This window comes from Escherichia ruysiae, assembly GCF_031323975.1.
Taxonomy (GTDB): Bacteria; Pseudomonadota; Gammaproteobacteria; order Enterobacterales; family Enterobacteriaceae; genus Escherichia; species Escherichia ruysiae.
The window spans coordinates 55683-170243 of record NZ_JAVIWS010000001.1 but is presented as its reverse complement, the minus strand read 5'-3'; the positions used below and the strand labels follow the sequence as shown (position 1 = coordinate 170243).

The 114561-nt window shown below is 50.2% G+C and carries 119 protein-coding genes (2 of these 119 running past the window's edge); 57 read left to right on the top strand and 62 right to left on the bottom strand.

Annotated features, from left to right (window positions below; translation table 11 throughout):
• From celF to osmE, 6 genes are all read right to left on the bottom strand, one after another.
• Positions 1-614, bottom strand: partial view of a 6-phospho-beta-glucosidase gene (gene celF, locus RGV86_RS00955; protein WP_032225306.1) — the beginning only. Its footprint begins 739 nt before the window's first position; 614 of the gene's 1353 nt are visible here — the first part of the coding sequence; it begins with the start codon at positions 612-614; its stop codon lies off the left edge, out of view.
• A gap of 119 nt (positions 615-733) precedes the next feature.
• Complete coding sequence (gene chbR, locus RGV86_RS00950) at positions 734-1576, bottom strand: transcriptional regulator ChbR (RefSeq protein WP_000983663.1); 843 nt, start codon at positions 1574-1576, stop codon at positions 734-736.
• 7 nt (positions 1577-1583) lie between these two features.
• A complete protein-coding gene (gene chbA, locus RGV86_RS00945) occupies positions 1584-1934 on the bottom strand; it encodes a PTS N,N'-diacetylchitobiose transporter subunit IIA (RefSeq protein WP_000968919.1) in 351 nt (116 codons plus the stop codon).
• Positions 1935-1984: 50 nt separating this feature from the next.
• A complete protein-coding gene (chbC, locus tag RGV86_RS00940) occupies positions 1985-3343 on the bottom strand; it encodes a PTS N,N'-diacetylchitobiose transporter subunit IIC (protein WP_000073031.1) in 1359 nt (452 codons plus the stop codon).
• Between the two features lie 81 nt (positions 3344-3424).
• On the bottom strand, positions 3425-3745 hold the full coding sequence (gene chbB, locus RGV86_RS00935; protein WP_000412169.1) for a PTS N,N'-diacetylchitobiose transporter subunit IIB: 321 nt from the start codon (positions 3743-3745) through the stop codon (positions 3425-3427).
• A 300-nt stretch (positions 3746-4045) separates the two neighbouring features.
• Entirely contained in the window at positions 4046-4384 is a 339-nt protein-coding gene (gene osmE, locus RGV86_RS00930; RefSeq protein WP_001039038.1) for an osmotically-inducible lipoprotein OsmE, read from the bottom strand.
• A gap of 200 nt (positions 4385-4584) precedes the next feature.
• Between osmE and nadE the strand changes: the two genes are divergently transcribed.
• Positions 4585-5412, top strand: coding sequence for an NAD(+) synthase (nadE, locus tag RGV86_RS00925; protein ID WP_000175015.1), 828 nt, complete (start codon positions 4585-4587; stop codon positions 5410-5412).
• A 229-nt stretch (positions 5413-5641) separates the two neighbouring features.
• Positions 5642-6529, top strand: coding sequence for an excinuclease Cho (cho, locus tag RGV86_RS00920; RefSeq protein ID WP_085460658.1), 888 nt, complete (start codon positions 5642-5644; stop codon positions 6527-6529).
• On the opposite strand, the gene ves is transcribed toward cho, so the two are convergent.
• The 7 genes from ves to astC all read right to left on the bottom strand — a co-directional run bounded on the left by ves (position 6489) and on the right by astC (position 14109).
• Complete coding sequence (gene ves / locus RGV86_RS00915; RefSeq protein WP_010345878.1) at positions 6489-7064, bottom strand: environmental stress-induced protein Ves; 576 nt, start codon at positions 7062-7064, stop codon at positions 6489-6491. The genes cho and ves overlap by 41 nt on opposite strands.
• Before the next feature lie 202 nt (positions 7065-7266).
• Entirely contained in the window at positions 7267-7752 is a 486-nt protein-coding gene (gene spy / locus RGV86_RS00910) for an ATP-independent periplasmic protein-refolding chaperone Spy (RefSeq protein ID WP_001228965.1), read from the bottom strand.
• Positions 7753-8081: 329 nt separating this feature from the next.
• Positions 8082-9050 carry a succinylglutamate desuccinylase gene (gene astE / locus RGV86_RS00905; RefSeq protein ID WP_000368470.1) on the bottom strand — a complete coding sequence of 323 codons (969 nt, stop codon included), beginning with the start codon at positions 9048-9050 and terminating at the stop codon, positions 8082-8084.
• Positions 9043-10386, bottom strand: a complete 1344-nt coding sequence (gene astB, locus RGV86_RS00900) for an N-succinylarginine dihydrolase (protein WP_085460657.1) — start codon at positions 10384-10386, stop codon at positions 9043-9045. The genes astE and astB overlap by 8 nt, the downstream gene beginning before the upstream one ends.
• The gene (gene astD / locus RGV86_RS00895; RefSeq protein WP_309508429.1) at positions 10383-11861 is read right to left on the bottom strand and encodes a succinylglutamate-semialdehyde dehydrogenase; all 1479 of its coding nucleotides are present in this window, start codon (positions 11859-11861) and stop codon (positions 10383-10385) included. Before astD ends, astB begins: the two co-directional genes overlap by 4 nt.
• Complete coding sequence (gene astA, locus RGV86_RS00890; protein ID WP_000989448.1) at positions 11858-12892, bottom strand: arginine N-succinyltransferase; 1035 nt, start codon at positions 12890-12892, stop codon at positions 11858-11860. The genes astD and astA overlap by 4 nt, the downstream gene beginning before the upstream one ends.
• On the bottom strand, positions 12889-14109 hold the full coding sequence (astC, locus tag RGV86_RS00885; RefSeq protein ID WP_000082024.1) for a succinylornithine/acetylornithine transaminase: 1221 nt from the start codon (positions 14107-14109) through the stop codon (positions 12889-12891). Before astC ends, astA begins: the two co-directional genes overlap by 4 nt.
• A gap of 444 nt (positions 14110-14553) precedes the next feature.
• Here astC and xthA point away from each other — a divergent pair, with 444 nt between their 5' ends.
• From xthA to ynjE, 9 genes are all read left to right on the top strand, one after another.
• Complete coding sequence (gene xthA, locus RGV86_RS00880; RefSeq protein ID WP_000673949.1) at positions 14554-15360, top strand: exodeoxyribonuclease III; 807 nt, start codon at positions 14554-14556, stop codon at positions 15358-15360.
• Positions 15361-15526: 166 nt separating this feature from the next.
• Positions 15527-16237, top strand: coding sequence for a TVP38/TMEM64 family protein (locus tag RGV86_RS00875; RefSeq protein WP_010345873.1), 711 nt, complete (start codon positions 15527-15529; stop codon positions 16235-16237).
• Between the two features lie 4 nt (positions 16238-16241).
• Complete coding sequence (gene ydjY, locus RGV86_RS00870) at positions 16242-16919, top strand: lipoprotein YdjY (protein ID WP_085460656.1); 678 nt, start codon at positions 16242-16244, stop codon at positions 16917-16919.
• Between the two features lie 14 nt (positions 16920-16933).
• Positions 16934-17641 (top strand): TVP38/TMEM64 family protein, encoded by a 708-nt coding sequence (locus RGV86_RS00865; RefSeq protein WP_085460655.1) that lies wholly within the window; start codon positions 16934-16936, stop codon positions 17639-17641.
• Positions 17641-18189, top strand: a complete 549-nt coding sequence (locus RGV86_RS00860; RefSeq protein WP_000524100.1) for a carboxymuconolactone decarboxylase family protein — start codon at positions 17641-17643, stop codon at positions 18187-18189. Before RGV86_RS00865 ends, RGV86_RS00860 begins: the two co-directional genes overlap by 1 nt.
• Before the next feature lie 9 nt (positions 18190-18198).
• On the top strand, positions 18199-19365 hold the full coding sequence (locus RGV86_RS00855; protein ID WP_085460654.1) for an ABC transporter substrate-binding protein: 1167 nt from the start codon (positions 18199-18201) through the stop codon (positions 19363-19365).
• A complete protein-coding gene (locus tag RGV86_RS00850; protein ID WP_000224949.1) occupies positions 19338-20873 on the top strand; it encodes an ABC transporter permease family protein in 1536 nt (511 codons plus the stop codon). Before RGV86_RS00855 ends, RGV86_RS00850 begins: the two co-directional genes overlap by 28 nt.
• Complete coding sequence (locus RGV86_RS00845) at positions 20873-21526, top strand: ATP-binding cassette domain-containing protein (RefSeq protein ID WP_085460653.1); 654 nt, start codon at positions 20873-20875, stop codon at positions 21524-21526. Before RGV86_RS00850 ends, RGV86_RS00845 begins: the two co-directional genes overlap by 1 nt.
• 66 nt (positions 21527-21592) lie before the next feature.
• Positions 21593-22900: a thiosulfate sulfurtransferase YnjE gene (ynjE, locus tag RGV86_RS00840; protein ID WP_085460652.1), complete on the top strand. Its 1308-nt coding sequence runs from the start codon at positions 21593-21595 to the stop codon at positions 22898-22900.
• Positions 22901-22908: 8 nt separating this feature from the next.
• Here ynjE and RGV86_RS00835 read toward each other — a convergent pair whose 3' ends face one another.
• Entirely contained in the window at positions 22909-23529 is a 621-nt protein-coding gene (locus RGV86_RS00835; protein ID WP_000886996.1) for a CDP-alcohol phosphatidyltransferase family protein, read from the bottom strand.
• An 86-nt stretch (positions 23530-23615) separates the two neighbouring features.
• Here RGV86_RS00835 and nudG point away from each other — a divergent pair, with 86 nt between their 5' ends.
• Positions 23616-24029: a CTP pyrophosphohydrolase gene (gene nudG, locus RGV86_RS00830; RefSeq protein ID WP_000781860.1), complete on the top strand. Its 414-nt coding sequence runs from the start codon at positions 23616-23618 to the stop codon at positions 24027-24029.
• Here nudG and RGV86_RS00825 read toward each other — a convergent pair.
• Positions 23989-24261: a YnjH family protein gene (locus RGV86_RS00825; protein ID WP_000091758.1), complete on the bottom strand. Its 273-nt coding sequence runs from the start codon at positions 24259-24261 to the stop codon at positions 23989-23991. The two genes, nudG and RGV86_RS00825, sit on opposite strands and share 41 nt — an antisense overlap.
• A gap of 322 nt (positions 24262-24583) precedes the next feature.
• On the opposite strand from RGV86_RS00825, the gene gdhA reads away from it, so the two are divergent.
• A complete protein-coding gene (gdhA, locus tag RGV86_RS00820) occupies positions 24584-25927 on the top strand; it encodes an NADP-specific glutamate dehydrogenase (RefSeq protein ID WP_000373051.1) in 1344 nt (447 codons plus the stop codon).
• A 72-nt stretch (positions 25928-25999) separates the two neighbouring features.
• Here gdhA and topB read toward each other — a convergent pair whose 3' ends face one another.
• From topB to RGV86_RS00805, 3 genes are all read right to left on the bottom strand, one after another.
• Positions 26000-27955 (bottom strand): DNA topoisomerase III, encoded by a 1956-nt coding sequence (gene topB, locus RGV86_RS00815; protein WP_085460651.1) that lies wholly within the window; start codon positions 27953-27955, stop codon positions 26000-26002.
• A gap of 4 nt (positions 27956-27959) precedes the next feature.
• Entirely contained in the window at positions 27960-29003 is a 1044-nt protein-coding gene (gene selD / locus RGV86_RS00810) for a selenide, water dikinase SelD (RefSeq protein WP_010345861.1), read from the bottom strand.
• A 116-nt stretch (positions 29004-29119) separates the two neighbouring features.
• The gene (locus tag RGV86_RS00805) at positions 29120-29671 is read right to left on the bottom strand and encodes an NAD(P)H nitroreductase (protein WP_000339273.1); all 552 of its coding nucleotides are present in this window, start codon (positions 29669-29671) and stop codon (positions 29120-29122) included.
• 161 nt (positions 29672-29832) lie between these two features.
• Between RGV86_RS00805 and sppA the strand changes: the two genes are divergently transcribed.
• From sppA to pncA, 3 genes are all read left to right on the top strand, one after another.
• Positions 29833-31689, top strand: coding sequence for a signal peptide peptidase SppA (gene sppA / locus RGV86_RS00800; protein ID WP_085460650.1), 1857 nt, complete (start codon positions 29833-29835; stop codon positions 31687-31689).
• 166 nt (positions 31690-31855) lie between these two features.
• Complete coding sequence (gene ansA / locus RGV86_RS00795; protein ID WP_001170164.1) at positions 31856-32872, top strand: asparaginase; 1017 nt, start codon at positions 31856-31858, stop codon at positions 32870-32872.
• A 10-nt stretch (positions 32873-32882) separates the two neighbouring features.
• Entirely contained in the window at positions 32883-33524 is a 642-nt protein-coding gene (pncA, locus tag RGV86_RS00790; protein ID WP_085460649.1) for a bifunctional nicotinamidase/pyrazinamidase, read from the top strand.
• 156 nt (positions 33525-33680) lie between these two features.
• Here pncA and RGV86_RS00785 read toward each other — a convergent pair whose 3' ends face one another.
• Together RGV86_RS00785 and msrB are read right to left on the bottom strand one after the other, a co-directional pair.
• On the bottom strand, positions 33681-33953 hold the full coding sequence (locus RGV86_RS00785; RefSeq protein ID WP_010345857.1) for a YeaC family protein: 273 nt from the start codon (positions 33951-33953) through the stop codon (positions 33681-33683).
• 41 nt (positions 33954-33994) lie between these two features.
• Complete coding sequence (gene msrB / locus RGV86_RS00780) at positions 33995-34408, bottom strand: peptide-methionine (R)-S-oxide reductase MsrB (protein ID WP_001284610.1); 414 nt, start codon at positions 34406-34408, stop codon at positions 33995-33997.
• 341 nt (positions 34409-34749) lie between these two features.
• Here msrB and gapA point away from each other — a divergent pair, with 341 nt between their 5' ends.
• The gene (gapA, locus tag RGV86_RS00775; RefSeq protein ID WP_000153502.1) at positions 34750-35745 is read left to right on the top strand and encodes a glyceraldehyde-3-phosphate dehydrogenase; all 996 of its coding nucleotides are present in this window, start codon (positions 34750-34752) and stop codon (positions 35743-35745) included.
• 83 nt (positions 35746-35828) lie between these two features.
• Positions 35829-36713: a D-hexose-6-phosphate mutarotase gene (locus RGV86_RS00770; RefSeq protein ID WP_010345855.1), complete on the top strand. Its 885-nt coding sequence runs from the start codon at positions 35829-35831 to the stop codon at positions 36711-36713.
• A 49-nt stretch (positions 36714-36762) separates the two neighbouring features.
• Here the strand turns inward: RGV86_RS00770 and yeaE are convergent, their stop codons facing one another.
• Positions 36763-37617 (bottom strand): methylglyoxal reductase YeaE, encoded by an 855-nt coding sequence (yeaE, locus tag RGV86_RS00765; RefSeq protein WP_001186367.1) that lies wholly within the window; start codon positions 37615-37617, stop codon positions 36763-36765.
• 89 nt (positions 37618-37706) lie between these two features.
• Positions 37707-38453 carry a scaffolding protein MipA gene (gene mipA / locus RGV86_RS00760; RefSeq protein WP_000163784.1) on the bottom strand — a complete coding sequence of 249 codons (747 nt, stop codon included), beginning with the start codon at positions 38451-38453 and terminating at the stop codon, positions 37707-37709.
• A gap of 435 nt (positions 38454-38888) precedes the next feature.
• On the opposite strand from mipA, the gene yeaG reads away from it, so the two are divergent.
• The 5 genes from yeaG to yeaK all read left to right on the top strand — a co-directional run bounded on the left by yeaG (position 38889) and on the right by yeaK (position 46070).
• Positions 38889-40823 carry a protein kinase YeaG gene (gene yeaG, locus RGV86_RS00755; protein WP_001019859.1) on the top strand — a complete coding sequence of 645 codons (1935 nt, stop codon included), beginning with the start codon at positions 38889-38891 and terminating at the stop codon, positions 40821-40823.
• 122 nt (positions 40824-40945) lie between these two features.
• Complete coding sequence (locus tag RGV86_RS00750; RefSeq protein ID WP_000219690.1) at positions 40946-42229, top strand: YeaH/YhbH family protein; 1284 nt, start codon at positions 40946-40948, stop codon at positions 42227-42229.
• A gap of 280 nt (positions 42230-42509) precedes the next feature.
• Complete coding sequence (locus tag RGV86_RS00745) at positions 42510-43853, top strand: sensor domain-containing diguanylate cyclase (RefSeq protein ID WP_309508430.1); 1344 nt, start codon at positions 42510-42512, stop codon at positions 43851-43853.
• Positions 43854-44033: 180 nt separating this feature from the next.
• Positions 44034-45524: a diguanylate cyclase DgcJ gene (dgcJ, locus tag RGV86_RS00740; RefSeq protein WP_085460648.1), complete on the top strand. Its 1491-nt coding sequence runs from the start codon at positions 44034-44036 to the stop codon at positions 45522-45524.
• A 42-nt stretch (positions 45525-45566) separates the two neighbouring features.
• Positions 45567-46070: a mischarged aminoacyl-tRNA deacylase gene (gene yeaK / locus RGV86_RS00735; RefSeq protein WP_000138047.1), complete on the top strand. Its 504-nt coding sequence runs from the start codon at positions 45567-45569 to the stop codon at positions 46068-46070.
• Here yeaK and yoaI read toward each other — a convergent pair whose 3' ends face one another.
• Positions 46071-46175, bottom strand: a complete 105-nt coding sequence (gene yoaI / locus RGV86_RS00730; protein WP_077629632.1) for a small membrane protein YoaI — start codon at positions 46173-46175, stop codon at positions 46071-46073.
• A 169-nt stretch (positions 46176-46344) separates the two neighbouring features.
• Here yoaI and RGV86_RS00725 point away from each other — a divergent pair, with 169 nt between their 5' ends.
• On the top strand, positions 46345-46791 hold the full coding sequence (locus tag RGV86_RS00725) for a DUF441 domain-containing protein (RefSeq protein ID WP_000460713.1): 447 nt from the start codon (positions 46345-46347) through the stop codon (positions 46789-46791).
• Here the strand turns inward: RGV86_RS00725 and RGV86_RS00720 are convergent.
• The gene (locus RGV86_RS00720) at positions 46775-47569 is read right to left on the bottom strand and encodes an AraC family transcriptional regulator (protein ID WP_000972229.1); all 795 of its coding nucleotides are present in this window, start codon (positions 47567-47569) and stop codon (positions 46775-46777) included. The genes RGV86_RS00725 and RGV86_RS00720 overlap by 17 nt on opposite strands.
• A 96-nt stretch (positions 47570-47665) precedes the next feature.
• On the opposite strand from RGV86_RS00720, the gene RGV86_RS00715 reads away from it, so the two are divergent.
• Complete coding sequence (locus RGV86_RS00715; RefSeq protein ID WP_085460647.1) at positions 47666-48847, top strand: CynX/NimT family MFS transporter; 1182 nt, start codon at positions 47666-47668, stop codon at positions 48845-48847.
• 54 nt (positions 48848-48901) lie between these two features.
• Positions 48902-49249, top strand: a complete 348-nt coding sequence (locus tag RGV86_RS00710; RefSeq protein WP_010345838.1) for a DUF488 domain-containing protein — start codon at positions 48902-48904, stop codon at positions 49247-49249.
• A gap of 21 nt (positions 49250-49270) precedes the next feature.
• Here RGV86_RS00710 and RGV86_RS00705 read toward each other — a convergent pair whose 3' ends face one another.
• Positions 49271-49525 carry a putative hemolysin gene (locus tag RGV86_RS00705; RefSeq protein ID WP_000691924.1) on the bottom strand — a complete coding sequence of 85 codons (255 nt, stop codon included), beginning with the start codon at positions 49523-49525 and terminating at the stop codon, positions 49271-49273.
• 184 nt (positions 49526-49709) lie between these two features.
• Between RGV86_RS00705 and RGV86_RS00700 the strand changes: the two genes are divergently transcribed.
• From RGV86_RS00700 to yoaJ, 3 genes are read left to right on the top strand one after another with little or no spacing between them, the layout of a single operon-like run.
• Complete coding sequence (locus tag RGV86_RS00700) at positions 49710-50735, top strand: sensor domain-containing diguanylate cyclase (RefSeq protein ID WP_024212379.1); 1026 nt, start codon at positions 49710-49712, stop codon at positions 50733-50735.
• A 32-nt stretch (positions 50736-50767) separates the two neighbouring features.
• Entirely contained in the window at positions 50768-50866 is a 99-nt protein-coding gene (locus RGV86_RS00695; RefSeq protein ID WP_032225340.1) for a YoaK family small membrane protein, read from the top strand.
• Between the two features lie 2 nt (positions 50867-50868).
• The gene (gene yoaJ, locus RGV86_RS00690; protein ID WP_001386836.1) at positions 50869-50943 is read left to right on the top strand and encodes a protein YoaJ; all 75 of its coding nucleotides are present in this window, start codon (positions 50869-50871) and stop codon (positions 50941-50943) included.
• A gap of 57 nt (positions 50944-51000) precedes the next feature.
• Here the strand turns inward: yoaJ and RGV86_RS00685 are convergent, their stop codons facing one another.
• From RGV86_RS00685 to dmlR, 5 genes are all read right to left on the bottom strand, one after another.
• On the bottom strand, positions 51001-51249 hold the full coding sequence (locus tag RGV86_RS00685; RefSeq protein WP_000512152.1) for a GlsB/YeaQ/YmgE family stress response membrane protein: 249 nt from the start codon (positions 51247-51249) through the stop codon (positions 51001-51003).
• 147 nt (positions 51250-51396) lie between these two features.
• Positions 51397-51579: a DUF1869 domain-containing protein gene (locus RGV86_RS00680; RefSeq protein WP_000513737.1), complete on the bottom strand. Its 183-nt coding sequence runs from the start codon at positions 51577-51579 to the stop codon at positions 51397-51399.
• Positions 51580-51582: 3 nt separating this feature from the next.
• On the bottom strand, positions 51583-51942 hold the full coding sequence (yeaR, locus tag RGV86_RS00675) for a DUF1971 domain-containing protein YeaR (RefSeq protein ID WP_000939314.1): 360 nt from the start codon (positions 51940-51942) through the stop codon (positions 51583-51585).
• Between the two features lie 172 nt (positions 51943-52114).
• Positions 52115-52753 carry a leucine efflux protein LeuE gene (leuE, locus tag RGV86_RS00670; RefSeq protein WP_000457214.1) on the bottom strand — a complete coding sequence of 213 codons (639 nt, stop codon included), beginning with the start codon at positions 52751-52753 and terminating at the stop codon, positions 52115-52117.
• 132 nt (positions 52754-52885) lie between these two features.
• On the bottom strand, positions 52886-53803 hold the full coding sequence (gene dmlR, locus RGV86_RS00665; protein WP_024165134.1) for a DNA-binding transcriptional regulator DmlR: 918 nt from the start codon (positions 53801-53803) through the stop codon (positions 52886-52888).
• 102 nt (positions 53804-53905) lie between these two features.
• Between dmlR and dmlA the strand changes: the two genes are divergently transcribed.
• The 4 genes from dmlA to yeaX all read left to right on the top strand — a co-directional run bounded on the left by dmlA (position 53906) and on the right by yeaX (position 59028).
• A complete protein-coding gene (dmlA, locus tag RGV86_RS00660) occupies positions 53906-54991 on the top strand; it encodes a multifunctional D-malate/3-isopropylmalate/tartarate dehydrogenase (protein WP_000978478.1) in 1086 nt (361 codons plus the stop codon).
• 249 nt (positions 54992-55240) lie between these two features.
• The gene (yeaV, locus tag RGV86_RS00655; protein WP_000987500.1) at positions 55241-56851 is read left to right on the top strand and encodes a BCCT family transporter YeaV; all 1611 of its coding nucleotides are present in this window, start codon (positions 55241-55243) and stop codon (positions 56849-56851) included.
• 31 nt (positions 56852-56882) lie between these two features.
• Entirely contained in the window at positions 56883-58007 is a 1125-nt protein-coding gene (gene yeaW / locus RGV86_RS00650) for a carnitine monooxygenase, oxygenase subunit YeaW (RefSeq protein ID WP_000067839.1), read from the top strand.
• 55 nt (positions 58008-58062) lie between these two features.
• Complete coding sequence (gene yeaX, locus RGV86_RS00645; RefSeq protein ID WP_001286990.1) at positions 58063-59028, top strand: carnitine monooxygenase reductase subunit YeaX; 966 nt, start codon at positions 58063-58065, stop codon at positions 59026-59028.
• Positions 59029-59082: 54 nt separating this feature from the next.
• Here yeaX and rnd read toward each other — a convergent pair whose 3' ends face one another.
• The 5 genes from rnd to yoaA form a co-directional block, all read right to left on the bottom strand.
• Positions 59083-60198, bottom strand: coding sequence for a ribonuclease D (gene rnd / locus RGV86_RS00640; protein ID WP_024212378.1), 1116 nt, complete (start codon positions 60196-60198; stop codon positions 59083-59085).
• 81 nt (positions 60199-60279) lie between these two features.
• On the bottom strand, positions 60280-61965 hold the full coding sequence (gene fadD / locus RGV86_RS00635) for a long-chain-fatty-acid--CoA ligase FadD (RefSeq protein WP_309508431.1): 1686 nt from the start codon (positions 61963-61965) through the stop codon (positions 60280-60282).
• 204 nt (positions 61966-62169) lie between these two features.
• Positions 62170-62751 carry a Slp family lipoprotein YeaY gene (gene yeaY, locus RGV86_RS00630; protein ID WP_000290579.1) on the bottom strand — a complete coding sequence of 194 codons (582 nt, stop codon included), beginning with the start codon at positions 62749-62751 and terminating at the stop codon, positions 62170-62172.
• Between the two features lie 39 nt (positions 62752-62790).
• Positions 62791-63486: a tRNA (adenosine(37)-N6)-threonylcarbamoyltransferase complex dimerization subunit type 1 TsaB gene (gene tsaB / locus RGV86_RS00625; RefSeq protein ID WP_001220989.1), complete on the bottom strand. Its 696-nt coding sequence runs from the start codon at positions 63484-63486 to the stop codon at positions 62791-62793.
• A gap of 57 nt (positions 63487-63543) precedes the next feature.
• Positions 63544-65454: a DNA repair helicase YoaA gene (gene yoaA / locus RGV86_RS00620; RefSeq protein WP_000128824.1), complete on the bottom strand. Its 1911-nt coding sequence runs from the start codon at positions 65452-65454 to the stop codon at positions 63544-63546.
• Between the two features lie 131 nt (positions 65455-65585).
• Between yoaA and RGV86_RS00615 the strand changes: the two genes are divergently transcribed.
• Both RGV86_RS00615 and RGV86_RS00610 read left to right on the top strand, forming a co-directional pair.
• Positions 65586-65930 (top strand): RidA family protein, encoded by a 345-nt coding sequence (locus RGV86_RS00615; protein ID WP_024165131.1) that lies wholly within the window; start codon positions 65586-65588, stop codon positions 65928-65930.
• A gap of 441 nt (positions 65931-66371) precedes the next feature.
• Positions 66372-66671: a DUF1889 family protein gene (locus RGV86_RS00610; protein ID WP_001111983.1), complete on the top strand. Its 300-nt coding sequence runs from the start codon at positions 66372-66374 to the stop codon at positions 66669-66671.
• A gap of 186 nt (positions 66672-66857) precedes the next feature.
• Here RGV86_RS00610 and RGV86_RS00605 read toward each other — a convergent pair whose 3' ends face one another.
• Positions 66858-67037, bottom strand: coding sequence for a YoaH family protein (locus tag RGV86_RS00605; protein ID WP_000457334.1), 180 nt, complete (start codon positions 67035-67037; stop codon positions 66858-66860).
• Between the two features lie 73 nt (positions 67038-67110).
• Here RGV86_RS00605 and pabB point away from each other — a divergent pair, with 73 nt between their 5' ends.
• From pabB to RGV86_RS00585, 4 genes are all read left to right on the top strand, one after another.
• Entirely contained in the window at positions 67111-68472 is a 1362-nt protein-coding gene (gene pabB, locus RGV86_RS00600; protein ID WP_309508432.1) for an aminodeoxychorismate synthase component 1, read from the top strand.
• A gap of 3 nt (positions 68473-68475) precedes the next feature.
• The gene (locus RGV86_RS00595) at positions 68476-69054 is read left to right on the top strand and encodes a CoA pyrophosphatase (RefSeq protein ID WP_032225358.1); all 579 of its coding nucleotides are present in this window, start codon (positions 68476-68478) and stop codon (positions 69052-69054) included.
• Positions 69055-69237: 183 nt separating this feature from the next.
• Positions 69238-70602 carry an L-serine ammonia-lyase gene (sdaA, locus tag RGV86_RS00590; protein WP_000624293.1) on the top strand — a complete coding sequence of 455 codons (1365 nt, stop codon included), beginning with the start codon at positions 69238-69240 and terminating at the stop codon, positions 70600-70602.
• 129 nt (positions 70603-70731) lie between these two features.
• On the top strand, positions 70732-72330 hold the full coding sequence (locus tag RGV86_RS00585; protein WP_085460644.1) for an EAL domain-containing protein: 1599 nt from the start codon (positions 70732-70734) through the stop codon (positions 72328-72330).
• Between the two features lie 3 nt (positions 72331-72333).
• On the opposite strand, the gene yoaE is transcribed toward RGV86_RS00585, so the two are convergent.
• Positions 72334-73890: a CNNM family cation transport protein YoaE gene (yoaE, locus tag RGV86_RS00580; RefSeq protein WP_000394999.1), complete on the bottom strand. Its 1557-nt coding sequence runs from the start codon at positions 73888-73890 to the stop codon at positions 72334-72336.
• Positions 73878-74036 carry a protein YoaL gene (locus tag RGV86_RS00575; protein WP_272941839.1) on the bottom strand — a complete coding sequence of 53 codons (159 nt, stop codon included), beginning with the start codon at positions 74034-74036 and terminating at the stop codon, positions 73878-73880. Before RGV86_RS00575 ends, yoaE begins: the two co-directional genes overlap by 13 nt.
• A 317-nt stretch (positions 74037-74353) precedes the next feature.
• Here RGV86_RS00575 and manX point away from each other — a divergent pair, with 317 nt between their 5' ends.
• The 5 genes from manX to mntP all read left to right on the top strand — a co-directional run bounded on the left by manX (position 74354) and on the right by mntP (position 78548).
• Complete coding sequence (gene manX / locus RGV86_RS00570) at positions 74354-75325, top strand: PTS mannose transporter subunit IIAB (RefSeq protein ID WP_000150530.1); 972 nt, start codon at positions 74354-74356, stop codon at positions 75323-75325.
• A gap of 62 nt (positions 75326-75387) precedes the next feature.
• Positions 75388-76188, top strand: a complete 801-nt coding sequence (gene manY / locus RGV86_RS00565; RefSeq protein WP_000406930.1) for a PTS mannose transporter subunit IIC — start codon at positions 75388-75390, stop codon at positions 76186-76188.
• 12 nt (positions 76189-76200) lie between these two features.
• Positions 76201-77052, top strand: a complete 852-nt coding sequence (gene manZ, locus RGV86_RS00560; RefSeq protein WP_024165130.1) for a PTS mannose transporter subunit IID — start codon at positions 76201-76203, stop codon at positions 77050-77052.
• Between the two features lie 54 nt (positions 77053-77106).
• Positions 77107-77565 carry a DUF986 family protein gene (locus RGV86_RS00555; RefSeq protein ID WP_000156263.1) on the top strand — a complete coding sequence of 153 codons (459 nt, stop codon included), beginning with the start codon at positions 77107-77109 and terminating at the stop codon, positions 77563-77565.
• A 416-nt stretch (positions 77566-77981) separates the two neighbouring features.
• Positions 77982-78548 carry a manganese efflux pump MntP gene (gene mntP, locus RGV86_RS00550; protein WP_024165129.1) on the top strand — a complete coding sequence of 189 codons (567 nt, stop codon included), beginning with the start codon at positions 77982-77984 and terminating at the stop codon, positions 78546-78548.
• Here the strand turns inward: mntP and rlmA are convergent.
• From rlmA to mgrB, 5 genes are all read right to left on the bottom strand, one after another.
• A complete protein-coding gene (rlmA, locus tag RGV86_RS00545) occupies positions 78545-79354 on the bottom strand; it encodes a 23S rRNA (guanine(745)-N(1))-methyltransferase (RefSeq protein WP_032225360.1) in 810 nt (269 codons plus the stop codon). The genes mntP and rlmA overlap by 4 nt on opposite strands.
• Positions 79355-79519: 165 nt before the next feature.
• Complete coding sequence (gene cspE / locus RGV86_RS00540; protein ID WP_001062678.1) at positions 79520-79729, bottom strand: transcription antiterminator/RNA stability regulator CspE; 210 nt, start codon at positions 79727-79729, stop codon at positions 79520-79522.
• A gap of 39 nt (positions 79730-79768) precedes the next feature.
• Positions 79769-79885, bottom strand: a complete 117-nt coding sequence (locus tag RGV86_RS00535) for a DUF2627 domain-containing protein (RefSeq protein WP_032141266.1) — start codon at positions 79883-79885, stop codon at positions 79769-79771.
• 666 nt (positions 79886-80551) lie between these two features.
• Positions 80552-80839: a YebO family protein gene (locus RGV86_RS00530; protein ID WP_001006853.1), complete on the bottom strand. Its 288-nt coding sequence runs from the start codon at positions 80837-80839 to the stop codon at positions 80552-80554.
• A gap of 74 nt (positions 80840-80913) precedes the next feature.
• Positions 80914-81057 (bottom strand): PhoP/PhoQ regulatory lipoprotein MgrB, encoded by a 144-nt coding sequence (gene mgrB, locus RGV86_RS00525; protein WP_000714530.1) that lies wholly within the window; start codon positions 81055-81057, stop codon positions 80914-80916.
• 157 nt (positions 81058-81214) lie between these two features.
• On the opposite strand from mgrB, the gene RGV86_RS00520 reads away from it, so the two are divergent.
• Positions 81215-81454 (top strand): YobH family protein, encoded by a 240-nt coding sequence (locus tag RGV86_RS00520; RefSeq protein WP_001211004.1) that lies wholly within the window; start codon positions 81215-81217, stop codon positions 81452-81454.
• A gap of 141 nt (positions 81455-81595) precedes the next feature.
• On the opposite strand, the gene kdgR is transcribed toward RGV86_RS00520, so the two are convergent.
• A complete protein-coding gene (gene kdgR / locus RGV86_RS00515) occupies positions 81596-82387 on the bottom strand; it encodes a DNA-binding transcriptional regulator KdgR (RefSeq protein ID WP_001262205.1) in 792 nt (263 codons plus the stop codon).
• Between the two features lie 176 nt (positions 82388-82563).
• On the opposite strand from kdgR, the gene RGV86_RS00510 reads away from it, so the two are divergent.
• Positions 82564-83937 carry an MFS transporter gene (locus tag RGV86_RS00510; protein ID WP_024212376.1) on the top strand — a complete coding sequence of 458 codons (1374 nt, stop codon included), beginning with the start codon at positions 82564-82566 and terminating at the stop codon, positions 83935-83937.
• A gap of 45 nt (positions 83938-83982) precedes the next feature.
• Here RGV86_RS00510 and htpX read toward each other — a convergent pair whose 3' ends face one another.
• The 4 genes from htpX to msrC all read right to left on the bottom strand — a co-directional run bounded on the left by htpX (position 83983) and on the right by msrC (position 88416).
• Positions 83983-84864: a protease HtpX gene (gene htpX, locus RGV86_RS00505; protein ID WP_000984500.1), complete on the bottom strand. Its 882-nt coding sequence runs from the start codon at positions 84862-84864 to the stop codon at positions 83983-83985.
• Positions 84865-85055: 191 nt separating this feature from the next.
• Positions 85056-87104: a carboxy terminal-processing peptidase gene (gene prc, locus RGV86_RS00500; protein WP_032225363.1), complete on the bottom strand. Its 2049-nt coding sequence runs from the start codon at positions 87102-87104 to the stop codon at positions 85056-85058.
• A gap of 19 nt (positions 87105-87123) precedes the next feature.
• Positions 87124-87822 (bottom strand): RNA chaperone ProQ, encoded by a 699-nt coding sequence (gene proQ, locus RGV86_RS00495; protein WP_000431365.1) that lies wholly within the window; start codon positions 87820-87822, stop codon positions 87124-87126.
• Positions 87823-87918: 96 nt separating this feature from the next.
• Positions 87919-88416, bottom strand: coding sequence for an L-methionine (R)-S-oxide reductase (msrC, locus tag RGV86_RS00490; protein ID WP_001043872.1), 498 nt, complete (start codon positions 88414-88416; stop codon positions 87919-87921).
• 129 nt (positions 88417-88545) lie between these two features.
• Here msrC and yebS point away from each other — a divergent pair, with 129 nt between their 5' ends.
• From yebS to RGV86_RS00465, 5 genes are all read left to right on the top strand, one after another.
• Complete coding sequence (yebS, locus tag RGV86_RS00485) at positions 88546-89829, top strand: membrane integrity lipid transport subunit YebS (RefSeq protein ID WP_001207287.1); 1284 nt, start codon at positions 88546-88548, stop codon at positions 89827-89829.
• A complete protein-coding gene (yebT, locus tag RGV86_RS00480; RefSeq protein WP_085460643.1) occupies positions 89798-92431 on the top strand; it encodes a lipid-binding membrane homeostasis protein YebT in 2634 nt (877 codons plus the stop codon). The genes yebS and yebT overlap by 32 nt, the downstream gene beginning before the upstream one ends.
• A 79-nt stretch (positions 92432-92510) precedes the next feature.
• Positions 92511-93950: a 16S rRNA (cytosine(1407)-C(5))-methyltransferase RsmF gene (gene rsmF, locus RGV86_RS00475; RefSeq protein ID WP_085460763.1), complete on the top strand. Its 1440-nt coding sequence runs from the start codon at positions 92511-92513 to the stop codon at positions 93948-93950.
• Between the two features lie 116 nt (positions 93951-94066).
• Positions 94067-94303, top strand: coding sequence for a DUF1480 family protein (locus tag RGV86_RS00470; RefSeq protein ID WP_085460642.1), 237 nt, complete (start codon positions 94067-94069; stop codon positions 94301-94303).
• 105 nt (positions 94304-94408) lie between these two features.
• Positions 94409-94600, top strand: a complete 192-nt coding sequence (locus RGV86_RS00465; protein ID WP_000457829.1) for a YdfD/YebW family protein — start codon at positions 94409-94411, stop codon at positions 94598-94600.
• Here the strand turns inward: RGV86_RS00465 and pphA are convergent, their stop codons facing one another.
• From pphA to yobA, 4 genes are all read right to left on the bottom strand, one after another.
• Positions 94601-95257 carry a protein-serine/threonine phosphatase gene (gene pphA / locus RGV86_RS00460; protein ID WP_000806430.1) on the bottom strand — a complete coding sequence of 219 codons (657 nt, stop codon included), beginning with the start codon at positions 95255-95257 and terminating at the stop codon, positions 94601-94603. It abuts the gene before it with no gap.
• A gap of 408 nt (positions 95258-95665) precedes the next feature.
• The gene (locus RGV86_RS00455) at positions 95666-96007 is read right to left on the bottom strand and encodes a YebY family protein (RefSeq protein ID WP_000976489.1); all 342 of its coding nucleotides are present in this window, start codon (positions 96005-96007) and stop codon (positions 95666-95668) included.
• Positions 96008-96019: 12 nt separating this feature from the next.
• Complete coding sequence (gene copD / locus RGV86_RS00450; RefSeq protein ID WP_000879337.1) at positions 96020-96892, bottom strand: copper homeostasis membrane protein CopD; 873 nt, start codon at positions 96890-96892, stop codon at positions 96020-96022.
• A 3-nt stretch (positions 96893-96895) separates the two neighbouring features.
• The gene (gene yobA, locus RGV86_RS00445; RefSeq protein WP_000255068.1) at positions 96896-97267 is read right to left on the bottom strand and encodes a CopC domain-containing protein YobA; all 372 of its coding nucleotides are present in this window, start codon (positions 97265-97267) and stop codon (positions 96896-96898) included.
• A 138-nt stretch (positions 97268-97405) separates the two neighbouring features.
• Here yobA and holE point away from each other — a divergent pair, with 138 nt between their 5' ends.
• The 3 genes from holE (at position 97406) to exoX (ending at position 99080) form a co-directional block, all read left to right on the top strand.
• The gene (gene holE, locus RGV86_RS00440) at positions 97406-97636 is read left to right on the top strand and encodes a DNA polymerase III subunit theta (protein ID WP_000916765.1); all 231 of its coding nucleotides are present in this window, start codon (positions 97406-97408) and stop codon (positions 97634-97636) included.
• Positions 97637-97736: 100 nt separating this feature from the next.
• Positions 97737-98393 carry a carbon-nitrogen hydrolase family protein YobB gene (gene yobB, locus RGV86_RS00435; RefSeq protein ID WP_000222246.1) on the top strand — a complete coding sequence of 219 codons (657 nt, stop codon included), beginning with the start codon at positions 97737-97739 and terminating at the stop codon, positions 98391-98393.
• Between the two features lie 24 nt (positions 98394-98417).
• Complete coding sequence (exoX, locus tag RGV86_RS00430; protein WP_000944297.1) at positions 98418-99080, top strand: exodeoxyribonuclease X; 663 nt, start codon at positions 98418-98420, stop codon at positions 99078-99080.
• Here the strand turns inward: exoX and ptrB are convergent.
• From ptrB to yebG, 4 genes are all read right to left on the bottom strand, one after another.
• Positions 99077-101137, bottom strand: coding sequence for an oligopeptidase B (ptrB, locus tag RGV86_RS00425; RefSeq protein ID WP_085460641.1), 2061 nt, complete (start codon positions 101135-101137; stop codon positions 99077-99079). The two genes, exoX and ptrB, sit on opposite strands and share 4 nt — an antisense overlap.
• Before the next feature lie 209 nt (positions 101138-101346).
• Positions 101347-102006, bottom strand: coding sequence for a tellurite resistance TerB family protein (locus RGV86_RS00420; RefSeq protein WP_000024760.1), 660 nt, complete (start codon positions 102004-102006; stop codon positions 101347-101349).
• Positions 102007-102311: 305 nt separating this feature from the next.
• Positions 102312-102668, bottom strand: coding sequence for a protein YebF (gene yebF / locus RGV86_RS00415; protein WP_010345796.1), 357 nt, complete (start codon positions 102666-102668; stop codon positions 102312-102314).
• Between the two features lie 66 nt (positions 102669-102734).
• Positions 102735-103025 (bottom strand): DNA damage-inducible protein YebG, encoded by a 291-nt coding sequence (gene yebG / locus RGV86_RS00410; protein ID WP_000257576.1) that lies wholly within the window; start codon positions 103023-103025, stop codon positions 102735-102737.
• 141 nt (positions 103026-103166) lie between these two features.
• Here yebG and purT point away from each other — a divergent pair, with 141 nt between their 5' ends.
• Positions 103167-104345, top strand: coding sequence for a formate-dependent phosphoribosylglycinamide formyltransferase (gene purT / locus RGV86_RS00405; protein ID WP_309508433.1), 1179 nt, complete (start codon positions 103167-103169; stop codon positions 104343-104345).
• Between the two features lie 235 nt (positions 104346-104580).
• On the opposite strand, the gene kdgA is transcribed toward purT, so the two are convergent.
• The 3 genes from kdgA to zwf all read right to left on the bottom strand — a co-directional run bounded on the left by kdgA (position 104581) and on the right by zwf (position 108780).
• On the bottom strand, positions 104581-105222 hold the full coding sequence (gene kdgA / locus RGV86_RS00400; RefSeq protein WP_000800512.1) for a bifunctional 4-hydroxy-2-oxoglutarate aldolase/2-dehydro-3-deoxy-phosphogluconate aldolase: 642 nt from the start codon (positions 105220-105222) through the stop codon (positions 104581-104583).
• A 36-nt stretch (positions 105223-105258) separates the two neighbouring features.
• Positions 105259-107070: a phosphogluconate dehydratase gene (edd, locus tag RGV86_RS00395; RefSeq protein ID WP_001069467.1), complete on the bottom strand. Its 1812-nt coding sequence runs from the start codon at positions 107068-107070 to the stop codon at positions 105259-105261.
• Between the two features lie 234 nt (positions 107071-107304).
• A complete protein-coding gene (gene zwf / locus RGV86_RS00390; RefSeq protein WP_000301727.1) occupies positions 107305-108780 on the bottom strand; it encodes a glucose-6-phosphate dehydrogenase in 1476 nt (491 codons plus the stop codon).
• A gap of 337 nt (positions 108781-109117) precedes the next feature.
• Here zwf and hexR point away from each other — a divergent pair, with 337 nt between their 5' ends.
• Together hexR and pyk are read left to right on the top strand one after the other, a co-directional pair.
• Positions 109118-109987, top strand: coding sequence for a DNA-binding transcriptional regulator HexR (hexR, locus tag RGV86_RS00385; RefSeq protein WP_001056684.1), 870 nt, complete (start codon positions 109118-109120; stop codon positions 109985-109987).
• Between the two features lie 126 nt (positions 109988-110113).
• A complete protein-coding gene (gene pyk, locus RGV86_RS00380) occupies positions 110114-111556 on the top strand; it encodes a pyruvate kinase (RefSeq protein WP_000091159.1) in 1443 nt (480 codons plus the stop codon).
• Positions 111557-111687: 131 nt separating this feature from the next.
• Here pyk and lpxM read toward each other — a convergent pair whose 3' ends face one another.
• The 3 genes from lpxM to znuA form a co-directional block, all read right to left on the bottom strand.
• Entirely contained in the window at positions 111688-112659 is a 972-nt protein-coding gene (gene lpxM / locus RGV86_RS00375) for a lauroyl-Kdo(2)-lipid IV(A) myristoyltransferase (protein ID WP_085460640.1), read from the bottom strand.
• A gap of 118 nt (positions 112660-112777) precedes the next feature.
• Positions 112778-114100 (bottom strand): murein DD-endopeptidase MepM, encoded by a 1323-nt coding sequence (gene mepM / locus RGV86_RS00370; protein WP_001184035.1) that lies wholly within the window; start codon positions 114098-114100, stop codon positions 112778-112780.
• A 15-nt stretch (positions 114101-114115) separates the two neighbouring features.
• Positions 114116-114561, bottom strand: the 3' portion of a protein-coding gene (gene znuA / locus RGV86_RS00365; RefSeq protein WP_085460762.1) for a zinc ABC transporter substrate-binding protein ZnuA. It continues 487 nt past the right edge of the window; the window shows 446 of its 933 coding nt (coding positions 488-933); the start codon falls outside the window, past its right edge; its stop codon occupies positions 114116-114118.

Here is a 114561-nt window from a genome sequence, read left to right as displayed (position 1 = left end):
ACCATGTGGTTCAGGCCGAACAGATCGATAGATAAATCATCGTTCTCATTCAAGGCTAAAACATCGCCGATAAACATTTTCATGCCAATCGGAATATTACATACGCCGATAAAGCGTTTAAATCCGCTATGACGATAAACCGCTTCAGTGACCATTCCCGCCGGGTTAGTGAAGTTGATCACCCACGCATTCGGACAAAGTTCTTCGACATCTTTTACGATGTCAAAAATCACAGGAATGGTGCGCAGACCTTTAAACAGGCCACCCGCACCATTAGTTTCCTGGCCAAGATAACCATGACTTAACGGAATACGTTCATCCAGTTCGCGTGCTGGTAATTGACCTACGCGCAGTTGGGTAGTGACAAAATCAGCCCCTTTCAGCGCCTCACGACGATCAAGCGTTTTATAAAGTTTAATCGGTACACCAGCGTTATCGATCATTCGCTGGCAGAGATCAAAGATAATATCCAGTTTTGCCTTACCACCTTCGACATCCACCAGCCATAATTCAGTCACTGGCAATTCGTGATAACGCTTAATAAACCCTTCCAGCAGTTCCGGGGTATAACTACTCCCGCCACCAATAGTGACGACTTTTAATTTCTGGCTCATAATTTCTCCCTTCATCAGGAAATACTGATATTCTTCATACCTGCCTCTACGTCAGGAATATCCCGGTCTCCCCAGGATAAATAAGGCACGCATGTAAATTTAATGATCAGTGACAATAGCTACTGATTAAATTCAGTCAATTTCTTACGATAACTATTTGGTGTAAAAGATGTTAGTTTCTTAAACGTTTTAATAAACAGGCTTGGGCTACTATAACCGGCTTCAAATGCAATATCAGTCACAGAATAGTTGGTCATTTCCAGTTGTTTTTTGGCAAAGTTAATGCGGATTTCATTAATAATCTGCATCGGCGTTTTGCCATAATATCGCTGAGTCGCACGCGTCAAATACTCCTGCGATTTAGCCGATAACATCACCATATTTTCCAGCGCATTTTCACTGAACTGCGCTTTATCATGCATCTTTTCAACCGTACTTTTTAACCACTGTGGCACATCATCAATAACCTGTTCTTCGCGGTAATGACGTAAACGGTTAATGACATAAAAAGTGACTATCTCAACAAATTCTTCCAGACCGGTTTCGCTGAAATTCAATGAAGAAATCACAGTTTCCACATAGGTAAGAAAAGTATTATTAGTTCGGTAAACCTGTGAAGCAACAAAGCAATAAGGCAACAACGGCAAATAATGCTGTTCAAAAAAACGTTTACTGATCCCAACGTTCAATATGCGCGTGGCACCAAACTCATAAAAACTTTGATGGTGTGATCCTAACGGAATAAAAACAAAATCGCCCCGTTCCAGCAACACGCGCTTACCGTTAATCTCCTGGAAATAACGACCAGTTAAAACCAGGGTAAATTCATAATAGTCATGCTGATGCAATCCAGTAATACTTTCCGTTTTATTGTAGATAAACACATGGAAATTTTTGCCATTAAACAACTGCTGTTCACGGGCAGTGGCAATTTCCGGCGCATTAATCACTGGCTGCATCATCGACTCCTTATGCCTTCAGTTTTTCATGAAGCTCAATTAATTCGGTAATCAGTTCACGTGCAAGCATGGAAGTCATTAAATGGTCCTGGGCGTGAACCAGCACCAGACTCACTTTCATCTTGCCTTCGCCCGCGTCGCCTTCAATCAGTTTCGTCTGTACCAGATGCGCTTCATTCAAGGCCATCCGCGACTGATCCATCATGGCTTTTGCCGCTGCAAAATCACCCTGCTTCGCCTGCTTCAGCGCCGCATACGCCAGGCTGCGCGCTTGTCCGGAGTTGATGATAAGCCCCATCACCACTTCTTCCAGTTCCTCAGCTTCCGTTTGCGTATCAGGAATATTATCGAGATCCATCATACATCGTTCCTCTCTATTCTTACCGGCACGATTGCCCGTGCCGGCATCGATTAAAATTTCAGGGCGTTAGCAATATCTTCTTCGCTCTCTTCTTTATCAATCACGTTCTGCGCTTTGTTTGCCACCACGACAAATGGCAGATATATCAGCGTTGCGATGCCAAGGTTGAAGAGTGCGACCAGCAATGCGGCGACGCTACCGTTAGTATTAAAGAAGGCTCCCAGACCGGTTGGCATGGTCCACGGTGCAATGTTTGTCACCGGTGGGATGATGCCCATGTAGTACGCCGCCAGAGTAATTGCCGCCAGAATCGGTTGCACCAGAACAAACGGGATAAACATCACCGGGTTCATGATAATCGGCAAGCCAAACAGAATCGGTTCGTTAATCTGGAAGATGCCCGACGGCAGCGCCAGTTTTGCCACCTGACGATAATCAGCACGGCGAGAAGCGATAAAGATAGCCAGGATCAGGCCTAAGGTTGCACCGCTGCCACCGAGGAAAATAAAGGAGTCCAGCATCGGCTTGGCCCAGATATGGAAGGTCTTACCGGCTGCCAGCGCCGCTTCGACGGAGCCATATTGTTGATAGGTGGCGATGTTTTCCAGCGCCCACGGCGTCATAATGCCGTTGTCCAGCGCGGTCAGCGCCAGTGCGCCGTGAATACCGAAGAACCACAGCAGCGGAACAAAGATCACATACGCCCAGCCGACCACGCTACCCAACGATGCCAGCGGCGTCGAGATGGTATCCATAATAATCTGATGGAAGTTAGTGCCCCAGGTATTCAACGCCCAGGCAATAATCCCCATCACAGAAAGAATAATAAAGCCGGGAATTAATGCTGAGAAAGAACGTGAGACCGATGTCGGTACACTGTCGGGTAATTTAATCACCCAGTTGCGGTGGACAATAAAGGTAAACATTTCTGCCACCACCAGGCCGATAATAATCCCGGAGATGATATTCGCGCCACCTAACCAATTAGCGCCGACCGCGTAAGCTTCACCGACACTATAAGGCGTGACGGTCATAAATGCCGCAACGGATAACAACCCTGCCGCGAGCGCATCGACTTTACGCTCTTCTGCCAGCGCCATACCGATAAAAAACGGCGCCATTAGAGACATAATCCCTAATGTTCCGTTGTATACGTTTCCGCCAATACCTTTCAGGCCATTAAGTGTTTCAATGGTTGAAGCGTCGAGGCGAATACCTAAGGAGTAAAAAAACGACCCCTCCCCAAAGCTCAGAAAAACATTATTGATTAATACAAACATGGCCCCCGCAAGGGTTAACGGCATTAAGCGAATAAAACCGTTTTTGATTGCATTAACGTGTGGCTGTTTTCCTATTTTGACTGCAAAAGGGAGGAGTACCTTTTCAAGCGATGCAATAACATTACTCATAGAAAAATACCCTTAAAAACCGCAATTAAAGTATTGCGGTATAGATTTATGAAATAACTCTTTGACGGAAAAATTTAAAAATTAATTTGCTGCGGCTTTTTTAATTGCTGCAACTGCAGCCTTAAGCACGCCTAAACCATCGACTTTGCCATATAACAGTGAATCAATGACTTCAACGGGTTTGTTGGGTAACAAACGCTGGATTTCGGGCAACATATAAGCAATCTGCGGCCCTAATAACACGACATCGGCATTCTGACCTTTTTCACCCGCCAGTGTTTCCGGAAATGCTTCAATAATGACCGGAACTTCATATTTTTCTGCCTGTGCGCGCATTTTTGATACCAGTAAAGAGGTAGACATGCCCGCAGAACAAAACAGATAAATGTGTTTCTTTTCCATAAAACTGCCCTCATCAACGATTATCTGTCAGCCAGACACTCCGCAAGCCTTCACCTGCTTCCATGCTCTGGGTAACTTGCGAAACCAACATGACTTTTTTTGGTGGCTGAAAAGAGTATACGGTATTGACCTGAACGATAGTATTTCTTTGACCATACAAATTGTCTCTCCTTGACCTGTTGTTATGACCTCCTTCACATTTCGGTTAAATAATTCGCGACAATAAATAAGAACACGGGGCAAATAAAAACCGGCGCAATGGCCGGTTTCCGGTGTAACTCAAGCTTTCAGGCGAAGAAATTACTTCGCTGCTTGTGGATCGGTGTCGTATTCGGCACAGGTCTGATAGCCAGAGTTGATAACATGTCCGGTATCATCTAAGGCGACAAAATAGGTTTCTGCTTTACCATCACGTTGACCCAGGATATAGGTCTGGCAAGTACCACGAGCATGGATCATGCTCACTTCAGACGAAGGTTTACCCGCAATTTGTGCAACCTGCGCCCGGCTCATGCCTTTTTTGACGTCTTTCACCACAGGCTGTACAAACTGGTCTTTGGTACGATCATACGCCGTACAACCTGCCAGCATGGTTAATACCGCCGCTGCACCCAGAATTCCTGCCATATTCTTGTTCATATTCCGTCCTCTTGTTTATCAGCGTGTTAGATAAGCCTGGAACACATCGGGGGCTTTTTCAAGCCTGTGAACGAAACGGCTCCGCTTTCAGAGGATTCCTGTATGACGTTTTAACCGCCATTCAACCTGCTGTCGCTTGTCGTTTCAGTAGCAACGGGTTAGCTTTAAGGAAGTTTTATTTTTCTGTCTGGAGGGGTTCAATGACATTGCAACAACAAATAATAAAGGCGCTGGGCGCAAAACCGCAGATTAATGCCGAAGAGGAAATTCGCCGCAGCATCGATTTTCTGAAAAGCTATCTGCAAACCTATCCGTTCATTAAATCACTCGTACTTGGTATTAGTGGTGGTCAGGACTCCACTCTTGCCGGGAAACTGTGTCAAATGGCAATTAACGAGCTTCGTCAGGAAACGGGCAACGAGGCACTGCAATTCATTGCCGTGCGCCTGCCCTACGGTGTTCAGGCTGATGAACAGGATTGTCAGGACGCCATTGCTTTTATTCAACCGGATCGCGTATTAACCGTGAATATCAAGGGCGCGGTATTGGCCAGCGAACAGGCGCTGCGCGAAGCAGGTATTGAATTAAGCGATTTCGTTCGCGGCAATGAAAAAGCGCGTGAGCGGATGAAAGCGCAATACAGCATTGCAGGCATGACCAACGGCGTCGTGGTTGGCACCGATCATGCGGCAGAAGCCATTACCGGATTCTTTACTAAATACGGTGACGGTGGTACTGACATTAACCCGCTATACCGTCTGAACAAGCGTCAGGGTAAACAGTTACTGGCGGCATTAGGTTGCCCGGAACATCTCTATAAGAAAGCACCCACCGCCGATCTGGAAGATGACCGCCCTTCCCTGCCGGATGAAGTGGCGCTTGGCGTCACTTATGACAACATTGATGACTATCTGGAAGGGAAAGCCGTGCCCGAACAGGTCGCCAGAACAATAGAAAACTGGTATCTGAAAACCGAACATAAACGCCGTCCGCCAATTACCGTTTTCGATGATTTCTGGAAAAAGTAATAATTTGCACATAATGGCTTGTACGCAAAAACGTACTTTGTTCATGCCGGATGCGGCGTGAACGCCTTATTCGACCTACAAAACTTCGCAAATTCAATTCATTGCAGGGGGCGAGTCGGCATGATAAGCGTAGCGCATCAGGCGGTATTACTTTTGTCATCGACCCGCCTCTTTTTTAATCGTTTCCCGCCTGTTACACTGGATAGATAACCAGCACCTGGAGTCAACAGTGGTACGGCGTTTAACTTCCCTGCGGCCAGAATTTGAAGCGGCGGCAATCTACGAATATCCCGAACATTTACGTTCATTCCTTAATGACTTACCCACCCGACCAGGGGTGTATCTGTTTCATGGCGAAAGTGACACCATGCCGCTCTATATCGGCAAAAGCGTTAATATCCGCAGCCGGGTGCTTTCTCATTTACGCACTCCGGATGAAGCCGCCATGCTGCGGCAATCCCGGCGAATTAGCTGGATCTGCACCGCAGGCGAAATCGGTGCGCTACTCCTTGAAGCGCGATTAATTAAAGAACAACAGCCACTGTTTAATAAACGCTTGCGCCGTAATCGCCAGCTCTGTGCCCTGCAACTGAATGAAAAGCGTGTCGATGTGGTGTATGCCAAAGACGTGGATTTTTCTGCCGCAGCAAACTTATTCGGCCTGTTTGCCAACCGTCGTGCGGCTTTACAAGCATTACAGACCATCGCCGATGAACAAAAACTTTGTTATGGCTTGCTCGGGCTGGAACCGTTAAGTCGCGGGCGCGCTTGTTTTCGTTCGGCGCTAAAACGTTGCGCCGGGGCGTGCTGCGGTAAAGAGAGCCATGACGCTCATGCGCTACGTTTGCGTCAGTCTCTGGAGCGTTTGCGGGTTGTTTGTTGGCCATGGCGAGGTGCGGTGGCGCTGAAAGAACAGCATCCGGAAATGACGCAATATCATATTATTCATAACTGGCTGTGGCTGGGTGCCGTTAATTCGCCGGAAGAGGCAGCAACGTTAATTCGCACACCAGCCGGGTTTGATCACGACGGTTATAAAATCCTCTGTAAACCTCTGCTTTCCGGTAACTATGAAATTACTGAACTTGATCCGGTGAATAGCCTGCCAGCCAGTTAATTTCACTGAACAGCAGTTTGCCTTGCGGTTGCAAAAGCCGCAGGGTGTGCCTTCCGTCGTACCAGCACGCGCCCTGGTCGGTAGTCAACAGCTTGTCGCCTAGTTGCCACGCTCCGCTAATTACAAACACCACCCCACCGCGTGAGCCAAAAGTGGTGAACGTGCGATCGGCAATTCTGACTTTCGCCTTACAGGCATCAAGGCGCGTCATAATGTTGAAATCCATCGACATCTGACCTTCAGTCAGTTTCGCTTTTACCACCTGATCCGCAGCGAAAGCAAAAGGCTGTAGCGGTTTTAAGGTATGGCTAAAACGGTTAGTGCTTTCAAGGAGCATCTCACCGCCTTCCAGCAGCGTCACGCTCCTTTCCATTCCCGGAAACAAAGAAAACTCACCATTTGCCGCAATGGAAGCAATGCTGGCACGCCAGTAAAAATCACGTTTTGCCGGAGGAAAGCTACAGATTTCACGAGTTTCACCGGCAGCGTTTCGCCACAGGTTCACCGACATTTTACGCATATCAAAGTATTCCATACTCGCTCCCGGCATGCTCTTTTCATTGTTATCGTTCAGGCAACCGTGGATTGTTATCGGCAACTCGGGTGATTTACCTTAGTGGTGATTAGACTTTTTTTGCAAAAGTTGAAGAACAGAAAAGAAAACCGCCGATCCTGTCCACCGCATTGCTGCAAGGTAGTGGACAAGACCGGCGGTCTTAAGTTGTCAGGCTGAAAGATTATTCAGCAGTTGCAGGCATTTTACCTTTTGCCGCAGGGCGTTCTGTCAGACGCTTCTCAAAATTAGCATTAAATTGCTTTTTCTGCTCCGGCGTCAGGATGTTATAAATCTTGTTCTGGGTTTCCAGGTGCGCCAGCATGTTAGCTTTGCGCTGTTCTTCCATTTTTGCGATCTGCGCTTCAGCTTTCGCTTTGTCGAAGGTATCGCTGGCAATAATGTCATGCATTGCGCGGCGTTCTTCCAGCGGCGGGCGTTTCATCTGGTCACGCTGACCTTTCATGATTTCGCGAATCTGCTGTTTCTGCGCGTCGGTCAGGTTCAGATCTTTAAACATCATGTCGTGATGCGGACCGAATTTACCTTTATGGTGCATCATCGGCTTCGCGTCAGCCGGTGCTGCAGTAGTGGTATCGGCGGCATGGGCCAGGTTAGCCGCGCCAAAAGCCAGGGTAGAGGCAACAAACAGTGCAGTTAATTTACGCATATTCTATATCCTTCCTTTCAGTTATTTATTACGGCTTTCTTAAGTAGCGTGCCGTGTTGACGAGATTAACTTTACTGACTTTAGCGTCAATTAATCAGAGCAACGGTAAAACAATGAAAGTGTAAAAAACACTTTTGCGCCAATTATGGAGAAAAAAAGAAAATTTGATGGAGAGTGATGATGAAATATTACAACACACTGATTTTGCAGAAATTATGAAGAACTATACCTGATGACTGGTGATAAATAAAGCAAATAACCAGGATTAATCCGCATTATTTCATTAAAAAGCCAGTAAATACCCGCAGAATGATTTCTGCGGGCAAGTATTAGGTTATTTTTTCCAGCATTAATCCCGCACGTAATCCCGTCGCCACCAATGGATTAGGGAATAACACATACTCAACATCATGAGTCACAGTAAAGTGTTCCTCACCATCCTGCGCCAACAACGTTCCTTTCTTAAACGGCGTGAAGTTCAGCGTCTCGCTTGCCATATGCAGTTCGAAGGATGATGAGTGGCGGGTAATTTGCGAAACGACCCGATAGCGTAGCGGCGACTTTCTCTCAGTACCGACACTCACGCCAGATAACAGCGCAGCAATCGCGCTGGCGGTGGGTGAAAACTGGCGAAGATCGTTTTTGCCAAATGGCAATGCTTTACCAAGTTCCAGCGTACACGCCAGTGCACCGAAATGTTCGGCACTAAAATGGGTAAACGTGCCCCCCGGCGCCTGGTGAAACACCAATGCCTCCAGCCCTGCCGCACCCAGCCATGTCAGAAAGTTTTCGTCCCAGGGAATATTACGTTGCGGTAAAACACCAAACCGTGGGTGATACGAACCACGAATCGCGGTATGCAGATCAAGATGCCAGCGGACAGACTCTTTACCCTGTTCATAAAAATCTTCCAGACACTGTTCCAGTTCGCGCGCACGGCACGTTTCGCCGCTTTCGGCAAATCGCTGCCAGCGTCCGCCAAACATGCGATTCATATCACTATGGCAATAACGTGTTCCTTGCTTCAGCGCCGGGGGATTTCCAAGGATCGCCAGTAACCGCCAGCGTAGAGGGATCTCGCCGTGGAGAATCGCGCCAAGCAAAGCATCAAGCATTTCTACCGGCGCGGTTTCATTACCGTGTATTCCCGCAGAAATCACCAGCGCACCTTGCGGTGGCGTTAACGGCGTCAGTTCCAGCACACCATCACCCAGCCAGCGCCAGCGAATACCGTTGCTTTCCCTCTCACTCATGGCTGGTTTTTTGCCCGTTAAGGTCAGGGCAAGAAAATTATCCATTGCTCCCTCCCTCACGCTGAAACGGATAAACCGAACCGAGATTCAGTAAACGGGTCAGCGAATCCAGGGCTTCCCTTCCTTCACGCAGCAATTGCGGGTCGGCAAGATCGGCGGCAGTAAGACGATCGCGATAGTAGCGATCCACCCAGTCATTGAGCGTATTAAACAAGGTATCGTTCATCATCACAGCCGGGTTTACCGTCTGATATTCTTCTGCCGTCAGCACCACACGCAACCGCAGGCACGCCGGGCCTCCGCCGTTTGCCATGCTTTCGCGTAAATCAAAAACTTTCAGCTCGCTTATCGGGTTATCGGCAGCAAGCAATTCATTGAGATAACGCCATACTCCAGCATGTTCCCGACACTCCTGTGGCAGCACCAACACCATCGAACCATCATCACGGCTCAGTAACTGGCTGTTAAACAGATAAGTCGAGACAGCATCCGCTACGGAAACCTGTGCCGCCGGAACTTCTATCACCATAAAACCGTTCACCCGCGCGCGCAGGTTTGCCAGTAATTGCGCCTGGTGGGCGAACGCCTGCTGATGGCAAAACAGCACCTGGCGGTTGCTCACCGCAATGACATCATTATGAAAAACCCCCTGGTCGATGACGTCCGGATTTTGCTGGGCGAAAATCACCTGCTGCGGATTCACCTGATTCAACCTGGCGACCGCCTCACTGGCTTCGCGGGTTTGCCGCGCCGGATAACGGGAAGGTCGCGTGCCATTGCCCTCTTCTCGGCCATAGACGAAAACCTGTATACCCGGATCACCATAGTTACCACCGAGCCGATTGTGGTTTGCCGCCCCCTCATCCCCCAGCATCGCCACCTGCGGCAGAGCAGAATGAACGGTGAACTTCTCTTCATCGTTAAAAATCGCTTTTAACAGCGACTCGGTGACGGGCGCTTCCAGCGAACGGTGAAATTTGTTGTTCAGGTTGGCGACGGTCAGATGCACTTTGCCATCCAGCGTATCAGCGGATGGCGCTACCGTGGCTGCATTCGCTACCCACATTGGCGAAGCGGAACTGACGCTGGAAAGCCAGTGCGGAGCCTGACGGGCAACCTTTTCCAGAACGTGTTCATCGCTGCCGCTAAATCCCAGTTGACGCAAAACCGGGATAAACGGTCGCTCGTGCGGCGGGATCACCGCCTGCGGGAATCCCGCATCAGCAAGGGTTTTCATTTTCAGTAAGCCCTGTTTCGCCGCCAGTCGCGGGTTAGACACCTGAAAACGGTGGCGGGTAGAGGCTTCATTGCCAAACGACAGCCCCGCGTAATGATGCGTCAGCCCCACCAGCCCGTCGAAATTCACTTCCCGGGCGTTCATGGCACCACCTCATCGGAAAAATCAAGCCCGGGATTAAGCGTAGTGGGCAGCGTTAATGAAGATGATTCAAGACTTGCCATCGGCCAGGCACAATAATCAGCGGCGTACCAGGCACTTGGTCGGTGGTTGCCGGAAGCGCCAACGCCACCGAATGGTGCAGTACTGGCAGCGCCGGTAAGCGGTTTGTTCCAGTTGACGATCCCCGCCCGCGCTTCCAGTAACAGTTGATCGAACTTTTCCCGCTCCGGTGACACCAGCCCGCAAGAGAGGCCAAAGCGAGTGTTATTCGCCATCTTAATCGCCTCATCAAAGGTGTCATAACGCCAGACGCGCAATAGCGGCCCAAACACTTCTTCATCCGGCACGCCAGCAATGCCCGTCATTTCGATGATCCCCGGCGTCAGCAACGATGTTCCTGCGCGCAGTAAGCGTGGTGCAAGCAGCGTTCGTCCCCCCATTGCTTCCAGTTCCTGCCAGGCAGAAACAACCTGCTGCGCGGCCTGCTCTGATATCAGCCCGCCAATAAATGGCTGTGGTTCGTCATCCCAGTTACCTGGCGTTAACCGCTGGCTGACGGCAACCAGGCGAGCAAGGAACGCATCGCCCTGCGCCCCGCGTTTAAGCATTAAACGGCGGGCGCAAGTGCAGCGTTGCCCGGCAGTGACAAATGCTGACTGAATAGTCAGATGCACTGCGGCGTCGATATCCGCCACGTCATCAATAATCAGCGGGTTATTGCCGCCCATTTCAAGGGCGAGGATTTTTTCCGGCTGACCAGAAAGCTGGCGATGCAACTGGTAGCCCGTGTTGGCGCTGCCGGTGAACAGCAAACCGTCGAGGTCTTCCAGCGCACTCAGCGCCTGACCCGTTTCGCGCCCACCCTGCACCAGATTCAACACCCCCGACGGCAAGCCTGCCTGCTGCCATAAGCACATTACCACCTCGCCACTCCACGGTGTCAGTTCGCTGGGTTTAAAGATAATTGTGTTGCCTGCCAGCAGCGCCGGAACGATATGCCCGTTCGGCAAATGCCCTGGGAAATTGTACGGTCCAAACACGGCCAGTACGCCGTGCGGGCGATGGCGCAAACTCGCCGCACCGTCTGGCATTTCGCTGCGCTGCTCGCCCGTGCGCACGTGATACGCCTTGATTGATATCGCGATTTTATTAATCATCGCCGTCACTTCGGTTGCCGCTTCCCAGCGCGGCTTACCCGTTTCTCTGGCAATAATCGCCGTTAATTCGGCTTTATTGCTTTCCAGCAGTCCGGCAAAGCGTTCAACTCTTACCTGACGATCGCCAAAGGAGAGCCGCGCCCAACGCGGAAACGCGGCGCGTGCAGCACGACAAGCCAGCTCCACCTGAGCGGCATCGGCATCATTGCCTTGCCATAATACGTCGCCCGATACCGGATTATGCTTCACGCGAAGTGCGCCCTGCCCCGTCACCCAGTCGCCGTTGATCCATAAAGTCATGTTGTTTTCTCCTCTGCGCACAGGCGCACCAGACGAACGCGTTCCCCGGCGTGGCACTTGAGAGCGTCCAGTTGTGCGGCGGTTAAAATCAAACGCTGGGTTGCCGGATCGGCACGCACCAGTACCACGCGGAAATGGTGATAATTTTCATTGGCGACCAGACAGGCCGGGAAATCCCCCTGCGCTGGCTGCCCTTCCGCTACTTCCACCAGCCGACTTTTGCGGATGGCGCGAACGCGGTCGATGTCACACTCCAGCGTCGGCCCACCGTCGAAGATATCGATATAGTTACGGTAGCGAAAACCTTCTTTTTCCAGCACCGCACGCGCGGGGGCTGTTTGCGGATGCACCTGGCCGATAACGTCCTGTGCTTCCTGGGATAAAAAGTCCGTATAGATCGGATGTTTTGGCATCAGTTCAGCGATAAACGCCTTTTGACCAGTACCGCAGAGAAAATCAGCGCGGCTAAAATCCATCGAAAAGAAGCGTTTACCGAGGCTTTGCCAGAACGGCGAATAGCCGTGTTCGTCAATCACGCCGCGCATTTCGGCGACCACTTTGTCGTTAAACTTGTCACGAAAAGCCGCCATAAACATAAAGCGCGATTTCGACAGCAAATAGCCATTGCCCTCTTTGCGCCACTCCGGGTCGAGAAACAGCGTGCATAACTCACTGCTTCCGGTGTGATCATTACTGAGAAACAGCGTCGGTAGCGCGTTATAGACATTCAACTCTTTCGAAGCGTGAACCAGCGTACCGACGCGATAGTTGTACCAGGGATCGTTCAGCCCGACAGCCACCTCAATGGCACAAATACCCGCCACGGTGCCTGTCTCGCTCTCTTCCAGCACGAACACATAACCTTGCTCGCTTTCGGGTAATTCGCCCTGCCAGGTTTTAATGGATCTGTCGATACGCGCCGAAAGCGTGGCTTCATTGGCAGGGAGTGACGTCAGGCCACCGCCCGTTTTACCTGCAAGCTGCATTAAGGCTGCGACATCGGTACGCTCAACGGGACGGATGACCATCATGATGAACCCCGGCTAACAAAGTGTTCGCAAGTAGCGGCAAAGCGATCCAGGCCGGTTGTCACCTCTTCTTCGCTGACGTTGAGCGCCGGTGCAAAACGCACCACGTTGCCACCCGCAATCAGCACCATCACGCCTGCTTTCGCCGCCTCCTGAGAGATCAGTTTCGCTTGTCCGGCGTAATCCGCATTCAGCACACAGCCAATCAACAGACCTAATCCGCGAATTTCACTGAACAAACCGCAGCGATGATTAATGGTATTAAGACGCTCAACAAACCAGTCGTGACGCCGTTTGACACCAGTAAGCATCTCTGGCGTGTTGATGAGATCAAGCACTTTACCCGCCACCGCCGAGGCCAGCGGATTACCACCATAAGTGGTGCCGTGAGTGCCAACGGTCATCACCCGGCCGCACTCTTCGGTTGCCAGCAGCGCACCAATCGGGAAACCGCCGCCCAGGGCTTTAGCGGTGGTCAGCAGATCGGGCGTCACCCCGTAGTGCATATAGGCATACAGTTCACCGGTGCGCCCGACGCCGGTTTGTACCTCATCGAAAATCAGCAATGCATTGTGGCGATCGCATAACTCACGCAATCCCTGCAAAAATGCCTTGCTGGCTGGCACCACGCCGCCTTCGCCCTGTACTGGCTCGACGATCACCGCGCAGGTGGAGTCGTCAATCAGCGCACTGGCAGAATTAATATCGTTATACGCGGCGTGGCGGATATCCGGCGGCAGTGGCGCGAAATCCTGTGAATAGGCTGGCTGCCCGCCCGCACTAACGGTAAACAGCGTGCGCCCGTGGAAAGCATTTTTAAACGCCACGATGCCGCTCTTATGGCTACCGTAGCGGTCGTGAGCGTATTTGCGCGCCAGCTTCAGCGCCGCTTCGTTAGCCTCCGCGCCGGAGTTACAAAAGAACACGCGATCGGCAAACGTCGCGTCAATGAGCTTTTTCGCCAGCCGTAATACCGGCTCGTTGGTGTAACCATTACCGGTATGCCAGAACTTACTCGCCTGCTCGTTCAGCGTCTCCCGCAGTTCCGGATGCGCATGACCCAGTGCGTTCACTGCAATGCCACCCGCGAAGTCGATATACTCTTTCCCCTGCTGATCCCACAAGCGCGAACCTTCGCCACGTACCGGAATAAACGGTGCCGGAGCGTAAACAGGTATCATCCATTCATCAAAATTTTCACGCGTAATTGGCTGAGACATAGCGACCCCTACAGTAAATAAATAGTTATTTATATGTTAATAATAAGTGACGATTACGCTGTAAATGTAGATTGCAGGGTTCGTGCCAGCCAGTGGTAAAAGTGCATAAACGGCGGCAGTTAACTGGAAATCAAGGCGTTACAACCCAGCGATATGCACCTGAAGTGCATATAAAGTGAATACGTTTGCGATACTGATGAATAAAAAGAATAAAAAACGAAATGTTATGCAGAAGTAAAATATAATTCTGGAATTGTGATCGTTGACGAAATTTACTGGAAATTACTGCGCCATTCTGACGCAGCCGCACCAAAAACGGGCATTTTTTGCGCCATCGTTGGCATCATTAACAACCATCGATCAAATCACTTAACAACAGGCAGTAAGCGCGGCGAATTTCTGCTAACATCCACGCACTCTTTATCTGAATAAATGGCAGCGACTATGAAATTTGTCTCTTTTAATATCAACGGTCTGCGCGCCAGACCACACCAGCTTGAAGCCATCGTCGAAAAGCACCAACCGGATGTTATTGGTCTGCAGGAGACAAAAGTTCATGATGATATGTTTCCGCTCGAACAAGTGGCAAAGCTTGGCTACAACGTCTTTTACCACGGGCAGAAAGGCCATTATGGCGTGGCGCTGCTGACCAAAGAGACGCCGATTACTGTGCGTCGCGGCTTCCCCGGCGACGGCGAAGAGGCTCAACGACGAATTATTATGGCGGAAATTCCCTCGCCGCTGGGTAATGTCACCGTAATCAACGGTTACTTCCCGCAGGGCGAAAGCCGTGACCATCCGATTAAATTCCCGGCGAAAGCGCAGTTCTATCAGAACCTGCAAAACTACCTGGAAACCGAACTCAAGCGTGACAATCCGGTGCTGATTATGGGCGATATGAATATCAGCCCCACCGACCTCGATATCGGCATTGGTGAAGAGAACCGCAAACGCTGGCTGCGTACCGGTAAATGCTCTTTCCTGCCGGAAGAACGCGAATGGATGGAGAGACTGATTAACTGGGGTCTGGTGGATACTTTCCGCCATGCGAACCCGGAAACGGCAGATCGCTTCTCGTGGTTTGATTACCGCTCAAAAGGTTTTGATGATAACCGTGGTCTGCGCATTGACCTGCTGCTCGCCAGCCAGCCGTTGGCGGAATGCTGCGTAGAAACCGGCATTGATTATGAAATCCGCAGTATGGAAAAACCGTCAGATCACGCCCCGGTGTGGGCGACCTTCCGCCGCTAATTTCTCTGTTCTCCTGACTCGCTCTGGGTCAGGAGAATTAACCTTGAGAAAAATCAACAAACTGTCAGTAATGATTTGTTGCCTGCCGTCCTTTGTTATACCGTCACTGCGTTTTTAGTTGTCTGACCACTTCTCTATTATCAAGTTTGATATAGGAAACTCCACGATGAACGCTGAGCGTAAATTTCTTTTTGCCTGCCTTATTTTTGCGCTGGTCATTTACGCTATCCACACTTTCGGTTTATTCGATCTGCTCACCGATTTACCCCACTTGCAGACACTCATTCGCCAGAGCGGATTTTTCGGTTATAGCCTCTATATTCTGTTATTCATCATCGCCACCCTCTTTCTGTTGCCGGGTAGCATACTGGTGATCGCCGGTGGAATAGTCTTTGGCCCGCTCTTAGGGACGTTTCTTTCACTAATTGCCGCCACGCTGGCCTCATCATGCTCCTTCCTGTTGGCGCGCTGGCTGGGGCGTGATTTACTGCTGAAATACGTTGGTCATAGCCACACTTTCCAGGCCATAGAAAAAGGTATTACGCGTAACGGTATCGATTTTCTTATTTTGACCCGCTTAATCCCGCTATTTCCTTACAATATTCAAAATTATGCTTATGGATTAACCGCCATCTCCTTCTGGCCTTATACCCTTATTTCGGCATTAACTACTCTGCCCGGAATAGTAATTTATACCGTAATGGCAAGCGATCTCGCCAGTGAAGGCATTACGCTGCGCTTTATTTTAAAACTCTGTCTGGCAGGACTGGCGCTGTTTATTCTCGTCCAGTTCGCCAGACTCTACGCCCGACACAAACACGTGGATCTGTCTGCTTCGCGCCGCAGCCCACTAACTCACCCCAAAAATGAAGGATAGAACGATGTTGCAACATTATTCAGCGTCATGGAAAAAAGGACTGGCTGCACTGTGTTTACTGGCAGCCGCAGGGCTTAGTGGCTGCGATCAAAAAGAGAACACCGGAGCAAAAGTGGAATACGACGGGCTTTCCGCCAGCCAGCCACTGCGTGTCGATGCCAATAACCATACGGTCACCATGTTAGTGCAAATTAATGGCCGTTTTCTGACAGACGATACCCGCCACGGCATTGTGTTTAAAGATGGCTCCAACGGACATAAATCGCTGTTTATGGGTTATGCGACCCCGAAAGCATTTTATGAAGCCCTGAAACAGGCCGGTGGTACACCGGGCGAAAACATGACGATGGATAATAAAGAAACGACTCATGTCACAGGCAGCAAACTGGATATTTCGGTCAACTGGCAAGGGGCGGCAAAAGCGTATTCCTTTGATGAAGTGATTGTCGATAGCAATGGCAAGAAACTGGACATGCGCTTTGGCGGTAATTTAGCAGCGGCAGAAGAGAAGAAAACTGGCTGCCTGGTGTGTCTCGATAGCTGCCCGGTCGGTATCGTCAGCAATGCGACATACACTTATGGGGCAGTGGAAAAACGCGGTGAAGTGCAATTCAAAGGTAATGCGTCGGTTCTCCCGGCAGATAACACGCTGGCAACGGTTACCTTTAAAATCGCCGAATAAAACCAGGATAAAGGATGATGAAAATGCAATCGCGTAAAATCTGGTACTACCGTGCCACCATCATCATCCTGTTGATCGCTTCGCTGCTGGCATGGGCGCTGCTTCCTGGCGCCCATGAGTTTATCAATCGCAGCGTTGCGGCGTTTGCCGCCGTCGATCAACAGGGTATAGAACGCTTTATTCAGTCTTACGGCACACAAGCGGCTGTGGTCTCGTTCTTCTTGATGATCTTACAGGCCATTGCCGCGCCGCTGCCTGCGTTTTTGATAACCTTTGCCAATGCGTCGCTGTTTGGCGCATTCTGGGGCGGCTTGCTGTCTTGGACCAGTTCGATGGCGGGCGCGGCGCTGTGCTTTTTTATCGCCAGAGTGATGGGCCGCGAAGTGGTGGAAAAGTTAACCGGCAAAACCGTGCTTAACAGCATGGACGGCTTTTTTACTCGCTACGGCAAACACACCATCCTGGTATGTCGGTTATTGCCTTTTGTCCCTTTCGATCCTATCAGCTATGCTGCCGGATTGACTTCAATACGTTTTCGCTCGTTTTTTATCGCCACCGGGCTTGGTCAGCTACCCGCAACCATCGTCTATTCCTGGGCGGGCAGCATGTTAACGGGAGGCACATTCTGGTTTGTCACCGGGCTGTTTATTCTGTTTGCCCTGACCGTGGTGATATTTATGGCGAAAAAAATATGGCTTGAACGCCAGAAGAGGAATGCCTGATGGGTTTACCGCCGCTTAGCAAAATTCCTTTGATTTTACGTCCGCAGGCGTGGCTGCATCGTCGCCATTATGGCGAGGTGCTAAGTCCTATTCGCTGGTGGGGGAGAATTCCGTTTATCTTTTATCTGGTGTCGATGTTTGTCGGCTGGCTGGAGCGCAAACGCTCACCGCTCGATCCGGTGGTGCGATCGCTTGTCAGCGCACGCATTGCACAAATGTGTCTGTGTGAATTTTGCGTAGATATCACCAGTATGAAAGTCGCGGAGCGTACCGGCAGCACTGACAAACTGCTGGCGGTGGCTGACTGGCGGCAAAGCCCGCTGTTCAGCGATGAGGAGCGGCTGGCGCTGGAATACGCCGAAGCCGCGAGCGTTACACCGCCAACGGTCGATGATGCCCTGCGTACCCGACTGGCTGCCCATTTTGACGCTCAGGCGCTCACCGAGCTGACAGCATTGATCGGCCTGCAAAATCTGTCAGCCCGTTTTAACTCTGCCATGGACATTCCCGCTCAGGGGCTGTGCCGTATTCCTGAAAAACGTTCTTAAGGAGAGATGATGCGCCATTGTGTGTGGTTGCTGGGATTGTTATCGCTGTTTTCTTTGGCAACACATGCCAGTGACTGGCAGGAAATCAAAAACGACGCCAAAGGGCAAACCGTCTGGTTTAACGCCTGGGGCGGCGATACCGCAATTAACCGCTATCTCGACTGGGTTAGCGGCGAGATGAAAACCCATTACGCTATAAACCTGAAGATTGTCCGTCTGGCGGATGCCGCAGACGCAGTAAAACGCATTCAGACCGAAGCCGCAGCCGGGCGCAAAACAGGCGGTTCGGTGGATCTGCTCTGGGTGAACGGCGAAAACTTCCGCACCTTAAAAGAGGCCAATTTATTACAAACGGGCTGGGCGGAGACTCTACCCAACTGGCATTACGTCGATACGCAACTGCCGGTACGGGAAGATTTTTCTGTACCTGTCGAAGGTGCAGAATCTCCGTGGGGTGGCGCACAACTGACGTTTATCGCCCGCCGCGATGTTACGCCACAGCCACCACAAACGCCGCAAGCATTGCTGGAGTTTGCCAAAGCCAATCCCGGCACGGTTACTTATCCGCGCCCACCAGACTTCACAGGCACGGCGTTTCTGGAACAGTTGCTGATTATGCTGACGCCAGACCCCGACGCATTAAAAGCAGCGCCGAACGATGCGACTTTCGCCCGGATCACTGCGCCCTTGTGGCAATATCTTGATGCACTGCATCCGTATTTGTGGCGCGAAGGAAAGGATTTTCCGCCCTCGCCTGCACGGATGGATGCCCTACTAAAAGCCGGTACATTGCGCCTGTCGCTAACCTTTAACCCCGCTCATGCCCAACAAAAAATAGCCAGCGACGATTTGCCAGCAAGCAGTTACAGCTTCGGCTTTAGCGAGGGGATGATTGGCAACGTGCATTTCGTCACCATTCCTGCCAACGCGAATGCCAGTGCTGCGGCGAAAGTTGTCGCCAACTTCCTGCTCTCACCCGATGCGCAACTGCGTAAAGCAGATCCTGCTATCTGGGGCGATCCTTCGGTTCTCGATCCACAAAAACTGCCTGACACGCAGCGTGAAACATTGCAATCAAGAATGCCGCAGGAGCTGCCACCGGTACTGGCTGAACCGCACGCGGGTTGGGTAAATGCGCTGGAACAAGAATGGCTACGCCGTTACGGTACGCATTAATCTTTTTGCTGTGGGCGATGGTGGCGGTGATTTATGCACCGCTGATCCCTGCTGCTTTCACGCTGATAGCGCCAGCCTTGTCGCTGACGCACTGGCAGGCGTTATTTGCCGACCCGCAGTTACCGCAGGCATTACTGGCGACGCTGGTTTCGACGACTATCGCGGCGGTCGGGGCGCTGTTGATTGCCCTGCTGGTGATTGTGGCGCTGTGGCCTGGCGCAAAATGGCTGCGTATGTGCGCCCGTCTGCCGTGGCTGCTCGCCATTCCCCACGTGGCTTTTGCCACCAGCGCCCTTCTGCTCTTTGCTGACGGCGGTCTGCTTTACGACTATTTCCCGTATTTCACTCCACCAATGGACAAATTGGGTATTGGGCTGGGTTTCACTCTGGCGGTGAAAGAAAGCGCATTTCTGCTATGGATCTTGTCAGCCGCGCTAAGTGAAAAACGGCTGCTACAGCAGGTTATAGTGATGGATTCACTGGGCTACAGCCGCTGGCAATCCCTGAACTGGCTGCTGTTGCCCTCCGCCGCTCCTGCGCTGGCAATGGCGATGCTGGCAATTGTCGCATGGACGCTGTCGGTCGTGGATGTGGCAATTATCCTCGGGCCAGGTAATCCACCGACGCTGGCAGTAATAAGCTGGCAGTGGTTAACCCAGGGCGACACCGATCAACAAATGAAAGGCGCGCTCGCCAGCCTGCTGCTGATGCTGTTACTCGCCGCCTGTGTTTTGCTGGGCTATCTGTTATGGCGCACCTGGCGGCACACCATTCCCCGTGAAGATGGCGTTCGCAAGCCGGCTGCGCCTTTACTGCCCGGCTATACGCTGGCGTGGTTTTTACCCTTAACCGGTGTGCTCTGTGTGGTTCTGCTGGCGATCCTCGCAGATCAGTCGACTAACAATCACGTGGCGCTGCTCAATAGCCTGACGATGGGACTGGTAGCGACGTTCATCGCTTTGATCCTGTTACTGCTATGGCTGGAATGGGGGCCACAGCGTCGCCAGTTGTGGTTATTGTTGCCCATTTTATTACCGGCACTGCCATTAGTGGCAGGCCAGTACACGCTGGCATTATGGTTGAATCTGGATGGTAGCTGGACGGCGGTGGTCTGGGGGCATCTGTTGTGGGTGATGCCGTGGATGCTGTTTATCCTGCAACCTGCCTGGCGGCGTATTGACTCACGGTTAATTTTAATTGCGCAGACGCTAGGCTGGTCGCGTGCCAAAATCTTCTTTTACGTGAAATGTCCTCTTATGCTACGCCCTGCGCTAATTGCATTCGCTGTCGGATTTTCAGTGAGTATTGCGCAATATATGCCGACGCTGTGGCTCGGTGCGGGACGTTTCCCGACGCTGACGACAGAAGCGGTGGCGTTAAGCAGCGGCGGCAGCAACGGTATTCTCGCCACCCAGGCTTTATGGCAACTGCTATTACCGCTTATTATTTTTGCCCTGACCGCCCTGCTTGCAAAATGGGTAGGTTATGTCAGACAAGGACTCCGCTAATGCTCTGCGTGAAAGATGTTTCGCTACGTTTGCCAGGAACCTGCTTACTAAAGGACGTCAACTTTACGGTCACTAAAGGTGACATTGTCACGTTAATGGGGCCGTCTGGCTGTGGGAAATCTACGCTGTTTTCCTGGATGATTGGCGCGCTGTCCGGGCAGTTTTCTTGTACAGGTGAGCTTTGGCTCAATGAGCAACGCCTCGATAGCCTGCCGACTGCACAGCGCCAGATTGGTATCCTTTTCCAGGATGCGCTGCTATTTGACCAGTTCAGCGTCGGGCAAAATTTGCTGCTGGCGCTACCGGCGACACTAAAAGGTGTTGCAAGGCGCAATGCCGTGAATGATGCGCTTGAGCGTGCGGGACTTGGTGATACTTTCCATCAGGATCCGACAACTCTGTCTGGTGGTCAGCGGGCACGGGTAGCTCTGCTACGCGCCCTTCTCGCCCAACCCAAAGCATTATTACTCGATGAACCGTTCAGCCGTCTTGATGTGGCTCTGCGCGATAATTTTCGCCAGTGGGTGTTCAGCGAAGTTCGCGCCCTGGCGATCCCCGTCGTTCAGGTAACTCACGATCTCCAGGATGTTCCTCCTGATAGTTCTGTTCTGGATATGGCGCAGTGGTCAGAAAATTACAACAAACTGCGATAACGCAAAGTTTTTCTCAATACATCAGTTCAGAATGGCGCACTCAAAACTACAATGTCGGGATTTTCGATGAAACGTGTTTCTCAAATGACCGCGCTGGCAATGGCTTTAGGGCTGGCTTGCGCTTCTTCGTGGGCCGCTGAACTGGCGAAGCCTCTTACTCTTGACCAGCTTCAACAACAAAATGGCAAAGCGATAGATACTCGCCCCAGCGCGTTTTATAACGGCTGGCCACAAACTTTAAATGGCCCTTCCGGTCATGAACCTGCCGCCTTAAACCTTTCTGCAAGTTGGCTCGACAAAATGAGCGCCGAACAGCTCAACGAGTGGATCAAGCAGCATAACCTGAAAACCGATACGCCAGTGGCGTTATACGGTAATACTAAAGACGTCGAAGCCGTCAAAACGCGACTGCAAAAAGCAGGCTTTACGCATATCTCCATCCTGAGTGACGCGCTAAGCGAACCTTCCCGCCTGCAAAAATTGCCGCACTTTGAGCAACTGGTTTACCCGCAATGGCTGCATGACCTGCAACAAGGTAAAGAGGTTACGGCAAAACCTACCGGTGACTGGAAAGTCATTGAAGCAGCCTGGGGCGCACCAAAGTTTTACCTTATCAGCCATATTCCCGGCGCTGACTACATCGATACCAACGAAGTTGAAAGCGAACCGCTGTGGAACAAAGTTTCCGATGAGCAACTGAAAGCGATGCTGGCAAAACACGGCATTCGCCATGACACCACGGTCATTCTGTACGGGCGAGACGTTTACGCAGCAGCACGTGTGGCGCAGATTATGCTGTACGCAGGCGTGAAAGATGTACGCCTTCTGGACGGCGGCTGGCAAACCTGGTCCGATGCGGGGCTGCCCGTTGAGCGCGGTACGCCACCGAAAGTGAAGCCGGAACCTGACTTCGGCGTGAAGATCCCGGCGCAACCGCAACTGATGCTCGATATGGAGCAGGCACGTGGACTGCTGCATCGTCAGGATGCTTCACTGGTAAGCGTTCGTTCATGGGCTGAATTTATTGGCACCACCAGCGGCTATGACTACATCAAGCCAAAAGGTGATATCCCAGGTGCTCGTTGGGGTCATGCGGGCAGCGATTCAACGCATATGGAAGATTTCCATAACCCGGACGGCACCATGCGTACTGCAGATGACGTTGCGGCAATGTGGAAAGAATGGAATATCCTGCCAGATCAACAAGTCTCGTTCTATTGCGGCACCGGCTGGCGCGCCTCAGAAACCTTTATGTATGCGCGCGCAATGGGCTGGAAGAATGTCTCCGTTTACGATGGCGGCTGGTATGAATGGAGCAGCGATCCGAAAAATCCGGTAGCAACCGGTGAACGCGCCCCGGACAGTAGCAAATAACACGGCAATTACTGACGCTGAAGCGACTTCAGCGTCAGATACCCACTCCACACTCGCGTAAATGTTGTCATCCAGCACAGCGCGCCAAATACCCACGCCAACCACGGGAAATAGGCCGGAAAGAGACAACTTAAAACAAACAGCAAAATCGTCTCGCTGCCTTCAGTCAACCCGCCCAGATAGTAAAACGATTTGTGCGCATAACCGGGGTTATCAATCTGATGTTTCGCCGCCAGCGCAGCAAATGCGAGAAAACTGCTGCCCGTGCCGATAAACGCAAACAACAGCCAGCCTCCGGCCAGCGCGTTTTGTTCTGGTGCGGCGAGAATAAACCCGAACGGCACCAGCGCGTAAAAGAGAAAATCGAGAGAAATATCAAGAAAACCGCCTGCGTCAGTTAACCCTCTGCGCCTCGCCAGCGCGCCGTCCAGTCCATCAAGCAATCTGTTGAGCAAAATGGCAATCAGCGCCGCCAGATACCATCCCAGTGCCAGAAACGGCAAGGCCAGCACGCCGATGGCAAACCCCACTAACGTTAAACCATCTGGCGTTATACCGGGTCTATCAAGAACCCGCACACACTGATGCAACAACGGTTTAATTCGCGGATGAAGATGGCGGTCTAACACAGGTACTCCTTACATATAAAGCCCTTCTGATCGGGCAACACTGCGGATATTATGACATTTTTCCGGTATTCGACCGTGGGTAATTTATGAAAATGATTGAAGTTGTTGCTGCCATTATCGAAAGGGATGGCAAAATTTTACTCGCACAACGCCCCGCCCATAGCGATCAGGCGGGGTTATGGGAGTTTGCCGGTGGCAAAGTCGAGGCGGATGAAAGTCAGCCACAGGCGCTGGTACGGGAATTGCGCGAAGAACTGGGCATTGACGCAACGGTTGGTGAATATGTTGCCAGCCATCAGCGGGAAGTGTCTGGCCGGATTATCCATCTTCATGCCTGGCACGTACCGGACTTCCACGGGACGTTACAGGCACACGAACATCAGGCGCTGGTCTGGTGTCTGCCAGAGGAAGCATTGCAATATCCGCTGGCTCCTGCTGATATTCCACTACTTCATGCGTTTATGGCTTTACGCGCCGCCAGACCAGCGGATTGGTGCTAATGGTTTTGTCATCCCGCTGGCATTGCAGCAGTATCCCCTCCGCTTTAATCACTGCGCCCTCCGAATAATTTTGATCCTGATAAACGCAGCACTGGTTACAGGGCTGCGCCGATTTCCCGCCAGAACTAAACACCTCCGACGGCACATTCACTTCCACATCCGGACGGTATTGCGGGTTAGCCAGCGCAAATAATGGAAATACCAACGCTACGGCGAGTAATGTTCGACTCACAGGAAACTCCTTATTTTTCGTTGCCTCTGCTACTGATAACGGTAACCAGGCGGGAAAACTTTAGCGTCTGGTTACCGGATGCGGCGTGAACGCCTTATCCGCCTACGCTCCACTCTTGAAAATGCGCCCGTTTTTTCAGGTCTGATAAAACGCACCTGACATTAGGTGACTTTTATAACTACCACACATTATTAATTTGCTTTCCGGTGTCATTTTTTTCTTGCTTACCGTCACATTCTTGATGGTATAGTCAAAAACTGCAAAAGCACATGACATAAACAACATAAGCACAATCGCATTAATATATAAGGGTTTTATATCTATGGATCAGACATATTCTCTGGAGTCATTCCTCAACCATGTCCAAAAGCGCGACCCGAATCAAACCGAGTTCGCGCAAGCCGTTCGTGAAGTAATGACCACTCTCTGGCCTTTTCTTGAACAAAATCCAAAATATCGCCAGATGTCGTTACTGGAGCGCCTGGTTGAACCGGAGCGCGTGATCCAGTTTCGCGTGGTGTGGGTTGATGATCGCAATCAGGTACAAGTTAACCGTGCCTGGCGTGTCCAGTTCAGCTCCGCCATCGGCCCGTATAAAGGCGGTATGCGTTTCCATCCGTCCGTAAACCTCTCCATTCTTAAATTCCTCGGCTTCGAACAAACCTTTAAAAATGCCCTGACTACCCTGCCGATGGGCGGCGGTAAAGGCGGCAGTGATTTCGATCCAAAAGGGAAAAGTGAAGGCGAAGTGATGCGTTTCTGCCAGGCGCTCATGACCGAACTGTACCGTCATCTGGGTGCAGATACCGACGTTCCGGCGGGCGATATCGGCGTTGGTGGTCGTGAAGTCGGCTTTATGGCGGGGATGATGAAAAAGCTCTCCAACAATACCGCCTGCGTCTTCACCGGCAAGGGGCTATCTTTTGGCGGCAGTCTGATTCGCCCGGAAGCGACCGGTTACGGTCTGGTTTATTTCACTGAAGCGATGCTGAAACGCCACGGTATGGGTTTTGAAGGAATGCGCGTTTCCGTTTCTGGCTCCGGCAACGTCGCCCAGTACGCTATCGAAAAAGCGATGGAATTTGGCGCTCGCGTGGTTACCGCATCAGATTCCAGCGGCACCGTGGTTGATGAAAGCGGATTCACGAAAGAGAAACTGGCGCGTCTTATCGAAATCAAAGCCAGCCGCGATGGTCGCGTGGCAGATTACGCCAAAGAATTTGGCCTGGTCTATCTCGAAGGCCAACAGCCGTGGTCTGTGCCGGTGGATATCGCCCTGCCATGCGCGACCCAGAACGAACTGGATGTAGATGCCGCGCACCAGCTTATCGCTAATGGTGTTAAAGCGGTGGCGGAAGGGGCAAATATGCCAACTACCATCGAAGCGACTGAACTGTTCCAGCAGGCAGGCGTACTGTTTGCACCGGGCAAAGCGGCTAATGCTGGCGGCGTCGCGACATCGGGGCTGGAAATGGCGCAAAACGCTGCACGTCTGGGCTGGAAAGCCGAGAAAGTTGATGCGCGTTTGCACCATATTATGCTGGATATCCACCATGCCTGTGTTGAACACGGTGGTGAAGGTGAGCAAACCAACTACGTGCAGGGCGCGAATATTGCAGGCTTTGTGAAGGTTGCCGATGCGATGCTGGCGCAGGGCGTAATTTAAGTCATCAGGCGTTTGCGCCGGATGCGGCGTGGACGCCTCATCCGGCCTACAAAAATCTACTGCATCAGACCTTTATGTTATCGCTCCACTGCCCGCGTCTTCTGATGGCGGGCTTTTTTTCACCGCTCGCTTGCGTGGTGAAGCCTTTTTCTTCTCTTCTCCACTACCCGGTGCCACTATGCCGCGAAACTGCCGCACCGGCGTACGTTTTGCCTGATCAATCAATTGGTAAAGCGTCCCCACCAGCGGCTGCATAAAGTCCTGGTAGCGACACTGCTTTTCGCTGATTTGCGTCAGCACCGATTCCCAGTGTGCCGTCATGTCCGGTCGCGTTGCCATCTCTGGCAGCGAATGGAATAACGCTTTTCCGGCGTCGGTGGAGTGGATATAGCGCCCTTTTTTGGTCAGGAAACCACGCTTGAACAGCAGTTCAATAATCCCGGCACGAGTTGCTTCCGTCCCCAGTCCATCGGTCGCACGAAGGATTTTTTTCAGATCTTTGTCCTGCACAAAGCGCGCGATCCCGGTCATCGCTGAAAGCAGCGTTGCATCGGTGAAATGACGTGGTGGCTGAGTTTGCCGCTCTACCACTTCACCTTTTTCACACAATAACTCATCGCCTTTCGCTACCACCGGCAGCGGTGTACCATCGTTTTCTTCATCACGCTCTTTGCTGCCTAACAGCGTGCGCCAGCCTGCTTCAGCAAGAAAACGGGCTTTAGCGACAAATTTGCCTTTGGCAATGTCCAGTTCGATAACACATTTGCGGAACACCGCATCCGGACAGAACTGCATCAAATACTGACGGGCAATCAGGTTATAGACCTTCGCTTCGTTCTCCGTCAGGTTGATGGCAGAACTCCGCGCGGTCGGGATGATGGCGTGGTGCGCATCGACCTTTTTGTCATCCCAGCAGCGATTGCGTAAATCTGGATCAACCACCGGCTGCGGTAACAAGCCCGGCGCATGAACGCTGATGGCATTCATCACTGCGTGGCGTCCGGCAAAATGCTCTTCCGGCAGATAGCGACAATCGGAACGCGGATAAGTGATCAGTTTGTGCGTTTCGTACAGCTTCTGGCAGATATCAAGTACGTTCTGCGCACTCAGACCAAAGCGTTTTGCTGCTTCAATCTGCAACGCCGAAAGTGAAAACGGCAACGGCGCGGATTCTGATTCCCGTTTATCGTTATAACTGGTGACAATCGCCGGTTGACCGCTGATGCGGTTAACCACATGCTCCGCCAGTGGACGATGCAGCAAGCGCCCTTCTTCGTCCTGGTACGGCTCACACGCTTCGCTCGGTTGCCAGATAGCGGTAAATCGCTCATCGGCAGGCGTCACAATATGCGCTTTGACCTCAAAGAAATCTTTCGCCACGAAGTTTTCAATTTCTTCGTCGCGGCGCACCACCAGCCCGAGCACTGGCGTCTGCACGCGTCCAACGGAAAGAACGCCCTGATAACCCGCATTGCGACCGAGAATGGTGTACGCGCGGGTCATATTGATGCCGTACAGCCAGTCGGCACGCGCTCGCGCCAGCGCAGAAACGCATAGCGGTACAAACTCGCTATTGGAACGAAGACGATCGATCGCCCGTTCAACCGCCTGCGGGTTCAGGTCGTTTATCAAGCAACGCTGCACCTGCTGGCGCTTTTCCGGTGCCAGTTGCAGATAGTCCAGCACTTCATCCACCAGCAATTGCCCTTCACGATCCGGGTCCCCGGCATGAATAATTTCGCTGGCTTCATGCAGAAAGCGTTTGATGACGTTAAGTTGTTTGGTCACGGAGGGTCGTGGCTGTAATTGCCACTTTTCCGGGACAATGGGGAGATCGGCCAGGTTCCAGCGCGCATAGCGACTGTCGTAGGCGTCTGGCTGCGCCTGCTCAAGCAGGTGACCAATACACCAGGTCACCACCTGACCGTTACCGCACTCGATAAAGCCATCGCCTTTACGGTGCGGTTTGGGCAGGACATCAGCAATAGCGCGCGCCAGACTCGGTTTTTCGGCAATAAATAACCGCATTGAATTAACGGATCTCAACCATGGCACGACCAGCGCGCGCTGGCACCAGTTCGCCAATCGCCGTCAGTTCGATACCAAATTCGGCAGCGGTAGCTTTTACTTCGTTTTCAGCCTCTGGCATCACCGCCAGCAGCAGACCGCCGGAGGTTTGCGGATCGCACAGCAGATCGCGCACTTCACGCGGCATTTCACCCATCAGATGACCATAGCTGGCAAAGTTGCGTTCGGTGCCGCCAGGTACTGCACCCAGCTTAATGTACTCTTCCACGCCCGGCAGTTTCGGGATCGCGTCATAGTCGACACGTGCCTGTACGCCTGCGCCCTGACACATTTCGCTCAAATGCCCCAGCAGACCAAAACCAGTCACGTCAGTCATCGCTTTTACGCCTTCGATGTTGGCAAAGGACGCGCCTGCGATGTTCATCCGGCACATCACTTCCGTCGCCAGCCCCTGATGTTCCGGTTTCAGCAGTGATTTTTTCTCCGCAGTGGTAAGAACGCCAATCCCCAACGGTTTCGTCAGGAACAGTTTACATCCGGCTTGTGCGGTACTGTTTTTCTTCACCCGCTCAGTTGGAACGATCCCCGTGACCGCCAGACCGAAAATCGGTTCCGGCGCGTCGATGGAGTGACCGCCAGCCAGCGCAATACCCGCCTGACGACATGCGTAGCGACCACCTTCGGTGACTTCGCGGGCAATTTCCGGGGACAGTTTGTTAATCGGCCAGCCGAGGATCGCAATTGCCATAATCGGTTTTCCGCCCATCGCGAAGATATCGCTGATGGCGTTAGTCGCGGCAATGCGGCCAAAATCGAAAGGGTTATCAACGATCGGCATAAAGAAGTCGGTGGTGCTGATAACGCTGGTGCCATTGCCCAGATCGTATACCGCCGCATCGTCGCGGGTTTCGTTACCCACAAGCAAATTCGGATCAACAAACTTCGCCTGTTCGCTGTGCAGGATGGTTTCCAGCACTTTTGGGGAAATTTTACAGCCGCAACCGGCTCCGTGGCTGTATTGGGTCAAACGAATCGAGTTCTCGCTCATGGACATCTCCTGTCAATGCAATCCGGGTATGGTAACCCTCATTCCGTGAAGTGATAAGTGAGAGTGTCTGAATTACTGCGCCTTTGCTCACAATCCACACAGTTTTGCCGTTTTTATCAAAAATAAGTCACAAACGGTGTCGGGTCCGGAATGTTTATCGACGTTGACGCTTTCAGTTGTGGCGTACCGAGATAGAGAAATCCGACAATTTTATCCTGCTCGCGACAGCCGAATGCGTCACGCACCACCGGGCTTTCAGTTAATGCGCCACTGCGCCAGATGCCGCCAAAGCCCTGGGCAACCGCCGCCATTTGCATTGCCATAACCGCGCAACCCGCCGACATTTCCTGCTCCCAGCGCGGGACTTTATGATTTTCTTCGCATTTCGCCACCACCGTGATGATGAGCGGCGCCCGGAACGGCGCATTACGCGCTTTGTCGATTGCTTTTTCATCGTTACCGGCAGCAATCGCCCCCTGCTCCAGAACGGCACTGAAACGCTCACGCCCTTCCCCTTCAATCACAAAGAAATGCCACGGTTGCATGGATTTATGGTCTGGCGCACGCATACCCGCGCGCAGGATATTTTGCAGTTGCTCACCCGTTGGCGCTGGCTCAGCCAGACGGGAGGCGCTACGGCGGTTGATCAATAGTTCGAGTGCATCCATTTGATTAACTCCTGTCATGATGTTTATTCACAAAATTAACACGAGAGTGGATTTTGTTACAGCACAGTCCATGATTCCTGCTGACAAGTGCCGGTTGGGTCATTACGATAACCACATCACTTGCACCTGTAACAGGTGTAACTTTTAGTCTGGGAGAATACATGCGAACCCTTTGGCGATTTATTGCCGGATTTTTTAAATGGACGTGGCGTCTGCTGAATTTCGTCCGTGAAATGGTACTTAACCTGTTCTTTATTTTTCTCGTGCTGGTTGGCGTGGGGATCTGGATGCAAGTCAGCGGTGGTGATTCGAAAGAAACCGCCAGCCGTGGCGCACTGCTGCTTGATATTTCTGGTGTGATCGTCGATAAGCCCGACAGTTCGCAGCGGTTTAGTAAGTTAAGTCGTCAGTTGCTTGGTGCCAGTTCCGATCGTCTGCAGGAAAACTCGCTGTTTGACATTGTAAACACCATTCGCCAGGCGAAGGACGACCGCAATATCACCGGTATCGTGATGGATCTGAAAAACTTCGCGGGCGGCGATCAGCCTTCCATGCAGTACATCGGCAAAGCTCTGAAAGAGTTTCGTGACAGCGGTAAACCGGTTTATGCCATTGGCGAGAACTACAGTCAGGGGCAGTATTATCTTGCCAGTTTCGCCAATAAAATCTGGCTTTCCCCGCAGGGTGTGGTCGATCTGCATGGCCTTGCCACCAACGGTCTGTACTACAAATCGTTGTTGGATAAGTTAAAAGTTTCCACTCATGTGTTTCGCGTAGGTACGTATAAATCTGCCGTTGAACCGTTTATTCGTGATGATATGTCACCGGCAGCCCGCGAAGCTGACAGCCGCTGGATTGGTGAGCTGTGGCAAAACTATCTGAATACCGTTGCCGCTAACCGCCAGATCCCTGCCCAGCAGGTATTCCCTGGGGCGCAAGGTTTGCTTGATGGTTTAACCAAAACTGGCGGCGATACCGCGAAATATGCGCTGGATAACAAACTGGTGGATGCGCTGGCGTCAAGTGCCGAAATCGAAAAAGCCCTGACCAAAGAGTTTGGCTGGAGTAAGGCTGATAAAAATTATCGCGCCATTAGCTATTACGATTACGCATTGAAAACGCCGGCAGATAACGGTGACGGCATTGGTGTAGTGTTTGCCAATGGTGCAATTATGGATGGCGAGGAAACTCAGGGGAATGTAGGCGGTGATACCACTGCGGCACAAATCCGCGATGCTCGTCTTGATCCAAAAGTGAAAGCGATTGTTCTGCGCGTTAATAGCCCTGGTGGCAGCGTTACGGCTTCTGAGGTGATCCGCTCTGAACTGGCAGCAGCCAGAGCAGCGGGCAAACCTGTGGTTGTGTCAATGGGCGGCATGGCGGCATCCGGTGGCTACTGGATCTCCACTCCGGCTAATTACATTGTGGCTAACCCCAGCACCCTGACCGGCTCTATAGGTATTTTCGGCGTGATCACCACCGTAGAAAATAGTCTGGATTCGATTGGTGTTCATACTGATGGTGTCTCAACTTCACCGCTGGCGGATGTTTCTATCACCAAGGCACTGCCGCCGGAAGCGCAGCAGATGATGCAGTTAAGCATTGAGAATGGCTATAAACGCTTTATCACGCTGGTTGCTGATGCGCGTCATTCGACGCCGGAGCAGATTGATAAAATCGCCCAGGGCCACGTCTGGACCGGTCAGGATGCAAAAGCTAACGGCCTGGTCGATAGCCTCGGTGATTTCGATGATGCGGTCGCAAAAGCGGCAGAACTGGCAAAACTGAAGCAGTGGCATCTGGAATATTACGTCGATGAACCGACCTTCTTCGACAAAGTGATGGACAACATGTCAGGTTCTGTCCGGGCGATGTTGCCAGATGCGCTTCAGGCCATGTTACCTGCCCCGCTGGCCTCGGTAGCCTCTACCGTGAAAAGCGAAAGCGACAAGCTGGCTGCCTTTAACGATCCGCAAAACCGTTATGCGTTTTGCCTGACCTGCGCCAACGTGCGTTAAGTCTTGTACTGAGTGGTCGACAGATCGTCGGCCACTTATTTTTTACGTCTACGAATCCCCCTTCCCGCTGTTTCGCCCCATATTTCCTTATCCGCATAGTATCAGGTGCGCTCCCCCTGCCTCACGTATATACTTTTGCTCTTTCGATATCATTCATATCAATATCATGCAAAAGAAATCAATTTACGTTGCCTACACGGGCGGGACCATCGGGATGCAGCGTTCCGAGCAGGGTTATATTCCGGTGTCAGGTCATCTACAACGCCAGCTGGCGCTGATGCCGGAGTTCCATCGCCCGGAGATGCCAGATTTCACTATTCATGAATATACGCCGCTGATGGATTCTTCTGATATGACGCCGGAAGACTGGCAGCATATTGCTGAAGATATTAAAGCGCACTATGACGACTATGATGGTTTTGTCATTCTGCACGGCACCGATACGATGGCCTATACCGCCTCTGCGCTGTCGTTCATGCTGGAGAACCTCGGCAAACCGGTCATTGTGACAGGGTCACAAATTCCATTAGCCGAGTTACGCTCTGACGGACAAATTAATTTGCTGAATGCGTTATACGTTGCGGCAAATTATCCCATCAATGAAGTGACGCTCTTTTTTAATAACCGTCTGTATCGCGGTAACCGCACCACCAAAGCCCATGCCGATGGTTTTGATGCCTTTGCATCCCCGAATCTTCCTCCATTGCTGGAAGCGGGTATTCACATCCGTCGTTTAAATACGCCACCCGCACCGCACGGCGAAGGTGAACTGATCGTTCATCCAATCACGCCACAACCGATTGGCGTGGTAACAATTTATCCGGGGATTTCTGCTGACGTTGTGCGCAATTTCCTCCGTCAACCGGTGAAAGCGTTGATTTTGCGCTCATATGGCGTGGGCAATGCGCCCCAAAACAAAGCCTTCCTGCAAGAATTACAAGAGGCCAGCGATCGCGGTATTGTGGTGGTCAACCTGACACAATGTATGTCCGGTAAAGTGAACATGGGCGGTTATGCTACCGGTAATGCCCTCGCCCATGCCGGCGTTATTGGCGGCGCGGATATGACTGTAGAAGCCACATTAACCAAACTGCACTACCTGCTTAGCCAGGGACTGGATACCGAAACCATTCGCAAGGCCATGAGCCAAAACCTGCGCGGCGAACTGACGCCGGATGATTAAGGAGACTGCAATGCCCCATCGAGCCCTGTTACTGGTCGATTTACAAAATGATTTCTGTGCTGGTGGCGCGCTCGCCGTACCGGAAGGTGACAGCACAGTGGATGTTGCTAACCGCCTGATTGACTGGTGTCAGTCGCGCGGAGAAGCGGTTATTGCCAGTCAGGACTGGCACCCGGCTGATCATGGCAGCTTTGCCCGCCAGCACGGTGTAGAGCCTTATACGCAGGGACAACTCGACGGCCTGGCGCAAACATTCTGGCCTGAACACTGTGTGCAGAACAGTGAAGGCGCACAATTACATCCGTTACTGAATCAAAAAGCGATCGCAGCCGTGTTCCATAAAGGCGAAAACCCTTTAGTTGACAGTTACAGTGCTTTTTTTGATAACGGCCGTCGGCAGAAAACCGCGCTTGATGACTGGTTGCGCGATCATGAAATCAATGAATTGATCGTTATGGGTCTGGCGACCGACTATTGCGTGAAGTTTACCGTGCTGGACGCATTGCAGGCAGGTTATAGCGTGAACGTGATTACCGATGGCTGTCGCGGCGTGAATATCCAGCCACAGGACAGCGCGCACGCGTTTATGGAGATGTCAGCGGCTGGGGCAACGCTATATACACTGGCGGACTGGGAAGAGACGCAGGGATAATTTTACGCTGGCCTACAATTCTGTACTGTCGTTGTAGGCCAAATAAAGTGCGGCAGCGGTGCCTCTGGCATGTTGGTTGTTAAATCAAACAACCAACACGTGACAGTAAAGATTATCCCCTCCCTTCGTAAACGCGCTACAAAGGGGACAATTCATTCACTTAAACATGGCAATTGGTTTTGCCGTGATACCAAAATCTTCTTTCAACTGTTGTTTGCTCTTCATGACCATCTGGCCGTTCGTATCAATAGTCATATGCTGCGCATCGGTATTGTTACGGGCTTGCCACAGCATCACCAGTTGCAGACAGTTCTCTTTTTGTTCTTCCGTCAAGGCAACACCGTCTGGCCATTTACCCAGTTCAACGGCTGTCGATAAACGCTGGTAAACCTCAGGCGTCATGCTGTTGATTATTTCATCAAGATTCATAATTTTCCCGCTCCTGTGGAATAAGTTGCTGAATCGTTTTTTCAACCGTTGATTTCTTCGCCATTTTCGCCATCAGTAAAACGCAATGATGCCGAGTTAACACAATAGCGTTCGCCTGTGGGTTGTGGGCCGTCGGGAAAAACATGCCCCAGATGAGCATCACAGTTTCCACAACGAATTTCTATCCGCTGCATTCCATGTGACAAGTCTTTGATATAACGGATTGAATCTTCACTCACCGGCTCATAAAAACTGGGCCAGCCACAGCCTGAATCATACTTGGTTTGAGAATGAAACAGAGGGGCGTCGCAGATCAAACAGTGGTAAATGCCGTCGCGCTTATTATGCAATAAACGTCCAGTAAATGGCGGCTCCGTCCCGTGATTCTGTGTCACGTAAAACTGCATCTCGGACAAATTTTTTTTCAGTTCTTCTGCCGAAGGTTTGTTAGCCATTTGCTCACATCTCACTTTAATCACGCTCACATTACGTGACTTATTCTAACAAAACATTAACACCAACTCGCAAAATTTTGTTCTAAACTTGATCTCAACGAAATGGCAGCACTTAAAACGTGATAAAAATCACATTTTTATCGTAATTGCCCTTTAAAATTCGGGGCGCCGACCCCATGTGGTCTCAAGCCCAAAGGAAGAGTGAGGCGAGTCAGTCGCGTAATGCTTAGGCACAGGATTGATTTGTCGCAATGATTGACACGATTCCGCTTGACGCTGCGTAAGGTTTTTGTAATTTTACAGGCAACCTTTTATTCACTAACAAATAGCTGGTGGAATATATGACTATCAAAGTAGGTATCAACGGTTTTGGCCGTATCGGTCGCATTGTTTTCCGTGCTGCTCAGAAACGTTCTGACATCGAGATCGTTGCAATCAACGACCTGTTAGACGCTGATTACATGGCATACATGCTGAAATATGACTCCACTCACGGTCGTTTCGACGGCACCGTTGAAGTGAAAGACGGTCATCTGATCGTTAACGGTAAAAAAATCCGTGTTACCGCTGAACGTGATCCGGCTAACCTGAAATGGGACGAAGTTGGTGTTGACGTTGTCGCTGAAGCAACTGGTCTGTTCCTGACTGACGAAACTGCTCGTAAACACATCACCGCTGGTGCGAAAAAAGTGGTTATGACTGGTCCGTCTAAAGACAACACTCCGATGTTCGTTAAAGGCGCTAACTTCGACAAATATGCTGGCCAGGACATCGTTTCCAACGCTTCCTGCACCACCAACTGCCTGGCTCCGCTGGCTAAAGTTATCAACGATAACTTCGGCATCATCGAAGGTCTGATGACCACCGTTCACGCTACTACCGCTACTCAGAAAACCGTTGATGGTCCGTCTCACAAAGACTGGCGCGGCGGCCGTGGCGCTTCTCAGAACATCATCCCGTCCTCTACCGGTGCTGCTAAAGCTGTAGGTAAAGTACTGCCAGAACTGAATGGCAAACTGACTGGTATGGCGTTCCGCGTTCCGACCCCGAACGTATCCGTAGTTGACCTGACCGTTCGTCTGGAAAAAGCTGCAACTTACGAGCAGATCAAAGCTGCCGTTAAAGCTGCTGCTGAAGGCGAAATGAAAGGCGTTCTGGGCTACACCGAAGATGACGTAGTATCTACCGATTTCAACGGCGAAGTTTGCACTTCCGTGTTCGATGCTAAAGCGGGTATCGCTCTGAACGACAACTTCGTGAAACTGGTATCCTGGTACGACAACGAAACCGGTTACTCCAACAAAGTTCTGGATCTGATCGCTCACATCTCCAAATAAGTTGAGATGACTTTGTGATCTAAAAAGAGCGACTTCGGTCGCTCTTTTTTTTACCTGATGAAATGAAGTTAAAGGACTGCGTCATGATTAAGAAAATTTTTGCCCTTCCGGTCATCGAACAAATTTCCCCTGTCCTCTCCCGTCGTAAACTGGATGAACTGGACCTTATTGTGGTCGAACATCCCCAGGTAAAAGCCTCTTTTACATTACAGGGCGCACACCTTCTCTCGTGGAAACCTGCGGGTGAAGAAGACGTCCTGTGGTTGAGCAATAACACTCCGTTCAAAAATGGCGTCGCCATTCGCGGTGGCGTGCCGGTTTGCTGGCCGTGGTTTGGTCCGGCAGCACAACAAGGTCTGCCTGCGCACGGTTTTGCCCGTATTCTGCCGTGGACGCTGAAATCGCATAGTGAAGATGCCGATAGCGTGACACTGACTTTCGAACTGACGCAAAGCGACGAGACAAAAAAATACTGGCCGCACGACTTTACGCTGTTAGCGCATTTCCGCGTGGGTGAAACCTGTGAAATCGATCTTGAAGCGCACGGCGAATTTGAAACCACCTCTGCTCTGCATACTTACTTTAACGTGGGTGATATTGCTAAGGTAAGCGTCAGTGGTCTGGGCGATCGCTTCATTGATAAAGTGAACGATGCGAAAGAAGATGTACTGACCGACGGTATTCAGACCTTCCCTGATCGTACCGATCGCGTGTATCTGAATCCGCAAGATTGCAGTGTGATTAATGACGAAGCGTTGAATCGTACTATTACCGTTGGTCACCAGCATCATCTGAACGTCGTCGGCTGGAACCCTGGCCCGGCACTTTCAGTCAGCATGGGCGATATGCCGGATGATGGCTACAAGACCTTTGTTTGTGTAGAAACAGCTTACGCTTCAGAAACTCAAAAAGTGACTAAAGAGCAACCTTCCCATCTGGCACAATCCATTCGCGTTGCCAAACGTTAATTTGTGCTAGTTTATGTGCCGGGTGCGATGCATCCGGCACATCTCAACATCACACCATATCCAGCGAAGTTTTGCCTTTTGGTGCCGGATACGCGTTGTCCAGCATGGCTAATTCCTCTGACGAAAGCACAATCTCAAGCACAGCTGCATTTTGTTGAACATGGGCGATAGTTGCCGCTTTTGGAATCGCCATCACGCCCTGATGGCTGATTACCCACGCCAGCAACACTTGCGCGGCAGTGGCATTGTGAGCATGAGCTATTTCGTTGACCACTGCGTTTTTTAGCAAACCATTACGTAAGCGCCCGGCCTGCGCCAACGGACTGTAAGCCATCACTGGCATTTGCTGTTGTTGGCACCAGGGGAGTAGATCATACTCAATCCCTCGCGAGCCGAGATGATAAAGCACTTGATTAGTGGCACACTGATTTCCACCCGGCACCTGCCAGAGCTCCTGCATGTCAGAATAATCAAGGTTGGAAACGCCCCAGCGGCGGATTTTTCCCTGGGCGATCAATTTTTCCATTGCTGCGACAGTCTCTTCAAAAGCGAAACTGCCAGACCAGTGTAATAAGTAAAGATCGAGATAATCAGTATTGAGGCGGCGTAAACTGGCTTCACATGCGTTAATCGCTTTTTGTCCGCCAGCATTCCACGGATAGACTTTAGAGACGAGAAAGACTCTATCACGCAGACCGGTTAATGCTTCACCGACCACCTTCTCGGCACCGCCATCGGCATACATTTCGGCGGTATCAATGAGGGTTAAACCGAGGTCAATGCCCGCGCGTAGTGCAGCAACTTCTGTTTTGCGCTGACTGGCGTCTTCGCCCATATACCATGTTCCCTGCCCTACGGCTGGCAGTGAGACATCGCCACTGAACTGAATCATTTTTTGTTGCATTGTTTCCTCCCGGTTTTTGTACCACCGTAATGCAAAACAGGGCGTGACGCCCTGTTTTTATGCACAAAATGCCCTGGAAAGATGCATTATCAGAATTTGTAGGTGATCCCGGTAGAAATCAGACCAGTCCAGGATTTATCCACCATCGGGCTGTCAGTAACTTCATCAGACAGGCGGGTGTAGCGTGCGGTGCCGTAAACACTCCAGTCGCCGAGGAAGTTGTAGCTGGCACTCAGCTCCAGGTAAGGACTCCAGCTGTCATTCGGGTTATAGCCACGCAGACCGCTGCGAGCGGATTCTTTGCGCGATACGCCATAATAGTATTCGTTCTGGTTTTCGCTGTTCCACTGCACACCGATACCCGGAGTCACGGTCAGGCCGCCGTTGGTGTAACGGTACAACCAGGCCATATCCCACACGATACCGTTGCTGTTATCCAGTGTGTCTCCTGCCAGGGTGGTACGCAGATAACCGTACTGGGTAAAGTGTGCGTAGGACAGACCAGCCATCATAGTGCTCTTACGGTCATCCAGGTGGCGCATTTGGTGATCACCACTGTCTTTGGCTTTGAAGTAGAGCGGCGACCAGTAAGCGGTAATTGAAAGTTTATCCGTTGCGTCATTCCACAGGTAGTAACCACCACCTAAGCCACGGAACCAGAAGTTATCGCCTTCATAGTTGATTACTGGTACTGGGTAAACATCGGTATCGTAATCTTTATAGGGGTGTTCAACGACACCTACGCCTGCGCCCAGGGAAAAATTACCTTCAGCGTGCGCTACGCCTGCAGACGTTGCGATAAGCACTCCAAGTGCCAGAAGTTTGAGTTTGGTCACAATTAATCATTCCTTAAACAAATGTTTAGCGGGCGACAAAGTTTACCCGTCAATACATCGAAACCCAACCTTTTTACATTTTCATTTCTAAAGGTAACTGTTTAATTTTCCTGACGCTGATGACATCGGGCTTACACCTGAATGAATTTTGCGTTACTGGCGGCAATATTCTTTACATTAATTATGCAATTTTTATGGATGAGTTGTTGATATGCCATTGAAATCCAGAAAGCCATGCAGGCAAGTTTTCCAATTGCCATCTACGCTTAATTTTGAAGGTGTATCACCGGGCACGTTGTTCTCACAGTCGGTAAGATGGCATGAGAGTTGCTGTGTTTTAGCAAGCGACGTCGTTCAGTTTACCTCTTCCGGGAGCCTCTACTATTCATATGAACGGCTCTTAACCTGTGCTAAAAAACGAAAGGACGGCATACCATGAATATATTCGATCACTATCGCCAGCGATATGAAGCTGCCAAGGACGAAGAGTTCACACTGCAGGAGTTTCTTACCACTTGTCGGCAAGATCGCAGTGCTTATGCCAACGCGGCTGAGCGGCTATTGATGGCTATTGGTGAGCCGATCATGGTCGATACGGCCCAGGAGCCCAGACTTTCTCGACTCTTTTCCAACCGGGTCATTGCACGTTATCCGGCGTTTGAAGAGTTTTACGGCATGGAAGACGCGATTGAACAGATTGTCTCTTATCTGAAACACGCGGCTCAGGGGCTGGAAGAGAAGAAACAAATCCTGTATCTGCTGGGGCCTGTAGGTGGGGGTAAATCATCGCTTGCTGAGCGACTGAAATCATTAATGCAGCTCGTGCCTATTTATGTATTGAGCGCCAATGGTGAGCGTAGCCCGGTCAACGATCATCCATTCTGTCTGTTCAATCCACAGGAAGATGCGCAGATTCTGGAAAAAGAGTATGGCATTCCTCGCCGTTATCTCGGCACCATCATGTCGCCGTGGGCTGCGAAGCGTCTGCATGAGTTTGGTGGTGACATCACAAAATTCCGGGTTGTGAAGGTCTGGCCGTCTATTCTGCAACAAATTGCCATCGCCAAAACGGAACCGGGCGATGAGAATAACCAGGACATCTCCGCGCTGGTAGGGAAAGTCGATATTCGGAAGCTCGAACACTACGCGCAAAACGATCCGGACGCCTATGGTTATTCCGGTGCGCTGTGCCGTGCAAACCAGGGGATCATGGAATTTGTCGAGATGTTTAAAGCACCGATCAAAGTGCTGCATCCCCTGTTGACCGCCACCCAGGAAGGTAACTACAACGGGACGGAAGGTATCTCCGCCCTGCCATTTAACGGGATTATTCTCGCTCACTCGAACGAATCCGAATGGGTCACTTTCCGTAATAACAAGAACAACGAAGCCTTCCTCGACCGTGTCTATATCGTGAAGGTTCCGTATTGCTTACGCATTTCCGAAGAGATCAAAATCTACGAGAAACTGCTTAATCATAGTGAACTGACTCACGCCCCATGCGCGCCTGGCACGCTGGAAACGCTGTCTCGTTTTTCCATTCTTTCGCGCCTGAAAGAGCCGGAAAACTCCAGCATTTATTCAAAGATGCGCGTTTACGATGGCGAAAGCCTGAAAGATACCGACCCGAAAGCCAAGTCGTATCAGGAATATCGTGATTACGCAGGCGTCGATGAAGGGATGAATGGTCTGTCCACGCGTTTCGCGTTTAAGATCCTCTCGCGCGTGTTTAACTTCGATCACGTGGAAGTGGCGGCTAACCCGGTTCATCTGTTCTACGTCCTGGAACAGCAGATTGAGCGCGAGCAGTTCCCGCAAGAGCAGGCAGAACGCTATCTGGAGTTCCTGAAAGGTTATCTGATCCCGAAATATGCCGAGTTTATCGGTAAAGAGATCCAGACAGCTTATCTCGAATCCTATTCCGAATATGGGCAAAACATTTTCGACCGTTATGTCACCTATGCGGATTTCTGGATCCAGGATCAGGAGTATCGCGACCCGGATACCGGTCAGTTGTTTGACCGCGAATCTCTTAACGCCGAGCTGGAGAAAATCGAAAAACCGGCGGGGATCAGCAATCCGAAAGATTTCCGCAACGAGATTGTCAACTTTGTGCTGCGCGCCAGAGCGAATAACAGCGGACGCAATCCGAACTGGACCAGCTACGAAAAACTGCGCACGGTTATCGAGAAAAAAATGTTCTCCAATACCGAAGAGTTGTTGCCGGTCATTTCGTTTAACGCCAAAACCTCAACCGACGAGCAGAAGAAACACGACGATTTTGTCGACCGTATGATGGAAAAAGGCTACACCCGTAAACAGGTGCGTTTACTGTGCGAATGGTATTTGCGCGTACGTAAATCGTCTTAACACAATGGCCCGGTGCACATGTTACCGGGCCGACAATGACAGCGAACCGTAGGCCGGAAAAGCAAAGCGCATCCGGCAATACAGGTGCAACATACTGTTGGCAAATGCAGTACGGGGGGCATATGACCTGGTTTATTGACCGGCGTCTGAACGGCAAAAACAAAAGCATGGTGAATCGCCAGCGTTTTTTACGCCGTTATAAAGCGCAAATTAAACAGTCGATCTCCGAGGCCATCAATAAGCGTTCGGTGACCGACGTCGACAGCGGCGAGTCCGTTTCTATCCCAACGGAAGATATTAGCGAACCGATGTTTCATCAGGGGCGTGGCGGCCTGCGCCATCGCGTTCATCCGGGCAATGACCATTTTGTACAGAATGACAGAATTGAACGTCCCCAGGGCGGCGGAGGTGGCTCCGGCAGTGGTCAGGGTCAAGCCAGCCAGGACGGTGAAGGTCAGGATGAATTTGTCTTCCAGATTTCGAAAGACGAATATCTCGACCTGCTGTTTGAAGATTTAGCCTTACCAAATCTGAAACAAAACCAGCAACGCCAGTTGACCGAATATAAAACGCATCGGGCAGGCTACACCGCTAACGGCGTTCCTGCCAATATCAGCGTGGTGCGTTCATTGCAGAACTCACTGGCGCGGCGTACCGCGATGACCGCAGGCAAGCGACGGGAACTTCATGCTCTGGAAGAAAATTTGGCCATCATCAGCAACAGTGAACCTGCGCAATTACTGGAGGAGGAACGGCTGCGCAAAGAGATTGCCGAATTACGCGCCAAAATTGAACGCGTTCCATTCATCGACACCTTCGATTTACGTTACAAGAATTATGAGAAACGCCCCGATCCCTCCAGTCAGGCCGTAATGTTTTGCCTGATGGACGTTTCCGGTTCGATGGATCAATCCACCAAAGATATGGCCAAACGTTTTTATATATTGCTGTATCTGTTTCTCAGCAGAACATACAAGAACGTCGAAGTCGTTTACATCCGCCACCATACCCAGGCGAAAGAAGTTGATGAACATGAGTTTTTCTACTCACAGGAAACTGGCGGCACCATTGTTTCCAGTGCCCTGAAACTGATGGATGAGGTGGTGAAAGAGCGTTATAACCCGGCGCAGTGGAATATCTATGCTGCACAAGCGTCAGACGGCGATAACTGGGCTGATGACTCTCCGCTTTGCCATGAGATTCTGGCGAAAAAATTGTTGCCCGTTGTTCGTTATTACAGCTATATCGAAATTACCCGCCGCGCTCATCAAACATTGTGGCGGGAATATGAGCATCTGCAATCTACTTTCGAAAACTTTGCGATGCAGCATATACGCGATCAGGATGATATTTATCCCGTGTTCCGCGAGCTATTCCATAAACAAAATGCAACGACTAAAGACTAAAATAGTCAGCCGGGTCATTGTTACCTGGCTGATTTTTAGCTCACTGTAAATTAATTCATTTATTACATACATTACCTTACAATTGTTTTAAATATGTCAGCATCAGCTTTACAGAATTTAGTTCCATAAAAAAATCATTCGGAAAAAATGATTCTGTTAACACGCTTTTTTTCAGGGGTATTCTTTAATTATTTTTTCATCGGCAAAGAAATTTGATCCTGGTCAAAACTATATATCTCTGCCATCAATAAAATCCAGCACTCACATTGCTCTCCTTTTTATGGTTCCTATGGGTACACAAAAATTAAAAGCACAAAGCTTTTTTATTTTCAGCTTGTTACTGACATTAATTTTATTTTGCATCACCACCTTATATAATGAAAACACCAATGTAAAACTCATCCCACAGATGAATTACCTGATGGTTGTTGTGGCTTTATTTTTCCTCAATTCCATCATCTTTCTTTTCATGCTAATGAAATATTTCACTAATCGTGATATTTTTCCAACACTTATTTTAAGCCTTGCTTTTTTAAGTGGTCTTTTCTATTTAACTGAAACTATTTTCATTATTCATAAACCTATCAATGATAACATCCTTATTCAGACGAAGGCGAATGATGTTTCAATATTATATCTATTTCGCCAGCTAAGTTTTATTTTCTTAACCGCACTGGCTCTCTACTGTTATGGACGAAATAGCATCCTGACGAACAACAAGAAAAAAACCTGTATCTTGTTGCTGGCGCTGATACCTTTTATATTTTTCCCTTTTCTGGCACATAACCTGAGCAGCTATAATCCTGACTACTCTTTATATGTCGTAGATTACTGTCCGGATAGTCATACGGCGAGCTGGGGAATTAACTACACCAAGATTTTGGTTTGTCTGTGGGCGTGTTTACTGTTTTTTATTATCATGCGTACACAATTAGCAAGCGAGATGTGGCCGTCAATTGCATTATTATGTCTGGCATCGCTCTGCTGTAACTTGTTACTACTGACTCTGGATGAATATAATTATACCATCTGGTATATCAGTCGTGGCATTGAGGTTTCGAGTAAACTGTTTGTTGTCACCTTCTTGGTATATAACATATTTCAGGAACTACAACTTTCCAGCAAACTGGCGGTTCATGATGTACTAACCAATATTTATAACCGTCGTCACTTTTTCAACAGTGTAGAGTCATTACTCTCTCGCCCTGTTGTGAAGGATTTTTGCATTATGCTGGTAGATATTAACCAGTTCAAACGCATAAATGCTCAATGGGGTCATCATGTGGGCGATAAAGTTCTGGTTTCAATTGTCGATATTATCCAGCAAAGTATTCGCCCCGATGACATCTTCGCACGTCTGGATGGTGAAGTGTTTGGCTTGATATTTACCGAATTGAATACCGCCCAGGCAAAAATTATCGCCGATCGGGTGCGTAAAAATGTCGAGCTCCTGACCGGTTTTAGTAATAGATATAATGTCCCTGAACAAATGACCATCAGCATTGGCTGTGTTTTTTCCACGGGTGATACGCGTAATATCTCGCTTGTCATGACAGAAGCAGATAAAGCGTTACGTGAGGCGAAAACCGATGGCGGTAACAAAGTGATTATTCATTATATTTGAGTGCAAAATTATTCACAGCCATGCATTTTGCGTGGCTTTGGCATACAATTTATTACCAATACCCCTAAATTTCCCCTCCCCAGCGGCGCAGAGATGAGTATAATTAGCGCCCCTGTACCAGGCCGCAATCGAACTTTATCTGGTTTTCTCGTTTCACTAACCGAAGGAGTGCCATTTATCATGAAATTGCACCATAGAATGCTCCGGCATTTTATCGCCGCAAGTGTCATTGTGCTGACATCTTCCTTCCTTATTTTTGAACTTGTCGCCAGCGACAGGGCAATGAGTGCTTATTTGCGCTATATCGTCCAGAAAGCAGACTCCTCCTTTCTCTACGACAAGTATCAAAATCAGAGTATTGCCGCACATGTGATGCGCGCACTTGCTGCTAAACAGTCTGAGGTGTCGCCAGAACAGCGACGGGCCATCTGTGAGGCTTTTGAGTCTGCCAACAATACCCATGGCTTAAACCTGACTGCCCATACTTATGCAGATTTACACGGAACATTGCAGACTGCATCCACTGACTGCGACACAATTGTCGAAGCAGCGGCGCTATTACCGGCATTTGATCAGGCGGTGGAAGGTAACCGCCACCAGGATGATTACGGTTCCGGCCTTGGGATGGCCGAAGAGAAATTTCACTATTATCTCGATCTCAATGATCACTATGTCTATTTTTATGAGCCGGTAAATGTTGAATACTTCGCGATGAATAACTGGTCCTTCTTGCAGTCAGGAAGCATTGGTATTGATCGTAAAGATATTGAAAAAGTGTTTACCGGTCGCACCGTATTATCGAGCATTTACCAGGATCAGCGTACTAAACAGAACGTGATGAGTTTGCTGACGCCCGTCTATGTTGCCGGGCAATTAAAAGGTATTGTGTTGCTGGATATTAGTAAAAACAATCTGCGCAATATTTTTTATACTCATGACCGCCCTCTCCTCTGGCGTTTTCTCAATGTTACGCTAACCGATACAGATTCGGGACGCGACATTATTATCAATCAGAGCGAAGATAATCTGTTTCAGTATGTCAGTTACGTCCATGACTTGCCTGGCGGCATTCGTGTTTCGTTATCCATTGATATTCTTTACTTTATTACATCATCATGGAAAAGCGTTGTATTCTGGCTGCTGACAGCATTGATATTACTCAACATGGTACGGATGCACTTCCGCCTGTACCAAAACGTGACTCGTGAAAATATCAGTGATGCGATGACCGGACTGTATAATCGCAAAATATTAACGCCTGAACTTGAGCAGCGTTTGCAGAAACTGGTGCAATCCGGTTCTTCGGTGATGTTTATTGCAATTGACATGGACAAGTTAAAGCAAATAAATGACACCCTCGGTCATCAGGAGGGGGATTTAGCCATTACGTTATTAGCTCAGGCGATTAAACAGTCGATTCGTAAAAGCGATTATGCTATCCGTCTCGGTGGCGATGAATTCTGTATCATTCTTGTCGATTCGACGCCGCAAATTGCAGCACAACTGCCTGAACGTATCGAAAAACGTCTGCAACATATCGCGCCGCAGAAAGAGATCGGCTTCTCTTCCGGTATTTACGCGATGAAAGAAAACGATACGCTGCATGATGCATATAAAGCTTCCGATGAGCGTTTATATGTCAATAAGCAGAACAAAAACAGCCGTTCATGATAATCTTCTGTGGTTGTTTGCTTGTAATCCCAGGAGCGTGAAATGACTGAAATGGCTAAAGGAAGCGTGACGCATCAGCGGTTAATCGCTTTATTATCACAAGAAGGCGCTAACTTCCGCATTGTTACCCACGACGCGGTGGGTAAATGCGAAGCGGTGTCAGAAATTCGTGGCACCGCTTTGGGTCAGGGTGCTAAGGCACTGGTGTGTAAAGTCAAAGGTAATGGCGTAAATCAGCATGTTCTGGCGATCCTCGCTGCCGATCAACAGGCCGACCTTAGCCAACTCGCCAGCCATATCGGTGGGTTGCGTGCTTCGCTGGCCAGCCCGGCTGAAGTCGATGAACTTACAGGCTGTGTCTTCGGTGCTATCCCTCCATTCAGCTTCCATCCAAAACTCAAACTGGTCGCCGACCCGCTACTCTTTGAGCGATTCGATGAGATCGCCTTCAATGCGGGTATGCTGGATAAATCCGTTATTTTGAACACCGCAGATTATTTACGCATTGCACAACCAGAGCTGGTCAAATTCCGTCGTACTACGTAACTAGCTGCTCCGTTCAATAAGCAGAACAGACAGCACCAGCACAACTGCAATGGCAAAAAACGATGACGTGATAATCAGTGTCTCAACGAGCATTTGATCGTTCATGGTCTTATCCCAGGAGATACCTGTTTTCACGTTATTGTTAGCGCGCACAAATGGCAATTTGATGACAATTTGCCTGATTTTTTATGCATAGCACGTAATTGTTCTCTGCTTCCTCTCATCAGCAGGCGTAAAGTAGGCAGGTTTATTATTTTTTGGCAAGGAAACCACGATGTTTGATGTCACTTTGCTGATCCTGCTCGGGTTAGCTGCGCTGGGCTTTATCAGCCACAACACCACTGTCGCTGTTTCAATTCTGGTGTTGATCATTGTCCGCGTCACACCGTTAAGCACCTTTTTCCCGTGGATCGAAAAACAAGGACTGAGTATCGGGATAATCATTCTGACTATCGGCGTAATGGCTCCTGTAGCCAGCGGGACACTGCCACCCTCGACACTTATTCACTCGTTTCTGAACTGGAAATCGCTGGTGGCAATTGCAGTAGGCGTTATTGTTTCCTGGCTTGGCGGACGCGGCGTGACCTTGATGGGCAGCCAGCCGCAACTGGTTGCCGGGCTGCTGGTGGGCACGATTTTAGGCGTGGCGCTGTTTCGCGGTGTGCCGGTCGGTCCGCTTATTGCCGCAGGTCTGGTCTCCCTGATCATCGGGAAACAGTAGTTAATCCCGCAATATATCGGCCTGGGGTTTGCCCCAGGCCTTTCTTAAACATGGTAATAAAAGCCGTTGTTGAATCATACCCCAGCATATGCGCCACTTTCTGAACACTATCGCCTTTCACTAACCTCTGAAGTGCCAGAATGAGCTGCAACTGATGACGCCACTGACGAAAGCTCAACCCCGTCTCTTTAACTATCAACCTGGCGAGATTGCGTTCACTCATCGCAAAAAAATTTGCCCATTGCCCCAATGTCCCCCATTCAACGGGCTCTTTTGCCATCGTATCCACCATCACGCGGATTTTGGGGTGTGAAGAAACGGGTAACTGCAACTGTTGTTGCGGTTGCTGAGGAAGTTCATCAAACAGCACCTGAATTAATCTGCGCGTCATTGGTTCAGCACGTTGAGCTGCTGTTCTTTTTGCCAGCGTTAAAATTAATTCACGACATAAAGGCGCAATTTTCAGCGTGCAACATTTGCCCGGCATTATCACCGCACTGGATTCAATAAATAAAAAACAAAGCTCGGCATTCGCTGTTACCTGATTACTATGCTCCACACCACCGGGAATCCATACTGCATATTGTGGCGGCACCATCCACAGCGCATTTTCCACCGTACAGGTAATGGCTCCACGCAGCGCCAGTATCAGTTGTCCTTTGCGGTGCTGATGTACAGGACTGGTCAATTCATCCTTTCCGGCATGAATACAAAATGCGACCGCCGTTTCATGGTGAAGATCGGGTTCATAACCATTGAGATTTAACCTGTGCATCATTTTGTCCGAATTTAGCGATAATTTGTCATTTTAGCTTGATTCAACATAGCAATAAAAACGCTAAGGTACAGCCTCGCTTGTAACAATGAGATATCTATGATCCGTTCAACTTCATTAAGCGGCAAAAACAGGATTGTCCTGATAGCCGGCGTTCTAATGATTGCCACCACACTCCGTGTTACCTTCACCGGCGTAGCACCGTTACTGGATACCATTCGTTCCGCTTACTCACTGACGACGGCGCAAACAGGGTTACTGACGACCTTACCTTTATTAGCCTTTGCCCTGATATCCCCTCTTGCCGCGTCGGTGGCTCGTCGTTTTGGTATAGAGCGCAGTCTGGTGGCTGCATTACTTTTGATTTGTGCTGGCATAGCACTTCGCTCTCTTCCTTCGGCTTACTTATTATTTGGCGGTACGATTATCATTGGCTGTGGGATTGCATTAGGGAATGTCTTGCTACCTGGTCTCATTAAACGCGATTTTCCCCATTCCGTCGCCAGACTTACCGGCGCATATTCCCTGACGATGGGCGCTGCAGCGGCGCTGGGGTCAGCTCTGGTGGTGCCGCTGGCTTTGAACGGTTTTGGCTGGCAGGGCGCGTTGCTCATGCTGATGTGTTTTCCTCTGCTGGCTCTATTTATATGGCTGCCGCAATGGCGTAATCGACAACATGTGAATTTGAGTACCTCACGCGCCTTACATACCCGGCGTATCTGGCGTTCGCCGCTTGCCTGGCAAGTGACGTTGTTTCTCGGTATCAACTCACTGGTCTATTACGTGATTATCGGCTGGCTTCCGGCGATCCTCATCAGCCACGGCTACAGCGAGGCACAGGCTGGTTCGCTGCATGGTTTGTTGCAATTAGCCACTGCTGCTCCCGGTTTGCTGATCCCACTTTTCTTACATCATGTGAAAGATCAGCGCGGTATTGCCGCTCTGGTCGCCTTAATGTGCGCGGTGGGTGCGGTTGGGCTCTGCTTTATGCCAGCACACGCTGTCACCTGGACTCTGCTTTTCGGTTTTGGTTCCGGGGCAACAATGATACTTGGACTAACGTTTATCGGACTGCGAGCAAGCTCTGCGCATCAGGCTGCTGCTCTTTCGGGTATGGCACAATCCGTCGGGTATCTGCTGGCAGCTTGTGGGCCGCCGCTAATGGGCAAAATACACGATGCTAACGGTGACTGGTCCACGCCACTGATTGTTGTCGCAATTCTTTCACTGCTGATGGCGATTTTTGGACTTTGCGCCGGAAGAGACAAAGAAATTCGTTGATGTCCGGTGCTATAGTGACGTGATAAATCATGCGTGAAAGGGAGAACAAACACGATGAATATTCAGTGTAAACGCGTTTATGATCCGGCTGAACAGAGCGATGGTTATCGCGTACTGGTCGACCGTCTCTGGCCGCGTGGTATCAAGAAAACAGACTTAGCACTTGATGAGTGGGACAAAGAGATCACGCCGTCAACGGAACTACGCAAAGCCTTTCACGGCGAAGCGATCGATTTTAAAACCTTTCGCGAACAATATATTGCAGAACTGGCGCAACACGAGCCAGAAGGGAAGCGGCTGGCGGAAATCGCCCAAAAACAGCCGCTGACCCTGCTCTACTCAGCAAAAAATACCACGCAAAACCATGCGCTGGTGCTGGCCGACTGGCTGCGAAGCTTGTGATTTTAGCCTGGCATCCGGCGGTTATTTTTCACCAGCCGGATGATCCCGTCGCCATAATGCCCATTCATCAATGGTTTCATCGCCCGGTAATTTGCAATTGTTGCTGACCCCTTGCGATGTCTGCACGGGAATGAGCGTACCGCCTTTCTGTTGGCAGTAGACCGACGCCGGATTCGCCATCCCAACATGCGGCGGTTTTGGTGCATCGGGCTGAGAAGTGGTTGAACATCCCGCAAGAATTAACAGGCAAGGCAGAGTAAAACTGATAATTTTCATTCGTTGATCTCACACGTTTATCTACGCCTTAGAGTATCGCGGTATCGTTTTGTTTTGCAGCACTATTTATTTTACATTCACTTAAAATATATTACGGCTAGTTTCATCTTCTTTGATGATGTTTTATCATGCCTGCAAAGATTAAATAATCAGCATTTTACCCGCCGTATCCTGGAGTTCTTTCGTGTCAGATCAGATTATTGCCCGCGTCTCGCAGTCACTCGCCTCAGAACATTCTCTGGAAAGTCTGGTTCGGCAACTTCTGGAGATGCTGGAAATGGTCACCGACATGGAATCGACCTATTTGACAAAGGTGGATATTGACGCACGTCTGCAACATATCCTGTTTGCCCGTAACAGCCAGAAAATGCACATCCCGGAGAATTTTACCGTCTCGTGGGATTACTCGTTGTGCAAACGCGCCATTGATGAAAACTGTTTTTTCAGCGATGAAGTTCCCGACCGTTGGGGTGACTGCATTGCGGCGCGCAATCTCGGTATTACCACATTCCTGAGCACGCCGGTTCACTTACCGGATGGTTCGTTCTATGGCACGCTTTGCGCCGCCAGCAGTGAAAAGCGCCCGTGGAGTGAACGCGCAGAGCAGGTTTTGCAGCTATTCGCCGGGCTGATTGCACAATATATTCAAAAAGAGGTGTTGGTTGAACAACTGCGCGAAGCCAATGCCGCCCTGATTGCGCAATCTTACACAGACTCGTTGACCGGCCTACCAAATCGACGGGCTATTTTTGATAATCTGACGACGCTGTTTTCCCTCGCTCGGCATCTGAAGCGTAAGGCAATTATTGCTTTTATCGACCTGGATAACTTCAAATTAATCAACGACCGATTTGGCCACAATAGTGGCGATCTGTTTCTTATTCAGGTTGGCGAGCGCCTCACCAGGCTACATCAGAATGGCGAGATTATTGGTCGTCTTGGCGGTGATGAATTTTTGGTCGTTTCCCTGGCTAATGAAAACGCCGATATCCAGTCACTGCGTGAGCGTATCCAACAGCAAATACGTGGAGAATATCACTTGGGTGATATTGACCTGTTTTATCCTGGCGCCAGTCTTGGCGTAGTAGAAGTGGATCCTGAAACCACCGATGCCGACAGTGCCCTACATGCTGCCGATATCGCGATGTATCAGGAGAAAAAACACAAACTGAAAACCCCTTTTGTCGCGCATTCAGACAGGCACTCCTGAGGCGTATTCACATCCTTTTCTTTGGTGGTAACATGCGAATCGGTATTGTTTTTCCCGTCGTGATCTTTATTACGGCAGTCGTATTTTTAGCGTGGTTTTTTATTGGTGGCTATGCGGCCCCAGGGGCATAAAGATGAAAAAAACAACGATTATTATGATGGGCGTGGCGATTATTGTCGTTCTTGGCACCGAGCTGGGATGGTGGTAATACCGCGTCGATAAAATAGCAAAGGCTGCCTGTAGGCAGCCTTTGTACTTTTCAGTATTAACTTTTGACTTTTCTGTAGATAAACAGCACGACAAGCGCACCAATCACGGCAACCACAAAACTACCAAAGTTGAAGCCATCGACTTTGCCAAAACCAAACAGTGTACTGATCCATCCACCAACTACGGCACCGATAATTCCCAGCAGGATGGTCATAAAGAATCCACCACCATCTTTACCAGGCATGATCCACTTCGCCAGAATACCGGCAATAAGTCCAAAAATAATCCATGACAGAATGCCCATTGTTTCCTCACTTATCTGTTTTGCATTAGCGGGTTAGTCGCTGATAAAAAGCATAGCACAACATAAGAGAGGCAAGAATTGTGATATGTGTCACAGAGCATTTTTTTTACAATGGCGCAGAATTAGCGCCATCTACATTAGCAATAATTACCAACCACAAACATCATGCTCATTTTCCGTGTCATAAGAGCGCACGGTATTGACGAGATCTTTGATCACTTCAGCCGCCACTTCTGGCACCAGTAATGTCATCGGCGTCTCTGTTTCGTAATCGACAGAAACGCCATTACTGTTATTGGTGACGGTTACGGTATACGTTGCTTTGCCCATAATTCATTTCCCGCTATGAATGACTTTCCGCTGTTTTGCACCTTCCATCAGGACTTCAGGAGCAACGAAGAAGTCGATGTTAAAATAAGTATCGTCAGTCATGGCTTCAATATTGTGCCACTTTTCCGGCGGGAACACTGCGAATTGACCTGCTTCGATGAGGATCACCTGATCAGGTTCTGCGCTGTGTTCATCAGCATAGCCGAGATATTTGACCGCCCCATGCATAACGGACAGGCGTGGATAAACACCCGGACGCGTTCCTTTATCAAGATGACGTTCGAATATTCCGGCAGGCGCAGTTTGTTTATTCCAGAAAGGTGTTGAGCGCGTATGAATGTAATTTTGTGGGATTTGCAGCATCCTTTTCCCTCCTTCGGTAAATGTGCTGAAAACCATTTATTCCAGCCGTTTCAGGGTACGCCTGATAATTTGCATTTTAAATACCATTTATTGGTTACTTTTTAGCACCATATCAGAGAAGAATCAGGGAGGATTACAGATGGGAAGCCCGCGACAACGCGGGCTGAAAGCATCAGGATTGCAGCGTCGCCAGTCGGGCAGCGAAACCCACGAACATCAAACCAATCAGTGAGTTGCCCACTTTAGCCAGTTTCTTTTTGGTACGAATGTACTGCGTGACAAAAGCACCTGAAATAATCAGGAAGCTCAAATAACAGAAGCTTACCAGTTCCAGCGTTGTCGCCAGAATAAAGAATGAAATCCCCGTATGTGGCGCATTAACATCGATAAACTGTACGAAAAACGACACATAGAACAAAATGGCTTTTGGATTGGTCAGACTCAAAATTAACGCACGCTTGAAAATAGCGCCATATTGAGGTTCATCTGATTTGGCCTCGCTATTTTTACCCTTCAGAGTTGCGTAAAGAATTTTACTCCCCAGATAGAGCAAATAAAACGCGCCAAGATAACGTACAATATTGAATAATATCGGTGTGGTCTTAATTAAGGTTGCTACACCGGCCCACGCCAGAAACATCAATACTGCATCGCCAATAAATACACCACAGGCCGCAAGATAACCGCCTTTCACTCCACTACTAACGCTATTTTTAAGCACAAACAGGGTATTCGGCCCTGGCACCAGCACGATAAAAATGGCCCCAACCAGATAGGTCCAGTAATTCAGAACCCCATATTCTGCGAACACATTAACCTCTTTAATTCTCTTTGGATCATGCGCGATTAAAGGTGAATATGCTAACCAATCCGCAACGGCTTAGAAAGGAGAAAATCAGGTTTTAACCTGACAACAACCTGAGAATAGAGTAAAAAATTGCACTCATTCCAGTGAAAAATTCGGGTAATGATTTGCAAAATACTGGCGCAAAAACTCTACCGTAATCCGTACTTTTGCGGATGTCGCCAGCCTTGAGACATAAACAGCCCAGACATTTGCTGGCTGATAATATTCAGGTAAAACCTGTACCAGATGCCCACTGGCAATATTTTCACTAACGTCCCACCAGGAGCGCAACGCAATTCCCTGCCCATCGAGACACCACTGATGGACAATTTCACCATGATTAGACGACATCGATCCGGTGACTTTAATGGCATGGTGACCTTCTTTATTGCGCAATTGCCAGACACCAAACGGATGATCGCGCTCTTTTATGACCAGGCAGGGTAACGCAGAAAGATCCGTTAAATGTTTCGGTGCACCATATCGCGCAATAAACCCCGGCGATGCGCAGAGAATACGGTAATTGGTCGCCAGTTTGCGGGCAATTAAGTTAGGTGCAATGTCGTCGCCAATACGAATATCCAGATCGACCCCTTCATTGACCAAATCGACCAACCGGTCTTCCACATCAAAACGTAACTCCAGTTGCGGATACGCTTTCGCAAGTGCTGACAGTGCCGGAGCTACCACCTGCCGTCCAAAACCAAAACTGCTGATAATACGCAGCATTCCCTGCGGCACCTGGCGCACGTCGGAAAGCTCATCCATCATCTGCCCGACATCCTGCAATATGCGCTGCGCCCATTCATAAATCCGCTCGCCTTCCTCGGTAATGGTGACGCGACGGGTGGTGCGGTGTAATAGCACCACGTTTAAGGTTTGCTCCAGCAAGGCGATGCGCTTGCTGACGAAGGCCGGTGAAACGCCTAATTCTTCCGCCACGGCAGCAAAACCGGCCCGGCGAGCCACCAGCATAAAGACGCGCAAATCGTTCAGCAGCGGTAAATTATTCATGATTCGTGTTTTATGTTTCACCAGTTGCGGGGATTAATTCCTGATCAGTCAATTATAGGATGGTGGAGTTGTCAATTTTGCTGATCAGGAAGTGAGAACCTAATGATGAAAACGATGCGTATTGCTGCGATCCCTGGAGACGGGATTGGCAAAGAAGTCCTTCCTGAAGGGATTCGTGTGTTACAAGCTGCTGCTGAACGCTGGGGCTTTGCCTTAAGTTTTGAGCAGATGGAGTGGGCAAGTTGCGAGTATTACAGCCATCACGGCAAAATGATGCCGGACGACTGGCATGAACAACTCAGCGGTTTCGACGCTATCTACTTTGGTGCCGTCGGCTGGCCGGACACCGTTCCGGATCATATTTCGTTATGGGGGTCGCTGCTGAAATTTCGCCGCGAGTTTGATCAGTACGTTAACCTGCGCCCGGTACGCCTCTTTCCCGGCGTTCCCTGCCCACTGGCGGGTAAACAGCCTGGCGACATCGATTTTTACGTGGTGCGCGAAAATACGGAAGGCGAATACTCGTCTCTGGGCGGTCGACTGAATGAAGGAACGGAACATGAGGTTGTCATCCAGGAATCGGTATTTACCCGCCGTGGCGTCGATCGCATTTTGCAATATGCTTTTGAGCTAGCACAAAGCCGCCCGCGCAAAACCCTGACTTCTGCCACGAAATCTAACGGTTTAGCCATTAGTATGCCGTACTGGGATGAGCGAGTAGAAGCAATGGCAGAAAATTACCCGGAAATCCACTGGGACAAGCAGCATATTGATATTCTCTGCGCGCGCTTTGTGATGCAGCCGGAACGCTTTGATGTGGTGGTAGCGTCTAATTTATTTGGCGATATTCTTTCCGATCTTGGCCCGGCCTGCACCGGCACCATCGGCATTGCCCCATCCGCTAACCTGAATCCGGAACGCACTTTCCCGTCGCTCTTCGAGCCAGTCCACGGCTCTGCGCCGGATATCTACGGTAAAAATATTGCCAACCCTATCGCCACGATTTGGGCCGGGGCAATGATGCTGGATTTCCTTGGCAATGGCGATGAGCGTTTCCAGCAAGCGCACAACGGCATTCTGGCAGCGATTGAAGAAGTGATTGCTCACGGGCCGAAAACACCCGATATGAAAGGTAATGCCACCACGCCACAGGTTGCCGACGCGATTTGCAAAATTATTTTGCGTTAAGGTCAAACCAGTTTATTTGAACCGCGTCACTGACGCGGTTTTTTTATTCGTTCTTTACAGTAAATAACCTGCGTCATTTCACCTTTTATTGTTTCCGTTTCGTGTTTTATGGCTTTCCGTATTCTTAATTGTTTAATTTATGTAACATGCAAATAATCAATTTGTTAAACACGACAAAAGTTCATTACCCTGCAAATAATTACAACTGGCAAAAGCCAGCGACGGGCTTTTATGCCCAGGAGATGACTCATGATGAGCAATGTTAAGAAAAAAGATTTGCCGCTGATTAGCATCAGCCTGGTGGCCATTCTTTTCATCGCAGCCACATTAAGCCTTTTTCCGCAACAGTCGGCCGACGCGGCCAACGCAATATACAGTTTAGTTACCCGCACGCTGGGTTCCGCCGTACAGGTATTAGTTTTGCTGGCAATGGGGCTGGTAATTTATTTAGCCACCAGCAAATACGGCAATATTCGTCTTGGCGAAGGTAAACCGGAATACAGTACGCTCTCCTGGCTGTTTATGTTTATTTGCGCCGGATTAGGTTCCTCCACGCTTTATTGGGGCGTAGCGGAGTGGGCCTATTATTATCAAACGCCGGGTTTAAATATCGTGCCGCGTTCACAGCAGGCACTGGAATTTAGCGTTCCCTACTCCTTTTTCCATTGGGGCATCAGCGCCTGGGCAACTTATACGCTGGCCTCATTAATCATGGCTTACCACTTTCATGTGCGGAAAAATAAAGGGCTGAGTCTTTCCGGCATTATTGCTGCTATTACCGGCGTTCGCCCGCAAGGCCCATGGGGAAAACTGGTGGACTTAATGTTCCTGATCGCCACTGTCGGCGCACTGACCATTTCCCTTGTTGTCACCGCAGCAACCTTTACCCGTGGGCTTTCCGCGCTGACCGGTTTACCCGATAACTTCACCGTGCAGGCATTTGTGATCCTGCTTTCCGGCGGCATTTTTTGCCTAAGCTCGTGGATAGGTATCAACAACGGTTTACAACGTCTGAGCAAAATGGTCGGCTGGGGCGCGTTCCTGCTGCCATTGCTGGTTTTGATTGTCGGTCCAACCGAGTTTATTACCAACAGCATCATCAATGCCATCGGCCTGACCACACAAAACTTCTTACAGATGAGCTTATTTACCGATCCGCTTGGCGATGGTTCATTTACCCGCAACTGGACCGTTTTCTATTGGCTGTGGTGGATCTCTTACACCCCCGGCGTGGCAATGTTTGTCACCCGCGTATCACGTGGTCGTAAGATCAAAGAAGTTATCTGGGGGCTGATCCTCGGTAGCACCGTCGGCTGCTGGTTCTTCTTCGGCGTGATGGAAAGCTTCGCCATTCATCAGTTTATCAAAGGGATAATCAACGTTCCGCAGGTGCTGGAAACGTTGGGCGGTGAAACGGCTGTTCAACAAGTTCTGATGTCGTTGCCAGCCGGTAAATTGTTCCTTGCCGCTTATCTGGGCGTGATGATTATTTTCCTCGCCTCGCATATGGATGCGGTGGCCTACACCATGGCGGCGACCAGCACGCGAAATCTTCAGGAAGGTGATGATCCAGACCGTGGGCTGCGTCTTTTCTGGTGCGTGGTAATCACCCTGATCCCGCTTTCAATTCTGTTCACCGGCGCATCGCTGGAAACCATGAAAACTACCGTCGTACTTACAGCCCTTCCCTTTCTCGCCATTTTACTGGTGAAAGTGGGCGGATTTATTCGCTGGCTGAAACAGGATTACGCCGATATTCCGGCTCATCAAATTGAACATTATCTCCCGCAGACACCGGTTGAAGCCCCGGAAAAAACGCCAGTGCTCCCTGCGGGAACCATATTCAAAGGCGACAACTGAGCGCCATCATCCTAACGATAAAGGTATCCCTATGAGCAATCTGAGCCCTGACTTTGTACTACCCGGAAATTTTTGCGCTAACCCACAGGAAGCGTGGACCATTCCTGCCCGCTTTTATACTGATCAGAACGCCTTTGAACACGAAAAAGAGAACGTCTTCGCCAAAAGCTGGATTTGCGTCGCTCACAGTAGCGAACTGGCGAATGCCAATGATTACGTGACGCGTGAGATCATTGGCGAAAGCATCGTGCTGGTACGCGGCCGTGATAAGGTTTTGCGCGCATTCTATAACGTTTGCCCGCACCGTGGTCATCAATTATTGAGCGGTGAAGGGAAAGCGAAAAATGTGATTACCTGCCCATATCACGCCTGGGCATTCAAACTCGATGGCAACCTGGCTCATGCGCGTAACTGTGAAAACGTCGCCAATTTCGATAGTGACAAAGCGCAACTGGTTCCGGTGCGTCTGGAAGAATATGCCGGATTCGTCTTCATCAACATGGATCCCAACGCCACCAGCGTAGAAGATCAGTTACCAGGCCTGGCGGCAAAAGTGCTGGAAGCCTGCCCGGAAGTCCACGATCTGAAACTGGCGGCCCGCTTTACCACCCGCACGCCTGCCAACTGGAAGAACATTGTCGATAACTATCTTGAGTGCTACCACTGTGGTCCGGCGCATCCAGGTTTCTCAGACTCCGTTCAGGTTGATCGTTACTGGCACACCATGCACGGCAACTGGACGCTGCAATACGGTTTCGCCAAACCGTCCGAACAGTCGTTTAAATTTGAAGAAGGTACAGACGCTGCGTTCCACGGTTTCTGGCTGTGGCCGTGCACTATGCTGAACGTCACGCCAATCAAAGGGATGATGACGGTCATTTATGAATTCCCGGTGGATTCTGAAACTACCCTGCAAAACTACGATATCTACTTCACCAATGAAGAGCTAACCGATGAGCAAAAATCGCTGATTGAGTGGTATCGCGATGTGTTCCGTCCGGAAGATTTACGTCTGGTTGAAAGCGTACAGAAAGGGCTGAAATCGCGTGGCTATCGTGGGCAGGGGCGCATCATGGCCGACAGTAGCGGTAGCGGTATTTCCGAACACGGTATCGCCCATTTCCATAATCTGCTGGCGCAGGTGTTTAAGGACTAATGACATCGGCGGCGGTATTTTCCGCCGCCGGGCTGATTTTTGATGGAGTACAGCAATGTCAGACTATCAAATGTTTGAAGTACAGGTGAGCCAGATTGAACCGCTTACCGAACAGGTGAAACGCTTCACGCTGGTGTCAACCGATGGCAAACCGCTGCCTGCGTTCACCGGCGGAAGTCACGTCATTGTGCAGATGAGTGATGGTGATAACCAGTACAGCAATGCTTATTCACTACTAAGTTCGCCACTCGACACCTCTTGTTATCAGATTGCCGTTCGGCTGGAAGAGAACTCGCGCGGCGGTTCGCGCTTTTTGCATCAGCAGGTAAAAGCGGGCGATCGATTGACCATCTCGACACCCAATAACCTGTTTGCTCTGGTTCCCACGGCTCGAAAGCATCTGTTTATCGCAGGCGGCATTGGTATCACCCCTTTCCTGTCGCATCTGGCAGAGTTGCAACACACGGACGTCGACTGGCAGTTACATTATTGTTCGCGGAGTCCAGTAAGTTGCGCATTTCGTGATGAATTAAACCAACATCCGCAGACTGATAAGATTCATTTTCATCACTCATCGATCGGAACGCGACTCGAATTAGTGCGATTATTGGCGGATGTCGCCCCTGGCACACACATTTATACCTGTGGCCCCGAAGCTCTGAATGACGCGGTGAGAAGTGAAGCAGCGCGTCTGGGCATCTCCGCCGATACGCTGCACTTTGAGCAGTTTGCTATTGAAGACAAAACCGGCGATGCCTTTACCCTGGTACTCGCCCGTTCCGGGAAAGAGTTTGTAGTACCAGAAGAGATGACCATTTTGCAGGTCATTGAAAATAACAAAGCGGCAAAAGTGGAATGTTTATGTCGTGAAGGGGTATGCGGAACCTGTGAAACAGCAATTCTTGAAGGTGAAGCCGATCATCGGGACCAGTATTTTAGCGATGAAGAGCGCGCCAGCCAGCAGAGTATGTTGATCTGTTGTTCGCGCGCGAAGGGTAAACGACTGGTGTTGGATCTGTAGTTTATCCGAAGCCGGATGCGGCGCTGGTTGCGCCTTGTCCGGCTTACGAACGTTTTACTGCGGATATTCCTGCAATAAATTGTGTAATGCTTCCGCCATCAACTCACCACGCCAGCCGGAAATCAGCTCAGGCAAATTGTTCTGCGGTTTTAATTTCCAGTGCCAGTTCAGCAGTTGGTTGATTTGCCGACGCGATGCCAGCAATTCGGCGCTGATCTTGTGCGTTTCGCTCACGTCAGTAATCAGCGACTTAATCGCTTTAAACGCTTTACGATAACCCGGCATGTCCATCAGGTTAAGCATCGGCTGCGGTAAGGCCTCTTCCGGCAATGTCTGCGCTTTTTCCACCAGCGCCAGCAGCGTTTTACCGTGAAAGCGGATTTCGCTACCGGATAAGCCCAGGCTGTCCAGTTCGCCCAGACTCCCTGGCATATAACGCGCTACCGACCACAAGTGTTCTTCACGCACGACAAAGTTCACCGCCAGATCGCGCTCCCGCGCCTTGCGCAATCGCCAGTCGGCTAACAGTTGCAAACAAGCCAACTGGCGCGTCCGTAATTGCCAGGCATTGGTGATATCACGCCAGGCATCTTCCGGCGCAACGACTTCCTGACGACGTGTTTGCATCAGGCGACATTCATCCAGCGCCGCAGGTAGCCAGCCAGAGGCTTCGGTTTCAACCATCAGCTTTGCGGTGATCGGTAACAGATACCAGACATCCGCCGCCGCGTATTCGCACTGACGTTCGGTTAACGGTCTGGCGAGCCAGTCGGTGCGCGATTCGCTCTTGTCCAGCGTAACACCGGAATACTCTTCCACCATGGAGGCAAAACCCCATGACATCGGGCGTCCGCAGAATGCGGCGAGGATTTGCGTGTCAATCAGGGGTTGAGGTAATTCGCCAAAGACATTGAGGAATACTTCCAGATCTTCACTGCCCGCATGGAGAAATTTGGTGATGGAAGGATCGCGCAAGATTGCCTTTAGCGGTGACCAGTCGCTGATCCCAAGAGGATCGATTAGCGCCAGATGCTCGCCATCAAAAAGTTGAATCAACCCCAGTTGCGGGTAATAGGTGCGCGTACGTACAAATTCAGTATCCAGGGCTATCGCCGGAAAGGCACGGACGGCTTCACACAAAGAAGCCAGCGCATCGTCCGTGGTAATCATTTGGTAATTCAAATTGTATTCTCTTTAGTGGGCGTCAAAAAAAACGCCGGATTAACCGGCGTCTGACGACTGACTTAACGCTCAGGCTTTATTGTCCACTTTGCCGCGCGCTTCGTCACGTAATTCTCGTCGCAAAATTTTCCCGACGTTAGATTTCGGTAACTCATCACGAAATTCCACCAGCTTCGGTACTTTGTAGCCCGTAAGCTGACGGCGGCAAAAGGTCACCAGTGACTCTTCAGTGAGCGACGCGTCTTTTTTCACCACAAAGATTTTCACCGCTTCACCACTGGAGCCAGAAGGTACGCCAACAGCCGCCACTTCCTGTACGCCAGGGTGCTGCATGACGACATCTTCAATCTCGTTGGGATAGACGTTAAAACCGGAAACCAGAATCATGTCTTTTTTACGATCGACAATGCGCAGGAATCCTTCTTCATCCATTACCGCAATATCGCCAGTGTGTAACCAACCGTTTTTGATGATTTCATCGGTGGCATCCGGACGCTGCCAGTAGCCCAACATCACCTGAGGACCTCTGACACAAAGTTCGCCCGGTTGCCCCGGTGGTACTTCGTTATCGTCATCATCCACCAGTTTGGCCTCCGTCGAGGGCACCGGTAATCCAATGCTACCGCTGTGATAATCAATATCATACGGGTTAACGCTCACCAGTGGCGCACACTCGGTTAAGCCATAACCTTCCAGCAGATATTGTCCGGTCAGTTTTACCCAGCGTTCTGCCACCACTTGCTGAACGGGCATCCCACCGCCTGCGGAAAGGTGCAGACTGGAGAAATCCAGCTGCTGGAACTCTTTATTGTTCAGCAACGCATTGAACAAGGTGTTTACGCCGGTGATAGCGGTAAACGGATATTTCGCCAGCTCTTTCACCAGCCCCGGAATATCACGTGGGTTAGTGATAAGCAGGTTCTGCCCGCCGAGTTCGATAAACAGCAGGCAGTTAATGGTCAGTGCAAAAATGTGATAGAGCGGCAGTGCCGTTACTACCAGTTCTTTACCTGGATGCAGCAACGGCCCATAGGTGGCGTTGACCTGTTCCAGGTTCGCCAGCATATTGCGGTGAGTCAGCATCGCGCCTTTCGCCACACCTGTGGTGCCGCCGGTGTATTGCAGGAAAGCTAAATCTTCCGGCACCAGTTCGGGTTTGACGTACTGCATCCGGTAGCCGTTGTGCAGGGCGCTACGAAATGAAATGGCATCTGGCAGATGGTATTTCGGCACCAGACGCTTGATGTATTTAACAACGAAATTGACTACCGTGCCTTTTGCCGTAGATAGCTGATCGCCCATACGGGTCAGAATAACGTGCTGGACGGCGGTTTTATCGACCACTTTTTCCAGGGTATGGGCAAAGTTAGACACAATGACAATCGCCGATGCGCCGCTATCGTTAAGCTGATGCTCAAGTTCGCGTGGGGTATACAACGGGTTAACGTTTACGACGATCATCCCGGCACGCAAAATACCAAACAGCGCCACCGGATATTGCAATAAGTTAGGCATCATCAGCGCAACGCGATCGCCCTTCTTCAGCCCCAGCCCTTGTTGCAAATAAGCGGCAAACGCGCGACTGCGTTCTTCCAGTTTGCGGAAGGTCATCACCTCCCCCATATTCACAAACGCTGGCTTGTCGGCGTAGCGCGCGACCGACTGCTCAAACATATCCACCAGAGATTGATAACGGTAAGGGTTGATCTCCGTCGGAACATCGGCGGGATAACGGTTAAGCCAAACCTTCTTCAATTCTTCACCTCTAAAATGCGTGTTCGTCGTCATCGCAACCCCAAGTGATATACATGCCGTTAACATAATATTAACTCATCATACCAGCTTGATAATTACCCAACGAAAAGGTTGCGAGGCGCGTCACTATTTATTTTTATCGTTACTGTAAGAATGCAGAAACAGCGGACCAGCCGCTGTTTCTTTTTCTTTAAAAACAAGCAATTATTCAGTTACAACTGTTTGTACTCTCGCGGGGCCAGGATTATACCAGCCCCATCCGCCGTAGCCATAGGGCCAGCCACGACCGCCATAAAACCACGGATCAATCGGCTGAGGCGGCATAATCACCTGCTGGGTTAAATGCCAACGTTTATAACCCGTTACCTGCATCACCATAAATTTATAGGGCGTGTTGCCGATTTTTCCGTCAACCGTACCGGTGATTGGCCCAACAACTGTGACCAGTTGTCCACGGAAATCCACCGGGTCCAGAAAACCGTTCACATCTGCATAAATGCGACCGCGAGAAGGTTCTCCCAGCGTCGGCCTGGCTCCGCTGTCCAGCGGTACGGTAGCAATTTCCAGGCGGGTTTTCCCTTGCTGGTTTTGTACCGCGACCACTTTGCCACCAAAACGCGCCTCCTGACCAACGTACAGCTGCGGCGCACTCATCACCCGAACTAAATCTTGTTGCGGCGTGGGACTGCTGCCTTTAATGGCGTCCGGCACAGTGACACAACCGCTCAGCATTAGCGCAAACGTACCTGCCAGTATGCCTTTGATAACATTCTTTTGAACCGCCATGATGCGACTCCTTTTTTTCTCAGGGCATACTCTTAAGATTCATTCTTTGCCCGGAAGTTTCTTCCAGGCGACGTTGTTACGTAAATAAACCGGCTCGGCATGTTCCACCGCTACCGTTTTACCCTCGGTAAACATCTGGCAGGCAATCGGCAGCATATCTTCTGCGGCGGGCAGTAACACTTCGCCATCGCGCAAAACCAGCCCGCTATCTTTACCGAGATCCGGCCAGGCTTGCCAGCCCGTTCCCACCGTCACCCATTCTCCGGAAAGCTGCTGCATCCGCTCATGAACGAGTTCTGGTTTGAGTACGGCTTCGGTTTCTTCACCGTGCCAGACACCGTTTTCATCACGCTGATATTCGGCCCAGTAAACTTCGCCCATTCGCGCGTCAATGGCTGCCAGCACGCGGGTTGCGCCGTTTTTGCGCCACGCCCCTTGCGCCATCGTCATTAGCGTGGAGACGCCAATCATCGGCAGCTCCGCGCCAAGCGCCAGCCCTTGCGCAATGCCAATACCGATGCGCACGCCGGTAAAGCTACCAGGGCCACGTCCGTAAGCCAGAGCGTTTATGTCAGTCAGGGAAGTTCCGCTGGTGGTCAGGATATCCTGCACCATCGGTAAGATTCGTTGAGTATGTTCACGAGGGCAAAGCTCAAAATGAGCGTTGACAGTACCGTCGTTCCACAGGGCGACAGAGCAGGCCTCTGTCGCGGTATCGATAGCCAGAATTCGCATGGGTCTTCGTGCTTAGATCAATAAAAAGGCGCGCATCATACCATACTCAATAACAAATTACCTGGAGGATGGTATCGCAAGGAAACGAACCGCACGGGCAATGTCACGGGTACGCGGTGCGGGCGGGAGGCTGGCGAGGAACGTCGCACCGTAAGGGCGCATCACCAGCCGATTGTCACAAATCACCAGCACACCGCGATCGTCGGCGTCGCGAATCAGTCGCCCTACGCCCTGTTTAAGAGTAATCACCGCATCCGGTAGCTGCACTTCATCGAACGGGTCTCCGCCACGCAAACGGCAATCTTCCATGCGCGCTTTTAACAGCGGGTCATCTGGCGAGGTAAACGGCAACTTGTCGATAATCACCAGCGACAGCGTATCGCCGCGCACGTCCACCCCTTCCCAGAAACTGCTGGTCGCCACAAGAAGCGCGTTACCGGCGCTGACAAATTGCTGCAACAGTTGTCCTTTGCTGGTTTCCCCCTGCAACAAAACGGGAAGCGTCATGGTAGCGCGGAACTGCTCGGCCAGATCGCGCATCATGGCGTGCGAGGTACAAAGCATAAAACAACGACCGTTATTGGCTTCGATGATCGGTCGCAGCATTGCCGCCAGTTGCCGTGCACAACCTGGTTGATTGGTTTGCGGCAGGTTGCGCGGTACACAGAGTAACGCCTGGCGGCTGTAATCAAACGGGCTGGGTAACAGCAACGACTCTGCCTGTTCAATGCCAAGCCGCGAGGTAAAATGATGCAGATCGTCATTCACCGACAGCGTTGCTGAGGTAAAGATCCAGCTACCTGGTTTTTGCGCCATTAACTCTTTGAATTTATCCGCCACGCTGAGCGGCGTGAGTGCCAGAGTAAAATGGCGCGAAGTGCATTCGTACCAGTAGCTGTAGCCCGGCTGATTGATCTCTTTTAGCCGTTTCAGCCGCGTGCGATACAACGTGGCGCGCTCAAATGCCGCATCCAGCAAGGCGGAACGCCCCAGCGACAATTTCGCCACGTCGTAACAGAGTTCAAGGGTATCATCGAGCAGTAAAAACGCCCGTTGAATTTGCGGATTGGCCAACAGTTCGCGCAGGTTTCCGCGATAACCTGGCTCACCGAGTTGCAGACGAAAATCCTGCGCACTCTGGGCAAGACGGTCAGCGCACTTTTGTAACTGCTGAGTGTCTTTTAATTCGGTGCGATAGGCGATGGTGATGTCTTTTGCCAGATCGAGCAATTGTCGACTGGAGAGTGATTGCCCAAAATACTGGCTGGCAATGTCCGGCAACTGGTGGGCTTCGTCGAAGATCATGACGTCTGCTTCCGGGATCAGTTCGCCAAAACCACTCTCTTTCACCACCATATCCGCCAGAAAAAGATGATGGTTTACCACCACCACATCGGCATCCATCGCTTTTTTGCGTGCTTTGACCACAAAGCAATCTTTATACATCGGGCAGTCACTGCCGAGGCAGTTGTCGTTGGTGCTGGTGACCAACGGCCATGCCTGCGAATCTTCCGCGACACTGACGCAGGTGCTGATATCGCCATCGACTGTTTGATTGGACCAGGAGCGCAGCAGGATCACATCGCTTAAAATTTGTACCGGCAGATCGCCCCCCGCCAGCGCCTGCTGTTCGAGACGCTCGAGGCAGAGGTAGTTTGAGCGCCCTTTCAGCAGCGCCACGTTGCCCGTATATTTCAATGCCTTTGAGACTGTTGGCAAATCGCGGCTGTAGAGCTGATCCTGCAATGCTTTTGAGCCGGTCGAGATAATGACTTTCTTTTTCGCCCGCAGCGCAGGGGCAAGGTAAGCGTAGGTTTTGCCCGTACCGGTTCCCGCTTCCACCACCAGCGGCTGGCTTTTTTCTATCGCCCCAGCGACGGCTACCGCCATCTGTCGCTGTGGTTCACGCGGCTTAAAGCCAGGTATCGCTTTCGCCAGTTGACCGTCTGGTGCAAAATCGTCCGTCACACTACCCCCTGTTGATTTGAACAGGGATTATGTCAGGCCAGGTTGCTTTTCGCCAGCTGAAGTGGTGACGGCGACCTTACATTGTGGCAGTCTTTGCTGCACAAAAATGGAATGATGATGAGGACAAAATGATGACTATCGTTCGTATTGACGCCGAAGCCCGCTGGTCTGATGTGGTGATCCACAACAACACGCTCTACTACACCGGTGTACCGGAAAACCTTGATGCCGATGCGTTTGAGCAAACCGCCAACACGCTGGCGCAGATTGACGCCGTGCTGGAAAAACAGGGCAGCAATAAATCGAGCATTCTGGATGCCACCATTTTCCTGGCCGATAAAAACGACTTCGCTGCAATGAATAAAGCGTGGGATGCCTGGGTTGTCGCGGGTCATGCGCCGGTGCGCTGCACGGTGCAAGCGGGATTGATGAACCCGAAGTATAAAGTTGAAATTAAAATTATTGCGGCGGTTTAATTCCGGAAGATAATTATATCAAGGCAAAAATCACACGATAATTTATCGAAAAACTGGTCGATCGTGAACAAATCGGCCAGTGCTTAAGGTCTTACTTTAAATGGGTAGTACCCTGGCTGATAATTTATTTTTATGATTCCTGCTGTATTTATACATAAATGATATTAATCGCAAAAATCAAACCATTATGTTAATCACTCGATTAACTTACGCTGCTTTTCTTTCTTGCCCTTCCTTGCCTGAACAACTTGGCTGCGGTACTACGATTTGCTGTTAATTTTCGGCACATCACTAGATAACCCGCCATGACCTGCTACCTTTAAAATACCTGAATGTCAACAGGTTAACTAATGAGATATCGTTATAATCCTTTTGATATTAGGCGCAATTTAATGTCATATATAGCCTTATCGATCACGTGGTTAATTTAAGGACAAGAATATGCCTGCTGTAATAGATAAAGCCCTGGATTTTATTGGTGCCATGGATATATCAACACCAACCCCCAGCTCTATGAATGAAAGTACGGCGAAGGGAATATTTAAATATTTGAAAGAACTGGGAGTACCCGCGAGTACCGCCGATATTACTGCGCGAGCCGAACAGGAAGGCTGGAATCCTGGATTCACGGAAAAAATGGTGGGATGGGCAAAAAAAATGGAATCTGGCGAACGCGTGGTGATTAAAAATCCAGAATACTTCTCGTCCTATATGCAGGAAGAGCTTAAAGCACTGGTATAAGTTAAATCTCTACCAGCCCAAATGAGCCAGGACGCTTTTTTATCACATAAAAGCGTCCTTTTTTTCTAACCATCAAAAACACTACTTAATTCATTCAACCAGTACAGCCCCTCAATTTTCTGGTTCAAACGCTACGGGCCAAAGGGTTCGCTTGTCATAATGCGCCCTGTTGAAACTAACATTGTATTACTCGTCTTCATCCTCAAAACGCGCCACAATCCGCTCGCCGGAATGGTTGGCGCGTAACTCTTCAGCTACCAGTGCGATTGCCTGACCGCTGCTCATCCCCTGTGCCATCAGTTCCTGAATACGCTCAACGGCTTTTTGCTGCTGTTCATGGGTGAGTGAAGGTAAACCTGCAAACATTGTTAACTCCTGCTAAATTGTTGGCGCTAATTATTTCATGCTACCCGGCACATAGCCAGTAGAGTCAGGACTGATGAAGACGTTATCTCCCGCTGTGATTACTTTACCCTGGCGTCAGGACGCCGCTGAATTTTATTTTTCCCGCTTAAGCCACCTGCCATGGGCGATGCTTTTGCACTCTGGCTATGCCGAGCATCCGTATAGCCGCTTTGATATTGTGGTGGCAGACCCGATTTGCACCTTAACAACTTACGGCAGTGAAACTGTTTTGTGTAAAGGCGAAACCCGCACAACAACCGCTGACGATCCGTTAACAGTACTCCAGCAGGCGCTGGAGCGTGCAAACATTCACCCGTCGCATAACGATGATTTGCCATTTCAGGGTGGCGCGCTGGGTTTATTTGGTTACGATCTGGGTCGCCGTTTTGAGTCACTGCCAGAAGTGGCGCAGAGAGATATCGACCTGCCTGATATGGCGGTAGGTATTTACGACTGGGTACTGATTGTCGACCACCAGCGCCAGACTGTTTCTTTGCTGAGTCATGATGATGTCAATGCCCGTCTGGCCTGGCTGGAAAACCAGCAAATCACACCGCAGGGTGATTTTGCGCTAACCTCAGCCTGGCAATCTAATATGAGCCGCGAACAGTATGGCGAAAAATTTCGTCAGGTGCAGGAATATTTGCACAGTGGCGACTGTTACCAGGTAAATCTCGCCCAGCGTTTTCAGGCTACCTATTGCGGTGATGAATGGCAGGCATTCGTTCAGCTTAATCAGGCCAATCACGCACCGTTTAGTGCATTCCTGCGTCTGGAACAAGGCACAATTTTAAGCCTCTCGCCAGAGCGTTTTATTCTTTGTGATGACGGTGAGATCCAGACCCGTCCAATTAAAGGCACACTGCCACGTCTGCCCGCTCCTCTGGAAGATAGCAAACAGGCAGAAAAACTGGCGAACTCGCCAAAAGATCGCGCTGAAAACCTGATGATTGTTGATTTAATGCGTAATGATATTGGTCGCGTTGCGGTGCCTGGTTCAGTAAAAGTGCCGGAACTGTTTGTGGTGGAACCTTTTCCCGCTGTGCACCACCTGGTGAGCACCATTACAGCTCAACTACCCGAACAACTTCATGCCAGCGACCTGCTGCGCGCGGCTTTTCCTGGTGGCTCAATCACCGGGGCACCGAAAGTTCGGGCAATGGAAATTATCGATGAACTGGAACCGCAGCGACGCAACGCCTGGTGCGGAAGCATTGGCTATTTGAGCTTCTGTGGCAATATGGATACCAGCATCACTATCCGCACGCTGACTGCCATTAACGGTCAAATTTACTGTTCTGCGGGCGGCGGTATTGTCGCCGATAGTCAGGAAGAAGCGGAATATCAGGAAACTTTTGATAAAGTTAATAGGATATTACGCCAACTGGAGAAGTAAGACGTGGACTACCGTAGCCTGACGCTTGATGATTTTTTATCGCGCTTTCAACTTTTACGCCCGCAAATAAACCGGGAAACCTTAAATCATCGTCAGGCTGCCGTGTTAATCCCTATCGTTCGCCGATCGCAGCCGGGGTTATTGCTCACTCAACGTTCTATTCATCTGCGCAAACACGCCGGACAGGTGGCGTTTCCTGGTGGTGCAGTAGATGACACTGATTCGTCAGTTATTGCCGCTGCGTTGCGCGAAGCCGAAGAAGAGGTTGCTATCCCCCCTTCCGCCGTCGAAGTTATCGGCGTGCTGCCGCCCGTCGATAGCGTAACGGGCTACCAGGTAACGCCAGTGGTTGGCATTATCCCGCCTGATTTACCTTATCGTGCCAGTGAAGATGAAGTTTCCGCAGTGTTTGAAATGCCGCTCGCCCAGGCATTACATCTGGGTCGTTATCACCCGTTAGATATCTACCGCCGTGGTGATTCACATCGGGTATGGCTTTCCTGGTACGAACAGTATTTTGTATGGGGAATGACCGCAGGCATAATTCGTGAGCTGGCGCTGCAAATTGGTGTGAAATCCTGACTATACTTATCTTTACATCTACAAAACACTACTTGAGACAATCATCGCAATATTAGTTAAATCGCGGTTTTTGATTAGTTTAATTCATGTGAATAGTTAAGCCTGTCGCCGCGTTCCCTCTTACACTATGCGTTGTTATTAGTTCGTTACTGGATGTCCAGTCACCTTGTCAGGAGTATTATCGTGATTAGTCTATTCGACATGTTTAAGGTGGGGATTGGTCCCTCATCTTCCCATACCGTAGGGCCTATGAAGGCAGGTAAACAGTTCGTCGATGATCTGGTCGAAAAAGGCTTACTGGATAGCGTTACCCGCGTTGCCGTGGACGTTTATGGTTCACTGTCGCTGACGGGTAAAGGCCACCATACCGATATCGCCATTATTATGGGTCTTGCAGGTAACGAACCTGCCACCGTGGATATCGACAGTATTCCCGGTTTTATTCGCGACGTAGAAGAGCGCGAACGCCTGCTGCTGGCGCAGGGACGGCATGAAGTGGATTTTCCGCGTGACAACGGTATGCGTTTTCATAACGGCAACCTGCCGTTGCATGAAAACGGTATGCAAATCCATGCTTATAACGGTGATGAAGTCGTCTACAGCAAAACTTATTATTCCATCGGCGGCGGCTTTATCGTCGATGAAGAACATTTTGGTCAGGATGCCGCAAACGACGTGAGCGTGCCGTATCCGTTCAAATCCGCCACAGAGCTGCTGGCGTACTGTAATGAAACTGGCTATTCCCTTTCCGGTCTGGCAATGCAAAACGAACTGGCGCTGCACAGCAAAAAAGAGATCGATGAATATTTTGCTCATGTCTGGCAAACCATGCAGGCATGTATCGATCGCGGAATGAATACCGAAGGCGTATTGCCTGGCCCGCTGCGTGTTCCACGCCGTGCGTCTGCCCTGCGCCGGATGCTGGTTTCCAGCGATAAACTGTCTAACGATCCGATGAATGTCATCGACTGGGTAAATATGTTTGCGCTGGCGGTAAACGAAGAAAACGCCGCCGGTGGTCGCGTGGTAACTGCACCAACCAACGGAGCCTGCGGCATCGTTCCGGCAGTGCTGGCTTACTATGACCACTTTATTGAATCGGTCAGCCCGGACATCTATACCCGTTACTTTATGGCGGCCGGGGCAATTGGCGCATTATATAAAATGAATGCCTCTATTTCCGGTGCTGAAGTGGGTTGTCAGGGCGAAGTGGGTGTTGCCTGTTCAATGGCTGCTGCGGGTCTTGCAGAACTGTTGGGCGGTAGCCCGGAACAGGTTTGTGTGGCGGCGGAAATTGGCATGGAACACAACCTTGGTCTGACTTGTGACCCGGTTGCAGGTCAGGTTCAGGTGCCGTGCATTGAACGTAACGCCATTGCCTCTGTGAAAGCGATCAATGCCGCACGCATGGCCTTACGCCGCACCAGTGCACCGCGCGTCTCGCTGGATAAGGTCATCGAGACAATGTACGAAACAGGTAAGGACATGAACGCCAAATACCGTGAAACCTCTCGCGGCGGTCTGGCAATTAAAGTCCAGTGTGACTAATACTTTTCTTTCGCCCATCTGCAACGGATGGGCGAATTTCTCTCGCTTTCTCGTCTGCTGTAAATTTCCCCACTACACTTCCACTGTTGCGTCAGGCGTTTGTTGCCATGCGCTTACAGGGCGGCCCGCATGCAAAAAGCACAACGGATCATTAAAACCTATCGCCGTAATCGAATGATTGTTTGTACAATTTGCGCACTTTTTACGCTTGTAGCGACACTAAGCGTGCGGTTTATTTCACAGCGTAACTTAAATCAACAGCGGGTGATCCTCTTCGCCAATCACGCTGTTGAAGAGCTGGATAAAGTCTTGCAGCCCCTTCAGGAAGGACGCGAGCTTTTACTTCCGTTGATTGGCCTCCCCTGCTCAGTCGCTCATTTGCCTCTACGCAAGCAGGCCGCAAAACTGCAAACCGTGCGTTCTATTGGTCTGGTTCAAAACGGTACGCTCTATTGCTCCAGTATTTTTGGCTATCGAAATGTCCCTGTTTATGATATTCAAACCGATTTGCCTGCCCCACGGCCTCTTCTGCGTCTTTCCACCGATCGCGTGTTGATTAAAGGTAGTCCAGTGCTGATCCAGTGGTATCCCTTGTCATCACATAGCGGTGATGGCGTTCTGGAGATGATCAACATTGGGTTATTGACGACGATGTTACTGGAGCCGCAGTTGCCGCAAATTAGAAACGCCAGCCTGACGGTGGCCGATCGCCATTTACTCTATGATGACGGTCTGGTTGATTCTTTACCTCCGCTTAATGGCAATGAACGTTACCAGGTTTCATCGCAAAATTTTCCTTTTACCATTAGCGTCAGCGGACCTGGTGCGACGCAACTGGCGTTGCATCATCTTCCCAGTCAGCTCCCGCTGGCTGTACTGTTGAGTTTACTGGTGGGTTATGTTGCATGGCTTGCAACCGCACACAGAATGAGTTTTTCGCGCGAAATTAATCTTGGCCTTGCGCAACATGAGTTCGAGCTATTCTGTCAACCTTTACTAAACGCACGTAGTCAGCAATGTATTGGCGTAGAGATATTGCTGCGCTGGAATAACCCACGTCAGGGTTGGATCTCGCCGGATGTGTTTATCCCTATTGCGGAAGAACATCACCTGATAGTGCCGCTTACCCGTTATGTGATGATGGAAACCATCCGTCAAATCCACGTTTTTCCAATAAGCAACCAGTTTCACATTGGGATTAACGTCGCCCCCAGCCATTTTCGCCGTGGCGTGCTGTTGAAAGATCTTAATCAGTACTGGTTCAGTGCTCACCCGATTCAGCAACTCATCCTTGAAATAACCGAGCGCGATGCCTTACTGGATGTTGATTATCGGATTGCCCGCGAACTGCATCGTAAAAACGTCAAACTGGCGATTGATGATTTCGGCACCGGCAACAGTTCGTTTTCCTGGCTGGAAACGTTACGCCCTGACGTCCTGAAAATTGATAAGTCATTCACCGCTGCAATTGGTTCAGACGCGGTTAACTCGACGATAACCGATATCATCATTGCGTTGGGGCAAAGACTGAATATTGAACTGGTGGCGGAGGGCGTAGAAACGCAAGAACAGGCAAAATATTTACGCCGTCATGGGGTGCATATTTTACAAGGATATTTGTACGCGCAACCAATGCCGCTGCGTGATTTCCCAAAATGGCTGGCGGGCAGCCAACCGCCGCCCGCCCGGCATAATGGGCATATCACGCCCGTTATGCCATTTCGTTAATGATTATTCGTCTTCGTCGTGAGCCAGTTGCTCTTTAACAATACGAACCAGGTCAACACGATAATCGTTAGCTTCAACAATGGTAATATGCAACGGCCCTACGTTAATCACATCGCCCGCACGCGGGATGTGACCATTTGCAGAAATCACCAGACCTGCGACCGTCGCGATATCATCGTCATCAGCAAGGTGCTCAACATCAAGCGCCTGCTGTAAGGCGTGGAGGTCTGTACCACCTTTTACCAGCCAGCCGTCGCCGTCGGTAATGATTTCCGGCGTTTCATCAGCATCCGGGAACTCACCTGCAATGGCTTCCAGCACATCCAGAGGCGTAACCAGACCTTGCACCACACCAAACTCGTTGGTCACGATCACAAAACTACCGCGAGCACGACGCAGCACGCCCAGCAGATTGATCGGATCGAGGGTTTCCGGAACGATAATCGCCGGAGACGCCGAAGCAATCGCCGCTACATCAACGCCCTCTTCCAGTGCCACCAGCAGTTCTTTCGCACGCACGATACCGATGATTTCATCCAGCTCTCCGCGACATACCGGGAACAGGCTATGTGGCGAAGAAAGCAACTGCTCACGGATTTCATCGACACTAAGGTTAGCGTCAACCCAGCTGATTTCGCCGCGCGGCGTCATAATCCCGCGCAGAGAGCGCGACGCCAGAGTCAGTACACCGTTAATCATGTATCGCTCTTCTTCGGCAAACGCACCTTCCGGCACCGGGATCGGCATCGGGTTATCCGCATCATGCTGCACATTCGCCTGACGTTTACCGCCCATCAAACGCAGGATGGCATCAGCAGTACGTGCACGCAGCGGTAAAGTCGACTGGTGACGAATAAAGTTACGGCGCGCAATTTGGTTAAATACTTCGATAATGATCGAGAAGCCAATCGCGGCATACAGGTAACCTTTCGGAATGTGGAAACCAAAGCCTTCTGCTACCAGACTCAGACCAATCATTAACAGGAAGCTCAGACAGAGCACCACTACCGTTGGATGCTGGTTAACGAATCGCGTCAGCGGTTTCGATGCCAGCAACATGACTGCCATCGCAATCACCACCGCTGCCATCATAACCGGCAGATGGTTGACCATCCCTACTGCAGTAATCACCGCATCCAGCGAGAAGACGGCATCAAGGATGACAATCTGTGTTACGACCACCCAGAAACTGGCATAGCCTTTGCCATGACCAGAATCATGATCGCGGTTTTCCAGCCGTTCATGTAGCTCCGTTGTCGCTTTAAACAACAAGAATATCCCCCCGAGCAACATAATCAGATCGCGGCCGGAGAAGGAAAAATCCATCACGGTAAATAGCGGTTTGGTCAGGGTGACCATCCATGAAATCAGCGATAACAGTCCCAGACGCATGATCAGCGCCAGCGACAGCCCCAACAAACGTGCTTTATCACGTTGTTTTGGCGGCAGTTTATCGGCAAGAATGGCGATAAAAACCAGGTTATCGATACCCAGCACGATTTCAAGAACGACAAGCGTGAGTAGCCCCGCCCAAATCGAGGGGTCCATTAAGAATTCCATGACAAGCTCCTGCTTAAGGAATAGCTATTCGGCGCCAGAAATAATGCAGGCGTAACGACAAAATGCAAACAAAAGGTGCGGCAAAAAATGCCAGAAAGGCAGGCGCTGAAAGGCCTGATGCTGAAATGACGTCGGTGACGATCCATACTGCGGGCTGCTGCCCCATACTCCTTGATTGTTAAACGGGAGTTAAACATATCAGAGAGAACTCTGATTTGGCAAAGATTTACCTTCCTTTGCAAACGAATGTAACGAGGGTATTTTACCTTTCGGAATTTTGCTAATCCAAAGTTAAATTACGGATCCTCATCACATAAAATATTTTTTTCGCTATCTAAAATAAATCGCGAAACGCAGGGGGTTTTTGGTTGTAACCCTTATCTGAATCGATTCGATTGTGGACGACGATTCAAAAAATACATCTGGCACGTTGAGGTGTTAACAATAATAAAGGAGGTAGCAAGTGACCATTGCTATTGTTATAGGCACACATGGTTGGGCTGCAGAGCAGTTGCTTAAAACGGCAGAGATGCTGTTAGGCGAGCAGGAAAACGTCGGCTGGATCGATTTCGTTCCAGGTGAAAATGCCGAAACGCTGATTGAAAAGTACAACGCTCAGTTGGCAAAACTCGACACCACTAAAGGCGTGCTGTTTCTCGTTGATACATGGGGCGGCAGCCCGTTCAATGCTGCCAGCCGTATTGTCGTCGACAAAGAGCATTATGAAGTGATCGCAGGCGTTAACATTCCAATGCTGGTGGAAACGTTAATGGCTCGTGATGATGACCCTGGCTTTGATGAACTGGTGGCGCTGGCAGTAGAAACAGGCCGTGAAGGCGTGAAAGCACTGAAAGCCAAACCGGTTGAAAAAGCAGCGCCAGCACCCGCCGCCGCCGCACCAAAAGCGGCTCCAACTCCGGCAAAACCAATGGGACCAAATGACTACATGGTTATTGGCCTTGCGCGTATCGACGATCGTCTGATTCACGGTCAGGTCGCTACCCGCTGGACCAAAGAAACCAATGTCTCCCGTATTATCGTTGTTAGTGATGAAGTGGCTGCGGATACCGTTCGTAAGACACTGCTCACCCAGGTTGCACCTCCGGGCGTAACAGCACACGTGGTTGATGTTGCCAAGATGATCCGTGTCTACAACAACCCGAAATATGCTGGCGAACGTGTAATGCTGTTATTCACCAACCCGACAGATGTTGAGCGCCTCGTTGAAGGCGGCGTGAAAATTACCTCTGTTAACGTTGGCGGTATGGCATTCCGTCAGGGTAAAACCCAGGTGAATAACGCGGTTTCGGTTGATGAAAAAGATATCGAAGCGTTCAAAAAACTGAATGCGCGTGGTATCGAACTGGAAGTCCGTAAGGTTTCCACCGATCCGAAACTGAAAATGATGGATCTGATCAGCAAAATCGATAAGTAACGTATTGTGTTGATTATCACTCAGTTTTCACACTTAAGTCTTACGTAAACAGGAGAAGTACAATGGAGATTACCACTCTTCAAATTGTGCTGGTATTTATCGTAGCCTGTATCGCAGGTATGGGATCAATCCTCGATGAATTTCAGTTTCACCGTCCGCTAATCGCCTGTACCCTGGTGGGTATCGTTCTTGGCGATATGAAAACCGGTATTATTATCGGTGGGACTCTGGAAATGATCGCACTTGGCTGGATGAACATCGGTGCCGCAGTTGCGCCTGATGCCGCTCTGGCTTCCATCATTTCTACCATTCTGGTTATCGCTGGTCATCAGAGCATCGGTGCCGGTATCGCGCTGGCAATCCCGCTGGCCGCTGCGGGTCAGGTGCTGACCATCATCGTTCGTACCATCACCGTTGCTTTCCAGCACGCTGCGGATAAGGCGGCTGATAATGGCAACCTGACGGCAATTTCCTGGATCCACGTTTCTTCTCTGTTCCTGCAAGCGATGCGTGTGGCTATCCCGGCCGTGATTGTTGCGCTGTCTGTAGGCACCAGTGAAGTTCAGAACATGCTGAACGCCATTCCGGAAGTGGTGACTAATGGTCTGAATATCGCCGGTGGCATGATCGTGGTGGTTGGTTATGCGATGGTTATCAACATGATGCGTGCTGGATACCTGATGCCGTTCTTCTACCTCGGCTTCGTAACCGCAGCATTCACCAACTTTAACCTGGTTGCTCTGGGTGTGATTGGTACTGTTATGGCAGTGCTCTACATCCAACTTAGCCCGAAATATAACCGCGTAGCCGGTGCGCCTGTTCAGGCTGCTGGTAACAACGATCTCGATAACGAACTGGACTAACAGGTGAGCGAAATGGTTGATACAACTCAAACTACCACCGAGAAAAAACTCACTCCGAGTGATATTCGTGGCGTCTTCCTGCGTTCTAACCTCTTCCAGGGTTCATGGAACTTCGAACGTATGCAGGCACTGGGTTTCTGCTTCTCTATGGTTCCGGCGATTCGTCGCCTCTATCCTGAGAACAACGATGCCCGTAAACAGGCGATTAAACGTCACCTCGAATTCTTTAACACCCAACCGTTTGTGGCGGCGCCAATCCTCGGCGTAACCCTGGCGCTGGAAGAACAGCGCGCTAACGGCGCAGAGATCGACGACGGTGCTATCAACGGTATCAAAGTAGGTCTGATGGGGCCGCTGGCAGGCGTGGGCGACCCGATCTTCTGGGGTACGGTACGTCCGGTATTCGCGGCGCTGGGTGCCGGGATCGCAATGAGCGGCAGCCTGTTAGGTCCGCTGCTGTTCTTTATTCTGTTTAACCTGGTACGCCTGGCAACCCGTTACTACGGCGTAGCGTATGGTTACTCCAAAGGTATCGATATCGTTAAAGATATGGGTGGCGGCTTCCTGCAAAAACTGACGGAAGGGGCGTCTATTCTCGGCCTGTTTGTCATGGGGGCATTGGTTAACAAGTGGACACATGTCAACATCCCGCTGGTAGTCTCTCGCATCACCGACCAGACGGGTAAAGAGCACGTTACCACTGTCCAGACCATTCTTGACCAGTTAATGCCAGGCCTGGTGCCGCTGTTGCTGACTTTCGCCTGTATGTGGCTGCTGCGCAAAAAAGTTAACCCTCTGTGGATCATCGTTGGCTTCTTCGTCATCGGTATCGCTGGTTACGCTTGCGGCCTGCTGGGACTGTAATACTGTTGTACACTACCGGGGCCTATTGGCCCCGTTTTTTTATCTGGAGGATTAATGACAATCACGGATCTGGTACTGATTCTGTTCATCGCCGCACTCCTGGCCTTTGCGATATACGATCAGTTCATCATGCCCCGACGCAACGGCCCCACCCTGCTGGCAATTCCTTTGCTCCGGCGCGGTCGCATCGATAGCGTTATCTTCGTCGGGCTGATTGTCATTCTTATCTATAACAATGTGACCAACCATGGCGCACAAATAACCACCTGGTTATTAAGTGCACTGGCGCTAATGGGCTTTTATATTTTCTGGATCCGGGTTCCGAAAATCATTTTTAAACAGCAAGGTTTTTTCTTCGCCAATGTCTGGATTGAATATCGCCGAATTAAAGCGATGAACTTATCGGAAGATGGCGTACTGGTGATGCAATTAGAACAGCGCCGTTTATTAATCCGCGTTCGAAATATCGACGATCTGGAAAAAATTTATAAACTTCTCGTGTCAACTCAATAAGTTATAGATTTAGCCGAAGCTATGTTTAGTGTATTTTTAATAACCACACATAGCTTAGGCTATATTATTCCTTCTCTTATTTGTTATTTATTTTAACGTTTTATTGATATATAAATCTAAATGAAAATCGTTATCAACAATACAATACAATAATATATCCCAACAGTTGTTTTATATTCTCAAAATATGTTAAGGTTGCGCCCTCATTTGGGGAGTAGCCGATTTCCAGATTCCGGAAATGTACGTGTCAACATACTCGTTGCAAAACGTGGCACTTACGGACTGAACACCTTCAGTCAGGCGAGACCATATGCACATCAATCGCTATGCCTGCATGGGCGCTTCTTGTCGTTCATGTGTGCATGTTTGCTGGGGGCGGTGATGTGTTTTATGGATACCCCGGTCAGGACGTTGTCATGAATATCACTGCTACTGTTCTTCTTGCTTTTGGTATGTCGATGGATGCCTTTGCTGCATCAATCGGTAAAGGTGCCACCCTCCATAAACCGAAATTTTCTGAAGCCCTGCGCACTGGCCTTATTTTTGGTGCCGTTGAAACGCTGACGCCGCTGATTGGCTGGGGTATGGGCATGTTAGCCAGCCGCTTTGTTCTCGAGTGGAACCACTGGATTGCGTTTGTACTGCTGATATTTCTCGGCGGGCGAATGATTATTGAGGGTTTTCGTGGTGGAGACGATGAGGATGAAGAACCGCGTCGTCGTCACGGTTTCTGGTTGCTGGTAACTACCGCAATTGCCACCAGTCTGGATGCCATGGCGGTTGGTGTTGGTCTGGCCTTCCTGCAAGTTAATATTATTGCTACTGCACTGGCGATTGGCTGCGCCACCTTGATCATGTCAACATTAGGTATGATGGTGGGTCGCTTTATCGGTTCAATTATTGGCAAAAAAGCGGAAATTCTTGGCGGGCTGGTGCTTATTGGCATTGGCGTCCAGATCCTCTGGACGCACTACCACGGCTAATTTGTTCGTTGCCAGACGTGAATATTAAAGTCCGTCTGGCAATCAAATTCTTCTTTTGCCGCCAGCGTTTGCCAGACTTCTGGCTTGGCGCGCCAGGCAAACGGTGTCATCTGTAACAACGCAACGGCCTCATCTCCGCGCAGGCGCATCGGATAACACAATTCATCGCTCTGCTGTAATGTAAAACCTTCCAGTTGTTCCGTATGGAGCGCATGTAGATGTACTTCGTCGTAAATCAGCCCCTTCAGCTCCATTAAATGTCGTGGTCCCGGGGTAGCGGTAATGACCCATCCTCCCGGTTTGACCACGCGCGCTAATTCTTCTGCTTTGCACGGCGCGTAGATACGGACAACGGCATCCATACTGGTATCAGAAAACGGCAGACGGTGGCTGGAAGCGACACAAAAGGTGACCTGCTGATAGCGTTTTGCCGCAGCCTTAATCGCGACCTTAGAGACATCCAGACCAAAAGTAGTCACACCCGGCAATGCCTCGGCAAAAGCATGAGTGTAGTACCCTTCCCCACAGCCAATATCCAGTATTGCCGTTGCGTGCTCATCAAGACAATCACACAACTGAGCAACTATCGCATCACGAAGCGGCTGATAATGCCCGGCATCTAAAAATGTACGCCGCGCTTGCATCATTTCCGCACTATCACCCGGATCGCGGGATCGTTTATGCTGAACGGGCAGCAAATTAACATATCCCTCTTTCGCCATATCAAATTGATGCCGTTTGGGACAGATATAGCTGTTTTTTTCAAGCGATAGCGGCTGATGACAAAGTGGACAGGAAAACGACATGACAACTCCGGCAGGATACTAAAGGCCGCAAGTGTAACGCGAATTGCGCGACGGGCAAATATCCGCAGGCAAGAGCGCGAATAAAACAAAGTAAAAAGCCTCGCATTTGGACGAGGCTTGATAGCGAGATTGAAGCGCGTTTACACTTCAGATCAGTGGTTTCGATCAGATTGCTGTTACGTTAACAGCTGCCGGACCTTTCTGGCCGTCCTGAATTTCGAACTCAACGTTCTGGCCTTCGGCCAGAGTTTTGAAGCCATTACCCTGGATAGCGGAAAAGTGTACGAATACATCTTTGCTGCCATCAGCCGGAGTAATGAAGCCAAAACCTTTAGACTCGTTGAACCACTTAACCTGACCTTTAATCTTTGCCATTTGAAAAATTCCTTAGATTGTTTTCTTCGCCCGCAGGCATTACAGAGATAAAACTGACACATTACTGCATGAGGCACTAATATAAGGCTCGGCAGAGAAGCGGTATTCAACGACAACGTGTTTACTCAGGACTTCTTTACTGAAAATGCCACACATAAACAGAACTGTACCTCGTTTAACCCGAAACTGTTATCACATACAACGTTAATTATGGCAAGCCATTTTTAAACATGTCTCGATCAGCCGCACAAATCTCGATACGCCTTCCACTTTTTTGCACATTTATGCAACGGAATACATGTCGATATATCGATGCACTTAACCATACCATTACAAACAGATACTTGATCTGATGTAGTTTCTAACATAGTTCAATAAGTTCAGTTCTTCCAGAGCAGCACTACAACTTATTACGCAATGCGAGCGATATCACTTTTTATGATATATAACGAATAAAATATTATATAAATTCACTCCATAAAACAGTCAGTTAACAACAAACTAGAGTACAATAAAGAAACTATACTTAAGGCATATTATTATTTTAAAATAAGAAAAATTGATGAAATACTAAAAAGTGAGAATAGAAACGTTTCGCTAATAAACAATACCGTGATTGATCACAATTCCGATGTAAACATCCCAATAACTTAGCGGGGTAAATATCTTTTTCCGATATCGATGTTATGAAATAAATAACACGATAAATAATTGAAGTCAGACCAGAGTATTAATTTAAATCAATTGCACCACTATAGTGCATATATGAATGATAAGATGAGTAACCCGTTAACACCAGGGTTACTCAAATTTGAGGACGGATTACCGTTCAGCTACCAGGCGGATGATATCGTCATCTTCAGCCGCTTTTTGGTTCTCTGCAGCACTGGTATCTGTTTTTTCAGGTTCGCTTGCTTCGCACAAACGACGTAACAGCGCATTTTGCCGTTTTTGCTGATCCAGCAATGCCTCAAGAAGTTCAATCTGTTCGTTAGTCCGTGAACTGGCACGGTTGATGAAAAACCACAAGATGAGCCCAATAGCGAGAACTACCACCGATACAACCAAAGACGCAATGTTCATCACGCCTGAATTTACAACTTCGTTCATTTCACCACCTCTAAGTAGAGGCGCCATTCTACCACTGCCACACAGGAAGGAAATCTACCGTTGAAAAAATGATATCACCACGGGATAAATTGATTGATGGTACAAATTCCGTTGAAAAATTGTACGTCCTGATCGCACATCATATTGAACACCTGCGCCCATAGCAGCAAGCAAGCCAGCACAGCGACAACCAGAACGCCCCATCGAAACTTTTTCACTCCAGTCTCCGTTTAAACTACCTTATGTCATTAAACTATCATGCGTTAGTTAAACAGCGCCTAACTATGTCGATATTCGTGCTTTTTCGGAACTATACGCTTGCTTCAGCCCATATTACCGCTACGATTAGGCGAACAAAAAAGAGATGAGGTCATAATGCGATTCATTATTCGCACAATTATGTTGATAGCACTGGTATGGACAGGATTATTACTAAGCGGATATGGCGTTCTGATTGGAAGCAAGGAGAATGCCGCTGGGTTAGGTTTGCAATGTTCCTATCTGACCGCCAGAGGCACCAGCACGGTACAATACCTACACACTAAAAGTGGGCTTTTCGGAATAACAGATTGCCCGCTGTTACGTAAAAGCAATAACGTTGTAGATAATGGCTAAAGGCATAAATAACTACTTAAACCGAAGATAAAAAGTACATTCATCGCCATAGCGTACTATGTTACGCCATTTGTAACTTTATTTAACCCACGCGAAATACAGAACCTGTCTGAATATTATACAGACAGGTTCTTCCTCTAATCAGAACGGATAGTCGTGATACCCCATTTGAGAGGAAATTTTACGCGCCGCCGTATGCAGCATAGTCACGTACTCCTGCAAACGCTCCTCAGAAAAACGCAGGGTCGGGAAGGAAATACTCAAACCAGCAATAACCACGCCAAAGCGGTCAAATACCGGAACTGCGATACAGCGCAGCCCCTCCTCCTGCTCTTCGTTATCTTCGCCATAACCTTGCTCACGCACCAGATCCAACACCGGTAATAACGCTTCTGTGCTGGTAATGGTACGATCGGTACTGCGTTTATACTCAACGCCCTCAAGGATTTGCTTCACTTCATCACGATCGCGCCAGGCCAGCAATACTTTACCAATCGCAGTACTGTAAAGCGGATTACGACGACCAACCCGAGAATACATGCGCAAATTGTACATAGAGTCAATTTTGTGGATGTAAACAATGCTGTCTTCATCCAGCGCGCCAAGGTGGATGGTCTCTTTGGTCAGGCGGGAAAGCTCACGCATCTGGATATCTGCGCTACGAATAAGATCAACATTTTGTAACGCGCGGGCGCCCAGTTCAAACAATTTCAGGGTCAGCGAATATTTCTCTGACTCCCCTTCCTGCGCCACGTAGCCCAGGGTTTTCATGGTCTGTAAAAAGCGATAAACGGTGCTTTTTGACATCATGACGCGCTGTGACAGCTCGGTTATCCCTATTTCACGCTCTTCGCCCAGCGCCTGCAAAATGCCAAAAACTTTCAGTACAGAAGATACAGAATCAGGCTGTTTATCCAGATCTGCGTTAGCCATTTATCACCTCATTGCGAGTGTTTTATAAAAATCAGAACTGTTTTTTATTATAATTTCGTGCCAGGGTGGTCGCAATCCATCTTTTGCCGGTTAGTTACAATTCTGCGACATTCGCCGTGAATATCAGTGCTAGAATCATACCCCTGTTGATTATTACCAAAAGATATAAAATTCCTATGCCAAAAGTTCAGGCCGATGGTCTGCCGTTGCCTCAGCGATACGGCGCGATTTTAACCATTATTATTGGTATTTCGATGGCGGTCCTCGACGGCGCTATCGCTAACGTCGCCTTGCCAACAATCGCCACAGACCTTCATGCCACGCCAGCCAGCTCCATCTGGGTAGTGAACGCCTATCAAATTGCCATTGTCGTCTCTCTGCTCTCATTCTCGTTTCTGGGAGATATGTTTGGCTATCGACGTATTTATAAATGCGGATTGGTCGTTTTTCTGTTGTCTTCGCTGTTCTGCGCCCTTTCTGATTCGCTGCAAATGCTCACCCTGGCGCGTGTAATACAAGGTTTCGGCGGCGCAGCACTGATGAGCGTCAATACTGCACTTATCCGCCTGATCTACCCGCAGCGTTTTCTGGGTAGGGGGATGGGAATTAACTCGTTTATTGTTGCCGTCTCCTCGGCTGCCGGTCCGACAATTGCAGCGGCAATTCTTTCCTTTGCTTCCTGGAAATGGTTATTTTTAATCAACGTGCCGTTGGGTATTATCGCTCTGCTTCTGGCGATACGTTTTCTGCCACCTAATGGATCGCGTTCCAGTAAACCTCGTTTTGACCTGCCCAGTGCAGTAATGAATGCGTTAACCTTCGGCCTGCTTATTACTGCGTTGAGTGGTTTCGCTCAGGGGCAATCGCTGACGTTGATTGCAGCAGAACTGGCGGTAATGGTTGTCGTGGGTATATTCTTTATTCGCCGCCAGCTTTCTCTTCCCGTACCGCTGCTACCGGTGGATTTACTGCGCATTCCGCTGTTTTCACTTTCTATTTGCACGTCTATTTGCTCTTTCTGCGCACAGATGTTGGCAATGGTTTCTCTGCCCTTTTACCTGCAAACCGTGCTTGGGCGCAGTGAAGTAGAAACGGGTTTACTCCTGACGCCGTGGCCGTTAGCTACCATGGTGATGGCACCGCTGGCAGGCTATCTGATAGAGCGCGTACATGCAGGATTGCTGGGTGCTTTAGGTTTGTTCATTATGGCAGCGGGTCTGTTTTCACTGGTTCTGCTGCCCGCTTCTCCTGCGGATATCAACATTATCTGGCCAATGATCTTATGCGGCGCTGGATTTGGCTTATTTCAGTCCCCCAATAACCACACCATTATTACCTCCGCCCCTCGCGAACGTAGCGGTGGTGCCAGTGGCATGTTAGGTACAGCTCGTCTGCTTGGTCAGAGTAGCGGCGCGGCTCTGGTGGCTCTGATGTTAAATCAGTTTGGCGATAATGGTACGCACGTCTCGCTGATGACTGCGGCTATTCTGGCTGTGATTGCTGCCTGCGTCAGTGGGTTACGGATTACCCAGCCACGATCCCAGGCATAAAAAAAGCGCGTCGACCAGGACGCGCTTTTTAGCATTTACTTCATATTACTTCAGGTATTCACCGGTGCGCAGAGCTTCAATACGTTTATCCAGCGGCGGGTGAGTCATGAACAGCTCACTGAGCGATTTTGACTTACCGTTAATGCAGAAAGCCATCATGCTCGTTGCTTCTTGCGGCTCATAGCTGGTTTTAAGACGCTGCAGCGCGGCAATCATTTTTTCACGGCCAACCAGTTTCGCTGAACCCGCATCGGCGTGGAATTCACGATGACGCGAGAACCACATGGTAATAATGCTCGCCAGAATACCAAATACCAGTTCCAGCACCGTCGCGACTGCAAAGTAGATCAGCGGGTTACCGTTGCTCTCTTCACCTTCGTCACGGTTACCGCCCATGAAGCCAGCGGCCAGTTGCGCGAGAATACGAGAAATAAAGATAACGAAGGTGTTCACCACCCCCTGAATCAGCGTCATCGTAACCATATCACCATTGGCAATGTGGCTAATTTCGTGAGCGATTACTGCCTCGGCTTCATCCGGGCTCATGTTTTGCAACAAACCGGTGCTGACAGCAACCAGAGAGGCATCACGGCGCGCACCGGTTGCAAAGGCGTTGATATCCGGCGCATGGTAGATAGCCACTTGCGGCATAGCAATTCCAGCCTGACGCGCCTGGGTTGCAACAGTATTGATCAGCCAACGTTCCCTTTCGTTACGCGGTTGCTCGATCACTTCCCCGCCAACAGATCGTAATGCCATCCATTTGGACATCAGAAGCGAAACGAAGGAACCACCAAAACCGAACAGCAAGGCCATAATCATCAGCCCCTGAACACTGCTCGACTGTATCCCTGTCAGGCTCAGTACCAGCCCGAAAACGACCATCACGGCCAGGTTCGTTAGCAGGAAGAGCGCGATTCGCATCATAATTTTCTTTTTACCTCAGTTTAACAAAACGCAATATGCGATACCCACATCGTATGGGCTACGTGACTATTTTCAAGTCCGGATAGCGCGTAAGTCACCAGAAAGACACAACTTTACATTTTGTAGCATCTGATTTACGGCATCTTGCCACTGTTAAAAAATCAGGCACAATTTCTTGTGCCTGATTGATGTTACTTGACGGGGGCGGGCTGTTCCGCAGGTCTGGCTTTTTCCAGACGCGCCAAATCAAGCGCGATGTTCACTGTTTCATCCAGATACGGATCTGGCTCCTTGTAATCTTTTGGCAGATCGTCCAGTTTCTTCAACTCCGGTTTTCCTTCGCGTTTAAAGCGATCGTTCAACCGCGCCAGACGCGTCGCATCATCTTCGTTATTCTCTTTTTCACGCACAGCGTAATTCAGAGAAACGATGTTGCGTTTGTCCTTCATGGCGTTGAAGCGAGCGATATCCTTCATGATGTTCTGGAACTCAGGATCCTTCGCGATACGCGCATTATGTTCCTTCAGCAACTCCGGTTCAAACGCCGTTAAGTCTCCAGATTTCACATAGGTTGCAGCGTCAATGCTATCCCACGGTAGCGCGTTATCTTCGAATTTCTCACCGGTTTCCGTCTCTTCATTGCCCGTAGGCATGATGATATCTGGCGTTACGCCTTTACGTTGCGTACTGCCGCCGTTAACGCGATAGAATTTCTGGATTGTGTACTGTACTGAACCCAACGCCGGCCATTCAGGACGTAACATCTGATCGTAGATACGGTTCAGAGAACGATACTGCTGGACTGTGCCTTTACCAAATGTCGGTTCACCCACAACCAGCGCACGACCGTAATCCTGCATGGCAGCAGCAAAGATTTCCGAAGCCGAAGCACTGAAACGGTCAACCAGCACCACTAACGGGCCTTTATAGAAAACCTGACCGTCGTTATCGCTATCTTCGCGAACCTTGCCGTTGTTATCACGAACCTGCACAATCGGACCTGATGGAATAAACAGCCCAGAGAGCGATACCGCTTCAGTCAGCGCCCCCCCGCCGTTGCTGCGTAGGTCGATAATGACACTGCTGACATTTTGTTTTTCCAGTTTCTGCAGTTGAACTTTGACATCGTCCGTCAAGCCAACATAGAAGCCCGGAATATCCAGCACACCGACTTTTTCTTTACCGACAGTCTTCACAGACATTTTAACTGCACGGTCTTCCAGACGAATACGTTCACGCGTCAGCGTTACTGTCCGGGTCTTGGTCCCTTTACCCGCAGGCAGAATTTCCAGACGAACCTTACTGCCTTTCGGCCCTTTGATTAAGGCAACGACATCATCAAGACGCCAGCCGATCACGTCAACCATCGGTTTACCGGTTTGTCCGACACCGACAATTTTGTCACCAACGCTGATAGCTTTACTCTTCGCTGCTGGCCCACCCGCCACCATTGAATTGATAACGGTGTAGTCATCATCCATTTGCAGTACTGCGCCAATACCTTCCAGCGACAAACTCATTTCAGTATTGAACTGTTCGGTATTGCGCGGAGAAAGGTAGTTGGTATGTGGGTCGATTTCGCGTGCAAACGCCGTCATTGCCAGCGAGAAAACATCTTCGCTGTTGGTTTGCGCCAGACGACGAATAGCAAATTTGTAGCGGCGAGTCAGGGTTTCACGAATTTCTTTATCCGTTTTTCCTGCCAGCTTCAGGCTTAACTCGTCGAATTTAACTTTACTGTCCCACAGCGCGTTTAACTCGGCCTCGTTTTTCGGCCAGGGCGCTTTGCTGCGATCCAGGTTATAGGAATCGTTGCCGGTAAAATCCATCGGCTTTTCCAGTACAGACAACGCATACTGGTAACGTTCGAAGCGGCGTTTTTGCGCCAGATTGTAGAGATCGTAGAAAACGTCAAGTTTGCCGGTGCGAAGCTCATCGCCCAACTCGGTTTTCTTTTTCGCAAATTGTTCGACATCGCTTGCCAGCAGCACATTGTGGCTGTAATCAAGCAAGTTCAGGTAGCGGTCAAAGATTTTGGCCGAGAACGCCTGATCGAGATCGAACTGACGATAATGGGAACGGGTGAAGCGCGACGTTACGCGCTCACTCACAGTCGCATGCTGCGTCTCTTCCTTTAATACCGGAATTTGATCAGCACGCGTAATATCTTCTACTGCGAAGGTCTGGCCTGCTATTGCAAGCAGGCCAGCTAACGCGGTAAGCCTAAAAAACATGTTCATGCCTGGCCCGGCCTCCGTTTCAGAACACCAGGTGTTCTGCGCGCACAATCAAAGACATACCCGAATTCAGTTGGACGCGGACGCCGTCTTTGGTGATTTCTAATACGGTGGCATCCATCGCGTTTTGACCAGCTTTCACCTTCAGGGCTTGTCCGACAGTCAGAGCTGAAATGTCAGAAACCGGGGTATGCTGTTCTTCGCGAGGTGCTTTTACTGTTTTTGGCGCTTTCTCAGCCGGTTTTTGCGCGCGAGGTTTGCGCTCGGCGCCTTCTTTACGGCGTTGCGCGGCAGGACGTGGTTTACGTTCGCGGCGTGGTGCATCTTCTTTCTCACCAGCAGCTGCGGCAGCTTCGCGTTTTTTCGCTTGCTGTTCAGCGCGCTGAGCCTGAACGCGTGCTTTCGCTTCTTCAAGCTGTTTGCGAGCATGTTCTACATGCTGCTCGTCCAGCTCACCGCATGGGTTGCCGTCAAGATCGACACGCGTTGCGCCGGGTTTAACACCGTAAAGGTAACGCCAGCTCGAAGTGTAGAGACGTAAAGCGGATCGCAGTTGCGTTTTGCTCAGGTTCATTTCCCCGGCAACACGATCGACCAAATCCTGAAAAATACCGATTTTCAGCGGACGCGCTTCACCTTCCGCACTGAAACAGTGGGGAAAACGTTCGGCCAGAAACGCGATTACTTCTTTACTGCTATTCAACTTAGGTTGATTTTCCATGAAATTTCCTGATTACAACGGACGTAGCCAACAAGCGCAGGCATGAACAGGCGTCATTATAATGACGCCATCAGTAAATGCTACGTTATCCGTTGATTATCCTGCGACGCTCGCAAAGAATTTTTTGTAATCCGTCATTGCAAGCACCTTTTCAAGCTGTGCCACAAGCTGACGTAAGCCTTGCTCGTCCTCGTCTGTAAAGCGACCGAAGACGGTACTGTCGATGTCGAGAACACCAATAATCTGATTTTTCACCACCAGCGGCAGGACAATTTCAGAATTACTCGCCGCATCACAGGCAATATGCCCATCAAAAGCGTGAACATCCTCGATTCGTTGTACTTGATTGCGGGCAACCGCAGTGCCGCACACGCCGCGCCCGACGGGGATCCGTACACAGGCAATTTTGCCCTGAAATGGTCCGAGCACCAGCGTATCGTCCTCAAGCAAATAAAAACCGGCCCAGTTTACGTCTGCCAGACGTTCGTATAACAACGCGCTGGTGTTTGCCAGCGTTGCCAGAAAACTGGTCTCTCCCGCCATCAGCGCGTTAAAGTCGCGATTTAAATCCGCGTAAAATTCTGTTTTGTTCATTATATAATCACTTGGTTGTCTTACCTGGAACTGCCAGCCTATTAAAATAAGCATTAAATGCGTTAATGCTCAAGATCATTCCCATCATGGGTTAAGATTAATGTTAATTCTTATTACATTTGGCACGTCATGGCACTTAACACCCCGCAAATTACGCCAACAAAAAAGATAACAGTGAGCTCAATCGGCAAGGAACTGCCGCGTGGTGATTACCAACGTTGCCCGCAATGTGACATGCTGTTTAGCCTGCCCGAGATAAATTCTCATCAAAGTGCCTATTGTCCGCGCTGTCAGGCCAAAATTCGTGACGGGCGTGACTGGTCGCTAACGCGCCTGGCGGCAATGGCGTTCACCATGCTATTGCTGATGCCGTTTGCCTGGGGCGAACCACTGTTGCATATCTGGCTGTTAGGTATTCGTATTGACGCCAACGTCATGCAAGGCATCTGGCAAATGACCAAACAGGGCGATGCGATAACGGGGGCGATGGTCTTTTTCTGCGTTATTGGTGCCCCACTTATCCTCGTCACATCTATTGCTTATTTGTGGTTTGGCAACCGACTGGGGATGAACTTACGCCCGGTACTGCTGATGCTTGAGCGACTAAAAGAGTGGGTGATGCTGGATATCTACCTGGTCGGCATTGGTGTTGCTTCTATAAAGGTACAGGATTATGCCCATATCCAGGCGGGTGTCGGCTTATTCTCTTTTGTAGCGTTGGTGATTTTAACGACGGTGACGTTGTCACATCTTAATGTTGAACAGCTGTGGGAGCGATTTTATCCTGAACGCCCTGCCACGCGCAGGGACGCGAAACTACGTGTTTGCCTGGGGTGTCACTTTACCGGCTATCCTGATCCGCGCGGTCGCTGCCCCCGCTGCCATATCCCGCTTCGCCTGCGTCGTCATCATAGTCTTCAAAAATGTTGGGCGGCGTTGTTGGCTTCAGTCGTCTTGTTGTTACCAGCTAACCTGTTGCCTATCTCGATCATTTATCTGAACGGTGGACGACAAGAAGATACGATTCTTTCCGGCATCATGTCGCTGGCAAACAGCAACATTGCGGTCGCCGGAATTGTGTTTATCGCCAGTATTCTGGTGCCGTTTACCAAAGTGATTGTGATGTTCACTTTATTATTGAGCATTCATTTTAAATGCCAACAAGGATTACGCACGCGAATACTGTTACTGCGAATGGTGACCTGGATTGGTCGCTGGTCGATGCTCGATCTGTTTGTCATTTCTTTAACTATGTCGCTGATCAATCGCGATCAGATCCTCGCTTTTACTATGGGACCGGCTGCGTTTTATTTCGGCGCAGCGGTTATTTTAACTATTCTTGCAGTGGAATGGCTGGACAGCCGCTTACTTTGGGATGCACATGAGTCAGGAAACGCCCGCTTCGACGACTGAAGCGCAGATTAAAACTAAACGCCGTATCTCACCTTTCTGGCTGCTGCCGTTCATCGCGCTAATGATTGCCGGTTGGCTGATTTGGGACAGTTATCAGGATCGGGGGAACACCGTCACCATCGACTTTATGTCGGCGGATGGTATTGTCCCGGGCCGCACCCCTGTTCGTTATCAGGGCGTTGAAGTCGGAACTGTGCAGGATATCAGCCTGAGCGATGATCTTCGTAAGATTGAAGTCAGGGTCAGCATCAAGTCCGATATGAAAGATGCGCTGCGCGAAGAGACGCAGTTCTGGCTGGTGACGCCAAAAGCCTCTCTAGCAGGTGTTTCCGGACTGGATGCACTGGTTGGGGGTAACTATATCGGCATGATGCCAGGCAAAGGCAAAGAGCAGGATCACTTTGTCGCCCTCGATACCCAACCGAAATATCGGCTGGATAATGGTGATCTAATGATCCACCTACAGGCTCCCGATCTTGGTTCGCTGAATAGTGGTTCGCTGGTCTATTTTCGCAAGATCCCGGTGGGACGTGTCTACGACTATGCGATCAATCCCAATAACCAGGGCGTGGTGATTGATGTCCTGATTGAGCGGCGTTTTACCGATCTGGTGAAAAAAGGGAGTCGCTTCTGGAACGTTTCTGGCGTTGATGCCAATGTCAGTATCAGTGGCGCGAAAGTGAAACTGGAAAGTCTGGCTGCGCTGGTTAACGGTGCGATTGCCTTCGATTCGCCGGAAGAGTCGAAACCCGCCGAAGCGGAAGATACCTTTGGTTTGTATGAAGATCTCGCCCACAGCCAGCGTGGGGTAATCATAAAACTGGAACTGCCGAGCGGTGCCGGATTAACCGCCGACTCAACACCGTTAATGTATCAGGGTCTGGAAGTCGGACAACTGACGAAACTGGATTTAAACCCAGGCGGCAAAGTCACCGGAGAAATGACCGTAGATCCCAGCGTCGTAACGCTGTTACGGGAAAATACCCGCATCGAATTACGCAACCCGAAATTATCCCTCAGCGATGCGAATCTCAGCGCCCTGCTCACGGGCAAAACCTTCGAACTGGTGCCGGGCGATGGTGAGCCACGCAAGGAGTTTGTCGTTGTGCCTGGCGAGAAAGCCCTGCTGCATGAACCTGATGTTCTGACGCTGACCCTGACCGCGCCGGAAAGTTACGGTATTGATGCCGGTCAGCCACTCATTCTGCATGGTGTGCAGGTCGGTCAGGTAATTGAACGTAAACTCACCAGCAAAGGCGTCACCTTTACCATCGCCATTGAACCACAGCATCGCGAGCTGGTAAAAGGCGACAGCAAATTCGTCGTCAACAGCCGTGTGGACGTAAAAGTGGGACTAGACGGCGTCGAGTTTCTCGGTGCCAGCGCCTCTGAATGGATCAACGGAGGGATACGTATTCTGCCGGGCGATAAAGGCGAGATGAAAGCCAGCTATCCGCTGTATGCCAATCTGGAAAAAGCCCTGGAAAACAGCCTTAGCGATTTGCCCACCACGACCGTGAGTTTGAGTGCAGAAACATTACCAGACGTGCAGGCGGGATCGGTAGTGCTGTACCGTAAGTTTGAGGTTGGCGAAGTCATCACCGTGCGCCCACGGGCTAACGCCTTTGATATCGATCTGCATATTAAGCCGGAATATCGCAACCTTCTGACCAACAACAGCGTGTTCTGGGCAGAAGGCGGGGCGAAAGTTCAGCTTAATGGTAGCGGCCTGACCGTACAGGCTTCGCCACTTTCACGGGCGTTAAAGGGTGCTATCAGCTTCGATAACCTCAGCGGCGCCAGCGCCAGCCAGCGTAAAGGCGATAAGCGTATTCTTTATGCATCAGAAACGGCGGCTCGTGCGGTCGGCGGACAGATTACGCTCCACGCTTTTGATGCCGGAAAACTGGCGGTCGGTATGCCAATTCGCTACCTCGGTATTGATATCGGGCAAATCCAGACGCTGGATCTGATAACCGCACGTAATGAAGTACAGGCAAAAGCGGTGCTCTATCCGGAATATGTCCAGACTTTCGCTCGCGGTGGTACACGCTTTTCGGTGGTCACACCGCAGATTTCGGCAGCCGGCGTTGAGCACCTTGATACCATCCTCCAGCCGTATATCAATGTCGAACCCGGTCGTGGAAATCCTCGCCGCGACTTTGAATTACAGGAGGCTACCATTACCGACTCTCGTTACCTGGATGGCTTAAGCATTATTGTTGAAGCGCCAGAAGCCGGATCGTTAGGCATCGGTACACCGGTACTATTCCGTGGTCTGGAAGTGGGTACGGTCACTGGAATGACGCTGGGTACACTATCGGATCGGGTGATGATTGCGATGCGCATCAGTAAACGCTACCAGCACCTGGTGCGGAACAATTCCGTCTTCTGGTTGGCATCGGGCTACAGTCTGGACTTTGGTCTTACGGGCGGCGTAGTGAAAACCGGTACATTTAACCAGTTTATCCGTGGCGGGATCGCCTTTGCCACTCCGCCTGGTACTCCGCTGGCACCGAAAGCCCAGGAAGGCAAACACTTCTTGTTGCTGGAAAGCGAACCGAAAGAGTGGCGTGAGTGGGGAACCGCGCTACCCAAATAATGCGCACTGCTCCGGCGTACCTGCGCCGGAGCGTTTATGCTAAACTGCGCGCCTGTTTTTTTGCCAGTGGTACATGCTCGTGGCCCAACATACCGTTTATTTCCCGGACGCCTTTCTGACGCAAATGCGTGAAGCAATGCCTTCGACGCTCTCTTTTGATGATTTTCTCGCCGCCTGTCAGCGCCCGTTGCGCCGTAGCATTCGCGTTAATACGCTGAAAATCTCCGTTGCAGATTTCCGGCGATTAACCGCTCCTTATGGCTGGACGCTAACGCCGATCCCGTGGTGTGAAGACGGTTTCTGGATCGAACGTGACGATGAAGACGCATTGCCGCTGGGCAGTACCGCTGAACATTTGAGTGGCTTGTTTTATATTCAGGAAGCCAGTTCAATGTTACCGGTTGCTGCATTGTTTGCCGATGGTAACGCCCCAAAACGGGTGATGGATGTCGCTGCTGCGCCGGGCTCCAAAACGACACAAATTGCCGCACGGATGAATAACGAAGGGGCGATCCTTGCCAACGAGTTTTCCGCCAGCCGGGTTAAAGTGTTGCACGCCAATATCAGCCGCTGTGGCATCAGTAATGTTGCGCTCACGCATTTTGATGGCCGCGTGTTTGGTGCGGCATTGCCAGAAATGTTCGATGCTATTTTGCTGGATGCCCCCTGCTCCGGCGAAGGCGTGGTGCGTAAAGATCCCGATGCGCTGAAAAACTGGTCACCAGAAAGCAATCAGGAGATCGCAGCCACCCAGCGAGAACTGATCGACAGTGCCTTTCATGCATTACGTCCTGGCGGTACGCTGGTTTACTCGACCTGCACCTTAAACCGGGAAGAAAACGAAGCCGTTTGCCTGTGGCTGAAAGAGACTTACCCCGACGCAGTAGAGTTTTTACCGCTGGGCGATCTATTCCCTGGCGCGGACAAGGCGCTGACCGAGGAAGGCTTTTTGCACGTCTTCCCACAAATTTATGATTGCGAAGGTTTTTTCGTTGCTCGTCTGCGTAAAACTCAGGCGATTCCCGCGTTGCCTGCGCCGAAATATAAAGTGGGCAATTTCCCGTTTACCGTAGTGAAAGATCGCGAAGCCGGACAAATTCATCAGGCGGCTGCGAGTGTCGGCTTAAACTGGGATGAAAACCTGCGCCTCTGGCAGCGCGATAAAGAAATCTGGTTATTCCCGGTGGGCATTGAAGCGTTGATAGGTAAAGTCCGATTTTCCCGTCTGGGGATTAAACTTGCTGAAACGCATAACAAAGGTTATCGCTGGCAGCATGAAGCTGTCATTGCCCTTGCTTCAGTCGCCCATGCTAACGCGTTTGAACTGACACCACAGGAAGCGGAAGAGTGGTATCGCGGGCGCGACGTCTACCCACAAACCGCGCCAACTACGGATGATGTGCTGGTCACCTTCCAACATCAGCCAATCGGTTTAGCCAAACGTATTGGTTCACGGCTGAAAAACAGTTACCCACGGGAGCTGGTGCGCGACGGGAAACTTTTTACCGGTAAAGCCTGACCGCACACAAAAAAGCGCACTTTTTGACTGGCGAATCTGACTGCCTTGACTAGGCTGAAAAATGGTACGACCGAACTGGTCGTACCACAATCGGCACTTAAATGGAGAGCACGAAGATGAAAACCAGTGTACGCATAGGCGCTTTTGAAATCGACGACGGCGAGTTAACCGGCGAATCGCCTGGTGACCGAACGTTAATCATCCCCTGTAAATCTGACCCGGATTTATGTATGCAACTTGATGCCTGGGACGCCGAAACCAGCATCCCAGCCCTGCTAAACGGCGAACACTCTGTCCTTTACCGTACCCGCTACGATCAAAAGTCTGATGCCTGGATTATGCGTCTTGCCTGATCCAAAAAGAACCCGTCGGCATGACGGGTTATTTATCCTGGTTATTTCCCCCGTTGTAAAATCTCCCCTAAACTTAACGGTACGGCACCGCACTTCGAGGATGAAATGTTCGCGCTGGTACTTTTTGTTTGCTATCTGGACGCTGGCTGTGACGATATTGTGGTTGATATCTACAATACGGAACAGCAGTGCCTCTATTCAATGGACGATCAACGGATCCGTCACGGAGGCTGTTTTCCGATTGAGGATTTTATTGATGGTTTCTGGCGACCTGCACAGGAGTACAGTGACTTTTAATTATTGCAGTTGCACAAGAGTCAACTCACCTCCGAAGACGGCGCCGGTATCAATATAATGCAAGTTACCGATATCCACGCGATGCCGTAAGGGCGTATGCCCAAACCAGAAATGATCGGCACCTGTAATTCCCTGCCCTTTTTGCCCCCCACGCAATCGCGATCGACTCCACAACACCTGATGCAGATCGACTTCCTTATGCCACTCATAAATATCGTTGGGGTAATCCGCATGGGCGATGACATGCAATCCGCTACTACAGCTTAATTCAATTATCCACGGCAAAGACCAGCATTTTTCCAGCACGATTCTCGCCTGCTCGCATTGGCGCTCGGTCAGTGCAGCAAACCAGTCGCCACCATTCATAAACCACAAAGACATCTGCTGTGAATCCAGCGCATCCATCGCCATCTGCTCATGATTGCCTCTTACCGCTCTGATCCAGCGTTGTTCCAGTAATTGCAGGCAACGCAAACTCTCCGGGCCACGATCGATAACGTCACCAACCGAGATCAGCAAGTCTTGCCACGGGTCAAACCGGCAGTGCCACAATTTCTTACGCAGTTGCGCCAGGCAGCCATGAATATCCCCCACCAGCCAGATATGTCGCCACGGACTGCCATCAATCTTCTGATAGATGTGTCTTGCCTGTTTCATCAATTCTTTACTCCCGCGCGAAAGATCACATTATCTTAACAAAAATGTTAAAAAAGCCTGGACTGAAGCAGTAGAGTGTGTGTTATGGTTGATGGTAAAGTCAGTGCAGTAAAAGCTGTGATGTAATCATCAAACTGGCTTTATAGATAAAAAGAGACCGAATACGATTCCTGTATTCGGTCCAGGGAAATGGCTCTTGGGAGAGAGCCGTGCGCTAAAAGTTGGCATTAATGCAGGCTTAGTTGCCTTGCCCTTTAAGAATAGATGACGACACCAGGTTTGCCAGTTTGCGTGCAAAATGGTCAATAAAAAGCGTGCTTGTCATCGTCTTAAATGTTAAAAACCGCCCGTTCTGGTGAAAGAACTGAGGCGGTTTTTTATTTGAAATCAAACATTTACTGTAGATGATTAACAGAGTTTCTCAGCTCTTTCAATAAACGGTGCCAGACTCATTTTTTCACCTGGTTTGTTAGGATCATCAATCTGGATCACTGAAATAGGCTGGGCGTTGGTCTTTCCGCTGGTAACTTCTTTTTGCGCGACATCGTTCAAAGGGTACTGCACCAGGGTGCTGGGGTTAATGACATACAGCGCGTTGCCCGGTCGGCATGTCAGCATCACTTCTTCACGATTAAATGCCCATTTGTCTTTACCCATTTCAAAACGACTAACGGTGATCACTTGTGGCGCCGCCAGCGCCGCTGCCGAACTGGTAAGCAATACAAATGCCAGAATACTTTTTTTCATCATTTTCGTAATCCATCAAAAAGGTTCGAGAGTTGCAAGCAGGCTGATAATCACCAGCACTACCGCACCTATCGCCCATTCGAGTTTTGTCATCCAAACAAACCACGGAGCCGCACGGTCTTCATCTTGCCCCATCCGTGGCACCAGAACATAACGATTTGCCAGTGCAATGGCTACCATAATCATCACCAATATGACCTTTAGAAATAAAAGCTGCCCCCAGTAAGTCGCAAGTGTTGGGGGAAATCCGGTGATGAATAATGCATTAAGCACACCGCTTGCCAGCACGCCAATTACCGCAAAATGTCCACACCAGGAGAATCGCATCAGTGCATGAATGGCCTGACGTCGCCAGCGCCCTTTTACCAACCGCATACACCAGACGACCGGCAGCAAGCCACCAAACCATGCCGCCGCGCAAATCAGATGTACAGCGTGATTAGTCTGATGGATTTTCGCCGTTAATCCTTCGTTTAACGTCGCATGTCCTACTCCCGCCATCAGGATAAATTGCGCGGTAGTTAGCACAAACAACAAACGTGGCATGTTCCCTGGTTGCATCAGAGCGACGGTTAGCGTAACGAGGGCGAGAACGATTTGCCAAATCCAGACACCACCAAACTGCGTTTGTAACACTGATTGCCAAATGTTCAACGAAACCACATCCGACCATCCCGCGCCCATCAACCCGCCCTGTACGGCGAACATCGCAGCGGCGCTGCTCAAACTCCAGACGGCAGCATGTTGTTGTAAACGCAGAAAACGTTTCGTCAGCAAGCGACGAATTGCTATTGGTGCCAGCCATGCGCCATACATCGCGAAGCCAAAGACCAGCATCAGGGAGGTAAAATGGATAAATCGCAATGCGACCCAGGTAAACGCCAGCATGTTTTATTTCACTGTAAAGGTGTAATGCCCTTTGGTTTTATGCCCGTCCACCGAGACAACATGCCAGTTGACGGTATAACTTCCGGGCTTCAGGGCGTCGGCAAGCGGAACAATCAATTGGTTTTTGTCTTGTTCATTACGCTTCGCGGGTAATGTTTTAACATCTTCATTCTTTGAACCGATGATTTTGGCGCCGCTGAATCCGGGTTCAATACTTTCAGAGAAGTTTAACGTAATGGCCTGTGGGGCAGCAGTAACCTCCGCATTCGCCGCAGGATACTGATGCGTCAGATGCGCATGTGCCCAGACAGAAGGCGCCAGCGAAGCGGCAAATAATACGAGTGCGTAACGAAGAGAACGTGCAGTTGAAACCATATTATCTATTCCTTTTTGTAATAACTTTTTTACAGAGCATAACCTTGTCTAATGATAGAGTCGAGGATCATCAATTCCGGCTTGCCATCCTGGCTGACTCTTAGTAACTTTTGCCCGCAATTAACGAGGAGACACAATATGCTGAAGAATCTGGCTAAACTGGATCAAACTGAAATGGATAAAGTTAATGTCGATCTGGCGGCTGCCGGGGTGGCATTTAAAGAACGTTACAATATGCCGGTAATTGCTGAGGCGGTTGAACGTGAACAACCGGAACACCTGCGAAGCTGGTTTCGTGAGCGCCTTATTACCCACCGCCTTGCCTCTGTAAATCTGTCACGCTTACCTTACGAGCCTAAACTTAAATAAACCTTATATTAAGTTACACTTTCTTACATAGCGCCTGCTAAATTGTGAGTATTTTCTTATACGCATCAATATTTGCGGACACTGTGAAAAGGAAGTCATTATGACATACAGGAAAGTCGCAGCAGCACAATATGAGCCTCGTAATGCCTCACTCACTGAGCAGGTGGCCCATCATCTGGAGTTCGTGAGGGCTGCCGCCAGACAGCAGTGCGAACTTTTAGTTTTCCCCTCGCTTTCTCTACTGGGATGTGATTATAAGCGACGCTCTCTTCCTGCCCCGCCCGACCTTTCGCTGTTAGCCCCGCTTTGTTATGCCGCGACAACATGGAGAATGACCATTATTACCGGCCTCCCCGTTGAACATAATGAACGTTTTATTCGTGGTATTGCCGTATTCGCGCCAGGGATGAACGCGCCCGGAATTTATCATCAAAGCCACGGAGCATGTCTGGATCGACACTCTAAAACCATCACTGTGGTGGATGGACAACCTGAAGGCATTGATATGCCCCCAACCTGTTCACTGTTTACCACCGGTCAGTGCATCAGTGAGCCCGAACTATTGGCTTCTACTCGCCACTTACAATTTTTCTCACATCAGTTCTCCATCGCCGTACTGATGGCTAATGCCCGGGGCAACAGCGCACTGTGGGATGAACATGGCAGCCTTATTGTTCGCGCCGATCGCGGTTCGTTATTGTTAGTTGGTCAACGCACACCGCAGGGTTGGCAAGGCGATATCATTCCATTACGCTAGGCGTTTTCGGCTCGGAGTTTTGCCATGCTGCGTATTATCGATACAGAAACCTGCGGTTTACAGGGAGGGGTCGTCGAGATCGCCTCAGTTGATGTTGTTGATGGGAAAATCGTCAACCCCATGAGCCACCTGGTGCGCCCCGACCGTCCCATTACTCCGCAAGCTATGGCGATTCATCGCATCACCGAAGCCATGGTCGCCGACAAGCCGTGGATTGAGGAGGTGATCCCGCACTACTACGGTAGTGAATGGTATGTCGCCCACAATGCCAGCTTTGACCGCCGCGTATTGCCTGAAATGCCTGGCGAGTGGATCTGCACGATGAAACTGGCTCGTCGTTTGTGGCCAGGAATCAAGTACAGCAATATGGCGTTGTATAAAACGCGTAAACTCAGTGTACAAACGCCGCCAGGCTTGCATCACCACCGTGCGCTGTATGACTGTTACATCACCGCTGCCTTGCTTATCGATATTATGAACACATCCGGCTGGACGGTGGAACAAATGGCGGATATCACTGGACGTCCATCATTGTTAACGACGTTCACGTTTGGCAAGTATCGCGGTAAAGCAGTATCAGAAGTTGCAGAGCGCGATCCGGGCTACCTGCGCTGGTTGTTTAATAACCTAGACAGTATGAGCCCGGAATTGCGTTTAACGTTGAAGCATTACCTGGAGAATGCTTAAGCCGCTGGCTGACCGGGTAATGTCCCCTGCGCCAGCGCGACCAGAAAAGCATATTCCATCGCCACACCTTCGTAAGATTTGAAGCGCCCCGATTTACCGCCATGCCCTGAGTCCATGTCGGTACACAGCAATAACAGATGGTCATCGGTTTTCAACTCACGCAATTTAGCCACCCATTTTGCCGGTTCCCAGTATTGCACCTGTGAATCGTGTAAGCCGGTCGTTACCAGCAAATGCGGATAAGCCTGTGCGGTGACGTTGTCATACGGGCTGTAGCTTTTCATGTACTCGTAATATTGCGGATCTTGCGGATTCCCCCACTCTTCAAATTCGCCAGTGGTCAGAGGAATTGATTCATCAAGCATCGTTGTTACGACATCAACAAACGGCACCTGGGCGATAACGCCGTGGAACAGCTCGGGGCGTTCGTTGATAGCGACCCCCATCAGCATTCCCCCCGCACTGCCTCCCATTGCATAACAGAGCGAAGGAGAGCCATAGCCCAGTTTTAACAATGCATCGCAGGCATCAAGATAATCATTAAACGTATTTTTCTTCTTCAGGAATTTACCGTCTTCGTACCATTGATGCCCCAGCTCGCCACCACCGCGAACATGGACAATGGCGTAAACAAATCCACGATCCAACAAACTCAGGCGGCTGAAACTGAAATCGGCATCTATGCTTGCTCCGTAAGAACCATAACCGTATACCAACAGCGGATTATTGCCTTTCTGGAAGTGCTTACGATGATAGACCAGCGAAACCGGAACTTCGACGCCATCCCGGGCAGTGATCCACAAGTGTTCACTGCGGTAATTCGCCGCATCAAAACCGGGTACTTCAGTTTGTTTCAGCACGCGGCGCTCGCCGGTATCCATATCCAGTTCAAACAAAGTATCTGGCGTGGTCATGGAGGAATAACCGTAACGCAATCGCGCGGTTTCAGGTTCTGGATTGTAGGCAATCCAGGTCACGTAGGCCGGATCATCAAAGGCAATGCCGATGACTTCCCGTGTCTTGCGGTTAATTTGGCGCAAACTGGTTAACCCGCGCTGACGCTCTTCAACCACCAGCCAGTCGGTAAACAGCGTAAACCCTTCCAGCATGATGTTATCGCGTGGCGGAATTAACTCCTCCCATTGTTGTTCATCACGCATACGGGTACGGTATAAACCAAAGTTTTTGCCGTTGCGGTTGGAACGCAGATAAAACCGATGCTGGTAGTGATCAAGACTGTATTCGTGATCTTTGCGGCGCGGCAGAAAAACAAACGGCTCGGCATCGGCCATTTCCGCGTCCAGCAAGCGAACTTCACTGGTGGTGGCGCTGGCCAGGTGAATGACAACATAGTGCTTCGATGTCGTTTTATGCAAACTGACGTAATAGGTATCGTCTTTTTCTTCGTAGATCAGTTTATCGTGCGATGCCGGAGTCCCGATGGCGTGTCGCCAGACCTGATAAGGCAGCAGCGTCACCGGATGCTTGCGCACATAATAGAAAGTCCACGAGTCATTCGCCCAGACAAAGCTGGGATCGACATTATCCAGCAATTCGGGATACCAGTTGCCCGTTTCAAGATTGCGAAAACGGATGCCGTACTGGCGTCGGGAAAGGAAATCTTCCGCCAGCGCCATAATGGTGTTATCGGGGGTAATTGCCATTCCGCCCATCGAATAAAACTCACTGTGCGCCGCGCGCTTGTTGGCATCGAGCAATGTTTCCCACTCATCCCACTCTTCACTGAACGCCGATTGACGCTGGTAGATGGCATATTCACAGCCAGGTTCATAAATATGCCGGTAGCGGTAGCCATTTTTGATGTAGGGCGCAGAGACTTCTCTTTGCGGAATGCGGTCGATGATTTCCTTTAATATGCGATCCTGCAAGGCTTGTTGCGAAGCCATCACCTGGTGACCGTAGCTATTCTCTTGTTGCAAATAGTCCAGCACTTCCGGCTGTGAGCGCGTGTCGTCCCGCAGCCAGTAGTAATTATCGATGCGCGTATCGCCGTGAAGCGTCATGGCGTGGGGAATGCGGGCGGCTTTTGGTAGCATGTTATTGTTCTTTCTGGTTGAAACATCTTATAAGGGTGGCAAAACTCACCCGGTATGCAAGCGAAACAGGGTAGTCATTGCTCAGATGATGACAGGTAATGGCGTGGATATCGAATGATATGCTGACAGAGAAAATCAGTCCGTTCAAATGGCTGTGCGGTTCTGGATAGCCAGAAATAGTCCACTGTCAGGCTATCCAGAGAGCGGAATTATTCCGCCAAAGTGCGCTTTTGCTGTTCGAGATCGCGTTCGATCCCTTCGCGAACATCCTGGGGAATTTTCAGCGCGTCGCCCAATGCATTCAGGTAGCTACGCTCCATGAAATGATCAATATCAATAGCTGCACAGCTCAAGAAATAGATTTCCAGCGCCTCTTCTTCATTACGAACCCCGTTCGCCAGGCGCTGCGGATCCAGCGGTTGTTCAATTGCCTGCTCAATGAGTACACGCCCCTGCTCTTCCACGCCGGCTTCACGCAATTGCTGGTCGATAGCTGCACGTTCTTTGGCATCAATATGACCATCACTTTTAGCGGCAAAGACCAGCGCAAGGATCAAACGTTCCGTACGCTCATCCAGCGGCGTGCTTTGAGTGCCGAATTGCGGTTCATCCTGATGCGCCGCACGAATTTTATCTTTGTATTTGTTCCACAGCACCGTACCCGCTACCGCTCCGCCGCCAACCAGCAACGCATTGGTGCCATATTTCGTGAGAAGTTTACGTGCTGATTTATTTGCGACCAGCAACCCTGCCAGCCCGCCTAATGCGCCCGGCACTAAAAGTTTGCCCAATCCCTGCTCCGTAGACGAGGAGGTAGAAGAACTGCTTTGCCCAAGAAGGGATTGCAGTTGATTTAACCAGTTAGCCATATTTGCTCCTCAATAACCATTTTTAGTGCCTGTAGCATAGCGGATGAGGATGTCAGAAAGTGTATATTGCGGCAAAAGATGCGCAAATAAACGGACCGAAAGGAAGTCAGCGACGGAAATTCGCGTCAGATAAGGAACTCGGCTATGGTGGGAATTTGGATGAAGGATTGATTGGGATTATCTGCTGCTGATTGCCTACTGCGATGCTGTCGCGCCTTATCATGCCTACGGGGTCTGATGCATTGTAAGGCGGACAGGTGCTTACACCACATCCGCCAGGAATTATGCGCAATGACTAATAGCCATTAACGACGCTGATACTCCGCCATTCCCGCTTTACAGTCCACGCTTACCTGATAATGAATATCGGCACTTTTACCGCGCACGGTCAGCGGAACTGACCATTTATCATCTTTACCCTGAATATCCTGCAAACTAACCCACGCAACCGGATCTGCCTGACCAACGATTTTTTGATCGTCTGCCCAGCGCGCTACGCGGTTTTGTTGATAATCGCGTTTTACACTCGCGGCAATTCCGGCTGCATCCAGACCTTCACACTTTGGGAAAGTTACTGACTTGCTGGTTTCGTTATTTGCAGCAAAAACTGATGCGCAGGCAGAAAGCAGTAACAGCCCCAACAACGCTCCTCTTTTTTTCATGTTTTTCTCCATAGCACAATGATTCAGGAGAAAGCATGGTACAAATTGTCAGGAGCGCAAGTTGCTTCAGGCGGCGTGGGTCTCATCTTCCGCATCGTTGCTATTATCGACCACCTGCGGAGACGGTAATTTGCCTGTTTTCAGGATGGTACTCAGGACATCTTTCTGTTCTGCCAGCCACAGTGAAAGAGCTTCACGTTGCTCGTCTTCCATTTTGACCGGGGAATTTGCCAGCCAGGTGTCGAGCAGATCCGCCGTATCAAGCATTTTGTCATAAGCATCGGCTTCCTTTTTGCTGGTAAACGACATCTTCTCTTCGCCCTCACGAATGACTACGTATTTAATTTCAACCGCCATTTGCAGCCTCTCATCATAACTGTAATTTTATACAGTATATTTCTTTTCAATCGAGAAATCAACGCAAGCAATCAAGCAATAAAGACACACGCAAACGTTTTCGTTTATACTTCACGCGGAATTAATCAGGGGATATTCGTTATGACGTTATTAGGCACTGCGCTGCGTCCGGCAGCAACTCGCGTGATGTTATTAGGTTCCGGTGAACTGGGTAAAGAAGTGGCAATCGAGTGCCAGCGCCTCGGCGTAGAGGTGATTGCGGTTGATCGCTATGCCGACGCGCCAGCCATGCATGTCGCACACCGCTCCCATGTCATTAATATGCTGGATGGTGATGCATTGCGCCGCGTGGTTGAACTGGAAAAGCCGCACTATATCGTGCCGGAGATTGAAGCTATTGCCACCGATATGCTGATCCAGCTTGAAGAGGAAGGACTGAATGTTGTCCCCTGCGCGCGCGCGACAAAATTAACCATGAATCGCGAGGGCATCCGCCGTCTGGCGGCAGAAGAGCTTCAAATTCCCACTTCAACGTATCGTTTTGCCGACAGCGAAAACCTTTTCCGCGAGGCGGTTGCCGCCATTGGCTATCCCTGTATTGTTAAACCGGTGATGAGTTCTTCCGGCAAGGGGCAGACATTTATTCGCTCTGCCGAACAGCTTGCTCAGGCGTGGGAGTACGCCCAGCAAGGTGGTCGCGCTGGAGCAGGTCGTGTGATTGTTGAAGGCGTGGTTAAGTTTGACTTCGAAATTACACTACTGACCGTCAGCGCCGTGGATGGTGTCCATTTCTGTGCGCCAGTCGGCCATCGTCAGGAAGATGGAGATTACCGTGAATCCTGGCAACCGCAGCAAATGAGCCCCCTTGCCCTTGAACGTGCGCAGGAGATTGCCCGTAAAGTGGTGCTGGCGCTGGGAGGTTATGGGCTGTTTGGTGTCGAGTTGTTTGTCTGTGGTGATGAGGTGATTTTCAGTGAAGTCTCCCCTCGCCCGCATGACACCGGGATGGTGACGTTAATTTCTCAGGATCTCTCAGAATTTGCCCTACATGTACGCGCGTTCCTTGGACTGCCTGTTGCTGGGATCCGCCAGTATGGTCCAGCCGCTTCTGCGGTTATCCTGCCGCAACTGACCAGTCAGAATGTCACGTTTGATAATGTGCAGAATGCCGTAGGCGCAGGTCTACAGATTCGATTATTTGGTAAGCCGGAAATTGATGGCAGCCGTCGTCTGGGTGTGGCACTGGCTACTGCAGAGAGTATTGATGAGGCCATTAAACGCGCGAAGCACGCCGCCGGTCAGGTGAAAGTGCAAGGTTAAATCTGTTAAAAACAAGCTACAAAAATGCCCGATTCTCGATCGGGCATTTCAGATTGCTGACAAAGTGCGCTTTGTTTATGTCAGATGCGGCGTAAACGCCTTATCTGACCTACAAATCTTATGAATTCAATATATTACAATTCACTTGTAGGCCTGATAAGCATAGCGCATCAGGCAATGTTGCGTTTGTCATCATCCTCAAAAATGCCCGATTCTCGATCGGGCATTTTGACTCTTACAGCTTAGCGCCTTCTACTGCTTCACGCGCCAGCTTAGTAATACGGTCGTAATCGCCCGCTTCCAGCGCATCCGCCGGAACCAGCCAGGAACCACCGATGCACAGTACGCTTTTCAGCGCCAGGTAATCACGGTAGTTAGCCGGAGAAATGCCACCAGTCGGGCAGAAACGCACCTGGGAGAACGGACCTGCGATCGCTTGCAGGGCTTTCACGCCGCCGTTAGCTTCAGCCGGGAAGAATTTGAACTCTTTCAGGCCGTAGTCCATACCCAGCATCAGTTCGGAAACAGTGCTGATCCCTGGAATCAGAGGGATTGTACCTTCAGTCGCCGCTTTCAGCAGTGGCTCAGTCAGACCCGGGCTGATTGCGAACTGTGCACCCGCTTCGGTCACTTCTGCCAGTTGCTGTGGATTCAGCACTGTACCGGCACCCACAATCGCTTCAGGCACTTCTTTGGCGATAGCACGGATAGCATCAACTGCACACTCGGTACGCAGAGTCACTTCCAGAACGCGCACCCCACCAGCAACCAACGCTTTTGCCATCGGCACCGCGTGTTCCAGTTTTTTTACCACGATAACCGGTACAACCGGGCCGGTGGTCAGGATTGATTCTGCACTTGTTTTCCAGTTTTTCATCAGAGTTTTCTCTCGCCTGATTACAAATTTGTCATCTTAAAAAGTGATACAGGTTGCGCCCTGTTCGGCACCGGACAGTTTTTCACGCAAGGCGCTGAATAATTCACGTCCTGTTCCCACGCGTGACGCGCTCAGGTCAGGAATGTGCGGTTCGCGAGCAGCCAGTTCCGCTTCGTCTACCAGCAGCGTCAGTTCGCCTGTCTGTCCATTCACACGAATGATGTCCCCGTCGCGCACTTTTGCCAGCAGCCCGCCATCGTAGGCTTCTGGTGTTACGTGGATAGCTGACGGCACTTTACCTGAAGCACCGGAGAGTCGTCCATCAGTAACTAACGCAATTTTGAAACACCGGTCCAATAATACACCAAGTGGCGGCATGAGTTTATGTAATTCTGGCATTCCGTTCGCTTTTGGCCCCTGATGACGGACAACAACCACACAATCGCGATCCAGCAAACCCGCTTCAAAGGCAGGCATAACGTCATGTTGGCTTTCAAAAACAACCGCAGGCGCTTCAATCACCTGGTTTTCTACCGGTACGGCAGAGGTCTTCATAACCGCACGGCCCAGGTTACCGCTTAACACTTTTGTCCCGCCATGATGAGAGAAAGGCTGCTCGAAGGAAGCAATCACATTGCTGTCGAGCGATTTTTCTGCGCCCTCGCGCCAGTCCAGCTCACCGTTATTCAGCCACGGTTCGAGGGTATAACGCGAAAGGCCAAAACCCGCTACCGTGTTGACATCTTCATGCAGCAGGCCCGCCTTGAGCAGTTCACGCACCAGCACTGGTACGCCACCCGCTGCCTGGAAATGGTTAATATCGGCCGGACCGTTCGGGTAGAGACGCGCCATCAGCGGTACGACATCAGAAAGATCAGAGAAATCATCCCAGTTAATCTGAATACCCGCCGCACGCGCCATCGCCACCAGGTGCATTGTGTGGTTAGTGGAGCCGCCGGTCGCCAGCAGTGCCACGATGCCGTTCACCACCACTTTTTCGTCGATCATCTTACCGATCGGCATCCATTCATTACCGTTGCCGGTCATGCGTGTAACCTGGCGCGCTGCGGCTGCAGTTAATGCATCACGTAACGGGGAGTCCGGATGAACAAAAGAAGAGCCCGGCAACTGCATCCCCATAAACTCCACCACCATCTGGTTGGTGTTGGCAGTACCGTAGAAAGTACATGTACCCGGCGCATGATAAGATGCAGCTTCTGACTCCAGCAGAGCCATACGATCCACTTTGCCTTCGGCATAAAGCTGGCGAATACGCACTTTTTCTTTATTTGGCAACCCGCTTGCCATTGGACCTGATGGCACAAATACCGCAGGCAGATGACCGAACGACAAAGCCGCCATCGTAAGCCCAGGGACAATCTTGTCGCACACGCCGAGGAACAGCGCGCCATCAAACATATTATGGGACAGCCCCACCGCCGCAGACATTGCAATCACTTCGCGGCTTAGCAGCGACAGTTCCATGCCGTCCTGCCCCTGGGTTACACCATCGCACATAGCCGGAACACCACCTGCAACCTGACCGACCGCGTTGGCTTCATGCAGTGCTTTACGAATAATCTCTGGGTAGTGTTCATAAGGCTGGTGGGCAGAGAGCATGTCGTTGTAGGAGGTGATGATAGCGATATTGTTACGCAACATGCTTTTCAGAGAGGCTTTGTCTTCTGGCTGGCAGGCAGCGAAACCGTGTGCCAGGTTACCACATGCCAACTGCGAACGATGAACGGTCGAAGTTTTCGCTTGTTCGATCCGGGCGAGGTATGCAGAGCGAGTCTCGCGCGAACGTTCAATGATTCGATTTGTTACGCGTAACAATTGTGGATTCATAAAGGCTCCTGAAATTGAGTTGTCAGAGCAGGATGATTCACAACGCGTTTCATTCAGGAAAATTATGACTGAAACGCCTGTAACCGGAGCTCATAGGGCAGAAACGTTTCAGTCAGTGTAATAAAAAAAGCCTCGTGGGTGAATCCACACGAGGCTCAAAAGTGTAAAAATTACTCTACAATCTGTGCAAGATCATGTTACCGGTAAAATAACCCGTAAGGATAAGTCGAGATATTACTCAAACTCATTCCAGGAACGACCGTCACGAGTAATCATCGCCACCGAGGCAACAGGTCCCCAGGTTCCGGCCTGATACGGTTTCGGCGCATCATTGTCCATCGCCCACGCCTCAGTAATGGAGTCTACCCATTTCCAGGCTTCTTCCACTTCATCGCGACGTACAAACAATGCCTGAATACCACGCATGGTTTCCAGCAGCAGACGTTCATAGGCATCCGCCAGATGCGTCTGATTAAAGGTTTCTGAATAGCTCAGATCCAGCTTAGTGATTTGCAGGTTATGTTTGTGGTCAAGGCCAGGAACTTTATTCAGTACCTGGATATCCACGCCTTCATCAGGTTGCAGACGGATAGTCAGTTTATTCTGCGGCAGATCCTGCCACGACTCTTTAAACAGATTCAGTTCTGGCGTTTTGAAATAGACCACCACTTCAGAGCATTTAGTCGGCAGACGTTTACCGGTACGCAGGTAGAACGGTACGCCAGCCCAGCGCCAGTTATCGATGTCGACGCGGATCGCCACGAAGGTTTCCGTGTTACTGCTTTTGTTCGCGCCCTCTTCTTCCAGATAACCCGGCACTTTTTTGCCCTGCGCAAAACCTGCGGTGTACTGTCCTCGCACCGTCTTTTCACGCACGTTAGAGCGATCAATGCGGCGCAGAGACTTCAGTACTTTGACTTTTTCATCACGGATGCTGTCTGCGCTCAGGTCAGACGGCGGAGACATCGCAATCATGCAGAGAATTTGTAGCAGGTGGTTCTGGATCATGTCGCGCATCTGACCGGCTTTATCAAAATAGCCCCAGCGCCCTTCGATCCCCACTTCTTCTGCCACCGTAATCTCAACATGATCAATGGTGCGATTGTCCCAGTTGTTTACAAACAGAGAGTTAGCAAAACGCAGCGCCAACAGGTTCAGCACCGTTTCTTTACCAAGATAGTGGTCGATACGGTAAACCTGGCACTCCTCGAAGTATTCGCCAACCTGATCGTTGATTTCCTGCGAGGTCGCCAGCGACGTCCCCAGCGGTTTCTCCATGACTACGCGTGCCGGTTTAGCATTCAGTTTTGCCTCGCCAAGCCCTTTGCAAATTGCGCCAAAAGTGCTGGGCGGCATGGCAAAGTAGTTAATGGTGATACGATTTTTTTGATCCAGCATCGCGCCGAGACGGCTGAATGCAGCAGTGTCATTGACATCGAGATTACAAAAATCCAGACGTGCACTCAGGGTGTCCCATAAACCTTCATCAATGGTTTCTTTCATGAAAGTTTCGAGCGCCTCGCGGACAACTTTGGTATATGCCGCTTTATCCCAGTCAGCACGCCCTACGCCGATAATCCGGGTGTCCGGGTTGAGCTGACCGGCTTTTTCCAGTTGATACAGGGAAGGCAGCAATTTACGACGCGCAAGGTCGCCTTTCGCGCCGAAAATGACCAGGTCACAGGCCTGGGCTGTTTGCGTTACCGCCATGTCATTCTCCTTAAGTTAACTAACCCGGTACTTAAGCCTGGGTATACTTGTAATTTTCTTACGGTGCACTGTACTGCTTTTACGAGCTTGCGAAAACTGTAAACGCTTATCCACCCGTGCGATTACGGCAAAAGCGCGTAAAGTGCGGCAAAACTGATAAAAAAACCATCGTTTTCCTTTGGGTAAAAATCTGACACTGATCATGTTATGAAAAAAAATAACAACTTTTTTATCTGCTTTTGTCATTAACACAGCGCACAGGCGTAATATCTGACAAAACTGCATTTCGATTTCTTTCCGTGCGGAAATCGTCATTACCCGTGAGTCTCTTTACATCATGAATATGCTGGAAAAAATCCAGTCTAAACTGGAACATCTGAGCAAATCAGAACGCAAAGTTGCCGAGGTCATTCTTGTCTCGCCCGACAACGCGATCCATTCGAGTATTGCTGCTCTGGCACTGGAAGCCAATGTTAGCGAACCGACGGTCAATCGTTTCTGTCGCAGCATGGACACACGCGGTTTTCCTGATTTTAAACTGCATCTGGCGCAAAGTCTGGCTAATGGCACACCCTATGTTAATCGCAACGTCAGTGAAGATGACAGCGTTGAATCATACACAGGGAAAATATTTGAGTCGGCAATGGCTACTCTCGATCACGTCCGCCACTCGCTGGATAAGTCCGCCGTCAATCGCGCTGTTGATCTCCTCACCCAGGCGAAAAAAATTGCCTTTTTCGGGTTAGGTTCTTCTGCCGCTGTTGCCCACGATGCAATGAATAAGTTTTTTCGCTTCAATGTTCCGGTGATCTACTCGGACGATATCGTACTGCAGCGAATGAGTTGTATGAACTGTAGCGATGGAGACGTCGTTGTGTTGATTTCCCATACCGGCAGAACCAAAAATCTGGTTGAACTGGCGCAACTGGCGCGGGAAAACGACGCAATGGTGATTGCCCTCACCTCTGCTGGTACACCACTCGCCCAAGAAGCGACGCTGGCAATTACCCTCGACGTACCGGAAGATACTGACATTTATATGCCCATGGTCTCTCGACTTGCCCAGTTGACCGTGATAGATGTGCTGGCAACAGGATTTACTTTGCGACGCGGCGCAAAATTCAGAGATAACTTGAAGCGGGTCAAGGAAGCTCTTAAGGAATCGCGTTTTGATAAGCAGTTACTTAATTTAAGTGACGATCGTTAAAACGATTGCCATTGTTCTAATCTTATACGACATCCGAATGAGATTAATTTATCGCCACAATGGCTTTATTTCATTCGGATTTCATGTTCAAGCAACACCTTGTTGTTTCAGTCAACGGAGTATTACATGTCCAGAAGGCTTCGCAGAACCAAAATCGTTACCACGTTAGGCCCTGCTACTGATCGCGATAATAACCTTGAAAAAGTTATCGCTGCCGGCGCGAACGTTGTACGTATGAACTTTTCTCATGGCTCGCCTGAAGATCACAAAATGCGCGCGGATAAAGTTCGTGAAATTGCCGCAAAACTGGGGCGTCATGTGGCTATTCTGGGTGACCTTCAGGGGCCAAAGATTCGTGTATCTACCTTTAAAGAAGGTAAGGTATTCCTCAATATTGGGGATAAATTCCTGCTGGACGCCAACCTGGGGAAAGGTGAAGGCGATAAAGAAAAAGTCGGCATCGACTATAAAGGATTGCCTGCTGACGTCGTGCCTGGCGACATCTTGCTGCTGGACGACGGTCGCGTTCAGTTAAAAGTGCTGGAAGTTCAGGGCATGAAAGTGTTCACCGAAGTGACCGTCGGCGGCCCGCTCTCCAACAATAAAGGGATCAACAAACTCGGCGGCGGCCTGTCGGCTGAAGCCCTGACCGAGAAAGATAAAGCAGATATCCAGACTGCGGCGCTGATTGGCGTGGATTACCTGGCGGTCTCCTTCCCACGCTGCGGCGAAGACCTGAACTATGCACGCCGTCTGGCGCGCGACGCTGGTTGTGATGCGAAAATTGTCGCTAAGGTTGAACGCGCAGAAGCCGTTTGCAGCCAGGATGCGATGGACGACATTATTCTCGCCTCTGACGTGGTGATGGTTGCACGTGGCGACCTCGGCGTAGAAATTGGCGATCCTGAACTGGTCGGCATTCAGAAAGCATTGATTCGTCGCGCGCGTCAGCTGAACCGTGCGGTAATCACTGCGACCCAGATGATGGAGTCAATGATTACCAACCCAATGCCGACTCGTGCAGAAGTTATGGACGTGGCAAACGCCGTGCTGGATGGTACTGACGCAGTAATGTTGTCTGCAGAAACCGCTGCGGGTCAGTATCCGTCAGAAACCGTTGCAGCCATGGCGCGTGTTTGCCTGGGTGCGGAAAAAATCCCAAGCATCAACGTGTCTAAACATCGTCTGGACGTTCAGTTCGACAATGTGGAAGAAGCTATCGCCATGTCCGCGATGTATGCGGCTAACCACCTGAAAGGTGTTACCGCTATCATCACCATGACCGAGTCAGGTCGTACCGCGCTGATGACTTCCCGTATCAGCTCCGGACTGCCGATTTTCGCAATGTCTCGCCATGAGCGTACCCTGAACCTGACTGCGCTTTATCGTGGTGTAACGCCGGTCTATTTTGACAGCGCGAATGATGGCGTGGTTGCAGCCAACGAAGCGGTAAATCTGCTGCGCGATAAAGGCTACCTGATGTCTGGTGACCTGGTAATTGTCACCCAGGGCGATGTGATGAGTACCGTGGGTTCTACCAACACCACGCGTATTTTAACCGTAGAGTAAGTACGTTGCCGGATGCGGTGAAAACGCCTTATCCGGCCTGCAATTCAATGATAATTCGACAGATTTCAAATCTTCTGAAGCAAACTTGAATTTATCATCAGACGAAAGCCTCTCTTTGTGAGAGGCTTTTTCTATTTGATGGGATAAAGATCTTTGCGTTTATAAGGCTGAATTTCGCCCGGTTTGCGAGTCTTGAGCAATTTTAAAATCCAGGTGTATTGCTCTGGTCGCGGACCAACAAAAATCTCGACTTCTTCATTCATCCGCCGCGCAATGGTATGGTCATCTGCCTCTGACAAGTCATCCATCGGCGGGCGCACCTGAATCGTCAAACGATGCGTCTTGCCGTCATAAATCGGAAACAACGGTACGACACGCGCACGACACACTTTCATCAGACGACCAATCGCGGGCAGCGTCGCTTTATAAGTTGCAAAGAAATCAACAAATTCACTGTGCTCCGGGCCATGATCCTGATCGGGCAAATAATAGCCCCAGTACCCCTGACGAACCGACTGGATGAACGGTTTTATGCCGTCATTCCTCGCATGTAGACGACCACCAAAACGACGACGCACGGTGTTCCAGACATAATCAAAAACCGGGTTGCCCTGATTATGGAACATCGCCGCCATTTTCTGCCCTTGCGAGGCCATCAGCATAGCGGGGATATCTACCGCCCAGCCGTGCGGCACCAGAAAGATCACTTTCTCGTCGTTACGCCGCATCTCTTCGATAATTTCCAGTCCCTGCCAGTCTACGCGCGGCTGAATTTTTTCCGGCCCGCGTATCGCCAGTTCTGCCATCATCGCCATCGCCTGCGGCGCTGTGGCAAACATATCATCCACAATCGCTTCGCGTTCAGCTTCGCTACGTTCTGGAAAGCAAAGAGACAGATTGATTAACGCACGACGACGTGAGCTTTTACCCAATCGTCCGGCAAAACGTCCCAGCCGCGCCAGAATGGGATCGCGGAATTTCGGAGGCGTTAAGGCAATGCCGGCCATCGCCGCCACACCCAACCAGGCTCCCCAGTAACGCGGATGGCGAAAGGATTTATCAAACTCAGGAATGTATTCACTATTATTTTTTTTCGTTTCCATGCTTTTCCAGTTTCGGATAAGGCAAATATCAATCTGCTGATAGTGTAGCGGCGCAACTTGCCCCGCACCAAATAAAAAAGCCGGTACTGACTGCGTACCGGCTGCGAATGGGTGTTAATTAATCAAACTGTAGCTGCGGCACAATCTCTTTGGCCTGCGCCAGGAACTCACTGCGATCGGAGCCAGTCAGCCCTTCGGTACGCGGCAGTTTCGCCGTCAGCGGGTTTACGGCCTGCTGGTTGATCCATACTTCATAGTGCAAATGCGGCCCGGTTGAACGCCCGGTGTTACCGGAAAGCGCGATACGATCGCCTCGTTTTACCTTCTGCCCCGGTTTCACCAGAATCTTGCGCAGGTGCATATAACGCGTGGTATAGGTGCGGCCATGACGGATCGCAACATAATAACCTGCGGCGCCACTGCGTTTGGCTACAACCACTTCACCGTCACCCACCGAAAGTACCGGCGTACCCTGTGGCATCGCGAAATCAACGCCCCTGTGCGGCGCAACGCGACCTGTGACCGGGTTCAGACGACGCGGGTTAAAGTTAGACGAGATACGGAACTGCTTCGCCGTCGGGAATCGCAAGAATCCTTTCGCCAGACCAGTACCGTTACGATCATAGAACTTGCCATCTTCGGCACGGATAGCGTAGTAATCTTTACCTTCAGAACGCAAACGTACGCCCAGTAACTGGCTTTGCTCACGTTTGCCATCAAGCATTTCACGTGACATTAATACCGCAAATTCATCGCCTTTTTTAACCTTCCGAAAGTCCATCTGCCACTGTAACGCTTTAATCACTGCGCTCACTTCAGCACTGGTTAAACCAGCACTTCTGGCGCTGGCAACAAAGCTCGACCCTACAGTGCCTTTCAGTAGATTATTAACCCACTCCCCTTGCTGCATTTCGCTGGTCATTTTAAAACCGTTTGCTGCAGTGCGGTCATAGGTACGCGTTTCCCGACGAGAAACTTCCCAGGTCAGACGTTGTAAATCGCCCTCTGCGGTTAATGTCCAGGTGAGTTGTTGACCAATTTTCAGGTTACGCAGATCTTTATCCGCAGCAGCCAGTTGGGTGATATCACCCATATCAATACCATATTGATTGAGGATGCTACTTAGCGTATCGCCTGTGGAAACAACATATTCATGCACACCCGCTTCTCCGGCGATCTTGTCGTCCAGTTCATCTTGCGGAATGGCTTCATCTTCTTGTGCGGCTTGATCAATCGGTTCACTGGCTTCAGGTAAGAGTGAACGGATTTCGTTTTGTTCCAGCTCAATGGTTTTAACAATTGGCGTGGCGTCGCGGTGGTAAACATAGGGCCGCCAGACAGCGACGGCCAGAGTAAGAACGGTGAGCGACCCCAACATAACGCGGTGTGGTCGCGGTAAATTATTAAACGCCAGGGCGACAGAGCGGGCTATCTGTTGCACGTAATCACTTCCTCATTAATCTCCTTTCAGGCAGCTCGCGTACTGGTTGGCTAATTGATTCAGAAATTCTGAATAGCTTGTTTTACCCAGTTTGATATTCGTCCCAAGGGGATCCAACGTTCCCATACGAACGGATGTCCCTCGTGCGACGCTTTCAACGACCGCTGGCCTGAACTGTGGTTCAGCAAAAACGCAGGTTGCTTTTTGCTCAACCAACTGTGTTCTTATTTCATGTAAACGCTGCGCGCCCGGTTGAATCTCTGGGTTAACGGTAAAATGACCAAGCGGTGTCAGTCCGAATTGTTTTTCGAAGTAGCCGTAAGCATCATGAAAAACGAAATAACCTTTTCCCTTGAGCGGCGCGAGCTCATTACCAACCTGTTTATCGGTTGCAACTAATTGTGCCTCAAAATCCTTCAGGTTGGCGTCAAGTTTGGCTCGACTTTGCGGCATAAGTTCCA

Excerpts from the sequence above, each read along its gene's own strand:
- chbR (WP_000983663.1), bottom strand. The coding sequence starts at position 1,576 with ATGATGCAGCCAGTGATTAATGCGCCGGAAATTGCCACTGCCCGTGAA.
- chbA (WP_000968919.1), bottom strand. The coding sequence starts at position 1,934 with ATGATGGATCTCGATAATATTCCTGATACGCAAACGGAAGCTGAGGAA.
- chbC (WP_000073031.1), bottom strand. The coding sequence starts at position 3,343 with ATGAGTAATGTTATTGCATCGCTTGAAAAGGTACTCCTCCCTTTTGCA.
- chbB (WP_000412169.1), bottom strand. The coding sequence starts at position 3,745 with ATGGAAAAGAAACACATTTATCTGTTTTGTTCTGCGGGCATGTCTACC.
- osmE (WP_001039038.1), bottom strand. The coding sequence starts at position 4,384 with ATGAACAAGAATATGGCAGGAATTCTGGGTGCAGCGGCGGTATTAACC.
- nadE (WP_000175015.1), top strand. The coding sequence starts at position 4,585 with ATGACATTGCAACAACAAATAATAAAGGCGCTGGGCGCAAAACCGCAG.
- ves (WP_010345878.1), bottom strand. The coding sequence starts at position 7,064 with ATGGAATACTTTGATATGCGTAAAATGTCGGTGAACCTGTGGCGAAAC.
- spy (WP_001228965.1), bottom strand. The coding sequence starts at position 7,752 with ATGCGTAAATTAACTGCACTGTTTGTTGCCTCTACCCTGGCTTTTGGC.
- astE (WP_000368470.1), bottom strand. The coding sequence starts at position 9,050 with ATGGATAATTTTCTTGCCCTGACCTTAACGGGCAAAAAACCAGCCATG.
- astB (WP_085460657.1), bottom strand. The coding sequence starts at position 10,386 with ATGAACGCCCGGGAAGTGAATTTCGACGGGCTGGTGGGGCTGACGCAT.
- astD (WP_309508429.1), bottom strand. The coding sequence starts at position 11,861 with ATGACTTTATGGATCAACGGCGACTGGGTGACGGGGCAGGGCGCACTT.
- astA (WP_000989448.1), bottom strand. The coding sequence starts at position 12,892 with ATGATGGTCATCCGTCCCGTTGAGCGTACCGATGTCGCAGCCTTAATG.
- astC (WP_000082024.1), bottom strand. The coding sequence starts at position 14,109 with ATGTCTCAGCCAATTACGCGTGAAAATTTTGATGAATGGATGATACCT.
- xthA (WP_000673949.1), top strand. The coding sequence starts at position 14,554 with ATGAAATTTGTCTCTTTTAATATCAACGGTCTGCGCGCCAGACCACAC.
- RGV86_RS00875 (WP_010345873.1), top strand. The coding sequence starts at position 15,527 with ATGAACGCTGAGCGTAAATTTCTTTTTGCCTGCCTTATTTTTGCGCTG.
- ydjY (WP_085460656.1), top strand. The coding sequence starts at position 16,242 with ATGTTGCAACATTATTCAGCGTCATGGAAAAAAGGACTGGCTGCACTG.
- RGV86_RS00865 (WP_085460655.1), top strand. The coding sequence starts at position 16,934 with ATGATGAAAATGCAATCGCGTAAAATCTGGTACTACCGTGCCACCATC.
- RGV86_RS00860 (WP_000524100.1), top strand. The coding sequence starts at position 17,641 with ATGGGTTTACCGCCGCTTAGCAAAATTCCTTTGATTTTACGTCCGCAG.
- RGV86_RS00855 (WP_085460654.1), top strand. The coding sequence starts at position 18,199 with ATGCGCCATTGTGTGTGGTTGCTGGGATTGTTATCGCTGTTTTCTTTG.
- RGV86_RS00850 (WP_000224949.1), top strand. The coding sequence starts at position 19,338 with ATGGCTACGCCGTTACGGTACGCATTAATCTTTTTGCTGTGGGCGATG.
- RGV86_RS00845 (WP_085460653.1), top strand. The coding sequence starts at position 20,873 with ATGCTCTGCGTGAAAGATGTTTCGCTACGTTTGCCAGGAACCTGCTTA.
- ynjE (WP_085460652.1), top strand. The coding sequence starts at position 21,593 with ATGAAACGTGTTTCTCAAATGACCGCGCTGGCAATGGCTTTAGGGCTG.
- nudG (WP_000781860.1), top strand. The coding sequence starts at position 23,616 with ATGAAAATGATTGAAGTTGTTGCTGCCATTATCGAAAGGGATGGCAAA.
- gdhA (WP_000373051.1), top strand. The coding sequence starts at position 24,584 with ATGGATCAGACATATTCTCTGGAGTCATTCCTCAACCATGTCCAAAAG.
- topB (WP_085460651.1), bottom strand. The coding sequence starts at position 27,955 with ATGCGGTTATTTATTGCCGAAAAACCGAGTCTGGCGCGCGCTATTGCT.
- selD (WP_010345861.1), bottom strand. The coding sequence starts at position 29,003 with ATGAGCGAGAACTCGATTCGTTTGACCCAATACAGCCACGGAGCCGGT.
- RGV86_RS00805 (WP_000339273.1), bottom strand. The coding sequence starts at position 29,671 with ATGGATGCACTCGAACTATTGATCAACCGCCGTAGCGCCTCCCGTCTG.
- sppA (WP_085460650.1), top strand. The coding sequence starts at position 29,833 with ATGCGAACCCTTTGGCGATTTATTGCCGGATTTTTTAAATGGACGTGG.
- ansA (WP_001170164.1), top strand. The coding sequence starts at position 31,856 with ATGCAAAAGAAATCAATTTACGTTGCCTACACGGGCGGGACCATCGGG.
- pncA (WP_085460649.1), top strand. The coding sequence starts at position 32,883 with ATGCCCCATCGAGCCCTGTTACTGGTCGATTTACAAAATGATTTCTGT.
- RGV86_RS00785 (WP_010345857.1), bottom strand. The coding sequence starts at position 33,953 with ATGAATCTTGATGAAATAATCAACAGCATGACGCCTGAGGTTTACCAG.
- msrB (WP_001284610.1), bottom strand. The coding sequence starts at position 34,408 with ATGGCTAACAAACCTTCGGCAGAAGAACTGAAAAAAAATTTGTCCGAG.
- gapA (WP_000153502.1), top strand. The coding sequence starts at position 34,750 with ATGACTATCAAAGTAGGTATCAACGGTTTTGGCCGTATCGGTCGCATT.
- RGV86_RS00770 (WP_010345855.1), top strand. The coding sequence starts at position 35,829 with ATGATTAAGAAAATTTTTGCCCTTCCGGTCATCGAACAAATTTCCCCT.
- yeaE (WP_001186367.1), bottom strand. The coding sequence starts at position 37,617 with ATGCAACAAAAAATGATTCAGTTCAGTGGCGATGTCTCACTGCCAGCC.
- yeaG (WP_001019859.1), top strand. The coding sequence starts at position 38,889 with ATGAATATATTCGATCACTATCGCCAGCGATATGAAGCTGCCAAGGAC.
- RGV86_RS00750 (WP_000219690.1), top strand. The coding sequence starts at position 40,946 with ATGACCTGGTTTATTGACCGGCGTCTGAACGGCAAAAACAAAAGCATG.
- RGV86_RS00745 (WP_309508430.1), top strand. The coding sequence starts at position 42,510 with ATGGTTCCTATGGGTACACAAAAATTAAAAGCACAAAGCTTTTTTATT.
- dgcJ (WP_085460648.1), top strand. The coding sequence starts at position 44,034 with ATGAAATTGCACCATAGAATGCTCCGGCATTTTATCGCCGCAAGTGTC.
- yeaK (WP_000138047.1), top strand. The coding sequence starts at position 45,567 with ATGACTGAAATGGCTAAAGGAAGCGTGACGCATCAGCGGTTAATCGCT.
- yoaI (WP_077629632.1), bottom strand. The coding sequence starts at position 46,175 with ATGAACGATCAAATGCTCGTTGAGACACTGATTATCACGTCATCGTTT.
- RGV86_RS00725 (WP_000460713.1), top strand. The coding sequence starts at position 46,345 with ATGTTTGATGTCACTTTGCTGATCCTGCTCGGGTTAGCTGCGCTGGGC.
- RGV86_RS00720 (WP_000972229.1), bottom strand. The coding sequence starts at position 47,569 with ATGATGCACAGGTTAAATCTCAATGGTTATGAACCCGATCTTCACCAT.
- RGV86_RS00715 (WP_085460647.1), top strand. The coding sequence starts at position 47,666 with ATGATCCGTTCAACTTCATTAAGCGGCAAAAACAGGATTGTCCTGATA.
- RGV86_RS00710 (WP_010345838.1), top strand. The coding sequence starts at position 48,902 with ATGAATATTCAGTGTAAACGCGTTTATGATCCGGCTGAACAGAGCGAT.
- RGV86_RS00705 (WP_000691924.1), bottom strand. The coding sequence starts at position 49,525 with ATGAAAATTATCAGTTTTACTCTGCCTTGCCTGTTAATTCTTGCGGGA.
- RGV86_RS00695 (WP_032225340.1), top strand. The coding sequence starts at position 50,768 with ATGCGAATCGGTATTGTTTTTCCCGTCGTGATCTTTATTACGGCAGTC.
- RGV86_RS00685 (WP_000512152.1), bottom strand. The coding sequence starts at position 51,249 with ATGGGCATTCTGTCATGGATTATTTTTGGACTTATTGCCGGTATTCTG.
- RGV86_RS00680 (WP_000513737.1), bottom strand. The coding sequence starts at position 51,579 with ATGGGCAAAGCAACGTATACCGTAACCGTCACCAATAACAGTAATGGC.
- yeaR (WP_000939314.1), bottom strand. The coding sequence starts at position 51,942 with ATGCTGCAAATCCCACAAAATTACATTCATACGCGCTCAACACCTTTC.
- dmlR (WP_024165134.1), bottom strand. The coding sequence starts at position 53,803 with ATGAATAATTTACCGCTGCTGAACGATTTGCGCGTCTTTATGCTGGTG.
- dmlA (WP_000978478.1), top strand. The coding sequence starts at position 53,906 with ATGATGAAAACGATGCGTATTGCTGCGATCCCTGGAGACGGGATTGGC.
- yeaV (WP_000987500.1), top strand. The coding sequence starts at position 55,241 with ATGATGAGCAATGTTAAGAAAAAAGATTTGCCGCTGATTAGCATCAGC.
- yeaW (WP_000067839.1), top strand. The coding sequence starts at position 56,883 with ATGAGCAATCTGAGCCCTGACTTTGTACTACCCGGAAATTTTTGCGCT.
- yeaX (WP_001286990.1), top strand. The coding sequence starts at position 58,063 with ATGTCAGACTATCAAATGTTTGAAGTACAGGTGAGCCAGATTGAACCG.
- rnd (WP_024212378.1), bottom strand. The coding sequence starts at position 60,198 with ATGATTACCACGGACGATGCGCTGGCTTCTTTGTGTGAAGCCGTCCGT.
- yeaY (WP_000290579.1), bottom strand. The coding sequence starts at position 62,751 with ATGGCGGTTCAAAAGAATGTTATCAAAGGCATACTGGCAGGTACGTTT.
- tsaB (WP_001220989.1), bottom strand. The coding sequence starts at position 63,486 with ATGCGAATTCTGGCTATCGATACCGCGACAGAGGCCTGCTCTGTCGCC.
- RGV86_RS00615 (WP_024165131.1), top strand. The coding sequence starts at position 65,586 with ATGACTATCGTTCGTATTGACGCCGAAGCCCGCTGGTCTGATGTGGTG.
- RGV86_RS00610 (WP_001111983.1), top strand. The coding sequence starts at position 66,372 with ATGCCTGCTGTAATAGATAAAGCCCTGGATTTTATTGGTGCCATGGAT.
- RGV86_RS00605 (WP_000457334.1), bottom strand. The coding sequence starts at position 67,037 with ATGTTTGCAGGTTTACCTTCACTCACCCATGAACAGCAGCAAAAAGCC.
- pabB (WP_309508432.1), top strand. The coding sequence starts at position 67,111 with ATGAAGACGTTATCTCCCGCTGTGATTACTTTACCCTGGCGTCAGGAC.
- RGV86_RS00585 (WP_085460644.1), top strand. The coding sequence starts at position 70,732 with ATGCAAAAAGCACAACGGATCATTAAAACCTATCGCCGTAATCGAATG.
- yoaE (WP_000394999.1), bottom strand. The coding sequence starts at position 73,890 with ATGGAATTCTTAATGGACCCCTCGATTTGGGCGGGGCTACTCACGCTT.
- RGV86_RS00575 (WP_272941839.1), bottom strand. The coding sequence starts at position 74,036 with ATGGATCGTCACCGACGTCATTTCAGCATCAGGCCTTTCAGCGCCTGC.
- manY (WP_000406930.1), top strand. The coding sequence starts at position 75,388 with ATGGAGATTACCACTCTTCAAATTGTGCTGGTATTTATCGTAGCCTGT.
- manZ (WP_024165130.1), top strand. The coding sequence starts at position 76,201 with ATGGTTGATACAACTCAAACTACCACCGAGAAAAAACTCACTCCGAGT.
- RGV86_RS00555 (WP_000156263.1), top strand. The coding sequence starts at position 77,107 with ATGACAATCACGGATCTGGTACTGATTCTGTTCATCGCCGCACTCCTG.
- mntP (WP_024165129.1), top strand. The coding sequence starts at position 77,982 with ATGAATATCACTGCTACTGTTCTTCTTGCTTTTGGTATGTCGATGGAT.
- rlmA (WP_032225360.1), bottom strand. The coding sequence starts at position 79,354 with ATGTCGTTTTCCTGTCCACTTTGTCATCAGCCGCTATCGCTTGAAAAA.
- cspE (WP_001062678.1), bottom strand. The coding sequence starts at position 79,729 with ATGGCAAAGATTAAAGGTCAGGTTAAGTGGTTCAACGAGTCTAAAGGT.
- RGV86_RS00535 (WP_032141266.1), bottom strand. The coding sequence starts at position 79,885 with ATGTGTGGCATTTTCAGTAAAGAAGTCCTGAGTAAACACGTTGTCGTT.
- RGV86_RS00530 (WP_001006853.1), bottom strand. The coding sequence starts at position 80,839 with ATGAACGAAGTTGTAAATTCAGGCGTGATGAACATTGCGTCTTTGGTT.
- RGV86_RS00520 (WP_001211004.1), top strand. The coding sequence starts at position 81,215 with ATGCGATTCATTATTCGCACAATTATGTTGATAGCACTGGTATGGACA.
- kdgR (WP_001262205.1), bottom strand. The coding sequence starts at position 82,387 with ATGGCTAACGCAGATCTGGATAAACAGCCTGATTCTGTATCTTCTGTA.
- RGV86_RS00510 (WP_024212376.1), top strand. The coding sequence starts at position 82,564 with ATGCCAAAAGTTCAGGCCGATGGTCTGCCGTTGCCTCAGCGATACGGC.
- htpX (WP_000984500.1), bottom strand. The coding sequence starts at position 84,864 with ATGATGCGAATCGCGCTCTTCCTGCTAACGAACCTGGCCGTGATGGTC.
- prc (WP_032225363.1), bottom strand. The coding sequence starts at position 87,104 with ATGAACATGTTTTTTAGGCTTACCGCGTTAGCTGGCCTGCTTGCAATA.
- proQ (WP_000431365.1), bottom strand. The coding sequence starts at position 87,822 with ATGGAAAATCAACCTAAGTTGAATAGCAGTAAAGAAGTAATCGCGTTT.
- msrC (WP_001043872.1), bottom strand. The coding sequence starts at position 88,416 with ATGAACAAAACAGAATTTTACGCGGATTTAAATCGCGACTTTAACGCG.
- yebS (WP_001207287.1), top strand. The coding sequence starts at position 88,546 with ATGGCACTTAACACCCCGCAAATTACGCCAACAAAAAAGATAACAGTG.
- yebT (WP_085460643.1), top strand. The coding sequence starts at position 89,798 with ATGAGTCAGGAAACGCCCGCTTCGACGACTGAAGCGCAGATTAAAACT.
- RGV86_RS00470 (WP_085460642.1), top strand. The coding sequence starts at position 94,067 with ATGAAAACCAGTGTACGCATAGGCGCTTTTGAAATCGACGACGGCGAG.
- RGV86_RS00465 (WP_000457829.1), top strand. The coding sequence starts at position 94,409 with ATGTTCGCGCTGGTACTTTTTGTTTGCTATCTGGACGCTGGCTGTGAC.
- pphA (WP_000806430.1), bottom strand. The coding sequence starts at position 95,257 with ATGAAACAGGCAAGACACATCTATCAGAAGATTGATGGCAGTCCGTGG.
- RGV86_RS00455 (WP_000976489.1), bottom strand. The coding sequence starts at position 96,007 with ATGATGAAAAAAAGTATTCTGGCATTTGTATTGCTTACCAGTTCGGCA.
- copD (WP_000879337.1), bottom strand. The coding sequence starts at position 96,892 with ATGCTGGCGTTTACCTGGGTCGCATTGCGATTTATCCATTTTACCTCC.
- yobA (WP_000255068.1), bottom strand. The coding sequence starts at position 97,267 with ATGGTTTCAACTGCACGTTCTCTTCGTTACGCACTCGTATTATTTGCC.
- holE (WP_000916765.1), top strand. The coding sequence starts at position 97,406 with ATGCTGAAGAATCTGGCTAAACTGGATCAAACTGAAATGGATAAAGTT.
- yobB (WP_000222246.1), top strand. The coding sequence starts at position 97,737 with ATGACATACAGGAAAGTCGCAGCAGCACAATATGAGCCTCGTAATGCC.
- exoX (WP_000944297.1), top strand. The coding sequence starts at position 98,418 with ATGCTGCGTATTATCGATACAGAAACCTGCGGTTTACAGGGAGGGGTC.
- ptrB (WP_085460641.1), bottom strand. The coding sequence starts at position 101,137 with ATGCTACCAAAAGCCGCCCGCATTCCCCACGCCATGACGCTTCACGGC.
- RGV86_RS00420 (WP_000024760.1), bottom strand. The coding sequence starts at position 102,006 with ATGGCTAACTGGTTAAATCAACTGCAATCCCTTCTTGGGCAAAGCAGT.
- yebF (WP_010345796.1), bottom strand. The coding sequence starts at position 102,668 with ATGAAAAAAAGAGGAGCGTTGTTGGGGCTGTTACTGCTTTCTGCCTGC.
- yebG (WP_000257576.1), bottom strand. The coding sequence starts at position 103,025 with ATGGCGGTTGAAATTAAATACGTAGTCATTCGTGAGGGCGAAGAGAAG.
- purT (WP_309508433.1), top strand. The coding sequence starts at position 103,167 with ATGACGTTATTAGGCACTGCGCTGCGTCCGGCAGCAACTCGCGTGATG.
- kdgA (WP_000800512.1), bottom strand. The coding sequence starts at position 105,222 with ATGAAAAACTGGAAAACAAGTGCAGAATCAATCCTGACCACCGGCCCG.
- edd (WP_001069467.1), bottom strand. The coding sequence starts at position 107,070 with ATGAATCCACAATTGTTACGCGTAACAAATCGAATCATTGAACGTTCG.
- zwf (WP_000301727.1), bottom strand. The coding sequence starts at position 108,780 with ATGGCGGTAACGCAAACAGCCCAGGCCTGTGACCTGGTCATTTTCGGC.
- hexR (WP_001056684.1), top strand. The coding sequence starts at position 109,118 with ATGAATATGCTGGAAAAAATCCAGTCTAAACTGGAACATCTGAGCAAA.
- pyk (WP_000091159.1), top strand. The coding sequence starts at position 110,114 with ATGTCCAGAAGGCTTCGCAGAACCAAAATCGTTACCACGTTAGGCCCT.
- lpxM (WP_085460640.1), bottom strand. The coding sequence starts at position 112,659 with ATGGAAACGAAAAAAAATAATAGTGAATACATTCCTGAGTTTGATAAA.